Annotated in this window: 104 protein-coding genes, 2 tRNA genes, 1 pseudogene and 1 riboswitch; of the genes and pseudogenes, 32 read left to right on the forward strand and 75 right to left on the reverse strand. The window is 72.6% G+C overall.

Annotated elements, in window-relative coordinates:
* Positions 1 to 172: 172 nt before the first annotated feature.
* The 11 genes from ACZ3YO_RS04550 to fxsT all read left to right on the forward strand — a co-directional run bounded on the left by ACZ3YO_RS04550 (position 173) and on the right by fxsT (position 11,593).
* A complete protein-coding gene (locus ACZ3YO_RS04550; RefSeq protein WP_465564759.1) occupies positions 173 to 1,252 on the forward strand; it encodes a phytanoyl-CoA dioxygenase family protein in 1,080 nt (359 codons plus the stop codon).
* Positions 1,253 to 1,266: 14 nt separating this feature from the next.
* Positions 1,267 to 2,580: a DUF6271 family protein gene (locus tag ACZ3YO_RS04555; RefSeq protein ID WP_465564761.1), complete on the forward strand. Its 1,314-nt coding sequence runs from the start codon at positions 1,267 to 1,269 to the stop codon at positions 2,578 to 2,580.
* A 113-nt stretch (positions 2,581 to 2,693) separates the two neighbouring features.
* Positions 2,694 to 3,959 (forward strand): type III PLP-dependent enzyme, encoded by a 1,266-nt coding sequence (locus ACZ3YO_RS04560; protein WP_465564763.1) that lies wholly within the window; start codon positions 2,694 to 2,696, stop codon positions 3,957 to 3,959.
* Positions 3,959 to 4,660 carry a GNAT family N-acetyltransferase gene (locus ACZ3YO_RS04565; RefSeq protein WP_465564765.1) on the forward strand — a complete coding sequence of 234 codons (702 nt, stop codon included), beginning with the start codon at positions 3,959 to 3,961 and terminating at the stop codon, positions 4,658 to 4,660. Before ACZ3YO_RS04560 ends, ACZ3YO_RS04565 begins: the two co-directional genes overlap by 1 nt.
* A gap of 5 nt (positions 4,661 to 4,665) precedes the next feature.
* On the forward strand, positions 4,666 to 5,916 hold the full coding sequence (locus tag ACZ3YO_RS04570) for an MFS transporter (protein ID WP_465564767.1): 1,251 nt from the start codon (positions 4,666 to 4,668) through the stop codon (positions 5,914 to 5,916).
* A 211-nt stretch (positions 5,917 to 6,127) separates the two neighbouring features.
* Positions 6,128 to 6,487 (forward strand): DUF6204 family protein, encoded by a 360-nt coding sequence (locus tag ACZ3YO_RS04575; protein WP_396321625.1) that lies wholly within the window; start codon positions 6,128 to 6,130, stop codon positions 6,485 to 6,487.
* Positions 6,488 to 6,578: 91 nt separating this feature from the next.
* Positions 6,579 to 7,031 carry a MarR family winged helix-turn-helix transcriptional regulator gene (locus tag ACZ3YO_RS04580; protein WP_465564770.1) on the forward strand — a complete coding sequence of 151 codons (453 nt, stop codon included), beginning with the start codon at positions 6,579 to 6,581 and terminating at the stop codon, positions 7,029 to 7,031.
* Positions 7,032 to 7,120: 89 nt separating this feature from the next.
* Positions 7,121 to 7,705 carry a cysteine hydrolase family protein gene (locus ACZ3YO_RS04585; RefSeq protein WP_465564773.1) on the forward strand — a complete coding sequence of 195 codons (585 nt, stop codon included), beginning with the start codon at positions 7,121 to 7,123 and terminating at the stop codon, positions 7,703 to 7,705.
* Positions 7,702 to 8,607 (forward strand): GlxA family transcriptional regulator, encoded by a 906-nt coding sequence (locus tag ACZ3YO_RS04590; protein WP_465564776.1) that lies wholly within the window; start codon positions 7,702 to 7,704, stop codon positions 8,605 to 8,607. The genes ACZ3YO_RS04585 and ACZ3YO_RS04590 overlap by 4 nt, the downstream gene beginning before the upstream one ends.
* Before the next feature lie 212 nt (positions 8,608 to 8,819).
* Positions 8,820 to 9,236, forward strand: a complete 417-nt coding sequence (locus ACZ3YO_RS04595) for a hypothetical protein (RefSeq protein WP_465564779.1) — start codon at positions 8,820 to 8,822, stop codon at positions 9,234 to 9,236.
* Positions 9,233 to 11,593 (forward strand): FxSxx-COOH system tetratricopeptide repeat protein, encoded by a 2,361-nt coding sequence (gene fxsT / locus ACZ3YO_RS04600; RefSeq protein ID WP_465564781.1) that lies wholly within the window; start codon positions 9,233 to 9,235, stop codon positions 11,591 to 11,593. Before ACZ3YO_RS04595 ends, fxsT begins: the two co-directional genes overlap by 4 nt.
* Positions 11,594 to 11,652: 59 nt before the next feature.
* Here the strand turns inward: fxsT and ACZ3YO_RS04605 are convergent.
* Positions 11,653 to 12,607: pseudogene (locus tag ACZ3YO_RS04605) on the reverse strand (MerR family transcriptional regulator).
* Between the two features lie 150 nt (positions 12,608 to 12,757).
* On the reverse strand, positions 12,758 to 14,203 hold the full coding sequence (locus ACZ3YO_RS04610) for an RsmB/NOP family class I SAM-dependent RNA methyltransferase (protein ID WP_465564784.1): 1,446 nt from the start codon (positions 14,201 to 14,203) through the stop codon (positions 12,758 to 12,760).
* Between the two features lie 167 nt (positions 14,204 to 14,370).
* On the opposite strand from ACZ3YO_RS04610, the gene ACZ3YO_RS04615 reads away from it, so the two are divergent.
* Positions 14,371 to 15,651 (forward strand): outer membrane protein assembly factor BamB family protein, encoded by a 1,281-nt coding sequence (locus ACZ3YO_RS04615; protein WP_465564787.1) that lies wholly within the window; start codon positions 14,371 to 14,373, stop codon positions 15,649 to 15,651.
* Between the two features lie 44 nt (positions 15,652 to 15,695).
* On the opposite strand, the gene fmt is transcribed toward ACZ3YO_RS04615, so the two are convergent.
* Positions 15,696 to 16,643 (reverse strand): methionyl-tRNA formyltransferase, encoded by a 948-nt coding sequence (fmt, locus tag ACZ3YO_RS04620; protein WP_465564789.1) that lies wholly within the window; start codon positions 16,641 to 16,643, stop codon positions 15,696 to 15,698.
* A gap of 71 nt (positions 16,644 to 16,714) precedes the next feature.
* Positions 16,715 to 17,260 (reverse strand): peptide deformylase, encoded by a 546-nt coding sequence (gene def / locus ACZ3YO_RS04625; protein ID WP_465544024.1) that lies wholly within the window; start codon positions 17,258 to 17,260, stop codon positions 16,715 to 16,717.
* Positions 17,261 to 17,513: 253 nt separating this feature from the next.
* Here def and ACZ3YO_RS04630 point away from each other — a divergent pair, with 253 nt between their 5' ends.
* Positions 17,514 to 18,113 carry a hypothetical protein gene (locus ACZ3YO_RS04630; RefSeq protein WP_465564792.1) on the forward strand — a complete coding sequence of 200 codons (600 nt, stop codon included), beginning with the start codon at positions 17,514 to 17,516 and terminating at the stop codon, positions 18,111 to 18,113.
* A 44-nt stretch (positions 18,114 to 18,157) separates the two neighbouring features.
* Here the strand turns inward: ACZ3YO_RS04630 and ACZ3YO_RS04635 are convergent, their stop codons facing one another.
* The 14 genes from ACZ3YO_RS04635 to pyrR form a co-directional block, all read right to left on the reverse strand.
* Complete coding sequence (locus tag ACZ3YO_RS04635) at positions 18,158 to 20,245, reverse strand: primosomal protein N' (RefSeq protein WP_465564794.1); 2,088 nt, start codon at positions 20,243 to 20,245, stop codon at positions 18,158 to 18,160.
* A gap of 116 nt (positions 20,246 to 20,361) precedes the next feature.
* The gene (gene metK / locus ACZ3YO_RS04640; RefSeq protein WP_465544030.1) at positions 20,362 to 21,585 is read right to left on the reverse strand and encodes a methionine adenosyltransferase; all 1,224 of its coding nucleotides are present in this window, start codon (positions 21,583 to 21,585) and stop codon (positions 20,362 to 20,364) included.
* 151 nt (positions 21,586 to 21,736) lie between these two features.
* On the reverse strand, positions 21,737 to 22,972 hold the full coding sequence (gene coaBC / locus ACZ3YO_RS04645) for a bifunctional phosphopantothenoylcysteine decarboxylase/phosphopantothenate--cysteine ligase CoaBC (protein WP_465564796.1): 1,236 nt from the start codon (positions 22,970 to 22,972) through the stop codon (positions 21,737 to 21,739).
* 168 nt (positions 22,973 to 23,140) lie between these two features.
* Complete coding sequence (rpoZ, locus tag ACZ3YO_RS04650; RefSeq protein WP_030240625.1) at positions 23,141 to 23,407, reverse strand: DNA-directed RNA polymerase subunit omega; 267 nt, start codon at positions 23,405 to 23,407, stop codon at positions 23,141 to 23,143.
* 37 nt (positions 23,408 to 23,444) lie between these two features.
* Positions 23,445 to 24,002, reverse strand: a complete 558-nt coding sequence (gene gmk / locus ACZ3YO_RS04655; RefSeq protein ID WP_396321638.1) for a guanylate kinase — start codon at positions 24,000 to 24,002, stop codon at positions 23,445 to 23,447.
* Positions 24,003 to 24,050: 48 nt separating this feature from the next.
* Positions 24,051 to 24,377 carry an integration host factor, actinobacterial type gene (mihF, locus tag ACZ3YO_RS04660; protein ID WP_030056187.1) on the reverse strand — a complete coding sequence of 109 codons (327 nt, stop codon included), beginning with the start codon at positions 24,375 to 24,377 and terminating at the stop codon, positions 24,051 to 24,053.
* A 438-nt stretch (positions 24,378 to 24,815) separates the two neighbouring features.
* Positions 24,816 to 25,649, reverse strand: a complete 834-nt coding sequence (gene pyrF, locus ACZ3YO_RS04665) for an orotidine-5'-phosphate decarboxylase (RefSeq protein WP_465564800.1) — start codon at positions 25,647 to 25,649, stop codon at positions 24,816 to 24,818.
* Positions 25,650 to 25,686: 37 nt separating this feature from the next.
* A complete protein-coding gene (locus ACZ3YO_RS04670) occupies positions 25,687 to 26,799 on the reverse strand; it encodes a quinone-dependent dihydroorotate dehydrogenase (protein ID WP_465564802.1) in 1,113 nt (370 codons plus the stop codon).
* Positions 26,800 to 26,942: 143 nt separating this feature from the next.
* Positions 26,943 to 30,254 carry a carbamoyl-phosphate synthase large subunit gene (gene carB, locus ACZ3YO_RS04675; protein WP_465564805.1) on the reverse strand — a complete coding sequence of 1,104 codons (3,312 nt, stop codon included), beginning with the start codon at positions 30,252 to 30,254 and terminating at the stop codon, positions 26,943 to 26,945.
* Positions 30,247 to 31,437, reverse strand: a complete 1,191-nt coding sequence (gene carA, locus ACZ3YO_RS04680) for a glutamine-hydrolyzing carbamoyl-phosphate synthase small subunit (RefSeq protein ID WP_465564808.1) — start codon at positions 31,435 to 31,437, stop codon at positions 30,247 to 30,249. The genes carB and carA overlap by 8 nt, the downstream gene beginning before the upstream one ends.
* The gene (locus ACZ3YO_RS04685; protein WP_465564811.1) at positions 31,434 to 32,027 is read right to left on the reverse strand and encodes a PH-like domain-containing protein; all 594 of its coding nucleotides are present in this window, start codon (positions 32,025 to 32,027) and stop codon (positions 31,434 to 31,436) included. Before ACZ3YO_RS04685 ends, carA begins: the two co-directional genes overlap by 4 nt.
* On the reverse strand, positions 32,024 to 33,328 hold the full coding sequence (locus tag ACZ3YO_RS04690; RefSeq protein ID WP_465544043.1) for a dihydroorotase: 1,305 nt from the start codon (positions 33,326 to 33,328) through the stop codon (positions 32,024 to 32,026). The genes ACZ3YO_RS04685 and ACZ3YO_RS04690 overlap by 4 nt, the downstream gene beginning before the upstream one ends.
* Entirely contained in the window at positions 33,325 to 34,317 is a 993-nt protein-coding gene (locus ACZ3YO_RS04695) for an aspartate carbamoyltransferase catalytic subunit (protein ID WP_465544045.1), read from the reverse strand. Before ACZ3YO_RS04695 ends, ACZ3YO_RS04690 begins: the two co-directional genes overlap by 4 nt.
* A 5-nt stretch (positions 34,318 to 34,322) precedes the next feature.
* A complete protein-coding gene (gene pyrR / locus ACZ3YO_RS04700) occupies positions 34,323 to 34,946 on the reverse strand; it encodes a bifunctional pyr operon transcriptional regulator/uracil phosphoribosyltransferase PyrR (RefSeq protein WP_396321646.1) in 624 nt (207 codons plus the stop codon).
* Between the two features lie 329 nt (positions 34,947 to 35,275).
* Here pyrR and bldD point away from each other — a divergent pair, with 329 nt between their 5' ends.
* The gene (gene bldD, locus ACZ3YO_RS04705) at positions 35,276 to 35,779 is read left to right on the forward strand and encodes a transcriptional regulator BldD (RefSeq protein WP_031072501.1); all 504 of its coding nucleotides are present in this window, start codon (positions 35,276 to 35,278) and stop codon (positions 35,777 to 35,779) included.
* 245 nt (positions 35,780 to 36,024) lie between these two features.
* On the opposite strand, the gene ACZ3YO_RS04710 is transcribed toward bldD, so the two are convergent.
* The 5 genes from ACZ3YO_RS04710 to ACZ3YO_RS04730 all read right to left on the reverse strand — a co-directional run bounded on the left by ACZ3YO_RS04710 (position 36,025) and on the right by ACZ3YO_RS04730 (position 40,325).
* Positions 36,025 to 36,927 (reverse strand): hypothetical protein, encoded by a 903-nt coding sequence (locus ACZ3YO_RS04710; RefSeq protein ID WP_465564816.1) that lies wholly within the window; start codon positions 36,925 to 36,927, stop codon positions 36,025 to 36,027.
* A 197-nt stretch (positions 36,928 to 37,124) separates the two neighbouring features.
* The gene (locus ACZ3YO_RS04715) at positions 37,125 to 37,967 is read right to left on the reverse strand and encodes a thioesterase family protein (RefSeq protein WP_465544050.1); all 843 of its coding nucleotides are present in this window, start codon (positions 37,965 to 37,967) and stop codon (positions 37,125 to 37,127) included.
* Positions 37,968 to 38,127: 160 nt separating this feature from the next.
* Positions 38,128 to 38,565 (reverse strand): transcription antitermination factor NusB, encoded by a 438-nt coding sequence (gene nusB, locus ACZ3YO_RS04720; protein WP_148647555.1) that lies wholly within the window; start codon positions 38,563 to 38,565, stop codon positions 38,128 to 38,130.
* Between the two features lie 4 nt (positions 38,566 to 38,569).
* Positions 38,570 to 39,133, reverse strand: coding sequence for an elongation factor P (gene efp, locus ACZ3YO_RS04725; protein ID WP_148647556.1), 564 nt, complete (start codon positions 39,131 to 39,133; stop codon positions 38,570 to 38,572).
* Positions 39,134 to 39,218: 85 nt separating this feature from the next.
* Positions 39,219 to 40,325, reverse strand: a complete 1,107-nt coding sequence (locus ACZ3YO_RS04730) for a M24 family metallopeptidase (RefSeq protein WP_405365934.1) — start codon at positions 40,323 to 40,325, stop codon at positions 39,219 to 39,221.
* Between the two features lie 200 nt (positions 40,326 to 40,525).
* On the opposite strand from ACZ3YO_RS04730, the gene ACZ3YO_RS04735 reads away from it, so the two are divergent.
* Positions 40,526 to 41,329: a DUF3800 domain-containing protein gene (locus tag ACZ3YO_RS04735; RefSeq protein WP_465564821.1), complete on the forward strand. Its 804-nt coding sequence runs from the start codon at positions 40,526 to 40,528 to the stop codon at positions 41,327 to 41,329.
* A gap of 150 nt (positions 41,330 to 41,479) precedes the next feature.
* Here ACZ3YO_RS04735 and ACZ3YO_RS04740 read toward each other — a convergent pair whose 3' ends face one another.
* Entirely contained in the window at positions 41,480 to 43,576 is a 2,097-nt protein-coding gene (locus ACZ3YO_RS04740; protein ID WP_465564824.1) for a DUF2075 domain-containing protein, read from the reverse strand.
* A gap of 291 nt (positions 43,577 to 43,867) precedes the next feature.
* Between ACZ3YO_RS04740 and ACZ3YO_RS04745 the strand changes: the two genes are divergently transcribed.
* From ACZ3YO_RS04745 to ACZ3YO_RS04755, 3 genes are all read left to right on the forward strand, one after another.
* Positions 43,868 to 45,727 carry a DNA/RNA helicase domain-containing protein gene (locus ACZ3YO_RS04745; RefSeq protein WP_465564826.1) on the forward strand — a complete coding sequence of 620 codons (1,860 nt, stop codon included), beginning with the start codon at positions 43,868 to 43,870 and terminating at the stop codon, positions 45,725 to 45,727.
* Positions 45,728 to 46,093: 366 nt separating this feature from the next.
* Positions 46,094 to 46,258, forward strand: coding sequence for a 50S ribosomal protein L33 (rpmG, locus tag ACZ3YO_RS04750; protein ID WP_405365933.1), 165 nt, complete (start codon positions 46,094 to 46,096; stop codon positions 46,256 to 46,258).
* Between the two features lie 38 nt (positions 46,259 to 46,296).
* Entirely contained in the window at positions 46,297 to 46,578 is a 282-nt protein-coding gene (locus ACZ3YO_RS04755; protein WP_465564829.1) for a type B 50S ribosomal protein L31, read from the forward strand.
* A gap of 95 nt (positions 46,579 to 46,673) precedes the next feature.
* On the opposite strand, the gene ACZ3YO_RS04760 is transcribed toward ACZ3YO_RS04755, so the two are convergent.
* Positions 46,674 to 47,246: a helix-turn-helix domain-containing protein gene (locus tag ACZ3YO_RS04760; RefSeq protein WP_396321652.1), complete on the reverse strand. Its 573-nt coding sequence runs from the start codon at positions 47,244 to 47,246 to the stop codon at positions 46,674 to 46,676.
* Between the two features lie 139 nt (positions 47,247 to 47,385).
* Between ACZ3YO_RS04760 and ACZ3YO_RS04765 the strand changes: the two genes are divergently transcribed.
* A complete protein-coding gene (locus tag ACZ3YO_RS04765; RefSeq protein ID WP_465564833.1) occupies positions 47,386 to 48,282 on the forward strand; it encodes an EamA family transporter in 897 nt (298 codons plus the stop codon).
* 22 nt (positions 48,283 to 48,304) lie between these two features.
* Here the strand turns inward: ACZ3YO_RS04765 and nicT are convergent, their stop codons facing one another.
* Positions 48,305 to 49,558 carry a Nickel transporter NicT gene (gene nicT / locus ACZ3YO_RS04770; protein ID WP_465564836.1) on the reverse strand — a complete coding sequence of 418 codons (1,254 nt, stop codon included), beginning with the start codon at positions 49,556 to 49,558 and terminating at the stop codon, positions 48,305 to 48,307.
* 33 nt (positions 49,559 to 49,591) lie between these two features.
* A riboswitch (cobalamin riboswitch) is annotated at positions 49,592 to 49,783 on the reverse strand.
* A gap of 82 nt (positions 49,784 to 49,865) precedes the next feature.
* On the opposite strand from nicT, the gene ACZ3YO_RS04775 reads away from it, so the two are divergent.
* Positions 49,866 to 50,294: an ArsR/SmtB family transcription factor gene (locus ACZ3YO_RS04775; RefSeq protein ID WP_465564839.1), complete on the forward strand. Its 429-nt coding sequence runs from the start codon at positions 49,866 to 49,868 to the stop codon at positions 50,292 to 50,294.
* Between the two features lie 171 nt (positions 50,295 to 50,465).
* Here the strand turns inward: ACZ3YO_RS04775 and ACZ3YO_RS04780 are convergent, their stop codons facing one another.
* Complete coding sequence (locus tag ACZ3YO_RS04780; RefSeq protein WP_465564841.1) at positions 50,466 to 50,954, reverse strand: SRPBCC family protein; 489 nt, start codon at positions 50,952 to 50,954, stop codon at positions 50,466 to 50,468.
* Positions 50,942 to 51,460: an RNA polymerase sigma factor gene (locus ACZ3YO_RS04785; protein WP_396321657.1), complete on the reverse strand. Its 519-nt coding sequence runs from the start codon at positions 51,458 to 51,460 to the stop codon at positions 50,942 to 50,944. The genes ACZ3YO_RS04780 and ACZ3YO_RS04785 overlap by 13 nt, the downstream gene beginning before the upstream one ends.
* A 138-nt stretch (positions 51,461 to 51,598) precedes the next feature.
* Between ACZ3YO_RS04785 and ACZ3YO_RS04790 the strand changes: the two genes are divergently transcribed.
* A complete protein-coding gene (locus ACZ3YO_RS04790) occupies positions 51,599 to 52,051 on the forward strand; it encodes a DUF3995 domain-containing protein (protein ID WP_465564845.1) in 453 nt (150 codons plus the stop codon).
* Between the two features lie 162 nt (positions 52,052 to 52,213).
* Here the strand turns inward: ACZ3YO_RS04790 and ACZ3YO_RS04795 are convergent, their stop codons facing one another.
* From ACZ3YO_RS04795 to ACZ3YO_RS04855, 13 genes are all read right to left on the reverse strand, one after another.
* Entirely contained in the window at positions 52,214 to 53,023 is an 810-nt protein-coding gene (locus tag ACZ3YO_RS04795) for an Fpg/Nei family DNA glycosylase (protein WP_465564847.1), read from the reverse strand.
* 94 nt (positions 53,024 to 53,117) lie between these two features.
* Entirely contained in the window at positions 53,118 to 53,978 is an 861-nt protein-coding gene (locus ACZ3YO_RS04800; RefSeq protein ID WP_465565227.1) for an AAA family ATPase, read from the reverse strand.
* A 313-nt stretch (positions 53,979 to 54,291) separates the two neighbouring features.
* Entirely contained in the window at positions 54,292 to 54,720 is a 429-nt protein-coding gene (gene aroQ, locus ACZ3YO_RS04805) for a type II 3-dehydroquinate dehydratase (protein WP_465565229.1), read from the reverse strand.
* An 8-nt stretch (positions 54,721 to 54,728) separates the two neighbouring features.
* Positions 54,729 to 55,835 carry a 3-dehydroquinate synthase gene (gene aroB / locus ACZ3YO_RS04810; RefSeq protein WP_465564849.1) on the reverse strand — a complete coding sequence of 369 codons (1,107 nt, stop codon included), beginning with the start codon at positions 55,833 to 55,835 and terminating at the stop codon, positions 54,729 to 54,731.
* Positions 55,828 to 56,349, reverse strand: a complete 522-nt coding sequence (locus tag ACZ3YO_RS04815) for a shikimate kinase (RefSeq protein WP_465544072.1) — start codon at positions 56,347 to 56,349, stop codon at positions 55,828 to 55,830. The genes aroB and ACZ3YO_RS04815 overlap by 8 nt, the downstream gene beginning before the upstream one ends.
* Positions 56,346 to 57,530 (reverse strand): chorismate synthase, encoded by a 1,185-nt coding sequence (aroC, locus tag ACZ3YO_RS04820; RefSeq protein ID WP_396321663.1) that lies wholly within the window; start codon positions 57,528 to 57,530, stop codon positions 56,346 to 56,348. The genes ACZ3YO_RS04815 and aroC overlap by 4 nt, the downstream gene beginning before the upstream one ends.
* Before the next feature lie 334 nt (positions 57,531 to 57,864).
* Entirely contained in the window at positions 57,865 to 58,695 is an 831-nt protein-coding gene (locus ACZ3YO_RS04825; protein ID WP_465564853.1) for a shikimate dehydrogenase, read from the reverse strand.
* Between the two features lie 34 nt (positions 58,696 to 58,729).
* Positions 58,730 to 60,775, reverse strand: coding sequence for an endolytic transglycosylase MltG (gene mltG / locus ACZ3YO_RS04830; RefSeq protein WP_465564856.1), 2,046 nt, complete (start codon positions 60,773 to 60,775; stop codon positions 58,730 to 58,732).
* Positions 60,776 to 60,928: 153 nt separating this feature from the next.
* The gene (gene mltG / locus ACZ3YO_RS04835) at positions 60,929 to 62,239 is read right to left on the reverse strand and encodes an endolytic transglycosylase MltG (protein WP_465564858.1); all 1,311 of its coding nucleotides are present in this window, start codon (positions 62,237 to 62,239) and stop codon (positions 60,929 to 60,931) included.
* 90 nt (positions 62,240 to 62,329) lie between these two features.
* Entirely contained in the window at positions 62,330 to 62,821 is a 492-nt protein-coding gene (ruvX, locus tag ACZ3YO_RS04840; RefSeq protein ID WP_465564861.1) for a Holliday junction resolvase RuvX, read from the reverse strand.
* Positions 62,821 to 65,490: an alanine--tRNA ligase gene (gene alaS / locus ACZ3YO_RS04845; RefSeq protein ID WP_465564863.1), complete on the reverse strand. Its 2,670-nt coding sequence runs from the start codon at positions 65,488 to 65,490 to the stop codon at positions 62,821 to 62,823. Before alaS ends, ruvX begins: the two co-directional genes overlap by 1 nt.
* Entirely contained in the window at positions 65,490 to 65,945 is a 456-nt protein-coding gene (locus tag ACZ3YO_RS04850) for a DUF6167 family protein (protein ID WP_465564866.1), read from the reverse strand. The genes alaS and ACZ3YO_RS04850 overlap by 1 nt, the downstream gene beginning before the upstream one ends.
* 4 nt (positions 65,946 to 65,949) lie before the next feature.
* Complete coding sequence (locus tag ACZ3YO_RS04855; RefSeq protein ID WP_396321671.1) at positions 65,950 to 66,426, reverse strand: DUF948 domain-containing protein; 477 nt, start codon at positions 66,424 to 66,426, stop codon at positions 65,950 to 65,952.
* A 303-nt stretch (positions 66,427 to 66,729) separates the two neighbouring features.
* Between ACZ3YO_RS04855 and ACZ3YO_RS04860 the strand changes: the two genes are divergently transcribed.
* Positions 66,730 to 68,889, forward strand: a complete 2,160-nt coding sequence (locus ACZ3YO_RS04860) for an ATP-binding protein (protein WP_465564869.1) — start codon at positions 66,730 to 66,732, stop codon at positions 68,887 to 68,889.
* Positions 68,890 to 68,978: 89 nt separating this feature from the next.
* Positions 68,979 to 69,299 carry a tetratricopeptide repeat protein gene (locus ACZ3YO_RS04865; RefSeq protein ID WP_465565232.1) on the forward strand — a complete coding sequence of 107 codons (321 nt, stop codon included), beginning with the start codon at positions 68,979 to 68,981 and terminating at the stop codon, positions 69,297 to 69,299.
* Positions 69,300 to 69,527: 228 nt separating this feature from the next.
* Here ACZ3YO_RS04865 and rpsD read toward each other — a convergent pair whose 3' ends face one another.
* The 4 genes from rpsD to ppk2 form a co-directional block, all read right to left on the reverse strand.
* Positions 69,528 to 70,142: a 30S ribosomal protein S4 gene (gene rpsD, locus ACZ3YO_RS04870; RefSeq protein ID WP_063346792.1), complete on the reverse strand. Its 615-nt coding sequence runs from the start codon at positions 70,140 to 70,142 to the stop codon at positions 69,528 to 69,530.
* A gap of 340 nt (positions 70,143 to 70,482) precedes the next feature.
* The gene (locus tag ACZ3YO_RS04875; protein WP_465564872.1) at positions 70,483 to 71,832 is read right to left on the reverse strand and encodes a replication-associated recombination protein A; all 1,350 of its coding nucleotides are present in this window, start codon (positions 71,830 to 71,832) and stop codon (positions 70,483 to 70,485) included.
* A 48-nt stretch (positions 71,833 to 71,880) separates the two neighbouring features.
* Entirely contained in the window at positions 71,881 to 72,495 is a 615-nt protein-coding gene (locus tag ACZ3YO_RS04880; protein WP_465564874.1) for an antibiotic biosynthesis monooxygenase, read from the reverse strand.
* A 118-nt stretch (positions 72,496 to 72,613) separates the two neighbouring features.
* The gene (gene ppk2 / locus ACZ3YO_RS04885) at positions 72,614 to 73,441 is read right to left on the reverse strand and encodes a polyphosphate kinase 2 (protein WP_465564877.1); all 828 of its coding nucleotides are present in this window, start codon (positions 73,439 to 73,441) and stop codon (positions 72,614 to 72,616) included.
* A 210-nt stretch (positions 73,442 to 73,651) separates the two neighbouring features.
* Between ppk2 and ACZ3YO_RS04890 the strand changes: the two genes are divergently transcribed.
* Positions 73,652 to 74,593: a LysR family transcriptional regulator gene (locus tag ACZ3YO_RS04890; protein WP_465564879.1), complete on the forward strand. Its 942-nt coding sequence runs from the start codon at positions 73,652 to 73,654 to the stop codon at positions 74,591 to 74,593.
* Here ACZ3YO_RS04890 and ACZ3YO_RS04895 read toward each other — a convergent pair.
* The 4 genes from ACZ3YO_RS04895 to ACZ3YO_RS04910 all read right to left on the reverse strand — a co-directional run bounded on the left by ACZ3YO_RS04895 (position 74,590) and on the right by ACZ3YO_RS04910 (position 78,970).
* On the reverse strand, positions 74,590 to 75,096 hold the full coding sequence (locus ACZ3YO_RS04895; protein WP_465564882.1) for a GNAT family N-acetyltransferase: 507 nt from the start codon (positions 75,094 to 75,096) through the stop codon (positions 74,590 to 74,592). The two genes, ACZ3YO_RS04890 and ACZ3YO_RS04895, sit on opposite strands and share 4 nt — an antisense overlap.
* Before the next feature lie 93 nt (positions 75,097 to 75,189).
* Positions 75,190 to 76,992, reverse strand: a complete 1,803-nt coding sequence (gene aspS, locus ACZ3YO_RS04900; protein ID WP_465564885.1) for an aspartate--tRNA ligase — start codon at positions 76,990 to 76,992, stop codon at positions 75,190 to 75,192.
* Positions 76,989 to 78,251 carry a histidine--tRNA ligase gene (hisS, locus tag ACZ3YO_RS04905; protein ID WP_465564888.1) on the reverse strand — a complete coding sequence of 421 codons (1,263 nt, stop codon included), beginning with the start codon at positions 78,249 to 78,251 and terminating at the stop codon, positions 76,989 to 76,991. Before hisS ends, aspS begins: the two co-directional genes overlap by 4 nt.
* A gap of 11 nt (positions 78,252 to 78,262) precedes the next feature.
* On the reverse strand, positions 78,263 to 78,970 hold the full coding sequence (locus tag ACZ3YO_RS04910) for an MBL fold metallo-hydrolase (protein WP_465564891.1): 708 nt from the start codon (positions 78,968 to 78,970) through the stop codon (positions 78,263 to 78,265).
* A 243-nt stretch (positions 78,971 to 79,213) separates the two neighbouring features.
* On the opposite strand from ACZ3YO_RS04910, the gene ACZ3YO_RS04915 reads away from it, so the two are divergent.
* Positions 79,214 to 80,050 (forward strand): peptidylprolyl isomerase, encoded by an 837-nt coding sequence (locus tag ACZ3YO_RS04915; protein ID WP_465564894.1) that lies wholly within the window; start codon positions 79,214 to 79,216, stop codon positions 80,048 to 80,050.
* Positions 80,051 to 80,312: 262 nt separating this feature from the next.
* Positions 80,313 to 81,542, forward strand: a complete 1,230-nt coding sequence (locus ACZ3YO_RS04920) for a DUF349 domain-containing protein (RefSeq protein ID WP_465564897.1) — start codon at positions 80,313 to 80,315, stop codon at positions 81,540 to 81,542.
* A gap of 70 nt (positions 81,543 to 81,612) precedes the next feature.
* Here ACZ3YO_RS04920 and ACZ3YO_RS04925 read toward each other — a convergent pair whose 3' ends face one another.
* From ACZ3YO_RS04925 to pgsA, 16 genes are all read right to left on the reverse strand, one after another.
* Positions 81,613 to 84,090 carry a RelA/SpoT family protein gene (locus ACZ3YO_RS04925; RefSeq protein ID WP_465564900.1) on the reverse strand — a complete coding sequence of 826 codons (2,478 nt, stop codon included), beginning with the start codon at positions 84,088 to 84,090 and terminating at the stop codon, positions 81,613 to 81,615.
* A gap of 199 nt (positions 84,091 to 84,289) precedes the next feature.
* Complete coding sequence (locus tag ACZ3YO_RS04930) at positions 84,290 to 84,841, reverse strand: adenine phosphoribosyltransferase (protein WP_465564902.1); 552 nt, start codon at positions 84,839 to 84,841, stop codon at positions 84,290 to 84,292.
* Positions 84,842 to 84,867: 26 nt separating this feature from the next.
* Positions 84,868 to 85,974: a protein translocase subunit SecF gene (gene secF / locus ACZ3YO_RS04935; protein ID WP_465564905.1), complete on the reverse strand. Its 1,107-nt coding sequence runs from the start codon at positions 85,972 to 85,974 to the stop codon at positions 84,868 to 84,870.
* Positions 85,975 to 85,978: 4 nt separating this feature from the next.
* The gene (gene secD, locus ACZ3YO_RS04940) at positions 85,979 to 87,787 is read right to left on the reverse strand and encodes a protein translocase subunit SecD (RefSeq protein WP_465564907.1); all 1,809 of its coding nucleotides are present in this window, start codon (positions 87,785 to 87,787) and stop codon (positions 85,979 to 85,981) included.
* Positions 87,788 to 87,933: 146 nt separating this feature from the next.
* A complete protein-coding gene (yajC, locus tag ACZ3YO_RS04945; protein ID WP_465544113.1) occupies positions 87,934 to 88,341 on the reverse strand; it encodes a preprotein translocase subunit YajC in 408 nt (135 codons plus the stop codon).
* A 247-nt stretch (positions 88,342 to 88,588) separates the two neighbouring features.
* A complete protein-coding gene (gene ruvB / locus ACZ3YO_RS04950) occupies positions 88,589 to 89,680 on the reverse strand; it encodes a Holliday junction branch migration DNA helicase RuvB (protein ID WP_465564911.1) in 1,092 nt (363 codons plus the stop codon).
* Between the two features lie 82 nt (positions 89,681 to 89,762).
* Positions 89,763 to 90,374, reverse strand: a complete 612-nt coding sequence (gene ruvA / locus ACZ3YO_RS04955) for a Holliday junction branch migration protein RuvA (protein WP_396321689.1) — start codon at positions 90,372 to 90,374, stop codon at positions 89,763 to 89,765.
* Positions 90,371 to 90,940: a crossover junction endodeoxyribonuclease RuvC gene (gene ruvC, locus ACZ3YO_RS04960; protein ID WP_465544116.1), complete on the reverse strand. Its 570-nt coding sequence runs from the start codon at positions 90,938 to 90,940 to the stop codon at positions 90,371 to 90,373. Before ruvC ends, ruvA begins: the two co-directional genes overlap by 4 nt.
* 246 nt (positions 90,941 to 91,186) lie before the next feature.
* Positions 91,187 to 91,945, reverse strand: a complete 759-nt coding sequence (locus ACZ3YO_RS04965; RefSeq protein ID WP_209410139.1) for a YebC/PmpR family DNA-binding transcriptional regulator — start codon at positions 91,943 to 91,945, stop codon at positions 91,187 to 91,189.
* A gap of 123 nt (positions 91,946 to 92,068) precedes the next feature.
* Positions 92,069 to 92,692 (reverse strand): pyridoxal 5'-phosphate synthase glutaminase subunit PdxT, encoded by a 624-nt coding sequence (gene pdxT / locus ACZ3YO_RS04970; RefSeq protein WP_465564916.1) that lies wholly within the window; start codon positions 92,690 to 92,692, stop codon positions 92,069 to 92,071.
* Positions 92,693 to 92,860: 168 nt separating this feature from the next.
* Positions 92,861 to 93,772: a pyridoxal 5'-phosphate synthase lyase subunit PdxS gene (pdxS, locus tag ACZ3YO_RS04975; RefSeq protein ID WP_030258885.1), complete on the reverse strand. Its 912-nt coding sequence runs from the start codon at positions 93,770 to 93,772 to the stop codon at positions 92,861 to 92,863.
* Positions 93,773 to 93,980: 208 nt separating this feature from the next.
* Positions 93,981 to 94,481: a hypothetical protein gene (locus tag ACZ3YO_RS04980; protein ID WP_396321817.1), complete on the reverse strand. Its 501-nt coding sequence runs from the start codon at positions 94,479 to 94,481 to the stop codon at positions 93,981 to 93,983.
* Positions 94,482 to 94,582: 101 nt separating this feature from the next.
* Entirely contained in the window at positions 94,583 to 94,948 is a 366-nt protein-coding gene (locus ACZ3YO_RS04985; protein WP_465564919.1) for a 5-carboxymethyl-2-hydroxymuconate Delta-isomerase, read from the reverse strand.
* Positions 94,949 to 95,033: 85 nt separating this feature from the next.
* Positions 95,034 to 96,218 (reverse strand): glycosyltransferase family 4 protein, encoded by a 1,185-nt coding sequence (locus ACZ3YO_RS04990; protein WP_465564921.1) that lies wholly within the window; start codon positions 96,216 to 96,218, stop codon positions 95,034 to 95,036.
* A 29-nt stretch (positions 96,219 to 96,247) separates the two neighbouring features.
* Positions 96,248 to 97,225 (reverse strand): phosphatidylinositol mannoside acyltransferase, encoded by a 978-nt coding sequence (locus ACZ3YO_RS04995; RefSeq protein WP_465564923.1) that lies wholly within the window; start codon positions 97,223 to 97,225, stop codon positions 96,248 to 96,250.
* Between the two features lie 17 nt (positions 97,226 to 97,242).
* Positions 97,243 to 97,890: a phosphatidylinositol phosphate synthase gene (gene pgsA, locus ACZ3YO_RS05000; protein ID WP_396321695.1), complete on the reverse strand. Its 648-nt coding sequence runs from the start codon at positions 97,888 to 97,890 to the stop codon at positions 97,243 to 97,245.
* 279 nt (positions 97,891 to 98,169) lie between these two features.
* Here pgsA and ACZ3YO_RS05005 point away from each other — a divergent pair, with 279 nt between their 5' ends.
* A complete protein-coding gene (locus ACZ3YO_RS05005; RefSeq protein ID WP_465564927.1) occupies positions 98,170 to 100,227 on the forward strand; it encodes an elongation factor G-like protein EF-G2 in 2,058 nt (685 codons plus the stop codon).
* Positions 100,228 to 100,239: 12 nt separating this feature from the next.
* On the opposite strand, the gene ACZ3YO_RS05010 is transcribed toward ACZ3YO_RS05005, so the two are convergent.
* On the reverse strand, positions 100,240 to 100,674 hold the full coding sequence (locus ACZ3YO_RS05010) for a thiol-disulfide oxidoreductase DCC family protein (protein WP_396321697.1): 435 nt from the start codon (positions 100,672 to 100,674) through the stop codon (positions 100,240 to 100,242).
* Between the two features lie 183 nt (positions 100,675 to 100,857).
* On the opposite strand from ACZ3YO_RS05010, the gene ACZ3YO_RS05015 reads away from it, so the two are divergent.
* Positions 100,858 to 102,504, forward strand: coding sequence for a hypothetical protein (locus tag ACZ3YO_RS05015; protein ID WP_465564931.1), 1,647 nt, complete (start codon positions 100,858 to 100,860; stop codon positions 102,502 to 102,504).
* 66 nt (positions 102,505 to 102,570) lie between these two features.
* Here ACZ3YO_RS05015 and ACZ3YO_RS05020 read toward each other — a convergent pair whose 3' ends face one another.
* The 4 genes from ACZ3YO_RS05020 to ACZ3YO_RS05035 all read right to left on the reverse strand — a co-directional run bounded on the left by ACZ3YO_RS05020 (position 102,571) and on the right by ACZ3YO_RS05035 (position 107,037).
* Positions 102,571 to 103,131, reverse strand: a complete 561-nt coding sequence (locus ACZ3YO_RS05020; RefSeq protein ID WP_396321699.1) for an HIT family protein — start codon at positions 103,129 to 103,131, stop codon at positions 102,571 to 102,573.
* A gap of 79 nt (positions 103,132 to 103,210) precedes the next feature.
* Positions 103,211 to 105,190 carry a threonine--tRNA ligase gene (gene thrS / locus ACZ3YO_RS05025; protein ID WP_465564935.1) on the reverse strand — a complete coding sequence of 660 codons (1,980 nt, stop codon included), beginning with the start codon at positions 105,188 to 105,190 and terminating at the stop codon, positions 103,211 to 103,213.
* An 87-nt stretch (positions 105,191 to 105,277) separates the two neighbouring features.
* Positions 105,278 to 106,450, reverse strand: a complete 1,173-nt coding sequence (locus ACZ3YO_RS05030) for a hypothetical protein (protein ID WP_465564938.1) — start codon at positions 106,448 to 106,450, stop codon at positions 105,278 to 105,280.
* A 32-nt stretch (positions 106,451 to 106,482) separates the two neighbouring features.
* The gene (locus ACZ3YO_RS05035; protein ID WP_396321702.1) at positions 106,483 to 107,037 is read right to left on the reverse strand and encodes a DUF4365 domain-containing protein; all 555 of its coding nucleotides are present in this window, start codon (positions 107,035 to 107,037) and stop codon (positions 106,483 to 106,485) included.
* 148 nt (positions 107,038 to 107,185) lie between these two features.
* Here ACZ3YO_RS05035 and ACZ3YO_RS05040 point away from each other — a divergent pair, with 148 nt between their 5' ends.
* The gene (locus ACZ3YO_RS05040) at positions 107,186 to 107,953 is read left to right on the forward strand and encodes an exonuclease domain-containing protein (RefSeq protein WP_465564941.1); all 768 of its coding nucleotides are present in this window, start codon (positions 107,186 to 107,188) and stop codon (positions 107,951 to 107,953) included.
* Between the two features lie 80 nt (positions 107,954 to 108,033).
* Here ACZ3YO_RS05040 and ACZ3YO_RS05045 read toward each other — a convergent pair.
* The 3 genes from ACZ3YO_RS05045 to ACZ3YO_RS05055 form a co-directional block, all read right to left on the reverse strand.
* Positions 108,034 to 108,105, reverse strand: a tRNA-Val gene (locus ACZ3YO_RS05045).
* Between the two features lie 222 nt (positions 108,106 to 108,327).
* Positions 108,328 to 108,399: transfer RNA gene (locus tag ACZ3YO_RS05050), tRNA-Val, on the reverse strand.
* 147 nt (positions 108,400 to 108,546) lie between these two features.
* Positions 108,547 to 109,059, reverse strand: coding sequence for a TIGR02611 family protein (locus tag ACZ3YO_RS05055; protein ID WP_465564944.1), 513 nt, complete (start codon positions 109,057 to 109,059; stop codon positions 108,547 to 108,549).
* 195 nt (positions 109,060 to 109,254) lie between these two features.
* On the opposite strand from ACZ3YO_RS05055, the gene ACZ3YO_RS05060 reads away from it, so the two are divergent.
* Entirely contained in the window at positions 109,255 to 109,668 is a 414-nt protein-coding gene (locus tag ACZ3YO_RS05060) for an SsgA family sporulation/cell division regulator (protein ID WP_030056266.1), read from the forward strand.
* A 423-nt stretch (positions 109,669 to 110,091) separates the two neighbouring features.
* Positions 110,092 to 110,679, forward strand: coding sequence for a CGNR zinc finger domain-containing protein (locus ACZ3YO_RS05065; RefSeq protein ID WP_465564946.1), 588 nt, complete (start codon positions 110,092 to 110,094; stop codon positions 110,677 to 110,679).
* A 23-nt stretch (positions 110,680 to 110,702) separates the two neighbouring features.
* On the opposite strand, the gene ACZ3YO_RS05070 is transcribed toward ACZ3YO_RS05065, so the two are convergent.
* Positions 110,703 to 111,188 carry a hypothetical protein gene (locus ACZ3YO_RS05070; protein WP_465564948.1) on the reverse strand — a complete coding sequence of 162 codons (486 nt, stop codon included), beginning with the start codon at positions 111,186 to 111,188 and terminating at the stop codon, positions 110,703 to 110,705.
* A 133-nt stretch (positions 111,189 to 111,321) separates the two neighbouring features.
* Between ACZ3YO_RS05070 and ACZ3YO_RS05075 the strand changes: the two genes are divergently transcribed.
* Complete coding sequence (locus ACZ3YO_RS05075) at positions 111,322 to 111,822, forward strand: DsbA family protein (protein WP_465544144.1); 501 nt, start codon at positions 111,322 to 111,324, stop codon at positions 111,820 to 111,822.
* A gap of 19 nt (positions 111,823 to 111,841) precedes the next feature.
* Here the strand turns inward: ACZ3YO_RS05075 and ACZ3YO_RS05080 are convergent, their stop codons facing one another.
* On the reverse strand, positions 111,842 to 112,684 hold the full coding sequence (locus ACZ3YO_RS05080) for a GNAT family N-acetyltransferase (RefSeq protein WP_465564951.1): 843 nt from the start codon (positions 112,682 to 112,684) through the stop codon (positions 111,842 to 111,844).
* Between the last annotated feature and the right edge of the window lie 148 nt (positions 112,685 to 112,832).

The following is a 112,832-nucleotide window of genomic DNA, read 5'->3' on the forward strand; positions in this document are numbered from 1 at the left end:
CGCCGTCCACGGCGCCCGTCGTCACCACCACACGCCCACAAGCCCACAGCCCGCACTCCCGTACGCGCGCGACCGGCCGGACGCGACCGCCGGACGCGACCGCCACCGACCCACCGCCAGGCCGCGGTTCACCCCTGGCCGCACGAAGTATTCCGATCCTTGGAGTGATTGCATGCCGACCCCTGACGGATATCTCTACCGGGCCGCGTCGGACCGTCCGTACTTCAGCAACGACGGCGAGGCCTACCTCGCCCGGACGCCGCTGAAGGACATCGAGAAGTCCCGGCCGCTGCGCGTACTCTCCGAGGACGACTTCACCTTCTGGCAGACCTACGGCTACGTGGTCGTGAAGGAGGCGATTCCCGCCGAGGCGGCCAGGCGCCTGCTGGACTTCGCCTGGGACTTCCAGGGGCTCGACCCCGGGCGGCCGGAAACCTGGTACGAGGAGCGGGAGTTCCGTGACGAGCTGGACCAGCACCTGCACGTCTACGGCTTCGTGGAGGCGTACCAGCACCAGCTGATCTGGGACAGCCGCCAGGCGCAGCGGGTGTACGACGCGTTCGTCGACGTGTGGGACTGCGAGGAGCTGTGGGTCACGCTGGACCGGCTCAACCTCAACCCGCCGAACGTGAAGAACCGTGACCGCGCGCTGATCGAGCCGACCGACACGGGGTTCGACATCGAGCTGCACTGGGACGTCGACACCACGCAGGGCATGCTGCCGCAGCGCGTCCAGGGCATCATCGCGCTCAACGACACCCGGGCGGACCACGGCGGCTTCCAGTGCAACCCGGAGCTGTTCCGGCAGTTCAACCAGTGGCAGGCCGCCCAGCCGGCCGACCGGGACCCGATCCGGCCCGCCGTCGACCGCGCCGAGTTCCCGGTGGTCCGGCCCGAGCTGAGCGCCGGCGACCTGCTGATCTGGAACGGCATGCTGGCCCACGGCGTGGCCCGGAACACCTCGGCGGGCGGCGTCCGCGCGGTCCAGTACCTGTCGATGATGCCGGCGCTGGAGGAGCACGAGGAGCTGAGGCGCTCGCGGATCGCGTCCTGGCACGACCTCTCCACGCCGACCTGGAACAGGACGCTGGTCGGCGACGCGCGCCGGCACGAGTCGTTGCGGTACGGCCGCGCGGAGCTCAACGGCCTCGGCGCCAGGCTGCTCGGCCTCGAGTCCTGGCACGAGCAGGACCGGAAGCCCGCCACCGACCAGGACCCCCAGCACGCCGAGGCGCAGGACGCCGAAGGGTGAACCGGAGAACCGGCATGCACAGGATCTGCCTGACCCTGCCCACCAACCGGCCCTGCGCCGCCACGATTTCGGCGATGGGCGAGGAGGCGGCGTACGCGGCCGAGCACTTCGGCGTCGAAGTCCACCTGCTCGTCCTGGACTCCTCCGACGAGCCGACGTTCGCCGTGCACGCCAAGGCGGCCGCCGCGCTGCCCGAGACGCCGAACGTCACCGTGCACCACCTCGACGAGGCCCGCCAGCGCGCGTTCCTGCGAGCGGTGATCCACCGCTCCGGCGTCGCCGATGCGGACACGGTCCTCGGCCTGATGCTCCCCGACGCCGTCTCCTACGGCGCCTGCACCAACCGGGCCTTCCTGCTCGCCGCCGCCCTCGGCTGCACCTCCGTCCACCGCCGGGACTCCGACAGCGCCTACCAACTCCTCGACGGAAAACCGGTGTTCCCGATCCACCACGAGCTGCTCTCGCTCGGCAAGCGGGCCGCCGACGCGATACCCGGCGTCACCCACAACACGCTCGACCCGGTGCACGCCGAGAAGCCGGTGGCCATGGTGGGCAGCTCCTTCGTCGGCGAACTCTCGGTCGACATCGGCGAGATCAGGGAGCTGGACCCGGCCCTCTACTACGAGGTGGTGGGCCTCTGGGCCCCGGCCGGGGCGTCGGAGGGGGAGAAGCGGGAGCTGGTGGACGACTCGTTCACCGGCGCCGGCACCGAACCGTTCACCGCCGACCGGTCGGTCCTGGACCTCCCCGACATCTGGCGGGTGGACATGTGCAACCTCGGCCTCGACCACGAGGTGTACGAGCGCGTGCCACTGCCGCCCGCGACCGACACCATCGGCAGCGACTACTTCCTCCTCCACGTGGTCCGCGACGCGACACTCCCCGGCGTCGTCCACAACCGCAACATCGTGAACTACTACACCCCCGAGCGGCGGACCGGTCCCGGATTCACCGCCTACCAGGTGCGGTTCACCAAGTTCCTGCTGTCGATGCTCTACCTCTACCCGGTCTACTTCGACATGGAGGAGGCACTCGACGCCCTCCTCGACGGCGAGCACCACGTCCGCGTCGACGCGATCCTCGACTCGGTCCGGCGCAGCATCGGCACCGACCGCGCCGAGAACCACCGCCGGCTCGCCGTACTCGACCGCTGCTACCGCGAACTGGGCGGCAAGTACGCCGAGTTCGCCGATCATCTGACCCCCCGTCGCGAGCGGCTGCTGAACGAGGCACAGGCCGACGCCGAGTCCTTCGCCCGGCTGATCGAGGCCTGGGGCCCACTGGTGCGGGCGAGCCGGGCAACCGGTCTCGGCCGGACGGCCCGGTAGCCGGGCCCATGGAGTTGCTGACGATGCATCAGGCCAGGCCTTTCCCTCCCGGTGCCGCCGTTCCCGGCACACCCCTACACGACCCGGCCATTCCCAACACGCCCCTTCCCGACATGCCCCTTCCCGCCAGAGCCCTCCCCAGCGCGGCCCTGCGCGCCGCCCTGGCCGCGGCCACCGACGACCGGATCATCTACGACCTCGACGGCATCGCGGGCCAGTACGCGGCGCTGCTGCGGGAACTGCCCGGCATCACCGTCCGGTTCGCCATGAAGGCGTGTCCGGTCGACGAGGTGCTCGCCATCCTGGCGCAGCTGGGCGCCGGCTGCGACGCGGCCAGCCCGCACGAGATCGGACAGGCGCTGCGGGCCGGCGTCCCGGTCGGGCGGATCCACTACGGCAACACCGTCAAGTCCGACCGGAACATCGCCGAGGCGTACCGGCTCGGCGTCCGCGACTTCGCGACGGACAGCCTGGCGGACGTCGCCGCGCTGGCCGTTCACGCCCCGGGCGCCCGGGTGTTCTGCCGACTCGCGACCACCGGGGAGGGGGCGCTCTGGGGCCTCAGCCGGAAGTTCGGCTGCTCGCCCGAGGACGCCGTCCTGGTCCTGGAGGCGGCGCGGGCGGCGGGGCTGACCCCGTCCGGTCTCTCCGTCCACGTCGGTTCGCAGCAGATGACCTCCGGCGCCTGGCGGGGTGCCCTGGACGAACTGGCCGCCCTGGTCGAGACGTTGAACGGCCGGGGCATCCGGCTGGACCACGTCAACCTCGGCGGCGGGCTGCCCGCCCTCGGCGTCCTCGACAAGCGGGGGCGGCCGCTCGACCCGCCGGTGGACAAGATGTTCGCCGTGATCCGGGAGGGCATGCAGCGCCTGCGGGAGGTGTCGGCCTCGCCGCTGGAGTTCCTGCTGGAGCCGGGCCGTCACCTGGTCGCCGACCACGGTGCCATCCGGGCCCACGTCGCCCGCCTGTCGGCGCGGCAGCAGCCCTCCGGCGAGCGGCAGCACTGGCTCTACCTGAGCTGCGGCAAGTTCAACGGCCTCTATGAGATGGACGAGTTGCAGTACCGGCTGGAGTTCCCCACCCACGCCTCCGGAGCGAACGGCAAGAACCGCGGCGCCGGCCGGGACGGCCGGGACGGCGAGCCCGTCCGGGTCGTGCCCGCCGTCGTCGCGGGCCCGACCTGCGACAGCGACGACGCGTACGCCCACGAGGACGGCCTGGTCCGGGTACCGCTCGCCGCCGCCTCGGGGGACCCGGTCTGGATCTTCTCCTGCGGCGCGTACGCCACCGCCTACATGACGCAGGGCTTCAACGGATTCCAGCCGCTCCCGTACACCTGCATCGGCAGGGGCGACGTCTCCATGGGAGGTTCCGAGTGATGTCCGACGACATCCGCATCCGCCGGCTGGCCGCCGGTGACTGGGACGACGTGGTCGCGCTGGAGGAGCGCGCCTACGCCGCGAGCGGCCTGTCCGAGGGCCGGGCCGCCCTGGAGTCCCGGGGCCGCGCCTCGCCCGGCTCCTGCTTCGCGCTGGAGTACCGGGGCCGGTTCGGCGGCTACCTGCTCGCCCTGCCGTACCCGCTGTTCCGGTGCCCTGACCTGAGCCTGGCGGAGGCGTCCGACGACCTGGAATCGTCCGACGGCCTGGCGGAAACGTCCGACGACCTCGCGGAAGCGTCCGACGGCCTTCCGGGGAGGCCGACCGGGAGGACGACCGACAGGCCGACGAACATGCACGCCCACGACCTCGTCATCTCCGAGGAGCTGCGCGGCCGCGGGCTGGCGCCGCTGATGCTCGGCCATCTCGCCGAGACCGCCCGGGCCCGAGGGTACGCCACCATCTCGCTGGTGGCCGTCCGCGGCAGCGAGGTCCTCTGGGCGCCGCTCGGCTACCGGGCCGACCCGGAGGTCGCGCTCCCGGAGAGCTACGGCGACCGCGCGCTCTACATGTCGATGGCCCTGTCACCCCTGAAGCCCGTCCCGGCCACCACCACCGTCACGGCGAGCGCCGGGGCCGGGGCCACCGCGCACACCAACGGCCCGCTGGCCGGGTCACCACCGAGAGTCGAAGTGGGCTGATGCACATGTTCCGCGTTCGCGATGACTACCGCCGGGCACACCTGGCCATCGCGGCACTGTTCCTCTTCCTCGGCTTCCAGTACGCGACCTGGGTCTCGCGGCTCCCCGCGCTCCGCACCCGGCTCGACCTGGGCGAAGCCGAGATCGGCCTGCTGCTGATGGTCTGCGGCGTCGGCGCCGCCGTCTCCTTCCCGCTCGTCGCGGTCCTGATGAGGCGCCTGGGCTCGCGCGTGCTGGCGTCCGTCTCGGCACTGGCGCTGGGCGCCGTCCTGCTCGCCCTCTCCGTGGTGCCCAACTACCCGGTCACCCTGCTGGTCGTGTTCTGCGACGGCGTCGCCGTCGGCTGCCTGAACGTCGCGATGAACGCCCAGGGCGCGGCGCTGGAGGTCAGGTACGAGCGGACCGCCATGTCCCGGCTGCACGCGACGTTCAGCGGCGGCTCGCTGCTGGCCGCGCTGCTCGCCTCCGGCATCAACGCCTTCACCACCACCCTCGCCGTCCACTTCGGCGTGGCGACCGCACTGCTCGTACTCGTTCTCGGCCTCGCCCGGCCGGGCCTGCTCCGTGAGGACGGGCCCGCCGAGGAGGCCGTCCCGAACGAGCCCGCGACGGAGAAGCGCCGCAAGCTCTCCCTCCCCTCCCGGGTGACGATCTGGATGGGCCTCGCCATGGTCTTCGGCACCGTCACCGAGGGCGCGATGAACGACTGGTCGGCGCTCTACATCAAGGACGTCGTGCACGCGGCGCCGTCGCTGGCGCCGATGGGCATCGCGGTCGTCTCGGTGATGATGGTGCTGGCCCGGATCTTCGCCGACGGCTGGCGCCGCCGCATCGGCGACGGCCGGATCGTCCGGGCCGGCGGCGTGCTGGCCGGGTCCGGCCTGGCGATGGCCCTGCTGGTCGGCGGCCTGGTACCGACGCTCATCGGCTTCGCCTTGGTCGGCGTAGGCGTCGCAGCCGTGACCCCCTGCGTGTACGTGGCGGCGGCCCGGCAGGGCTCGGACGCGCTCTCGCTGGTCGCCGCCATGGGCACGACCGGCCTGCTGGCGGGCCCGGCCGTGATCGGCTTCATCGCCAACGCGGGCAGCCTGACCTGGGGTATGGGAGCGGTCGCCGCCTCGGCGGGGATCGTCTCGCTCTGCGCCACCCGGATCCGCTGGCCCGCACTCAGGGAACCCGCGGCATCGAAGCCCGCAGCACAGGAGGACCCCACGGGCGGCACCGCCCCGGGCCCGGCGGCCCTCACGGAGGCCTGAGCCACACCAGGGTCCCTCCGCCCAGGCCCGTCCCGCAGCCCCCGCCCCTCACCGGGCGGGGGCCCTCGACGCCCCGACATCCCCAGGCAACGCCCCGGATCCCCAGGTGGCGTCCCGACGCCCCGACGCCCCAGCCTCCCCAGCGGCGCCCCGACGTCCCCCGGCCGAAACGCGGTGGAACCGGCCCCGCCCCGCTGGCTAGGGTCGAGGGATGACCACTCGCACCTTCCGCATCATGGTCCGCGGCGTATTCGACGAACTCACCGCCGACCAGCGCGCCCGACTCCTCGCCGACGCCGCCGAGCACAGCATCCTCCGCGCGGCCTTCACCCCCGAGGGCCACCTCAGCTACGACCTCACCGCCCGTACCGCCTTCACCTTCCGCTTCCTCGACTCCGGCGAGGCGGAGGAGGACATCCTGGACGCGACCGAACGCGCCGAGGAGGCGGCGAAGGCCTGGCTCGCCGAAGGCGGCTTCGGCTACAAGAACCTGCGTTCCCAGGCCGAGGACCTCTCCCAGGCCGCCCTCGGCAAGCGGCAGCGCCGCGCCGCCGCCGGCCGCACCGACTGACCCCGCCCCCTCCGACCCAACCCCCTCCCCCCTTCCGCCCGTCCTTGACTGCTCAGTCCGCTGATATGCTTGAGCAGTCAAGGAGGCGGCAATGAGTGAGACCCTGGACGCGTCCCTGCGTCTGCTGCGCGCACAGGCGGCACTGGTGAAGCGGTTCGACGCGAGCCTGAGCGGCCTGCACGGCGTCAGCCTGGCCGACTTCACTCTGCTGCTCCGCCTGGGGCAGGCGCCCGGCGGCCGGCTGCGCCGGGTGGACCTCGCCGAGGCGCTCGGCCTGACCGCCTCCGGCGTCACCCGCGGGCTGGCACCACTGGAGCGCATCGGCCTGGTGACCCGCGAGTCGGACGCGCGCGACGCCCGGGTCGCCTACGCCTCGCTCACCGACACCGGCCGCGAGCGGCTCACCGACATGCTGGTCACCGCCCGGCACGTCGCCGACGAGGTGTTCGCCGCACCGCACTGGAGCCCTCAGGACGTCGGCCTGCTCTCCGAGCTGACCACCCGCCTCGGCGGCACCGGCCTCGACGGCACCCGCCGCCCGTAGCCACCGGCCCGTTCACCCTGACCGGATCGTTCCGCACCCGGCCCCGATGATGCCTTCAGGCGCGTGCCCGCACCCACCATGATCGAGGCATGAACAGCGCACTCGTCGTCATCGACGTCCAGGAGTCCTTCCGGCAGCGGACCAACTGGGCGGCCGTCTCCAACCCCGGCATCGTCAGCCAGGTGAACCGCCTCGTCGAGCACACCCGCGCCAACGGTGACCTCGTCGTCTGGGTCCTGCACGCCGAGCCCGGCACCGGCAACGTCTTCGACCCCGCCCTCGGCCACGTCCGCCCGATCGAGGGCCTCACCCCCGCCGCCGGCGAGCCCGTCATCACCAAGACCTCGCACAACGCCTTCACCACCACCAACCTGCAGCAGCTGCTCACCGAGCGCGGCATCCGCGAACTTGTCGTCAGCGGCATCCGCACCGAGCAGTGCTGCGAGACCACCACCCGGATCGCCGCCGACCTCGGGTACCGGGTCACCTTCGTCACCGACGCCACCGCGACCCACCCCATCGAGCACCGCGACGCCCCGCCCGGGCGCAGCCTGGACGAGATCCTCGCCGACCCGCTCACCCTCTCCACCGACGAGGTCATCGCCCGCACCGAGTACGCTCTCGCCGGGCGGTTCGCCCGGATCGCCACCGTCGAGGAGCTGACCGGATCGTGACACGTGTCGTCTTCCTGCTCGTGCCGCAGCTGCACCTGCTCGACCTCGCCGGGCCCGCCCAGGTGTTCTCCACCGCGGCCGACCACGGCCTCGGGTACGAGATCGGCTACGTGGCCGAGCAGGAGGACGTCCCGACCGCCCAGGGCCTCACCCTCCGGGCAGCCACCGCGTGGCCGGAGCTGACCGCCGACGACCTGCTCGTCGTCCCCGGCTGGCGCGCCCCCGTGCTGCGGGCCCACGGCGAGCTGCTGCCGGCCACCCTGAGCCGGCTGGCCGCGCACCACGCGGCGGGCGGCACCATCGCCAGCGTCTGCGCGGGCGCCGACGCCCTCGGCCGTGCCGGCCTGCTGGACGGCCGCCGCTGCACCACCCACCACGACGTGCAGGACGAACTCGCCCTGCGCCACCCTCGGGCGACCGTCGTCCGCGACGTGCTCTACGTGGTGGACGACCGCGTGGTCACCTCCGCCGGCATCGCCAGTGGCATCGACCTCGCCCTGCATCTCGTCGCCGTGCGCCACGGACCCGCTGCGGCTGCCCGGATCGCCCGCGAGATGGTCGTCTACGCCCGGCGCAACGGCGACGAGCAGCAGACCAGCGCCATGCTCCGGCACCGCGCCCACCTGGTCGACGCCGTCCACCGCGCACAGGACCTCATCGACGCCCGCTTCACCACCCGTCTCGGCCTCGCAGGCCTCGCCGCGGCCTCCGGCGTCAGCGAACGGACCCTGACCCGCCACTTCACCGAGGCCACCGGACTCACCCCGCTCCGCTACCAGCAGGAACTCCGGGTCGAGCGCGCCGAACACCTCATCTCCCACGGCGCGACCGCCGAGTCCGCCGCCCGGGCCGTCGGCTTCCAGGACGCGCGCATGCTCCGCCGCCTCCGCGCCCGCGGCTGAGGCACCTCCTCCGAACCGGCCGAGGCCCCGCCCTCCGTACCGACCCATGCCCCACCCTCCCGAACCGACCGAACCCCCACCCTCCGTACCGACCCACGCCCCACCCTCCCGAACCGACCGAAGCCCTACCGCTCCCACCCGCTGCCCGAAGCCGTCCGGTAGTGCCAGAATGACCGTTGACACCGAGTCAACCACTCCCCGGGGCGGATCCGTTGAGCGCAGAGATCGCCGAACTCCTGACCCAGGCCGGCCCCTACCTGACGGGCGCCCTGGGCGCCTACGGCACCGCCGTCCTCACCCGCGCCGAGGACGCCGCAGCCGACGCCACCGCCAATGCCGGCCGCCGTCTGCTCCAGCGCGTCTGGCGCCGCGGCGACGCCACGCGGCGCGCCGAACTGGAGGCGACGGTCGCGGACGCGGACGAGGACCCGGACGCCGTCGCATCGGCACTGCGCCTGCACCTGCGGCGTGCCCTGCGCGAGGACCCCGAACTCCGCAGCGAGCTAGCCGAGTTCCTCGCCGCCCGGCCGGCGCCCTCGATCACCGTCACCGCGGCCGGCGAGCGTTCGATCGCGGCCCACACCATCCGCACCGCCATCACCGGCGACGGGCACCGCACCGACTCGTGACCGACCCCGCCGCCACGTCGACCACCGCCGCGGGCCCGCGCTCGATCGCCGCAGGCTCGATCGGCACCGCCATCACCGGCGACGTCATCACCGGCAACGTCATCCTGACCACCGACGCGCTCGCGTCGGCCCGCGACACCCCCGCCCCGCCCGGCACCAACAACCTCGGCCCGCGCCCGCTCTGTGTCGGCCGCGAGGACGAACTCACCTGGCTTCAGCGCGTTCTGACCGCCGACGGCGGCTCCGCCGTCACACCGGTGCCGGCCGTCCACGGGCTCGGCGGCATCGGCAAGACGACCCTCGCGCTGTACTACGCCCACTGCCGGCGCGACGACCACACCCTCATCTGGTGGATCAACGCCGAGTCCCCGGCCCGGCTGGAACAGTCCCTCGCCGCGCTGGCCGCACGGCTCGCCCCCACCTGGGCCGCACACGCCGCCGATCAGGAGCGGATCAGCTGGGCGCTCAACTGGCTCCACTGGCACCCGGGGTGGCTCCTCGTCCTCGACAACGCGGAGGACCCGCGCGACCTGGTCCCCTACCTGGGCTCCCTCACCGGCGGGCACCTCCTCATCACCACCCGCCGCGCCACCGGCTGGCCACGCGCCGTCGTCACCCGGGCCCTGGGCACCCTCACCCCCGATGAAGCCGCCGCCCTCCTCTGCGACCACGCTCTCCACGGCGCCCCGCCCACCCCGCGCCAACTCCTCGACGCCCGGGCCCTCGCCGCCGACCTCGGGCACCTCCCGCTCGCCCTCGACCAGGCCGGCGCCTACCTGGCACAGAACCGCACGATCTCCATCGGCGCCTACCGCCGCAAGCTGGCCGGCAAGCTCGACCGGGCCGCCGAGGGCACCGACGCCGAACGCACCATCGCGCGCCTCTGGACCCAGACCCTCTCCGCTCTCACCACCCGCGCGCCGCTCGCGATCGAGGTCCTCCACACGCTCGCCTGGCTGGCCCCCGACGACATCCCCGTCACCCTGCTCCGGCACCTGGACGACGAGGACGACTCACTCGCCGAAGCGCTCGGCGCCCTCAGCAGCTACAGCATGATCGCCCTCACCCCCGAGACCGTCTCCATCCACCGCCTCCTCCAGACCGTGCTGCGCACCGCCCACGGGCACCCGGGCCGCGCCCACGCCGAACACGCCCTCACCACCGCCTTCGACGCCCTCACCGAACCACCCGAGCACCTCCCGGACCCGGCCTGGGACGCTCTCATCCCCCACCTCATCGCCCTCGCCGCCGGCACCCCGCCCGGCCACCAGGACGACCTGGCGATCGAGCACTACGACACCGCTGCCCGCTACCTCCAACTCCGCCGCCACAACGCCCGCACCATCGCCTTGCGCGAAGCCCTGCTCGCGCACCGCGAGCGGACCCTCGGGAGCGCCCACGCCCACACCCTGCGCAGCCGCGGCGACCTCGCCTACGCCCACGAGGTCGCAGGCGACATCCAACGCGCCATCCCTCTCTACGAATCCACCCTCGCCCAACGCGAACAGGTCCTCGGCGACACCCACCCCGACACCCTGCGCAGCCGCACCGACCTCGCCTACGCCTACCGCAGGGCGGGCGACCTCGAACGCGCCGTCGCCCTCTACGAGACCACCCTCGCCCAACGCGAACAGCTCTTCGGCGAGACCCACGCCCACACCCTGCGCAGCCGCGGCGACCTCGCCTACGCCTACCAGGCGGCCGGCGACTTCGAACGCGCCGTCGCCCTCTTCGAGACCACCCTCACCCAGCACGAGCAGCTCTTCGGCGAGACCCACCCCGAGACCCTGAACAGCCGCACCGACCTCGCCTACGCCTACCGGAGGGCGGGCGACCTCGAACGCGCCATCGCCCTGCACGAAACCATCCTCGCCCAACGCGAGCAGGTCCTCGGTGACATGCACCCCGACACCCTCGCCAGCCGCAGCGACCTCGCCTACGCCTACCGGAGGGCGGGCGACCTCGAACGCGCCATCGCCCTGCACGAATCCACCCTCGCCCAACGCGAACAGGTCCTCGGCAGCACGCACCCCCACACCCTGAACAGCCGCACCGACCTCGCCTCCGCGTACCAGACCGCGGGCGACCTCCAAGGCGCCATCGCCCTCTTCGAGACCACCCTCACCCAGCACGAGCAGCTCTTCGGCGACACCTACCCCGACACCCTGACCAGCCGAAACCACCTCGCCTTCGCCTACGAGGTCGCCGGCGACTACGACCGCGCCATCGCCCTCTACGAAGCCACCCTCGCCCAACGCGAACAGGTCCTCGGCGACACCCACCCCGACACCCTGACCAGCCGCAGGTACCTCGCCCAGGCCCGTGCGAAACGCGACAAGCGTCGACCCCGCCCCTGATCCGCCGCAACCTGCCGGCGGCGAACGCACCCCGGGCCGCACCCCGGGCGCCGCTCTTCTCACCGCGCTCGCAGCGCCCTGACCGCCCAGTCCAGCACGGCGGCCGAACTCTCCGGCACCGACCAACCGTTGACCACCGCGAGCAACTCCAGGTAGCGCTCCCGCCGCGGGTCGTTCATCCGCACCAGGCGCACCACCAACTCGCCGGCCCCGTCCACGAGTTGCGCGCACCTCAGGACGATCGCCGCGGCCACCTCACCGGCCTGCGGAGAGTCCGGTTCGACCCCGGCCGCCACCGCCGGACCGGCCGACTCCTTGACGACGGCGGCCAGATCACGCCGCACGCCCACAGCGCCCACCCGCGCCCGCTCTGCCGCCTCGTCCTCGACCAGCCGCCGCAGCGCGGACCGGAACCCCGCGTCCCGGGACAGCTCGGCCAACTCCAGCCACGCCTCCACCTGTTCCGCCGTCGGCTCGTCCGGCAGCTCGGGCGTCAGCGACCGCCGGACCCCGTCGAACCCACCGAACCCACCGAACCCACCGAACCCACCGGCCCCACCAGGCCCACCGTTCCCACACTCCCGCCGAACACCGCATCCAGGAACTCCCCCGTCAGCCGGTGCCGTTCGTCCTCCGAGAGGCGCGCCAACCGGTGCATCAGATTAGTCTCGTCCTCGGTCGATCCGTACCGCGCCACCGCCGTCAGCACCGCCCGCCGCAGCCGTAGCACCCGGATCTGGACCTCCAGGGCCTCGGCGTGTGCAGCGGCCACCTCCGGCAGCGCGCGTTCCCGCTCCACCACCTGCCGGATCTCCGGCAGCCCGATCCCCAGCTCGCGCAGTGTCCGGATCAGGTCCAGGCGGGCGAACGCATCGACGCCTGCCGCCGGTGACCGGCCGGGTTGCGGCCGGCCGGCACCACCAGACCCCGGTCGGAGTAGAACCGGACGGTCTTCACCGTGAGCGCCGTCCGCCGCGCCAGATCACCGATCGAATAGAGCGTGTCGCCGTTCATGCCCCCACCCTCGCGTCTCCCCCCAGGGAAGATGCAAGCCCGCCGCCCCGACCGGGACGCCGCCCAAAGGCGAGGGCGCCGAGCACCGGTCGCCACGCGACCGGCCCTCGGCGCCCCTGACGCCCCTGCCCCTGCCCCTGCCCCGACCGCCTACGCGGTCCGCCGCAGCAGCGCCAGGTACATCGCGTCCGTCCCGTGCAGGTGCGGCCAGAGCTGCACGTCCGGCCCCTCGCCCAGCGACGGGACGCCCGGCAGCAGCGGGCGCGCGTCGATCCACTCGACCCGGCCGCCCTGCTCGCGCAGCACGTCGTCCACGACCGCGCGCGTCTCCGCGAGGTGCGGCGAGCAGGTCGCGTAGCCGACGACGCCGCCGACACGGGTGGCCTCGATGGCCGAGCGCAGCAGGTCCCGCTGGAGCGGGCCGACGGCGGCGACGTCCTGCGGGCGGCGGCGCCAGCGGGCCTCCGGGCGGCGGCGCAGCGCGCCGAGGCCGGAGCAGGGGACGTCCACCAGGACCCGGTCGAAGCCGCCGGACTTCCACGCCGGCCGGGTGCCGTCGGCGGCGATCACGGTGTACGGGCCGGGGTTGCCGTCGAGTGCGCGGGCGACCAGCCGGGCGCGGTGCGGCTGCCTCTCGCTGGCGACCAGCGCGGCGCCCCGCTCGGCGGCCAGTGCGCCGAGCAGCGCGGCCTTGCCGCCGGGGCCGGCGCAGCCGTCCAGCCAGAGCCGGTCGGGGCCGTCGAGCGGTGCCGCGGCGAGTGCGAGCGCGACCAGCTGGCTGCCCTCGTCCTGGACGCCGGCCCGGTTCTGCTGCACGGCCTCCACCGAGCCCGGGTCGCCGCCCTCGGCGAGCCGCAGCGCGTACGGGGACCAACGGCCGGGCTCGGCCTCGGGGAGGGCGTCGGCGAGTTCGCCGACGGTGGCCCGGCCGGGGCGCGCCACCAGGGTGACCTCGGGCCGCTCGTTGTCGGCGCGCAGCAGCTCCTCCACGGCGGCGCGCCCGGAGGCGTCGGGCTGCCAGCGGCCGAGCGAGTCCCAGAGGGCGGCGACGACCCAGCGGGGGTGGGAGTGGACGACGGCGAGGTGGTCCTCGGCGTCCTGGTCGTACGGCGGGGCGACCTGCCCGATCCAGGTGTCGAGGTCGTGGGCGCTGATCCGGCGCAGCACGGCGTTGACGAACTTGGCCTTGCCGTCGCCGAGGACCACCCGGGCCAGTTCGACGGTGGCCGAGACCGCCGCGTGGCTGGGGATGCGGGTGGTGAGGAGCTGGTGCGCGCCGAGCGAGAGCACGTCGAGCACCGGCGGGTCGACCTTGCTGAGCGGGCGGTCGATGCAGGCGGCGATGACCGCGTCGTAGGTGCCCTGCAGGCGCAGGGTGCCGTAGACGAGTTCGGTGGCGAGCGCGGCGTCGCGCCGGTCCATGCCCTTCTGCTCGGCCTCACGGAGCAGGGAGGGCAGGATCAGGTTCGCGTAGGCGTCGCGCTCGTCGACGGCGCGCAGGGCGCGGAACGCGACGATCCGGGCCGGGTCCTTCTTCGGACGGCGGTGCGGCCGGGGCGCGCGCTTGGCGCCGGGGGTGCTGCTGGGCGTGCTCATACCTGTGTGCCTCAAAGTGCTGCGGGGTTATCAAGGGAACAGTAACGCGAAACCCGCGCCCGGGCTCCCAGGCCCGGCTTCCGGCGCTCTCCGCCGCCCGTTCGTCCAAGTAGGGTGATCATCTGCCCGCCGGGGAGGCGGGCCGACGACAAGGGGGTTCGACGGGAATGAGTTCACGCCTGGTTTCGGGACGGGTTTCGGGAGTTCCGGGACGGATCGCGGCCGCCGCCGCGGCGCTGCTGCTGGCCGGCGCCTGCAGCAGCGGGGGCGGCGGCCAGAGCGGCGGCAACAGCCAGGGCGGCACCGGCGGCACCACGGGAACGGCCACGGCGACAGCAACGCCCACCGCCTCGGCCACGCCCCGCAAGAGCTTCGACCCGCCGTCCGCGTTCGACCGGGCCAAGGGCGTGCCGTTGCCCGTCCAGGCCAAGGCCTCCGCGGTCCTCCTCGACGGCCTGACCGCCTACTTCCCGGCCAGGGAGGGCCTCCAGGCGGTCGACCTGACCACCGGCCAGGTGGTCGGCACGGCCGCCACCCAGCAGCCCTCCGGTCTCGCCGAGGTCCCGGTACTCGCCGAGGTGGGCGGCAAGCGCCTGGTGATCGGTTCCTTCCCGGAGCTCGTCCACGGCCAGGGCACCGCCGTGGACCACGCGGTCGCAGAGCTGGTGGCCATGGACGCCGGCACCCGCGCGCCCGCCTGGTCGCTGCCGCTCGACCTGCCCCAGGGCTTCGCCGAGTCCAAGTACGCGACCCTGCTCGGCGTGCGCGGCAACACGGCCGTGGTCGCCGTCTCGGACTCCGACCACGGCGCCGTCCTCGCCGTGGACCTCGCCACCAGGAAGACCCTCTGGGCCCAGGACGGCTTCTTCGGCGCCGCACTCACCGAGGGTCAGATCGTCGGCATCGTCACCCAGGACGGCGTCAGGCAGAAGCTGTCGGCGCTCAACCTCGCCGACGGCAAGACCGCGTGGAGCGCGGAGGCCGACTCGTACCAGACGACTGTGCGCCCGGGCGGGCCGGCCACCGTGGTCGTCCAGGGCCGGGACTACGGCTCGGCCAAGAACTTCGCCTGGCTGGTGGACGGCACGACCGGCAAGCGGACGCTCGACTTCTCCGGCGGGTTCACGCACGTCTGCACCTACGACGGCCGCTCGGTGACCGTCTGCGCCACCGACTCCACGGCCTTCGCGGTCGAGCCCGCCACCGGCAAGGTGCTCTGGAAGCTCCCGGACGACGCGAACACCCGCGTCGCACCGAGGGTCACCGCGGTCCGGCACGGCGTCGTCTACGGGACCACAAAGAACGGCCCGGTCATGCTGGACGCCTCCACCGGCCAGGACCGGGCCGGCAGCCCCCAGCTCGCGCCGGTCGCCGTCAACGAGTACGTCGGCCTCGCCCCGGCCGAGGGCACCGGCCAGGTCCTCACCGCCTACCCCGCCACCGGCTGACTCCCGCACGGGTGGCGGCCCGGCGCGGCCGGCCCGCCACCCGGTCAGTCCTCGCCGACGAGGCCGAACCGCTCCCCCGACTCGATCCGCGCCCCCCGTGCCCAGTCCGCGGCCCGCATCGCCTTCTTGCCCTGCGGCCGCACCTCGCCCAGCTCCACCTCGTGGCTGCCGGTGCCGACCCGGACGCTGTTCTTGCCGACGGCCAGCTCCCCGGGTGCGAGCGCCGACGACTCCGTCACCAGCTTGACGGGGCCGGTGACCTTGAGCCGCTCGCCGCGGAACGTGGTCCAGGCGCCGGGGGCGGGGGCGCAGCCGCGCACCACCCGGTCGACGCGGAGCGCGGGGTGGGTCCAGTCGATCCGGGCGTCCTCGACGGTGATCTTCGGCGCGAGCGTGATGCCCTCGGCGGGCTGCGGGACGGCGTGCAGGCTGCCGTCGGCGATGCCGTCCATGGTGGCGGTGAGCAGGTGGGCGCCGGAGCGGGCGAGCCGGTCGAGCAGTTCACCGCTGGTGTCGGTGGCGCGGATCTCCTCGGTGAGGACGCCGAAGACCGGGCCGGAGTCCAGGCCCTGTTCGATCAGGAAGGTCGACGCGCCGGTGACCTCGTCGCCGGCCAGCACCGCGTGCTGGACGGGGGCGGCGCCGCGCCAGGCGGGGAGCAGCGAGAAGTGCAGGTTGACCCAGCCGTACTTGGGGATCTCCAGCGTGCCGGGGCGCAGCAGCGCACCGTAGGCGACCACCGGGCAGCAGTCGGGGGCGAGTTCGGTGAGGCGGGCGACGAACTCCGGGTCGCTGGGCTTCGCCGGCTTGAGGACCTCGATCCCGGCCTCCTCGGCGCGCTGGGCGACGGGGCTGGCGACCAGCTTGCGGCCGCGTCCGGCGGGGGCGTCGGGGCGGGTGACCACCGCGACCACCTCGTGCCGGTCGGAGGCGAGCAGGGCGTCCAGGGCGGGAACGGCGACCTCGGGGGTGCCGGCGAACACGAGGCGCATCAAGTGCCTTTCTGGTGGCGGGAGTTCAAACAGTCAGAACTGAAGGAAAGCGGCTGGGGCCCGGCCGGGCGTCAGCGCGCCGACCCGAACGTGCTGTGCGGCGAGACCTTGACGACGGGCGCGGGGGCGCCGCCCCAGTCGGTCTCGCGGATCGCCTTCAACGCGGCCTTGCGCTGCTCGCGGTCGAGGCGGTCGATGAAGATGATGCCGTCGAGGTGGTCGGTCTCGTGCTGGATGCAGCGGGCGAGCAGGTGGGTGCCCTCGACGGTGACCGGGTCGCCGTACATGTTGAAGCCCTTGGCGACGACGCCGTACGCGCGCTTGGTGTCGTAGCGCAGGCCCGGCAGCGAGAGGCAGCCCTCGGGGCCGTCCTGCTCCTCCTCGGTGAGCGACAGGTCGGGGTTGATCAGGTGCCCGGTGACGCCGTCCACATGGTAGGTGAACACCCGCAGGGAGATGCCGAGTTGAGGCGCGGCCAGGCCGGCGCCGGGGGCGTCGAGCATGGTGTCGGTGAGGTCCCGGACGAGGGTGCGCAGCTCCTTGTCGAAGGTGATCACCGGCTGCGCGGTGGCCCGGAGGACGGGGTCTCCGAAGATGCGGATCGGCTGGATCGCCACGGGCTACGGGCTCCTGTCCGTCGGGAGGTCGGGGCTGGCGGGGCTGCCGAAGTTGGGCCGGCCACCGGCCAGTCTATGCAATCCCACCCGCCCTCCTCCGGCCGCGCCCGGGCATCTGGCATATCCCGACTCGCCGGGCTGCGTGACCCCGGCCCCCGGTCGGGCGTTGGTCAAGTGAGATTGACCAGGGCCGGAACGCGCGGGACACCGCGTTCCGGCCGAGCTGAACCGTACGGAAGGTGGCACGTAGGCCATGGCCGAGCAGATCAATCACGACGCCCGGGCGCGGGCGAGCCTGCACCTGCTGGTGCGGGACATCGAGCGGGTGAGGCGGCAGGTCGACGCTCTGCGGACGCTCACCGCCCAGTTGGGCAACGTCTACCGTCCGCGCCGCCCCAGCACCTCTGCGGGGTTCGTGGTGTACGGACGGGCGCCGGCGCCGACGGTACGTCTCGCGCAGGAGCTGCGCGAGAGCGTGGAGACGCTGGTGGCGGCGGCGGTCGAGTTCGACCGGGCGCTGGGCTTCTCCTGGGACTCGGTGGGCTCGGCCCTCGGGGTCACCAAGCAGGCGGTGCACCGGCGGTACGGGATGCGCCGGCCGACCAGCGAGCTGCTGGCGGCCGGCGGGGTGCCGGCCTCCGGCGTGCCGGGCCCGAGCCGGCCGGACCGCTCCGAGGAGCTGCCGGCCGCCGCGCCCGCCCCGACCGGGCTGGCCGCGACCGTCCCGGCGGCCCGCCAGGGCGGCCTGGACCGCGCCGCGCTGGACCGCTCCACCCACGAGCGCTCCCCCCACGACCGCGGCGGCCTCGACCGCGGCAGCCTCGACCGCACCGGCGTCCCCCTACGCGGCTGAGCGGCAGCACGCCCCGGGTGGGGGACGGAGCATCCCGCCGTCCCTCACCCGATGTCGGTCGGATCGATCCGCACCTTCACCGCCTCCGGCGTCCGCAGCGCGATCCGCGCGATCTGCGCCGCCTTGAGCGCCGCCGCCAGCGCCGCGCCCTGCCCGGGCGGCACCCTCAGCAGCGCCCGCTCCTGCTCCTCCCCCCGCAGCGCCGGCGCCGGCACCGGCCCGAGCACATCGGCCTCCGACGGCAGCCGGATCAGCCCGAGGAGGTCCGCGACCGCCGCCGGGCTGCCTGCCACCGAGGCCATCCGCGACACCGGCGGGAAGTGCAGCTGCGCCCGTTCGTCCAGCTCCAGCCCGGCGTGGCCGAGCGGGTCCCAGCGGACCAGCGCCTGCACCGGCCGCGCGGTCGGCTCGGCGACGACGACCACCGTGCCGCCCTCCGTCGAGGGCTTGACCAGGGCGGCGGCGGCCAGCCAGAGCCGCAGCGTCTCCTCCCCGGCCCGCAGGTCGGGGCGGCTGAGCAGGGCCCATCCGTCCAGCAGCAGCGCGGCCGCGTACCCGCCGCCCTCCACCACCGGCTCGGCGCCCGGGGTGGAGATCACCAGCGCAGGCTCGTCGGGGACGGTCGCCAGCACGGCGTCCCGTCCGGAGGTTCGCACCGGGACGCGCGGGAACGCCTTGCCCAGCTCCTCCGCCGTCCGCCGCGCGCCGACCACCTGGGCCCGCAGCCGGAACGAACCGCACTCCTGGCAGTGCCAGTCGTTCTCCGCCTCCCCGCACCACGCGCAGCGCAGCGGCGCATCGGCGGAGGACGCCTCCAGCGGCCCCTCGCACCGCCGGCACCGGGCGGGCGTCCGGCAGCGGCCGCAGGACAGCCGGGGGACGTAGCCCCGCCGGGGCACCTGGATCAGCACCGGCCCGCCGCTCGCCAGCGCCTCCCGGGCGACCTCCCAGGCCACCGAGGGCAGCCGGGCGGCCTGGGCGGCGGCGTCCCGGTGCTGGTCCTGGTCGGTGACGGTGCGGACCCGCGGCGCCACCTGCCGGACGGTCTCCCGGTCGGCGGCCAGCGGCCGGGCCCACCCGGTGCGGACCAGCTGCGCGCCCTCGACCGTCACGGCGTGCCCGCCGAGCAGGACGCCCGCACCCTCCTCGGCGGCGCGCAGCAGCGCCACCTCGCGCACGTGCGGGTGCGGGGCGCGCGGGTCGCTGTGGCTGCCGTCGCCGTCGGACCAGACGACCACCAGCCCGAGGTCACGCACCGGCGCGAACATCGCGGCGCGGGTGCCGACGGCGGCGTGCACCGAACCGCGGCTGACCAGCAGCCATCGCCGGTACCGCTCCTGGGGGCCGAGGTCGGCGGCCAGGGTGGCGTGCATGCCCTCGCCCAGCAGTTCGGTCAGCGCCTGGTCCACCCGGGCCACCGAGCGGCCCTCCGGCAACACGACCAGCGCGCCGCGCCCGCTCGCCAGGGTTGCGGCGACGGCCCGGGCGATCTCGTACGGCCAGCCGGGGCCGGGCAGCGCCGTCCAGACCGCGCGCGGCGAGCCGCCGCCGGCCAGCGAGGCGAGGAAGTCCGGTCCGGCGGGGTACCGCGACCAGCCGCCCGGCGCCGGAGCGGCGGGCCGCGGCCGGGGGGCCGGCGACGGCTCGGCCTCGGCCTTGGCGTGCCGGGGCGGCACGGCGAGCTGGAGGACGTCGGCCAGGGTGCCGGCGTACCGGTCGGCGACGGTCCGGCAGAGCCGCAGGAGGTGCGGGGTGAGCACCGGCTCGGGCGAGAGCACCTGGGCGAGCGGCGCCAGCGGGCCGGCGAAGTCGCTCTTCTCCAGCCGGGCGACGATGAACCCGTCGTGCAGCTCCCCGCCCTCGCGCTGGCCCTTCACCACCCGGGCCCCGAACCGCACCCGGACCCGGACCCCGGGGAGCGCCTCCTCCGCCATCGCGGCGGGCACCTCGTAGTCGAAGAACTTGTCGATGGTCAGCACGCCCTTGTCGACCACCACCCGGGCGACCGGCAGGTGCTCGGCCCGCTTGGCGCCACGCCACGTCCGGGGCTTGGCCCGGCGGACCGTCTCGCGGATGAACGCCAGCTGCTCCGGGCCCCCGCCCTCGTCGTCACTCCCCTGCGCGCTGCTCATCGCTCCCAGTACTACCAGGTCACACCGACAGAACCCCAACAACCCCCGCACAACGCCGCAGGCGGCGGCTCCCCGGTACCCGGGGGGCCGCCGCCTGCGGTGAGCCGATCAGATGATCAGTCCTGCACAGCCTTCTTCAGCTGCTCGACCCGGTCGGTCCGCTCCCAGGTGAAGTCCGCCAGCTCACGGCCGAAGTGGCCGTACGCGGCGGTCTGGGCGTAGATGGGCCGCAGCAGGTCGAGGTCACGGATGATCGCGGCCGGGCGGAGGTCGAACACCTCGGTCACGGCCTTCTGGATCGCCAGCACCGGAACGGTCTCGGTTCCGAAGGTCTCCACGAACAGGCCGACGGGCTCGGCCTTGCCGATCGCGTACGCGACCTGAACCTCGGCGCGGCGGGCGAGGCCGGCGGCGACGATGTTCTTGGCCACCCAGCGCATCGCGTACGCGGCCGAGCGGTCCACCTTGGACGGGTCCTTGCCCGAGAAGGCGCCACCGCCGTGACGGGCCATGCCGCCGTAGGTGTCGATGATGATCTTGCGGCCGGTCAGGCCGGCGTCGCCCATCGGGCCGCCGATCTCGAAGCGGCCGGTCGGGTTGACCAGGAGGCGGTAGCCGTCGGTCACCAGCTTGATGCCCTGCTCGGCGAGCGCCTTCAGCTCCGGCTCGACGACGAACTCGCGGATGTCCGGGGTCAGCAGCGAGTCCAGGTCGATGTCACTGGCGTGCTGCGAGGACACGACCACGGTGTCCAGGCGGACGGCCTTGTCGCCGTCGTACTCGATGGTGACCTGGGTCTTGCCGTCCGGGCGCAGGTACGGGATCGTCCCGTTCTTGCGCACCTCGGACAGGCGGCGCGACAGGCGGTGCGCCAGGGTGATCGGCAGCGGCATCAGCTCCGGCGTCTCGTCCGAGGCGTAGCCGAACATCAGGCCCTGGTCACCGGCGCCCTGCTTGTCCAGGTCGTCTGCGTCGTCCCCCTGGGCGGAGCCCTCGACCCGGGCCTCGTACGCCGTGTCGACACCCTGTGCGATGTCGGGCGACTGGGCACCGATGGACACCGACACGCCGCAGGAGGCGCCGTCGAAGCCCTTCTTCGAGCTGTCGTAGCCGATCTCCAGGATCTTGTCCCGGACGAGCTGCGCGATCGGCGCGTACGCCTTGGTCGTCACCTCGCCGGCCACGTGCACCTGGCCGGTGGTGATCAGCGTCTCCACGGCGACCCGCGAGGTCGGGTCCTCCCGCAGCAGAGCGTCGAGGATGGTGTCGCTGATCTGGTCAGCGATCTTGTCGGGGTGTCCCTCGGTCACGGACTCCGAGGTGAACAGGCGGCGAGACACAGCGCTCCCTGGGGTTGCAGCGGCTGCTGACTGAAGGCCCCCGGCGAACCGGGGACATCCGGAAAGACTTGATTCCTGGAGTGTAACGGTCAGCTACCGGCACGCGTCACTCCAATCCGAAATTTTGAGATCGGACGATCACCGGTCGGGATCAGTCGGCGATCGTTTCCAGCCGCTCGGCGACCAGGTCCCAGACCACGTCGGCGAGCGCCTCCTTGGGGCCCACCGGCACCGCCGTCTCGGTGCCGTCCGAACCCAGGACAACGGCCTCGTTGACGTCCTGGCCGAAGGCCTTTCCGTTGCCCACCTCGTTGACGACCAGCAGGTCACAGCCCTTGCGGGCGAGCTTGGCCCGGCCGTTGGCGAGCACGTCGTCGGTCTCCGCCGCGAAACCCACGACCAGTTGAGCCGAACGGGGCCGGTGGGCGGAGATCTCGGCCAGGATGTCCGGGTTCCGCACCAGTGCGACCGGCGCCGGCTCGACCCCCTCGACCTTCTTGATCTTGCCAGTGGCGTACTCGGCCGGCCGGAAGTCGGCGACCGCCGCGGCCATCACCACCGCATCCGCGTCGGCCGCCGCCTTCAGCGCGGCGTCCCGCAGCTCCAGCGCGGTCGAGACGTGCACCACGTCGACGCCGGCCGGGTCGGGCAGCTCGGCGTTGGCCGAGAGCAGCGTCACCCGGGCGCCGCGCGCGGCGGCGGTCACGGCCAGCGCGTAGCCCTGCTTGCCGGAGGAGCGGTTGCCGAGGAAGCGCACCGGGTCGAGCGGCTCCCGGGTGCCGCCGGCCGAGACCACCACGTGCCGGCCGGCCAGGTCGGAGCGGACGCCGCCGTGCCGCAGCACGGCCCGGCAGGCGTCGAAGATCGCGGACGGCTCGGGCAGCCGTCCCTTGCCGGTGTCCTTGCCGGTCAGCCGCCCGATGGCGGGCTCCAGCACGATCACGCCCCGGCGGCGCAGCGTGGCGACGTTCTCCCAGGTGGCCGGGTGCTCCCACATCTCGGTGTGCATCGCGGGCGCCAGCACCACCGGGCAGCGCGCGGTGAGCAGCGTGTTGGTGAGCAGGTCGTCGGCGAGCCCGTGGGCGGCCTTGGCCATCAGGTCCGCGGTGGCGGGGGCGACCACCACCAGGTCGGCGGTCTGCCCGATCCGCACGTGCGGCACCTCGTGGACGCGCTCCCAGGTCTCGGTGGCGGCCGGCCGGCCGGAGAGCGCGGCCCAGGTGGCCTCGCCGACGAAGTGCAGCGCGGCCTCGGTGGGCACCACGGTGACCTGGTGGCCGGACTCGGTGAACCGTCGCAGCAGCTCGCACGCCTTGTACGCGGCGATCCCGCCGCTGACGCCGAGGACGACGCGCGGGGCGTCCGTCCGGTCCGAAGTCGCGCTCATTCTCCCGGTCTCCTCCACCTCGGCGCCTTCCTCCACATCTGGAGCGTGCTCACCCTACGGCCCCCCGGCGAGCACCCGCACAGTGCCCGTCCTGTGGCGGATCCCACAGCCCCCGGAAACGCCGAAGGGCCCGCCGGAACAAGTCCGACGGGCCCTTCGGGAGAAGGCTCAGGCCGCCTCGATCGCCTCGGCGGTCAGCATGCCCGCGTTGATCTCGCGCAGCGCGATCGACAGCGGCTTCTCGTGCACGTGGGTGTCGACCAGCGGGCCGACGTACTCCAGCAGGCCCTCACCGAGCTGCGAGTAGTACGCGTTGATCTGACGCGCGCGCTTGGCGGCGTAGATCACGAGGCTGTACTTGGAGTCGGTGGCCTCAAGCAGCTCGTCGATCGGCGGGTTGATGATGCCCTCGGGCGCGGTCATGGAAGAGGACACGCGAAAACCTTCCGAAAGGGTGGAAAAGACAGACAGGTCAGGCTACACCGAGCAAGGCTAGCAGTTCGGTCGCTACCTGCTCGACGGAGGTGTTGACAAGGGTCGTGTCGAACTCCGTCTCGGCGGCCAGCTCGACCTTGGCTGCCTCCAGCCGCTTCTCGATCACGTCCTGCGGCTCGGTGCCCCGGCCGGTGAGCCGGCGGACCAGCTCGTCCCAGCTCGGCGGAGCCAGGAAGACCAGCTGCGCCTCGGGCATCGACTCGCGCACCTGGCGGGCGCCCTGCAGATCGATCTCCAGCAGGACGGGCTCGCCGCGCTCCAGCTTCTCCAGCACCGCCGAACGCGGGGTGCCGTAGCGGTTGCCGGCGAAGACGGCCCACTCCAGCAGCTCGCCGTTGGCGATCAGCTTGTCGAACTCGTCGTTGTCGACGAAGTGGTACTGGACCCCGTTCTGCTCGCCCGGCCTCGGGTGGCGGGTCGTCGCCGACACCGAGAGCCAGACCTCGGGGTGCTGCTTCCTCATATGAGCGACGACCGTGCTCTTGCCGACCCCCGAAGGGCCGGAGAGCACGGTCAGCCGCGGACGCTCACTCATGCACCGATTATCCCGGATCGCGGACGATCCCGGGACCACGGGGCACGGTCAGGCGGCACCGCCGCCGAACTCCCGCTCCAGGGAGGCGATCTGGTTCGTACCGAGGCCACGGACGCGACGGCTCTCACTGATGCCGAGGCGCTCCATGATCTGCTTGGCGCGGACCTTGCCGACACCCGGAAGGGACTCCAGCAGAGCGGAGACCTTCATCTTGCCGATCACGTCGTTGTCGGCCTTGCCGGCCTTGATCACCTCGTGCAGGGAGGCGCCGGAGTGCTTGAGCCGGTTCTTGACCTCGGCGCGCTCCCGGCGAGCCTCGGCGGCCTTGGCGAGCGCGGCGGTGCGCTGTTCAGGGGTAAGGGGCGGAAGAGCCACGCCGTTCACCTCAGGGTGTGGAAGGAAGGGATTGAGCTATGACTGGTTTGGTTCCCAGGACACCGGCCGCAGTGGAACCTCACGGCTCTGACCTGCGAGAGCAACGGGAATCGCCGCTCTTCGATGACCTATCGCCGGACACTACCCGGATTGCGGCGCCACGTCAGGAAAAGAACACGAAAAGTCCTGGTCAGCCAAGGCCGACCAGGACTTTCCCGGGCAAAATGACCGCGATTGCGGACCTTTGGCGGTGCCGATGTGACCGCGCTCACGTCAGGCCGTGAGACGCCGCGCCACCCCGTCGCGCCACTGCGCAGGGTCATCGGGCCGCTTCACCGCGTCCGCGCGGCTCGTCCCACCGCCTCGTCGCGGTCCGCCGCCCCGCCTCCGCGGACGCGCTTCACCGCCTCCGCGGGCTCACTTCTCCGCCTCGCGGACTCACTTCACCGCGTCCGCGTACTCCTGGACGAAGCGGTCCGCCGCCTCCCGCAGGGCCGGCACCGACGGGCCGTGCTTCAGCACATCCCGGCTGACGCTCGGCACCACGTTGCGCACCGAGGCGCCGAAGACGCGCGGCAGGTCCGCCATGGTGGCGCCCTGGGCGCCGATGCCGGGGGCCAGCAGCGGGCCGTTGATCGCCAGGTCCACGCCCGCGTCGGCCAGGGTCGCGCCGACCACCGCGCCGAAGGAGCCGAGCGGCTCGGCGCCGGCGTTCTCGGCGGCCAGCTGCCGCAGCACCGAGGCGGCCACCGTCTCGCCGCCGGCGCCGACGGCGCGCTGCACCTCGGCGCCCTCGGGGTTCGAGGTGAGCGCCAGCGCGAAGACGCCCGCGCCGTTGGCGGCGGCCAGGTCGAGCGCCGGGCGCAGCGAGCCGAAGCCGAGGTAGGGGCTCACGGTGACGGCGTCGGAGAAGAGCGGGCTGCCCGCGGCGAGGAAGGCCTCCGCGTAGGCGGCCATGGTGGAGCCGATGTCGCCGCGCTTGGCGTCCATCAGGACGAGGGCGCCGGCCGCGCGGGCCTCCTCGACGGACTTCTCCAGCACCGCGACGCCCTTGGAGCCGAAGCGCTCGAAGAAGGCGGCCTGCGGCTTGAGCACGGCCACCCGGTCGGCCAGGGCCTCGACGACGGTCCGGCTGAAGGTCTCCAGGCCCGCGACGGAGTCCTCCAGCCCCCAGGCGGCGAGCAGGGAGGCGTGCGGGTCGATGCCGACGCAGAGCTGGCCGCGGGTGTCGAGGGCCTGGCGCAGGCGGGCGCCGAAGGGGGCGAGGGTCATGACGTCCTTTCCGGAGGGGCGGGAGAGCGTGGGGGGTTCAGGAGGCCTTGCGGGCGGGGACGGCGCTGCCGACGGCGGCGGCCAGGTCGCGGAAGCCGCCGGCCCGGACGCGGGCGGAGAGGCCCTTGTGGATGCCTCGGCACCAGAACGGGCCCTGGTAGATGAAGGCGCTGTAGCCCTGGACGAGGTCGGCGCCGTGGACGATGCGCTGCCAGGCGTCCTCGGCGGTCTCGATGCCGCCGACCGAGACCAGCGTCAGCCGGCCCTCGGTGCGGGCGCGAAGGCGCTGGAGCACCTCCAGCGCGCGCTCCTTGAGCGGGGCGCCGGACAGGCCGCCCATGCCGATGTCCTCGACCCGGGCGGCGGGGGTGCGCAGGCCCTCGCGGCCGATGGTGGTGTTGGTGGCGATGATGCCGTCGAGGCCCAGCTCCAGGGCGAGGTCGGCGACCGCGTCGACGTCCTCGTCGGCCAGGTCGGGGGCGATCTTGACCAGCAGCGGCACGTGGTGCGCGGTGGAGCGGTCGGCGGCCTCACGGACGGCCTCGAGCAGCGGCCCGAGGTGCGAGACGGCCTGGAGGTTGCGCAGCCCGGGGGTGTTCGGGGAGCTGACGTTGACCACCAGGTAGTCGGCGTACTTGGCGAGCCGCTCGGTGGACTTGACGTAGTCGCCGATCGCGTCGGCCTCCTCGACCACCTTGGTCTTGCCGATGTTGATGCCGACGACCGGGGTGGAGGTGGTGTGCGGGCGCTGGGCGAGGCGGGCGGCGACCCGGGCCGAGCCCTGGTTGTTGAAGCCCATCCGGTTGATCAGCGCGCGGTCCTCGACCAGGCGGAACAGCCGCGGGGCCGGGTTGCCGGGCTGCGGCTCGCCGGTGATGGTGCCGATCTCGACGTAGTCGAAGCCGATCATCGACAGGCCGTCGATGCCGACGCCGTTCTTGTCGAAGCCGGCAGCGAGGCCGAACGGGCCGGGCAGGTCGAGGCCGAGGGCGGTGGTGCGCAGCGCCCGGTCGCGCGGGGCGAGCACCAGCTTGACCACGGTGCGCAGCCCGGGCACCGAGGCGGCCAGCCGGATCCAGAAGAAGGCGAGGTGGTGGGCCTTCTCCGGGTCCATCTTCTTGAACACGAGGTCGAACAGCAGCTTGTACAAAACAGGGCTCCCATCGGGGGCGGGCGCAGCCCGTCGGCAGGGTGGCGGTGGCGGGCCTGGGTGTCCCCCCGGCCGAAGGCTGGGGAGGGTGGGCATGGCAGTGGGGGGCACCCGGCGGTTCGGTGCCCCCCACTGCGGTGGTGCTACTTGCTGCGGCCGGCGTTGATCAGCTCGGCGTGCTCCTGGAGCGACATCACCCCGACCTCGTCGCGCAGCAGCGCGTCGATGCCCTGGACGGCGGCGCCCATGGCCTGGACGGTGGTCAGGCAGGGCACGGCGCGGGCGACGGCGGCGGTGCGGATCTCGTAGCCGTCGAGGCGGCCGCCGGTGCCGTACGGCGTGTTGATGATGAGGTCGACCTCACCGTCGTGGATCAGCTGGACGATGGTCTTCTCACCGTTCGGGCCCTCGCCCTCGCTGTGCTTGCGCACCAGCGTGGACGGGATGCCGCCGCGCTGGAGCACCTCTGCGGTGCCGGCGGTGGCGAGCACCTCGAAGCCGAGGCCGACCAGCGCGCGGGCCGGGAAGACCAGGTTGCGCTTGTCCCGGTTGGCGACCGACACGAAGACCTTGCCCCGGGTCGGCAGCGCGCCGTACGCACCGGACTGGGCCTTGGCGTACGCGGTGCCGAAGACCTTGTCGATGCCCATGACCTCGCCGGTGGAGCGCATCTCCGGGCCGAGGACGGTGTCCACGCCGCGGCCGTGCACGTCGCGGAAGCGGCTCCACGGCATCACGGCCTCCTTGACGGAGATCGGGCAGTCGGCGGGCAGCGTGCCGCCGTCGCCGTCGGCCGGGAGCAGGCCCTCGGCGCGCAGCTCGGCGATGGTGGCGCCGAGCGAGATCCGGGCGGCGGCCTTGGCCAGCGGCACCGCCGTCGCCTTGGAGGTGAACGGCACGGTGCGGGAGGCGCGCGGGTTGGCCTCCAGCACGTAGAGGATGTCGCCGGAGAGCGCGAACTGGATGTTGATCAGGCCGCGGACGCCGACGCCGCGGGCGATCGCCTCGGTGGAGGCGCGCAGCCGCTTGATGTCGTAGCCGCCGAGGGTGATCGGGGGCAGCGCGCAGGCGGAGTCGCCGGAGTGGATGCCGGCCTCCTCGATGTGCTCCATGACGCCGCCGAGGTAGAGCTCGGTGCCGTCGTAGAGCGCGTCGACGTCGATCTCGACCGCGTCGTCGAGGAAGCGGTCGATCAGCACCGGGTGCTCGGAGATGAGGCCGGCGTGCCGCTCCAGGTAGGAGGCGAGGGAGGCCTCGTCGTAGACGATCTCCATGCCGCGGCCGCCGAGCACGTAGGACGGGCGGGCCAGGACGGGGTAGCCGATCTCGTCGGCGATCGCCTTGGCCTCCTCGAAGGAGAAGGCGGTGCCGTGCTTGGGGGCGGGCAGGCCCGCGTCGCGCAGCACGCGGCCGAAGGCGCCGCGCTCCTCGGCGAGGTCGATCGCCTCGGGCTGGGTGCCGACGATCGGCACGCCGTTGTCCTTGAGCGCCTGGGCCAGGCCGAGCGGGGTCTGGCCGCCGAGCTGGACGATGACGCCCGCCAGCGGGCCGGCCTGCTGCTCGGCGTGGACGATCTCCAGGACGTCCTCCAGGGTGAGCGGCTCGAAGTAGAGCCGGTCGGAGGTGTCGTAGTCGGTGGAGACGGTCTCCGGGTTGCAGTTGACCATCACGGTCTCGTACCCGGCGTCGGCCAGCGCGAAGGAGGCGTGCACGCAGGAGTAGTCGAACTCGATGCCCTGGCCGATGCGGTTCGGGCCGGAGCCGAGGATGATCACGGCGGGCTTGGTGCGCGGGGCGACCTCGTTCTCCTCGTCGTAGGACGAGTAGAAGTACGGGGTCTTGGCGGCGAACTCGGCGGCGCAGGTGTCGACGGTCTTGAACACCGGGCGGATGCCGAGCGCGTGCCGGACCTCGCGGACGATGTCGGGGCGCAGGCCGCGGATCTCGCCGATCTGCTGGTCGGAGAAGCCGTGCCGCTTGGCGTGGCGCAGCAGCTCGGGGGTGAGGCGCTCGGCCTCGGCCAGCTCGGCGGCGATCTCGTCCAGCAGGAAGAGCTGGTCGACGAACCACGGGTCGATCTTGGTGGCCTCGAACACCTCCTCCTGGGTGGCGCCGGCCCGGATGGCGTCCATCACGGTGTTGATCCGGCCGTCGGTGGGCACGACCGCCTTGGCCAGCAGCTCGTCCTTGTCGCCGATCTCGCCGGCCCAGGAGAACTGCGAGCCCTTCTTCTCCAGCGACCGCAGCGCCTTGTTGAGCGCCTCGGGGAAGTTGCGGCCCATGGCCATGGCCTCGCCGACCGACTTCATGGTGGTGGTCAGCGTGGCGTCCGCGCTCGGGAACTTCTCGAACGCGAAGCGCGGGACCTTCACCACGACGTAGTCGAGGGTCGGCTCGAAGGAGGCCGGGGTCTGCTCGGTGATGTCGTTGGGGATCTCGTCCAGCGTGTAGCCGACCGCCAGCTTGGCGGCGATCTTGGCGATCGGGAAGCCGGTCGCCTTGGAGGCCAGCGCCGAGGAGCGCGAGACGCGCGGGTTCATCTCGATGACGATGACCCGGCCGTCCTCGGGGTTGACCGCGAACTGGATGTTGCAGCCGCCGGTGTCGACGCCGACCTCGCGGATGACGGCGATGCCGATGTCGCGCAGGATCTGGTACTCGCGGTCGGTGAGGGTCATCGCCGGGGCGACGGTGATGGAGTCACCGGTGTGGACGCCCATCGGGTCGAAGTTCTCGATGGAGCAGACCACGACGCAGTTGTCGTTCTTGTCGCGCATCAGCTCCAGCTCGTACTCCTTCCAGCCGAGGATGGACTCCTCCAGGAGCACCTCGGTGGTCGGCGAGAGGGTCAGGCCCTGGCCGGCGATGCGGCGCAGGTCCTCCTCGTTGTGGGCGAAGCCGGAGCCGGCGCCGCCCATGGTGAAGGAGGGGCGGACCACGACCGGGTAGCCGCCGAGGGTGTCGACGCCGGCCAGCACGTCGTCCATGGTGTGGCAGATGACCGAGCGGGCGGACTCGCCATGGCCGATCTTGGCGTTGACCGCCTCGACCACGCCCTTGAAGAGCTCGCGGTCCTCGCCCTTGTGGATCGACTCGACCTTGGCGCCGATCAGCTCGACGTTGTACTTGGCGAGCACGCCGTTGGCGTCCAGCGAGATCGCGGTGTTGAGCGCGGTCTGGCCGCCGAGGGTCGGCAGGAGTGCGTCGGGGCGCTCCTTGGCGATGATCTTCTCGACGAACTCCGGGGTGATCGGCTCGACGTAGGTGGCGTCGGCGATCTCCGGGTCGGTCATGATCGTGGCCGGGTTGGAGTTGACCAGGATGACCCGCAGGCCCTCGGCCTTGAGCACCCGGCAGGCCTGCGTGCCCGAGTAGTCGAACTCGGCGGCCTGGCCGATCACGATCGGGCCGGACCCGATCACCAGGACGGACTTGATGTCAGTGCGCTTAGGCACGCTGGCCCTCCATGAGCTCAACACTGTGCTTGTCGTCGCCTCGCATGAGCGCGACGAACCGGTCGAAGAGGTAGGCCGCGTCGTGCGGGCCGGCCGCCGCTTCGGGGTGGTACTGCACGCTGAAGGCGGGCACGTCCAGCGCCTGGAGGCCCTCGACCACGTCGTCGTTCAGGCAGACGTGGGAGACCTCGACGCGGCCGTAGGGCGTGTCGCTCACCTTGTCCAGCGGTGCGTTCACGGCGAAGCCGTGGTTGTGCGCGGTGACCTCGACCTTGCCGGTGGTGCGGTCCTGGACCGGCTGGTTGATGCCGCGGTGACCGTACTTGAGCTTGTAGGTGCCGAAGCCCAGCGCGCGGCCGAGGATCTGGTTGCCGAAGCAGATCCCGAAGAACGGGGTCCTGCGCTCCAGCACGCCCTTCGCCACGGCGACCTGGTGGTCGGCGGTGGCCGGGTCGCCCGGTCCGTTGGAGAAGAAGACGCCGTCCGGCTGGACGGCGTAGACGTCCTCCAGCGTGGCGTTGGCCGGCAGCACGTGCACCTCGATGCCGCGCTCGGCCATCCGCTGCGGGGTCATCGCCTTGATGCCGAGGTCCAGCGCGGCGACGGTGAACTTCTTCTCGCCGATCGCGGGCACCACGTACGGCTCGGTGGTGGCGACCTCGGCGCAGAGGTCGGCGCCCTTCATCTCGGGCGACTGCTGCACCTTGGCCAGCAGCGCGGCGTCGTCCGCCAGCCCCTGGCCGGAGAAGATGCCGCAGCGCATGGCGCCGCGCTCGCGCAGGTGGCGGGTGAGCGCCCGGGTGTCGATGCCGCTGATGCCGACGACGCCCTGGTTGGCCAGCTCCTCGTCCAGCGACCGGCGCGAGCGCCAGTTGGACGCCACGCGGGCGGGGTCACGCACGACGTAGCCGGCGACCCAGATCCGCCGGGACTCGTCGTCCTCGTCGTTCCAGCCGGTGTTGCCGATCTGCGGGGCGGTCATCACGACGATCTGGCGGTGGTACGACGGGTCGGTCAGGGTCTCCTGGTAGCCGGACATGCCGGTGTTGAAGACCGCCTCGCCGAAGGTCTCGCCGGTGGCGCCGTAGGCCTGGCCGCGGAAGGTCCGGCCGTCCTCCAGGACGAGCACGGCAGGGACACGCTCCCGCCGTTGGCGCTGCGTGGTGGGGGCAGGTGCGGTCATGGAGCGGCCTCTTCCGTCTTCGTCTTCGTACGTGTTGCGAGTTGAGCGATCGCCTCGACCCAGGCGGTGTGCTCGTCGGGGTGGTCGGCCCGGAAGCCGGAGTCCAGGGCGATGCCCGTGGGGGTCCCCCCGGCCGAAGGCTGGGGGAGCGTCCAGGTGACGACGAGCAGTCCGGACGGGACGACCTTTCCGGCGATCCCGGAGTCCGTCCGGGCACCGGTCAGGTACTCGGCCGGGATCCAGAGGTCGACGTCACCGGGGCGCCGTACCAGCAGGCCGTTGTCGCCGAGGGTCAGATCGGCGCGGCTGCGGGTGCCCAGGCCGTGCGCGACGACCCGGTCCAGCCAGTTCCCGGCGGTGGTGGTGCCGTGGTACCGGCCGCTGGTCTCCAGGATGGTCCGCCCGGCACGCTCCGGCACGGCGGGGAGCGCCGGGATGCCGGACTGCAGGGTGCGGCGCCAGTTCCAGCCCTGGCGCATCAGCCAGTAGACCAGGCCGATGACGACCAGCAGGCCGACGGCCCAGCCGATGTACCCGGGCCAGTTGGTGACCCTGGCCTGCTCCTGGGCGAGCAGGGCGACCGAGCTCACGCGAGCCCGCCCTGCTCGACCAGCTCGCCGGCCAGCACGGTGGCGTTGCCGCGCAGGAAGGTGGCGTGCACCCGTCCGGGCAGGTCGAGGCCCCGGTAGGGGGTGTTGCGGGAGCGCGTGGCGAAGCTGTCGGGGTTCACGGCACCACGGTACGCGGGATCGAACAGCACCAGGTTGGCCGGCTCACCGACCGAGACGGGCCGTCCGTGGCCGCTGAGACGGCCGATCCGGGCCGGGCGGTGCGACATCCGGTCGGCGACGCCCTCCCAGTTCAGCAGGCCGGTGTCGACCATCGTCTGCTGGACCACCGAGAGCGCGGTCTCCAGGCCGACCATGCCCATCGCGGCGACGGCCCACTCGCAGTCCTTGTCCTCGGCCGGGTGCGGCGCGTGGTCGGTGGCGACGGCGTCGATGGTGCCGTCGGCGAGCGCCTTGCGCAGCGCCTGCACGTCGGCGGCGGTGCGCAGCGGCGGGTTCACCTTGTAGACCGGGTCGTAGGAGCGGACCAGCTCGTCGGTCAGCAGCAGGTGGTGCGGCGTGACCTCTGCGGTGACGTCCCAGCCCTTGGCCTTGGCCCAGCGGATGATCTCGACCGAGCCGGCCGTGGAGACGTGGCAGACGTGCAGGCGGGAGCCGACGTGCGCGGCGAGCAGCACGTCGCGGGCGATGATCGCCTCCTCGGCGACGGCCGGCCAGCCGCCGAGCCCGAGCTCGCCGGAGACCTGGCCCTCGTTCATCTGGGCGCCCTCGGTGAGCCGCGGCTCCTGGGCGTGCTGGGCGACGACCCCGTCGAAGGCCTTCACGTACTCCAGCGCGCGGCGCATGATGACCGCGTCGTCCACGCACTTGCCGTCGTCGGAGAAGACCCGGACGCCGGCCGCGGACTCGTGCATCGCGCCGAGCTCGGCGAGCTTCTTGCCCTCCAGGCCGACGGTGACGGCGCCGACCGGCTGCACGTCGCAGTAGCCGGACTCCTGGCCGAGCCGCCAGACCTGCTCGACCACGCCGGCGGTGTCGGCCACTGGGAAGGTGTTGGCCATCGCGTGTACGGCGGTGAAGCCGCCCTTGGCGGCGGCCTGGGTGCCGGTGAGCACCGTCTCGGCGTCCTCGCGGCCGGGCTCGCGCAGGTGGGTGTGCAGGTCGACCAGGCCGGGCAGGACGATCAGGCCGCTGGCGTCGATGTCGATGTCGGCCTCGACGGTGAGGCCGGTGCCGATCTCCTTGATGACGCCGTCGGCGAGGTGGAGGTCCTGCGGGGCGCCGCCGAGGAGCTGGGCGTTGCGGATCAGGTAGGTGGTCACTGAGCGGTCTCCACGGAGTCGGTGCGGGGGGCTGCGTCGGCGGGCCCGTCGGCGAAGACGGCGCCGCCGAGCAGCAGGTAGAGGACGGCCATCCGGACGGAGACGCCGTTGGCGACCTGCTCGACCACGGTGCAGCGCGGCGAGTCGGCGACGTCGGCGGTGATCTCCATGCCGCGGACCATCGGGCCGGGGTGCATCACGATGGCGTGCTCGGGCAGCTGGGCCATCCGGCTGCCGTCCAGGCCGTAGCGGCGGCTGTACTCGCGCTCGGTCGGGAAGAAGGCGGCGTTCATCCGCTCGCGCTGGACCCTGAGCATCATCAGCGCGTCCGTCTTGGGGAGCACGCTCTCCAGGTCGTAGCTGATCTCGCAGGGCCAGTTCTCGATGCCGATCGGCAGCAGCGTCGGCGGGGCGACGAAGGTGACGTGGGCGCCGAGGGTGGTGAGCAGGTGCACGTTGGAGCGGGCGACCCGGCTGTGCAGGATGTCGCCGACGATGGTCACCCGGCGGCCCGCGAGATCGTGGCCGGCGCCGGGGTTGAGGTGGCGGCGCATGGTGAAGGCGTCGAGCAGCGCCTGGGTGGGGTGCTCGTGGGTGCCGTCACCGGCGTTGATGACGCTGCCGCGCAGCCAGTCGGACTGGGCGAGCCTGGCCGGCGCACCCGAGGCGTGGTGCCGGATGACGACCGCGTCGGCGCCCATGGCCTGCAGGGTGAGCGCGGTGTCCTTGAGGCTCTCCCCCTTGGAGACCGAGGAGCCCTTGGCGGAGAAGTTGATGACGTCGGCGGAGAGCCGCTTCTCGGCGACCTCGAAGGAGGTCTTGGTGCGGGTCGAGTCCTCGAAGAAGAGGTTGACGACGGTTCGGCCACGGAGCGTGGGCAGCTTCTTGACGGCCCGTCCGGAGAGCTGGGCCAGCTCCTCGGCGGTGTCCAGGATCAGCAGCGCGTCGTCGCGGGTGAGGTCGGCGGCGGAGACGAGGTGGCGCTTCACGCGGGTTACTCCGGGAGGTGCGGTTCGGACGGCCGGGAGGCCAGGGCCTGCGAGGAGCGGGCCGCGTAGTCGCGGTCGCCGACCAGCACGGCGTCCACGCCGTCGGTGTCGGCGAGTCGGACCTGCACGGCCTCGCGCAGCGAGGTGGGGAGGTTCTTGCCCACGTAGTCGGCCCGGATCGGCAGCTCGCGGTGCCCGCGGTCGACCAGGACGGCGAGCTGGACGGCGCGCGGGCGGCCGATGTCGCTGAGCGCGTCGAGCGCGGCGCGGATGGTGCGGCCGGAGAAGAGCACGTCGTCGACGAGGATCACCAGCCGGCCGTCGATGCCGTCACCCGGGATCTCGGTGTGCTCCAGCGCGCGGGCGGGCTTGAGCCGCAGGTCGTCCCGGTACATGGTGATGTCCAGGGTGCCGAGCGGGATGTCGCGGCCGGTGATCTGGGCCAGCCTGGCGTGCAGGCGGCGGGCCAGGTGGACGCCCCTGGTGTGGATGCCGAGCAGCACGACGTCCTCCGCGCCCTTGGCGCGCTCGACGATCTCGTGCGCTATCCGGGTGATCACCCGGGCGATGTCCGTGCCGTCCAGCACCTGGTGCGGCGGCCGCGGCGTGGTTTCGTGGTCTGCGGTCATGCCGAAGCGGACCTCCTTCCCCGCCTCACGGGACGGGCCTTAAAGGATGTCTGGGATGGCCCCCGCCGACGTGGCGCGGGCTCCGGCCATCGTACCAGCGCGGCCACCGGCAAACGGACCGACACCATTCCGCTTCATCGGGTTAACGCCCCGGACGTTCCGCCGATGCGGGCCATTCGCACGACTGCCCCATTCGGCTTGACGCAACTACCTCACTCTACGTAACCTCACAGTGAGTTACGAGACGGGCGTCGAACCCACCGGTAACGACGTCGGCGATCGCCCGTGACCCACCACTGAACGCGAAGCAATCTCGTCCGGGGAGACCAATGTCCAGCGACTACGCGAAGCAACTCGGAGGCAAGCTCCGAGCGATCCGCACTCAGCAGGGGCTCTCCCTGCACGGTGTCGAGGAGAAGTCCCAGGGGCGCTGGAAGGCAGTCGTCGTCGGCTCGTACGAGCGCGGCGACCGTGCGGTCACCGTGCAGCGGCTGGCCGAGCTGGCCGAGTTCTACGGCGTGCCGGTGCAGGAGCTGCTGCCCGGCGGTACGCCCGGTGGTGCGGCCGAGCCGCCGCCGCGCCTGGTGCTGGACCTCGAAAGACTGACCCAGGTCCCGTCCGAGAAGGCCGGCCCGCTGCAGCGCTACGCGGCCACCATCCAGAGCCAGCGCGGCGACTACAACGGCAAGGTGCTCTCGATCCGCCAGGATGACCTGCGCACGCTGGCCGTGATCTACGACCAGTCGCCGTCGATCCTCACCGAGCAGCTGATCTCCTGGGGTGTACTCAACCCTGACGCGCGCCGTGCGGTGCGCGAGGAGGAGGCGAGCTGACCGCTCGCCACACCGGCTCCGCCCCGCCCTCACCTTCAGAAACGGGCGGAGCTCAGCAGAAACGTCACGGCGCGGCGCCCCGGACCGGGGCCCGCGCCGTCGCGCGTCCGTGCGCCAGGGGACCGCACCGCGGCACCGCCGTACGGCCACGGCCCCGAACCGCGGCACCGCCCGACGGCCCCGAACCCCGGCACCGCCGTACGGCCACGGGCCCGCCGGAGACCCCACCTGGCCCCGCCGACGGCTCAGCAGACCGTGCCGAGCGAGTAGCCCGGCTCCGCCGCCACCCCGTCCAGCCGCACCGCACCCTCGGCCGGGGCCCAGTCCTGCCCGCCGCTGGCCCAGGCCCACGCCGTCTGCCGGTACTCCCCGCAGGAGGCCGCCGAGCCCTGCGCGCCGTGCAGCACCGCCAGGCCCGGCAGCTCCCGCGCCAGCCCGGCACAGAGCACCGCGCAGACCAGCTCCAGGTCCTCGTCGTTGATCCGCACGACGCCGTCCTCCCACTGCAGCACCCGGGCGGCCGCCGTCAGCCGCCCGCCGGGCGCGTCCACCGCGAGCCGCAGCTCGTACACCCCGGCACCGGCGCCCACCAGCATCCGGCGGAACACCTCGGCACCGCGCTGGTACGCCTCCCGCACCGCGCGGCCACGCTCCTCGTACAGCCCGCCGTCCAGCAGCAGGTCGGCGTGGCGCAGGGTCAGCCCGTTCTCCCGGGCCCGGACCAGCCGGGGCACGAAGTCGCCGGCCAGCTCCTCGCCCTGGTAGGCGAGCAGCTGGGTCTGCAGCGGCGGGTTGACGAGGTAGCGGTCGCGGGCGCCCGGCTCGGCCGGGTCGAGGCCGTTCAACAGGCAGAACTCCTCGAAGTCCTGGGGGTGGAACATCCGGGCCCGGACGGTGTCGAAGCCGCGCTGGGCCTCCGTCAGCAGCTCGGCGGTGTCCCGCAGGTAGGACGCGTAGTCGGGCGCGTCGGAGAGGCGCCAGGCGCGGGCCCGCTCGAAGTCGGCGGCGCTGGTCAGGACACCGATGACGAAGGCCTGGTCGCCGCCGGCCGGGCGCCGCTCGGCCCGCTCGTGCCGCGACCGCGCGCGGGGGCGCGGGCCGGCGGCGGTGCAGTCGGGGGTGCGGCGGGCGCGGCCGTTGCGACTCATCGTGGGCTCCTGGGGGCGGACGGGCGGATCAAGGTCAGCGGCGGGTAGTACCGCTGACCGTTGTCCTCCCCAACCCCGCGTGTCGCACACGTACGGCGTGTCACAGGAATGTAACCGAACGTGAGGCGGGTGTTTCGGCCCGCCCCGGCCACCCCGCCGCGCCCGTCACGCGTCACGCCCGGCACGGCCGTCACGCGTCACGCCGGGCGCGGCACCCGGGCCAGCTGGCGGGACTGCGCGACCAGCCGGCCGGCCTCGTCCCAGACCTCGGCGTCCTCCTCGAAATAGCCGCCGGCCACGTTGCGGGTCGCGTGGGTGACGCGCAGCCAGCCGGGCACCGGCCGGGCCCGCAGGTGGACGGTCAGCTCGATGGTGGGCGCCCAGCCGGGCAGGCCGAGGTCGAAGGTGACCGGGGGCAGCGCGTCGGCGACCAGCAGGAGCAGCAGCGGGTCGGGCTCGCGGCCGTCGGCGAGCCGGAACCAGCCCTGGATCCGCCCGTTGCCGGAGGGCTGCCCGAGCGCCCAGCCGATGGTGGCCGGGTCGAGCCGCAGGTCGAACCGCTCCAGCAGGGCGGCCTGCGCGATCAGCTCCTTGGGGGCGTGCTCGACGCCGATGCACTGGTCCGGCGGCGGCAGCTGCGGCGGCTGCGCGGTGGTGCGCACCTCGCCGTCGGCGGCGGCGAGGTCGCCGTGGCTGGCGACGACGCGGAGCCGCTCGACACCGTCCTGGCTCAGCGAGGCGGTGCCGGTGGAGAGCGAGCGGCCGGCACGGAGCACCTCGGTGCGGACGGTGGCCGGGCCGGGGGTGGAGGCGGAGAGGTAGTAGCCGCTGATCGAGACCGGGTCGGCGTGGCCGCCCGGCTCCTGCGCGCCGTGCTCCAGGGAGAGCGCGTGGCCGGCCATGGCGAGCAGCAGCCCGCCGTTGACGCCGCCGCCGATCTGCCAGCCGGAGCCCAGTTCGCCGTCGTAGCGGCCGGGTTCGTCCGGGTGGCGGGTCAGGGCGATGCCCTGGTCGAACTCGCTGCGGATCGCCGTGGTCATGGGAGTGGCCTGCCCTTCGCTGCGGGGTCGCCGGCGAGCGGGGCCGCCGGCGCACCAGGTTACTGGCGAGTAGGGTTCCACGTCAGGCCACCCGGGCGCAACGCACGACGGCCGCCGGATCCCTTCGGAGGGGGATCCGGCGGCCGAACGTCGGGTGCTGCTACCGGCGGATGCTCGGCTTCAGCTCCAGGAAGCGGGCGAGCAGGCCGTTGACGAAGGCCGGGGAGTCATCCGTGGAGAACTCCTTGGCGATCTCGACGGCCTCGTCCAGGACGACCGCGTCCGGGACGCCGTCCTCCCAGATCAGCTCGTACGCACCGAGCCGCAGGACGTTGCGGTCCACGATCGGCATCCGGTCGAGCGTCCAGCCCACCGCGTACTCCGAGATCAGGTCGTCGATCCGGCGGGCGTGCTGGACATAACCCTCGACCAGCTCCATCGTGTACTCGCCGACCTGCGGGGTGCCCTCGTCCGGCTTGGGCTCCCGGGCACGGGCCACCCAGTCCGCGAGGACGGTCAGCGGGTCGACGTTGCGGTGGTCGGCCTCGAAGAGGATCTGGAAGGCCCTGGTACGGGCCTTGCTGCGTGCGGCCGACACGGACTTACTTCACCCGGCCGAGGTAGCTGCCGTCGCGGGTGTCGACCTTGATCTTCTCGCCGGTCACGATGAACAGCGGGACGGCGATCTCGGCGCCGGTCTCCAGGGTGGCCGGCTTGGAGCCACCGGTGGAGCGGTCGCCCTGCACACCCGGCTCGGTGTGGGAGATCGTCAGCTCGACCGAGGCCGGGAGCTCGATGTACAGCGGGGCGCCCTCGTACATGGCGACCAGGGCCTCGAAGCCCTCCAGCAGGTACTTGGCGGCGTCGCCGACGACGGCCGGCTCGACCGTGGTCTGGTCGTAGGTGTCCGTGTCCATGAACACGAAGTTCTCGCCGTCCTTGTACGAGAACTGCATGCCGCGCTTGTCGACGTTGGCGGTCTCGACCTTGGTGCCGGCGTTGAAGGTCTTGTCGACGACCTTGCCCGTCAGGACCTCCTTGAGCTTGGTCCGCACGAAGGCCGGGCCCTTGCCGGGCTTGACGTGCTGGAACTCGACGACGGACCAGAGCTTGCCGCCCTCCAGCTTGAGGACCATGCCGTTCTTGAGATCGTTCGTGGAAGCCACGGGCGCACTTACTCCTGGATATAGCTGTCAAGGAACCAAGGGGTGCGTCCTGCCGCCTGCGGCAGCCTCCCGGGCAGCCGCGGGTCTACAGGGCGAGGAGCTCCTTGGTGGTGATGGTGAGCAGCTCGGGTCCGCCCTCTTCGAGGGGGCGCACGACGAGCGTGTCCTCGATCCGGACCCCGCCCTTGCCAGGGAGGTGGACCCCCGGGCCGACGGTGACCGGTACGCGGCTGTCCAGTTTACCCATGTCCGACGGACCGAGGCGCGGCGCCTCCCGGATCTCCAGCCCGATACCGTGGCCGACCGGGTGCGGCGAGCTCTCGGTGTGCCCGGCCGCCTGGAGGATCTCCCGCGCCGCCTGGTCGGGTACGTACTGCTCGACCCCGGGCCCGAGCGCCTCCCGCCCGGCCCGCTGCGCCCGGAAGACCAGCCGGTGCAGCTCGACCTGCCAGGGCGCGGGGGCGGCACCGATCACGAAGGTCCGCGCCGTGGAGACCCCGTACCCCCGGTACTGCGCGCCGAGCACCACGGTGAGGAAGTCGCCCTCCTCCACCCGCCGGTCGGTCGGCTGGTGCGCCTGCTGGCCCGAGTGGCTGCCGGTGCCGACCGAGACCGGGAAGGCCGCCCGGTCCGCGCCGTGGTCGATCATCCGGCGCTCCAGCTCCATCGCCAGGTGCCGCTCGGTCCGGCCGACCAGGATCGACTCCAGCAGCTCGCCGAGCGCCTGGTCGGCGATCTCGGCCGCGATCCGCAGGTCGGCGATCTCGTGCTCGTCCTTGACCACCCGCAGCCGCTCGACCGCCTGCGCGAGATCCGCCAGCCGGACCCCCTCGGCCAGGCCCGCCACCGCCCGGTGCCGGCTCACGGTCAGATCGTGCTCCTCCACCGCGAGGTCCGACACCCGCAGCCGCGCCGCAGCCGCGGCGGCCGCCAGCGCGGTGTCCGCCCCCGCCGCCACGGGCACCTGGGTCACGTCCTCCGCGATCAGGTGCTCCCCGGTGTCGTCCGGCGGCAGGTCGTCCGGCAGCGCCAGCAGCACCCGCTCCCGGGTCAGCAGCAGCGTCGCCCCGCACGGCGGGCACCCGGTCAGGTACCGCACGTTCGCCGCCCGGGTGATCAGCGCCGCATCGGCCCCGGTCGCACTGCAGTGCTCCCTCAGCCGCTCCCGCCGGCCCGCGTACGCATCAGACATGCGTCGAGCCTACGGAGCCCCACCCCGTTCCGCCCGCCGAGCACCCCCACCCGAGCACGTGTCGCCCCGGGGGTCGGCGTGGGCGCCCACCCGTCCTCGGGCCAGTACGATCTCGTTGCGCCGGGGTGGAGCACCGGTTCACAGCCACAGCGCGGAGGGCGGGCCCGTGACCAGGGCCCACGAGGGCACAAGGGGCTCGGATGGCGGGGAACGGGGAGGGCGTCCTGACGGCGAGAGGAGCCCTGGCAGGTCTGTCCGTCTACGTCGACGAGACCGGCGACCGGGGGTTCGGTCCGAGGGCGTCGGATTTCTTCGCCATGACAGGTTTCCTCGTCCCCCGGGAGCAGGAGCGTCACATGCGCGTCATCGCCGCCGGGCTGCGCGCCGACATCCGAACCGAAAAGCCACTTCACTGGGTCGAGCACTTCAAGGCCAAGCGGGCGGACCGACGAGAACTCGCCGCCGAGCTGCTCTCGCGGATCCCGGACGTCCAGGTCGTCCACGTGGTGGTGCACAAGGACAGCGCCTTCCTCGATCCCGGACTGTGCGAGGACGGGGACACCTTCTACAACTACTGCTGCCGACTGCTGCTGGAGCGGACCGCACACGCTGCGGCCGGCTGGCCCGGAGGCCCCCGCGAGGCCGTGGTACGACTCGGGCACGTCCGCGGGATGGACCACGCAGACTCGGTCGCCTACCTGAACGAGGTCCGCACGTCGGCCACCAGCACCCCCTGGCATCTCCTGCGCTGGCCGCCCGCGTGGACGAGCACGGCAGGCTACGACGGCGTGCAGCTGGCAGACCTGCACGCGGGCTTCCTCAACACGGCGCTCACCGGTCCCCCCGATGACCCCGCCTGCGCCTCCTACCTGCTGCGTTGCAAGCATCAGCTGGTCCGTCGGCACGATTCCGGCGAACTCCTCGGTCACGGAATCACCCTGATCGGCGAGGATTCGTACCTCACCAAGCGCCACTGGTGGCCGGAGCCGACCGGTCGCCGGTAGCTACGAGGAGGAGCCCTCGGGAGGGCTCCGGGGGCCGCAACCACAACAGCCGCTGTGGAAGGATCCAGTCGCCTGCATCTGGCTTGTCCCGGCAGCCCACCCGAGGACTCCTCGCACCTATTCAAGCGCCGGGCCATCCGCTAATCAAGCTCAGCCGCCCAAACCTCCGAACGACAGTTGCTCCCCTGCGTCCTGAGCCACCACGGCGGCTCGCCGCCTCGCCCTCTCCCGCCGTCGAGGAGGCTGCACCCGCGCGGGACGCGCCTCCTGCGATGCCGCCCACGACGGCCGGAGCCCATCGAGGTCCACGGACGGCACCATGGTCCGCAGGAACTCCTGGGTCTCGGGGTCGGTCGAGTACAGCACAGTTGCCCGGCTGGCCCTGGTCAGCAGGACGTGGTAGGCGTGGCGTACCCGCTGCTCGAAACCGATTCCGGCCTTCGCAATGATCCGGGAGTCGGCTGAACCCGGCTCCAGGGTCTCGTAGCCCTCCCCGTCCAGACGCTGCTCGAACCTCCCGCGCCTCATCACCCAGTGATCGCCCCGGCGCAGGAGATCGTCTCCCATGATCACTCCGCACCAGTCCCACTCCAGCCCCTGGGCCGAATACACGCAGCCGATCTGGCCCAGGCCTTCGGTTCGGGTGGCCCACAGCTTCGCCGGCGGCACCTTGTCCGCAAACTCCTTCTGCTCACCCTTGGCGTTCCACGGGCGGTGCCAGTCACCGATCCGCACATCGGCCACCAACGTGCCGTCCTCGCGCGCCTCGCTCCATTTCCAGCAGAATCCCGCGACCATCCGGGCGCTCGCTCCGGCCGCCGCCTCGGTCCGGATGATCTCCTCCAGCGCCGACGGACTCTCCGCCACCTCCACATGCATGAGCCCGTCCGGCACCCAGGGCCTCGGGGTTCCTCCGGCGATGCCCAGCAGGTCCCATACCCAGGTGCGGTACAGCGTGCTCCCTCCGCACCGGTAGTAGTCCTGAAGGTCGTAAGTCCGCGCGGCTATCCCCAGGCCCGCCGCAGCGTCGATGATCAGCCGGCGGCTCCCCACCTCGTCCTGACGCAGGCTCTGCGCCTCGTCAAGGAAGAACACGGTGACACGAGCGGCGTCGATGAGTTCTTCCACCTGCGGACGAACTCCCGCCGGCCGCCGACGGCCGAACGGACCGTCGAAGGTCGAGGTCTTTCGCAGCCGATGTGCCTCGTCACAGAGCAGTACGTCCAGAAGCGGCACAGGCTTTTGCACGAAACTGTTGAAGAAGTGGAACTCACGCCTGAACCGCGCATCGGACATGCCCAGGTACTCCTGCAGGTTCGCGTCGAACGCCCTGGCTCCGGTGGCGTAACCGACGCGGTACAGGTCGTTCAGCAGTCGATTGCGCAGTTCCAGGGCGATCGCGCTCTTCCCCGTCCCGGCCCCGCCCGTAACGACGATGACCGACTTCCCGCGCGAACCGTCCTCGTACATGCGTTTCAGGTCCCGGAACACGTGGTCCGCCACGGTCTGCTGGACACCGCGCAGAGTGAACACCGTGTCTTCTCCGCGAGACTTCGTCATCACCTCCAGCAGCGGCGTGTTACGGATACCGATGCGCTGGAGCATCCGGTCCGCGGCGGCCTCGGTGTCACCCTCCCCGAATCGCTGAAGCAGAAGCCTGCGCAGGTCCTCACGGCTGTCCGCGGTGAAGTAGAGTCCGTCGCCGCCGGTGGCACGGGGGGAACCCAGGAGATCCTCCACGTCCGAGTCATCGGCGTTGTGCAGGTAGGAGAAGCCGGCCACCTCGATCGGAAGACCGTGCAGTGCGCCGCCGGGCTCCATGAGGTACGTGTATGCCCTCCTGACCTGATCCACAGGGTGCTTCTTCGGGCCGCCGATTCCTGGAACGTCCACCTTCTCGGGATCAGCGGCACTTCGCGTCGCCGCACTCCAGCGCTTGAGTTCCACGATCAGCACCGAGTCCCTGTCGGTACCCGGGTAGCGTCCGACCAGTACGACGTCGATGGGTGGCGCCTCGGATCCGTCCGTGGTGGTCGGCTCGTACTCGACGAACATCCGTACCTCGCCCCGCCCCACCGCCTCAAGGTCCTTGGCGAGTTCGATCAGGCTTGCCTCCCACGCTCCTTGCTCGCCCGAGCCGACCGGCCTGTTCTTGAACAGTACGTGCCGCTGTGAGAGGTGGCTGATCAGCAGCCCCCGCTCATGCAGGCGCAGAAGATCGTGGGCAGGAAGCTGGAGCAGGAGCACGGATGGCCACCGAAACACGAGGGACTCGCGCGGGTGGGGGCATATCCGGCTCGGAAGCCCGTCGGGCCGCATTGGACGGCGTCATGGTACGCGGTCGAACCGGTGGACGGAACTCCGCTGCCGCCCGAGACCGTTCAGTACCCCCCGGGGCTGACACTCCTGCGCGATAGTGTTGATCACGCCTTTGCCGCGGCCCGCCGGGCTTCCGCTCCAGCCTCCTCACACCGCTGGAGTCACTGAGGACATGCCCCCACCCGCGCCACGTCTACTTCGTGCTGCCTGGGGGAAGTCTTGCTGTTTCGTGCCACCGCCGACGCGGTAGCCACCGAGCACCTTGCCGGGACGCTGTCCTCGCGCCTGGCGGAACAGTTCGTCCACGCCTACGGCCATCGGGCGAGCTCGTCCGAGGTCCGGTCCTGGGAGCGCAGCCTGCCCGTCCTCGCCACCGCGTTGAAGGACGCGGGCCTAGGCGCCGTCGAGATGCTGATCGAGTACGCACTTCCGCTCAGCAGCAAGCGTGCCGACGCCGTTCTCGCCGGGGTGCACCCAGCGTCAGGCGAGCCCTCCTACGTCGTGGTGGAACTCAAGCAGTGGTCGAGTGCCGAACCAGAGGACGGCGCGCCGTTGCTCTGCCGGGTCGACGCCTACCCCCGCGCAGTGCTCAACCCCGTCGAGCAGGTCCGCTCCTACGTGCGCTACCTCTGTGACTTCAACGGCGCGCTTGAGGGCCACGAGCGCTTGGTCTCGGGAATCGCCTACCTTCACAACGCCACCGCCTTCGGCGTGTCCGGCCTGCACGAGGTTGAGCAGGACCGGAGCGGGAGCCTGTTCACCGGCAGCAGTCGGGGCAAGCTGATCGAGTACCTGAACACCCTGCTCGCTCCCGAATCGGGCGCCGCCGCAGCCGATGCCCTGCTCGCCGGCAGGATCCAGCCCTCGCGGCAGCTGATGTCCGTGGCCGCCGCGGAGGTGCGGGACCGCGAGCAGTTCGTCCTCCTGGCCGAGCAGCGCGAGGCTTTCGAGCTGGTGATGCGCGCCGTGCGCAGGGCTCGTCAGTCCGATCACAAGGAAGTCGTGGTGATCACCGGCGGGCCTGGGAGCGGGAAGAGCGTCATTGCACTCTCTCTGCTCGGCGAGTTGTACCGGGACGGGCACCGGGCCCTGCACGCGACGGGCTCCCAGTCGTTCACCACGACCATGCGCAAGGTCGCCGGGGCGCGAAAGCCCGAGGTGAAGCAGTTGTTCAAGTACTTCAACAGCTTCATGACGGCGGAGCGGAACGGCCTCGACGTGCTGATCTGCGACGAGGCGCACCGGCTCCGGAAAACGTCGGCCAACCGCTACACCCGCGCGGTCGACCGCAGCGACACACCTCAGGTCGACGAGCTCATCGATGCCGCCCGTGTCCCGGTCTTCCTGCTGGACGAACACCAGGTCGTGCGCCCCGGCGAGATGGGCACCGTCGAGGAGATCCGGAAGGCGGCCGCCGCCAAGGGCCTGTCCTGCCAGGTCGTTCCGTTGGACGGCCAGTTCCGCTGCGGTGGGAGCGAGGCGTACTTGCAGTGGGTGGTGCGGCTTCTCGGGCTGGAGGGCGACGGGCCGACGACCTGGGAGCCGGATGACCGGATGCAACTCCGAGTCGTCGACTCTCCGTTCGAGCTGGAGGCCCTGCTCCAGCTGCAGCGGGACGAGGGCTTCGGCGCCCGGATGTCCGCCGGATACTGCTGGAAGTGGACCAAGAAGCCGAAGCCCGGCGAGCCCCTTCCCGAGGACGTGGTCATCGCTGACTGGTCCCGTCCCTGGAACGTGTATGGCGACCGGTCGGTCGACGGCGCACCGCCGGCGACCCTCTGGGCCACCGACCCGGGCGGCTTCGGCCAGGTCGGCTGCGTGTACACGGCCCAGGGCTTCGAGTACGACTGGAATGGCGTCATCCTCGGCCCCGACCTCGTCTGGCGCGACGACCAGTGGGTCACGAACCGGACGGCGTCCAAGGATCCGATCTTCACCAAAGCAACGTCCGACGCGGAGGTCGGCCGGCTGATCCGTAACACCTACAAGGTGCTTCTCACCCGCGGCATGATCGGCACGGTCATCACGTCGACGGACAAGGAGACACGCCAGAAGCTTCGCGAGCTCGCCGGAGGCTGACCACGCCCGCGCAGGAAGTCGGGCCGGCCGACTTCCTGCGCGGGGGCTCGCGACGTGGTCAGGCCCGGGCGGTAGGCGGGCCGAGGAGTCTCGGGCCGTTGGCAGAGATGGGAGACCAGGGGCGAGGTGGTGGCCGGCCCGGTGACGAGCAGGGGGAGGGCGTTGCTGCGGGAGAGCATACGGTCGGGGAGTGCCATGGGGAGGGGCTCCGTGGTGGTCCGGAATTCAGGCCCTGGAACGGGCCGCGGCGGGGGCCGGGAATGGGCAGGGGGGAGGCCGTGTTGGACCACATGAAAATGACTCCCATTGCGGAGTGCGGTTCGGGCCGACGCCGAACCGCCCCGAGAACCCACCAGGAGGACAGTCATGGCCCGCAGCGAACTTCGCCCGATCATCAAGCTCAGGTCCACGGCGGGGACGGGCTACACGTACGTGAGCCGCAAGAACCGCCGCAACGATCCGGACCGCATGGTGCTGCGCAAGTACGACCCGGCCGCCCGGCAGCACGTCGACTTCCGCGAAGAGCGCTGACTCCGGACCCCGCCCGCACACCCGAGAGGAGCCCCGCCATGAAGCCCGGCATCCACCCCGCCTACCGCCCGGTCGTCTTCCGCGACAAGGTCGGCGGCCTGGCGTTCCTGACCCGCTCGACCCTGACCCGCTCGACCCCGACCCGCTCGACCCCGACCGGCGACCGGACGGTCGAGTGGGAGGACGGCAACGCCTACCCGGTGGTCGACGTCGAGATCTCCTCGGCGAGCCACCCGTTCCACACCGGCCAGTCCCGCGCGATGGACACCGCCGGCCGCGTCGAGCAGTTCCGTCGGCGGTACGGCGACCGGCACAACTGAGCTCGTCCTCGCGAAACGCCGAAGCGGCGTCCGGCCGACCCCTCGAGGGCCGGTCGGGCGCCGCTTCACGTCCGCGCCTCACGCCCGCGGGCGGCTCAGCGCGGTGGCGGGACGGAGACCACCATGGTCAGCCGCACGGCGGCGGTCCCCGCGTTGCGGTAGGCGTGGGCGTAGGAGGCGTCGAAGGAGGCGGTGCTGCCGGCCGGCACCAGGTGTTCGCGCTCGCCGTGGACGAGGGTCAGCTCGCCCTCCTCGACCCGGATGATCTCCACCGTGCCCGCCGGGTGCGGCTCCGAGCCGTAGCCCTCGCCCGGCTCCAGCCGCCAGGCCCACAGTTCCAGCGGTCCGGGCGCCTCGACACCGTTGAGCAGCGTGCCGGTGCCGCCGGACGGCCCGGTCCAGAGCGGGACGGCCTGGTCGCCCGGGACGATCCGGACGCCCGCACCCTCGTCGTAGTCGAGCAGCCGGGCGATCGAGACGCCGAGCGCGTCGGCGAGCCGGACCACGGTGGCCACGCTCGGGTTGGTGCGGTCCTGCTCGATCTGGACGATCATGCCCCGGCTGACGCCGGAGCGGGCGGCGAGCGCATCGAGGGTGTGGCCGCGCTCGGCACGTACACGCTTGAGGTTCCGGGCGAGGGCCTGGGAGACGAGGTCGGGGTCCGGCACGCGGTCAGTCCAGTTCAATATATTGATTCGAATAGTTCAGTTGAGTGGACTACGCTGCCCACTCGGCAACGAGTCCATTCGACTGTACTGCGGGGTGCATTGTGCTGTCCTACGTTCTGCGAGCCCTCCGGGTCGCCCCGTGAGCGCCCTGCTCGCCCTCTCCGCCAGCCTGCTCTGGGGCCTGGCCGACTTCGGCGGCGGCGCGCTGACCCGCCGGCTGCCGGCGCTGGCCGTGGTGGTCGCCTCCCAGCTGACCGCCACCGTGCTGCTGCTCGCCGCCGTCCTGGCCACCGGCGGCTGGACGGACGCCTCCCCCGCCCTCTGGTACGCCGTCGCCGCCGGGGTGATCGGCCCGTTCGCCATGCTCGCCTTCTACCGGGCGCTCGCGCTCGGCCCGATGGGCGTGGTCTCGCCGCTGGCCACCCTAGGCGTCGCGGTACCGGTCGGCGTCGGTCTGGCGTTGGGCGAGCGCCCCGGGCTCGGCCAGGCCGCCGGGATCGCGGTCGCCGTGGTCGGCGTCGTGCTGGCCGGCGGGCCGGAGCGGGGCGGACCGGCCGCCGCCCGGCGGGTGCTGGCACTCACCCTCGCCGCCGCCTTCGGCTTCGGCGCGGTGATGGCCCTGATCGCGCACGCCTCCGCCGGCGGCGGGCTGCTGCTGGTGCTCTGCGTCCAGCGGCTCTGCAACGTCGCCGTCGGCGGCGGTGCGCTGCTGCTCAGCCTGCGCGGCAGCAAGAGCGGGGGCCACAGCGAGGGCGGGCGCGACAGCGAAGGCGGGCGCGGTGGCCGGCTCCTGCCCGGCCTGCGGGACAGGCTCCCCGCGCTCACCGCGGTCGGCGTGGCCGACGTCGCCGCCAACGGCACGTACGCGATGGCCTCGCACAGCGGCTCGGCCGCGGTGGCCGCCGTGCTGGCCTCGCTCTATCCGGTGGTCACCGCGCTGATGGCCCGCGGGGTACTGAAGGAGCGGCTGCGCCCCGTCCAGGTGGTCGGCGCCGGGCTCGCCGTGGCCGGGACACTGCTGCTCGCGGCGGCCTGACGGACGCCGGCTGGTTCACGGGCTACTTCGCCGCCTCCGAGGCGGCCGGCTCCGACGCGGTGGCCCTCGACGCTGCGACCTCCGACGCGGTGCCCTTCGACGCTGCCACGCCCGACGCGGCGGCCTGCGGGGCGGCCGCATCCGAGGCGGCCGGCTCCGCGCCCGGCGTCACCGCCTGGGGGCTCCAGCGCTGCTCGACCCCCGCGACCCGCCAGTAGGCGATCGCCGCCGCCCAGACCACCACGAACAGCCCGACGATCGCGTAGCCGACGTTGTCCAGCGAGATGTCCGCGATCCAGCCGCTGACCGGGTCGGTGAGGTCCAGCTTCTCGTGCAGGACCCCGACCAGCTCGATGGTGCCGATGATGAACGCCACCGCGATCGACAGCCCGGTGATGGTCAGGTTGTAGTACACCTTGCGCACCGGGTTGGAGAACGCCCACTGGTACGCGAAGTTCATGAACGTCCCGTCCAGCGTGTCGAACAGGCTCATCCCCGCCGCGAACAGCAGCGGCAGGCAGGCAATCGCGTACCAGGGCAGCCCGGAGGCCGCGCCGGAGCCGGCCATCACCATCAGGGTCACCTCGGTCGCGGTGTCGAAGCCGAGGCCGAGGACCATGCCGACCGGGAACATCTGGCCGGGCCGGGTGATCGAGCGGGTCGCCCGGTTCAGCACCCGGGCCAGGAAGCCGCGCGAGTTGAGGTGCTCCTCCAGCTCGGCCTCGTCGAACTGCCCGGCCCGCATCGAGCGGAACACCTTCAGGATGCCGAACAGGGCGGCCAGGTTGAGCGCGCCGATCAGGTAGAGAAAGGCGCCGGAGGCGGAGGTGCCGACCACGCCGAGCCACTGGTGGGTGGCCGACTCGTCGTCCATCAGCGTGTTGGCCAGCTGCGCGCCGCCCGCCACCAGGGTGGCCATGATGACCACCATCGAGGAGTGGCCGAGGGCGAACCAGAAGCCCACCGAGACCGGGCGCTTGCCGTCCGCCATCAGCTTGCGGGTGGTGTTGTCGATCACCGCGATGTGGTCGGCGTCGAAGGCGTGCCGCATCCCGAGGGTGTACGCGGTGATGCCCAGGCCCACCCCGAAGACCTGGGTGCCGACCTCGTACTTCTCCGGGGCGACCAGGAATATGAGCGTCCCGAACGCCACCACGTGCATGGCCAGGATCACACCGACCAACCCGGCCGTGCGGACGGTGTCCTCCCGCCTCCAGCGGAAAGTGGGCAGGACGGACGGCGCCGCCGGAGCAGCGGCGGTTTCGGGCACGGTCATCTGCAGATCACGCTCCAGCACCTCGTGGAAAGTCGTTCGTGAGATGCCGTGGCCGGTCTCCTGGCTGACGGGGCTTCCGTACCCGCCTTCCCAGGCGCGCGAGGCACCCAGTGGCGTCGTGGGTACGGACGACTCCCCCGATCACAGTGGCGAGGGCCGCTCCGGACTTGAACCCCTGAGGGTTCGTCACCGGTCTTCCCGAGCACCACGGCGGGCAACACGGTAGGGGTCCCCGCATCACCCTTGCAAGGCTGCGCACCTGCGCAGGTGTCCAGGATCACAGACCGGGGCCTGCGAGAATGTCCTCATGCATCTCGTACCGGCCGACCGCGCGGGTCAGCGCACCATCGACGGGCACCGGGTCTGCGAGGCCATCGCCGCCATCGGCGACACCGGGCACGTCCGGTCCTGGGCCGAGCGGTTCTCACTGCTCGCCGACCCGGGGCGGCTCTCCCTGCTGCTCGCCCTGCACCGCGCCGGTCCGCTCGCCGTCACCGACCTCGGCGTCGCCACCGGCATGCGCGACCCCGCCGTCTCACAGGCGCTGCGACTGCTCCGCACGGCCGGCGTGGTCACCGGGGACAAGGACGGACGCGTGGTGCGCTACCGGCTCGTGGACGATGCCATGCGCCCCCTGCTGGACGAATGCGCCGCCGCCGAGCACCACGAGCCGGCGCCCGACAGCGCCGACGGCTCCGCGGCCGACCGGCACGGGCCCACCGCTGCGGCCGGCTGACCCACCCGCCGCGGCTGACCCAGCTGTCGGCCGACCCACCCGTCGGCCGACCCGCCCGGAAACCACCCCGGGCGAGGCCACCGGCCGCTCCGGGCGTGTCCGGCCGGCGGGGGCTCCTGAGCCGGCATCAACCGTTCCGGGCGACCGGGGTCACCCCTCCCGCGACCGGGGTCACACCTCCCGCACCAGGCGCTCGAAGCGGCGGAGCGAGCGCCGGGCCAGCGGGTCGGTGGCGGGCCGCAGGGCGCGGGTGACCAGGCCGGCGGCGGGGAGACGGAAGGCGCCGAGGAAGGCGAACCGGGTGCCGTCCGGCTCGGGGCGGGCGGCCATACCGCCGAGCAGGAAGCGGCTGCGCATCAGGCACCAGCCGGGCGTCAGCTCGACGTCGAAACGGGCCCGCAGCCGGCTGTGGCCCACCACCAGGGCCTCGGCGCGGCCGTCCGCCGGGCCCGCGGTGAGGCGGACGGAGCGGAGGTCCGGCAGCCAGCGCGGCAGCCCGTCCTCCAGGTCCGCCGCGACGGCCCAGACCTGGTCGAACGGCGCGTCGATCACCGTCTCGCGGACGTCGGCGCCGGGGGTGACGGCGGCGATGACGTGCAGTCGGCGCACCGGGTCGAAGGCCGCCACCGGCCAGGGGTTCTGCGCGCTCACTGCTGCCACGCCCTTCGGAAGCTGAGTCGGGCCCGGGAGAGCCGGGACTTCACGGTGCCGGCCGCCACGCCCAGCAGGTCGGCGGTGGACCGCTCGTCCAGGCCCTCCAGGTCTCGCAGGACCAGGACGGCACGGTGCTCGGGGCTGAGCCGGGCGAGGACGTCCTCGATGTCGGTGGCCAGCTGCGGATCACCGGGGCGGGGCAGTTCGGAGAGGTCGGCCGGGACGCAGCGGGCGACCCGCTTCACGTGCCGGACGGCCTCCCGGACGGCGATCGAGCGGACCCAGCCGAACAGCGCGGCCGGGTCCTGGAGCTGGCCCAGCTTGCGGAAGACGGCGATCAGCGCCTCCTGGGTCGCGTCGGGGCCGTCGTCCAGGGCGATCGGGCCGCAGAGCCGGCGGACATAGGGCGTGACCAGCTCCAGCAGTCCGCTCACCGCCAGCTGGTCGCCGCGCTGGGCGGCGCGGACCAGGGCGGCGAGGTCGCTCGCGGTTCGGGTGTCGGGACCATCCACATCCGCATCAGAGGCGGCGGGAGGCCCGGACGTTCCCTCGCCCGGGCGACTTCCCGGTGTGACGCTCGCCACGGGAACGTCCGGCGGGCGGGGCCGCTCCTGCGGGTGACACACCGTCGCATCCCCTGGGGGACCACCATGAACCGCCGCCGTACCGCCGCCCTCGCCGTCGCCGCCGTGCTCGCCACCGACGGTCTGCTGCACGTCTACTGGGCCACCGGCAGCACCTGGCCGGCGGCCGGGCGGGCGTCGCTCTCCCAGGCCGTGCTCAACGCCGACGTGCCGTTCACCCCACCGGTCGTCCTCCCGCTCGCCGCTGCGCTGTTCACGGGGGCGGCCCTGGTACTCGCCCGGGGCGGCGTACTGGACGGTCTGGCCCACCGGGTGCCCGCGGTGGCGCTGCGTTGGGGCCCTCGCGCGGTGGCCGGCGGGATGCTCGCCCGCGGGCTGGCCGGGCTGGTCTGGGCGGCCGGGATCGGAGCCGACACCGGCTCGGTCTTCTACGCGCTCAACCTGGCGCTCTACACGCCGCTCTGCCTGGCCGGCGCAGCCGCCGCCTGGTCGGTCGCCCGCGAGCGGGCGGACGGCTGACACGGCTTGTCCGGCGGACGGCTGACGGCTCCTGCCCGGACCGGCTCGGCCGACCCACCGAGCCTCAGGCCGGGTCGGTTCGGGGCTGTTCGGCTCGGCGCGGCTCGGATCGGCCGGCCGGGGGACCGCCCGGACCTGGTCGGCCCGCCGGCCGGGCGGTCCTCAGGCCTGCTGGCAGGTCGGGCACCAGAAGAGGTTCCGGGCGGCGTGCTCCTCGGTCCGGACGTCGGTGCCGCAGACCAGGCAGGGCATCGCGGCGCGGCGGTACACGTAGACCTCGCCGCCGTGGTCGTCCACCCGGGGCGGACGGCCCATCGCCTCGGGGGTGTGCTCGGGGCGGACGGTGTCGATCCGGCCCGCGCCGACGCCCTCGTGCATCAGGGCGACGAGGTCGGCCCAGATCGCGTCCCACTCGGCGCGGGTGAGGTCGCGACCGGCCCGGTGCGGGTTGATGCCGTGCCGGAACAGCACCTCGGCACGGTAGACGTTGCCCACGCCGGCCAGCACCTTCTGGTCCATCAGCAGCGCGGCGACCGTCGTCCGGCTGCCGGATATCCGCCGCCAGGCCGGCTCCGGGTCGGCGTCCGCGCGCAGCGGGTCGGGCCCGAGCCGGTTCGCGACGGCGGCCTTCTCGGCGCCGGTGATCAGCGCGCAGGTGTTGGGGCCGCGCAGGTCCGCATAGGAGTCGTCGTTCTCCAGGCGCAGCCGGACCAGGCCGACCGGCTCGGGCGCCGGGCCCTCGCCGAAGGTGAACCCGCCGTACAGGCCGAGGTGGATGTGCACCCAGGAGCCGCCCTCGAAGCCGAGGAAGAGGTGCTTGCCGGTGGCCTCGGCACCCGTCAGCACCTGGCCGTCGACCAGGTTGGCGCTGTCGGCGAACCGGCCCTGCGGGCTGCTGGCCCGGACGGGTCGGCCGCCGAAGGCCCTGGCGTTCTCGGCGGCGAGGCGGTGGATGATGTGGCCTTCCGGCACGGGCGTCAGCTCCCCCGGGTGGTTCGACAGGACGCGTCCATCATCGCAGCCGGCACCGACAGCCCGGCCGGGCGCGGGCCCGGGGCCAGGCGGCTCAGCGGACCGGGATGCCCATCAGCCGTGCCAGGATCACCCGGTCCAGCTCGGCGGCGGTGGCGGCGACGTCCAGGTGCGAGTTGTCGATGATCGGCAGCCCGGAGTTGTACCAGCCGGCCATCCGCCCGTGGATCCGGGCCACCTCCTCGTCGCTGAGCCGCCGGTTGCCGCTGCGCCGGGCGTTGCGGCTGAGCACCGAGTCCAGGCTGGGCAGCAGCACGACCGGGATCATGCCGGGCCCGATGTGGCGCTTCCAGCCGCCGAGGCCGATCGCCGGGCGGTCCGGGAAGACGGCGTCGTCGATGATGCACGAGATGCCGTTGGCGAGGTAGTTGCGGCAGGCGAAGCCACAGGTGCGGCGGGCCAGCCGGTACTGCGCCTCGGAGGCGTTGTTCCAGCCGGACTGCGGGTTGGCGAAGCCGGACTGCACCCACTCGCGCACGTCGTCCAGGCTGATGTGCGCGGTCGGCGTGGGCCGGCGCTCGGCCCAGTGCCGGGCGACGGTCGTCTTGCCGGCACCGGCGGGGCCGATCAGCAGCACGGCGAGCGGCCCGGTGGGCGCGTGCGGCTGCGGGTGCGCCGGGAGCTGGACGGGCGCGCCGGAGGGCAGCAGGAAGTGCCCGGTGGACCCGGCGGGCACGGGCGCCGGGGGCTGAGAGGCGGAATGAGCAGGGGCTGCGGGGACGACCGGTGCCGCGGGTGCCATCGGACCGGGCGGCGGCACGGGCGCGCCCGGCGGCACCGGCGCCGGACCGGTCGGCGGGACGGCCGGATGCCCACCGTACGGGGGCCGGCCCGCGGCCTGCGGTGCGACCGGCAAGGGCACCACCGACTGCGGAGCCACCGGCGCAGACTGCACCCCGGCCGGCGAAGACTGAGGAGCCACCGGCGAAGGCTGCGGGGCCACCGATGGTCCAGACACGGCCTGGGGCGCCCGGGGCGCGCCCTGCGCCACCGCGCCTGCCGGTTGCGGCGGGGCCGGCGACGCCGCGGCGGTCGCGGTGCCGGGGTACGGCGGGACCGGTGGGGCGACGGGACGTGGGGGGACGTGCCCACCCCCGGCGTACTGCGTCACGGTCACCTCCCGACTTCCTCCAGCGGGACACTACACGTCGGCCCGGCAGCGGGCACAGTCCGCCGCCGGGCCGCTGACGAGGGCGGCCGCCCCCGCCTCAACGTGTGGTGAGCTGCTCCGCGAGCGCGCGCAGCGCCAGTTCGTACGAGCCGAGGCCGAACCCGGCGATCGTCCCGGAGGCGACCGCGGCGATCACCGAGGTGTGCCGGAAGACCTCCCGGGCGTACGGGTTGGAGATGTGCACCTCGATCAGCGGCGCGGTCCGCTGGGCGGCGGCGTCGCGCATCGCGTACGAGTAGTGGGTGAAGGCGCCCGGGTTGATGACCACGGGCACCCGGCCGTCGGCCGCCTCGTGCAGCCACTCCACCATCTGCTGCTCGGAGTTGGTCTCGTGGACTTCGACCTCGAAGCCGAACTCCTTGCCGAGCACGGTGCAGCGCTCGACCAGCCCGGCGTACGAGGTGGCGCCGTAGACGTCCGGTTCGCGGCTGCCGAGCCGGCCGAGGTTGGGGCCGTTGAGCACCATCACCCGGGTCACGAGGAGACCTCCGCGTAGGCGGCGACCAGCAGCGACGGGTCAGGGCCCTCCAGGACGGAGGTCTTGCCGAGACCGTCCAGGACGATGAAGCGGATCAGGTCGCCGCGCGACTTCTTGTCGATCTTCATGGCGTCCAGCAGCTTCGGCCAGGCGTCCGCGCGGTAGCTCAGCGGCAGGCCGACCGAGGCCAGCACGGTGCGGTGCCGGTCGGCCGTCTCGTCGTCCAGCCGGCCGGCCAGGCGGCCGAGTTCGGCGGCGAAGACCATGCCGATGGAGATCGCGGCGCCGTGCCGCCACTTGTACCGCTCGTTGCGCTCGATGGCGTGGCCGAGGGTGTGGCCGTAGTTGAGGATCTCGCGCTTGCCGGCCTCCTTGAGGTCCCCGGAGACCACGTCGGCCTTGACCTGGATGGCGCGGCGGATCAGCTCGACGGTGTGCGGCCCGGCCGGGGTCTTGGCGCCCTCCGGGTCGGCCTCGATCAGGTCGAGGATGGCCGGGTCGGCGATGAAGCCGCACTTGACGACCTCGGCGAGGCCGGAGACGTAGTCGTGCTTCGGCACCGTCTCCAGGGTGTCGAGGTCGGCCAGCACGCCCACCGGCGGATGGAAGGCGCCGACCATGTTCTTGCCCTCGGCGATGTTGATGCCGGTCTTGCCGCCGACGGCCGCGTCGACCATGCCGAGCAGCGTGGTGGGCATCGAGATCCAGCGGACCCCGCGCAGCCAGGTCGCGGCCACGAAGCCGGCCAGGTCGGTGGTGGCGCCGCCACCGAGGCCGACGATCACGTCGCTGCGGGTGAACCCGGTCTGGCCGAGCACCGACCAGCAGTACGCGGCGACCTCGACGCTCTTCGCGTCCTCGGCGTTGGGCACCTGCAGGACGATCGCCTCGTAGCCCTCGCCGAGCAGGTCCTCGCGGATCGCGTCGGCGGTGGCGGCCAGCGCCTCCGGGTGGATGAGCGCGACCCGCTTGGCCCCCCTTGTCCCGATACCGGGGGGTCCGATCAGCGGCGCCAGCTCGCCCAGCAGCTGGTGCCCGACCAGCACGTCGTACGGGTCGTGGCCGGCGCTGCCGCCGACGTGGATCGTGACGGTGTCACTCATGAGGGGTCTTCAGCTCCAGTGCTTCCAGTACGGCGTCCGCGACCTGTCCGGGCGTACGGCCGGCGGTGTCGACGACGGCGGTGGCCACCTCCAGGTAGAGGGGGCGGCGGGCCTCCATCAGCTCGCGCCAGCGGGCCCGCGGGTTGACGGCCAGCAGCGGGCGGGGGGCGTCCAGGCCGACCCGCTTGACCGCGTCGGCCAGCGGGACCTCCAGGAAGACCACCGGCAGCTCGTGCAGGAGCGCGCGGGTGGCCTCGGCCATGACGGCGCCGCCGCCGAGCGCGAGCACGCCGTCGTGGGTCCCGGTGGCGGCGCGCACGGCGCTCGCCTCCAGCTCGCGGAAGTGCGGCTCGCCCTCGTCGATGAAGATCTCCGGGATCGGCTTGCCGGCCAGCTGCTCGATGTCGGCGTCGGTGTCCCGGAACCCGACGCCGAGGCGCTCGGCGAGCGCCCGCCCGACCGTGGACTTGCCACTGCCGGGCGGGCCGACCAGCACCACCAGTGGCGTGGTCATCGGACGATCAGGTTGTCCAGGTAGCCCTGGACGTTGCGGCGGGTCTCGGAGACGTGGTCGCCGCCGAACTTCTCGCTCACCGCGTCGGCCAGCACCAGGGCGACCATCGCCTCGGCGACGATGCCCGCGGCCGGCACGGCACAGACGTCGGAGCGCTGGTGGTGGGCCTTGGCCGGCTCGCCGGTGCGCACGTCCAGGGTCTGCAGGGCGCGCGGGACGGTCGCGATCGGCTTCATCGCGGCGCGCACGCGCAGCAGCTCGCCGGTGGTCAGGCCGCCCTCGGTGCCGCCCGAGCGGCCGGAGGTGCGCTTGATGCCGTCGGCGGTCGGCACGATCTCGTCGTGGGCCTGGGAGCCGGGCACCCGGGCCAGGTCGAAGCCGTCGCCGACCTCGACGCCCTTGATCGCCTGAATGCCCATCAGCGCGGCGGCGAGGCGGGCGTCCAGCCGGCGGTCCCAGTGCACGTGCGAGCCGAGGCCGACCGGCACGCCGTAGGCCAGCACCTCGACCACACCGCCCAGGGTGTCGCCGTCCTTGTGGGCCTGGTCGATCTCGGCGACCATCGCCTTCGACGCGTCGGCGTCCAGGCAGCGCACCGGGTCCTCGTCGAGGCGCGCCTCGTCGGAGGGCAGCGGCAGCACGCCGGCCGGGGCCTTGGCGGCGGCCAGCTCGACCACGTGGCTGACGATCTCGATGCCGCAGGTCTCCTTCAGGTACGCGCGGGCGACGGCGCCGAGCGCGACCCGGGCGGCCGTCTCACGGGCGCTGGCGCGCTCGAGGATCGGGCGGGCCTCGTCGATCGAGTACTTCTGCATGCCGGCGAGGTCGGCGTGGCCGGGGCGCGGGCGGGTCAGCGCCTCGTTGCGGGCGAGGCCGGCCAACACCTCGGGGTCGACCGGGTCGGCCGACATGACCTGCTCCCACTTCGGCCACTCGGTGTTGCCGACCATGATCGCCACCGGGCTGCCCATGGTCTCGCCGTGGCGCACACCGCCGAGGAAGGTGACCTCGTCCTGCTCGAACTTCATCCGTGCGCCGCGACCGTAGCCGAGCCGGCGGCGCGCCAGCGCGTCGGCCACCACGGCGGTGGTGACCGGTACACCGGCGGGCAGGCCCTCCAGCGTCGCGACGAGTGCGGGGCCGTGCGACTCCCCCGCCGTCAGCCAGCGCAACGTACCCAACGGAGCTCCTTCATCAGCGGACCGGCCACGGGTGCAGCCGTGACCCGCCCGGGCGTGCCTTTGTCCCTGAATCCTTTCATGCCCCGGGCGCACCCGGGAGCAGAGTCCGGGTGACGGACAGCAACCGGCCAACCGACGGACGCAACGACCCGCGACCGGTGGCCGGACCTGCCGCAGTGGCACGAAATGCCACACGTGCATCCCGCGCCACGGCACGTCGTGCCGGCGCGGCAGGACGCGCCGCAACAGCACCCGCCGGGCCACCCCGCCCGCGTCGGCGCCCGCCCGGACCACCCCGCCTCCAGCAGCGCCCGCCCGGACCACCCCGCCCGCGTCAGCGCGCGGCGAGCGCCGCCTCGCCCGCCGCCCGGACGGCGGCCAGCGGGCCGGGCGTCCGGCCGGTGAAGCGCTCGCTCTGCAGCACCGCCTGGTGCACCAGCAGGTCCAGCCCGCCCAGCACGGTCGCACCGCGCTCGGCGCAGGCGGCGGCCAGCGCGGTCGGCCACGGGTGGTACAACACGTCGAACAGCGCACCGGGCGCGGCCGGCAGCCCGGCGGCGAAGGCGTCGGTCGCGCCGACCGGCGTGGTGGAGACGGTGAGCGGCTGGGCCAGCGCCTCGGCGCCGCGCTCCCAGTCGGCCGTCCGGACGGCGACGCCCAGCCGCTCGCCCAGCTCGGCCATCTCCCGGGCCCGCTCGGGGCTGCGCACGTAGACGGTCACCTCACCGGTGCAGATCTGGGCCAGTGCTGCCAGCGCCGAGGAGGCGGTCGCCCCGGCCCCGAGCACCGCCGCGCCCGGCACCTCGGTGATGCCGCGCTCGCGCAGCGCGTTGACCAGCCCGGGAATGTCGGTGTTGTCCCCGGTGCGCCGCCCGTCGGCGGTGAACACCACCGTGTTCACCGCCTCGACCGAGCGAGCCGTCGCGCTCACCTCGTCGAGCAGCGGGATGACCGCCCGCTTCAGCGGCATGGTGAGCGACAGGCCCGTCCACTCCGCCTCGTCCAGCCCGGCGAGGAAGCCGGGCAGCCCGGCCTCGTCCACCTCGAACCGGTCGTAGCGCCAGCCGTCCAGCCCGAGCGCCGCGAAGGCGGCCCGGTGCAGGTCCGGCGAGAGCGAGTGGGCGATCGGCGAGCCGAGAACGGCTGCCCGGTGCTTGCTGGTCAACGCTGCTTCTCCGTAGGCGAGTTACCCGCGCGGGTTACTTGGCGGTGGTGCAGTGGACGCGCACCTTGTCGAAGCCCTGGCCGGCCGCCTTGCAGTACTGCTCGACGTTGGCCGCGTGCTCCTTGTCCGTCTCCGCGAAGAGGGTGTGCGTCGCGTCCATCGCGATGAAGTACAACCACTTTCCGTCCGCCGGGTGGGTCACCGCGTTGATCGCGTCCTCGCCGGGGTTGGAGATCGGCCCGGGCGGGAGACCCGGGTTGATGTAGGTGTTGTACTTGTTGGACGCGTCGTCGATGTCCTTCTTGTCGAGTACCTTGCGGCCGAGCGAGTACTGGAGCGTGGTGTCCATGCCCAGGCGGTGCTTGATCTCGCCGTCGGCCGCGAGACGGTTCTGGATGGTCCTGGCCATCTTGGCGAAGTCGGGCGGATTGTTGCCCTCGCGCTGCAGGATGCTCGCCTCGATGACCACCTCGTAGCCGTTCTTCAGCCCTGCGGCGGAAGCCTGGGCGTCCAGGCCCTGGTACTTCTCGGTGGCGTTCTTCACCATCTGCTTGAGGAGGTCCTCGGGCTTCATGCCCTCGGCGATGTTGTACCGGGTCGGCCAGAGGAAGCCCTCGATGTTGCCGTTCGCGTACGCCGGCAGGCCGAGGTTGGCCACCTGCGCCTTGGCGACGTCCGCCGTGGTGCCCTTCGGCAGCTTCAGCTTGTCGTCGATCTTGGTGTAGACCTCGGTGGAGTTCAGGCCCTCGGGCAGCACCAGCGCGGCGCCACCGTTCTGCTCGAGCAGGGCCTGGAGGGCGGCCGAGGCCGACATCTCCTTCTTCAGCGCGTAGAAGCCGTACGGAATGGTCGTGCACTTGGGCTCTTTGTCGCAGGCCTGGGTGTACGCCTCGACGCTCTTGACCACGCCGGCGGCCTTCAGGGTCATGCCCATCTGACCACCGGTCGAGCCCTTCTTGATCTCGACCTGCACGCTGCTGGTGCCCTCGCCCTGGAAGTCCGGGGGCGGGCCGAAGTGGTCCTGGTAGAAGCCGTAGCCCCACCAGCCGGCGCCGCCGGCCACGCCGAGCAGCACCAGCGCGACCACCAGGCAGGCGCCACCGTTACGGCGCCCGGACTTCTTGCCCTTCTCCTTGCGCTTCTTCTTGCCCTCGCGGGAGTTGTCCTCCTCGCCGAGGAAGCCGCCGTTCTCGTCCTCGCCGCTGCCGGCGTAGTCGTCCTGGTGGCCGTCCCACTCGTCTTCGGCCGCCTCGGGCTCCGCCTCGGCCGGGTGGCCGCCGGCCTCCAGTGCGGCGGCCTCGGCCTCCCAGTCGATGCCGTCGGCACCGGGGCCGGCCGGGGCCGCAGCCTGCTGCTGCCGCCGGGCCGCGCGCCCACCCGGCTGCGAGACCGCACCGGGCTGACCCGCACCGGGCCCACCGGGCTGACCCGCACCGGGCCGGCCGACACCAGGCCCGCCGACGCCGGGCTGACCGGGCTGACCGGCGCCGGGCTGACCGGGCATCTGCTGCTGGGGCATGCCCTGCTGACCCGCGCCCGGCTGGGGCACCTGCTGCGGGTAGCCCTGCTGCTGGCCCTGGAACCCCTGGGGGTTCTGCTGCTGCCCCGGGAATCCCTGCTGACCCTGCTGGCCCGCCTGGCCCGGGAATCCCTGCTGACCCTGGTACCCGTGCTGGTCCTGGTAGCCCTGCTGGTCCTGGTAGCCCTGCGGCCCGGGGAAGCCCTGGCCGCCGCCCGGCACCTGGCCGCCCTGCTGCGGGTAGCCCTGCTGGCCGCCGCCGTACTGCGGCTGCTGCTGCCCCTGCGGGAACTGCTGCCCGCCGTACTGCTGCTGCGGCTGCTGCTGCGCGTACTCGGCCGGGTAGCCCTGCTGCGGGTACCCCTGCTGAGCCGGCTGCTGCATCTGCTGCGGGTACCCCTGCTGGCCACCGCCGTACTGCTGGGGCTGCTGAGCCTGCGGCTGCTGCTGCCACTGGCCGTCCTGCTGGCCGGGGACCGGCTGCTGGCCTCCGTACGCGGGATCACCGGGGTGCCACGGCTCGGAGCCCTGGGGGCCGTAGCCCCGACCCAGATCGGTCATTGATCCCCTTACACCGACGGAGACGGCCGGAGGATCGGACCGGCCGTCCCGGGACGGCGTCCCGGTTGTTTCTCGAACCGGCGTGCTACTGCATCGCCTGGAGGGAGACGTTACCGTACCGCAGACCGGTCACCGGCAGGGTCGACGCCTCGGTCAGTGCCCGCCCGGCGCAACCGGCGAGGCCTCCGCAGAACCACTCCCCGATGCCCCCGAAGCCTCCGCAGACGCACTCCCCGATGCCCCCGAAGCCTCCGCGGACGCACTCCCCGGGGAGGCCGACGCAGACGCCGACCCGCTCGCCTTGGCCGCGTTGTTGGCATTGAACTCCGCCACGTTCCGCTGCTGCACCTCGAAGCTGTCGGTGAACCGGGTGTCCCCCGGCTTCACGGTGACGAAGTAGAGCCAGTCCCCCTGCGCCGGATCGACGGCCGCCATGATCGCCTGCCGCCCCGGGTTGCCGATCGGCGTCGGCGGCAGGCCGGCGTGCAGGTAGGTGTTGTACGGCGAGTCCAGCTTGGTCTCGCCGACCGTGGTGTTCAGGGTCGAGCGGCCGAGCGCGTAGTTGATCGTGGAGTCCAGCTGCAGCGGCATGTTCTTGGCCAGCCGGTTGTAGATGACCCGGGCCACCTTGGCCATGTCCTCGGTGTTGTCCGCCTCGCCCTGGACCATGCTGGCGATGGTGACCAGCCCGTACAGGCTCTGCCCGAGATTCTGCGCGACGACGTCCGCGTCGTCCCTGGCGAACTCCTTGCCGGCCCGCTCGACCATCTGTTTCAGCAGGTCCACCGCAGTGGTGCCGTCGGTCACGCTGTAGGTCGCGGGGAAGAGGTACCCCTCGGGGCTGCCCTTGGCGAACTCCGGCAGGCCCAGCTCGCCGGCCTGCTCCTGGGCCGCCTTCTGGGCGGTGCCCGCGGGCAGGTCCAGCTTCTTGTCGATCGCCGCGTAGATCTGGTTGCCGCGCCACCCCTCGGGGATGGTCAGGCCGTTGGCGTTGGCGGGGTCGACCAGGATCGCCAGCGCCGCGGCCGCCGACATCTTCTGCTTCAGCGTGTACGTGCCCGGCTGGATCCGCCCCGCGGCGGCCGCGCTCCCCTTCGCCGCCCGAGTGAAGGCGAGCGAGCTGGCCACCACGCCGTTGCGCACCAGCGCGGCGGCGATCTGGGAGAGCCCGGCGCCCTCGGGCACCGAGACCTGGACCTGGCCGCTGCCCGCCCCCGCGAAGTCGGCTGCGGCCGGCGGCTTCTGCTGCCCCCGCAGCCAGGTGTAACCGGTCAGGCCGATGCCGCCGAAGACGGCGACGAGGGCGAGCGCGGTCAGCCCGCACGCCAGGCCGTTGCGCCGGCGGTGTGGATCGGGTGCATCGGGGCGGGGCCGGGGCGTGCCCGGCGCGCGGCCCTCCGGTTCCATCACCGGCGCACCGAGGTGGCCGGGCGTGAGCCCCGGGGTGAAGTCCAGGTCGGTCATTGCGCCCCCTCGGCGGTCCCGGAAACGGAGCGAGGGGCCCGTGCGGACGCGTCCGCACGGGCCCCTCACCGGGACGTTAGACCAGACCGATCAGCCGACCGCCTCGACGCTCTCGCCCGGCGGCCGCCCGCTCACCCGTTCGGACTCAAGGGCGGTCTGCAGGATCACCACCGCGGCGGCCTGGTCGACCACCGAGCGGCCCTTCTTCGCCTTGACCCCGGAGGCCCGCAGGCCGTGGGTCGCGGCGACGGTGGACATCCGCTCGTCGACCAGCCGCACCGGCACCGGGTAGAGCCGGTTGGCCAGCCGGGTGGCGTAGGCCCGGACCTTCTCGGCCGCCGGGCCCTCCTTGCCGCTGAGCGAGCGCGGCAGCCCGACGATCACCTCGATCGCGTCGTACTCCTCGGCGATCGCGGCGATCCTGGCCTGCGACTTCACCCCGGCGGGGACGGTCTCCACCGGCGTGGCGAGCACCCCGTCGGGGTCGCAGGACGCGACCCCGATCCGGGCGTCACCGACGTCGACGGCGATCCGCCGCCCCCGCCGGAAGGGGGGCCGTTCCGCCTGGGGTTCGTCGACCATCAGTTGGCGCGCTCCGCGACCAGGCCGCGCACCGCGGCGATGGCCTCGCCGACCGCGCCCGGGTTGGAGCCGCCGCCCTGGGCGACGTCGTCCTTGCCACCACCGCCGCCGCCGAGGGTCTTGGCGGCGACCCGGACCAGCTCGCCGGCCTTGATGCCGCGCCCGCGGGCGTCCTCGTTGGTCGCGATCACGGTCAGCGGGCGGTCGTTGGCCACGGTGAAGGCGGCGACGACGGCCGGGCGCGCGCCGAGGCGGCCGCGCACGTCCAGGACCAGCTTGCGCAGCTCGTCCGCGCCGGTGCCGTCGGCGACCTGGGCGGCCACCACGGCGATGCCCTGCACGTCCTCGGCCGCGTCGGCCAGGCCCGCCGCGGCGGCAAGGACCTTCTCCGCACGGAAGCGCTCGATCTCCTTCTCGGCGTCCTTGAGCTTGGCGAGCATGCCCGAGATCTTCTCCGGCAGCTCCTCCGGGCGGCCCTTGACCAGCTCGGTCAGCTGGGAGACCACGGTGTGCTCACGGGCCAGGAACTTGTACGCGTCCACGCCGACCAGCGCCTCGACACGGCGCACGCCGGAGCCGATCGAGGACTCGCCGAGCAGCTTCACCAGGCCCAGCTGGGCGGTGTTGCCGACGTGCGTGCCGCCGCAGAGCTCCTTGGAGAAGTCGCCGATGGTGACGACCCGGACCTCGTCGCCGTACTTCTCGCCGAACATGGCGATGGCGCCGGCCTTGCGGGCCTGGTCCATCGTCATGACCTCGGCGGTGACGTCCAGCTCGCGGGTGAGCACGTCGTTGATCTTCTGCTCGACGTCGACCAGCACGGTGCCGGGCACGGCGGCGGGCGAGCCGAAGTCGAAGCGGAAGCGGCCGGGGGCGTTCTCGGAGCCGGCCTGGGCGGCCGTCGGGCCGAGCGCGTCGCGCAGCGCCTGGTGGGTCAGGTGGGTGGCCGAGTGGGCGCGGGCGATCGCCCGGCGGCGGTCCACGTCGATGGTGGCGTACGCGGAGGCGCCGAGCACGACCTCGCCGAACAGCACGCCGCCGGAGTGCACGATGACGCCCGGAACGGGCTGCTGCACGTCGCGGATCTCCACCACGGCGCCGGAGTCCAGCCGGATCCGGCCGTGGTCGGCGAGCTGGCCGCCGCCCTCGGCGTAGAACGGGGTGCGGTCGAGGATGATCTCGACCTCGTCGCCCTCGCTCGCGGCCGGCGCCGGGAGGCCGTCCACCAGCAGGCCGACGACGGTGGCCTCACCCTCGGTGAGCTTGTAGCCGGTGAAGACGCTGGCGCCGGACTTGTCGGCGACCTCGCGGTACGCGGCGACGTCGGCGTGGCCCATCTTCTTGGCCTTGGCGTCCGCCTTGGCGCGGTCCCGCTGCTCTTGCATGAGCCGGCGGAAGCCGGCCTCGTCCACCTGGAGGCCCTGCTCCTCGGCCATCTCCAGGGTGAGGTCGATCGGGAAGCCGTAGGTGTCGTGCAGCTTGAACGCCTGCTCGCCGGAGAGCACCGCGCCGCCGGCCTGCTTGGTCTCGGTGACGGCGGTGTCCAGCAGGCTGGTGCCGGCCTTCAGGGTCTGCAGGAAGGCCGCCTCCTCGCCGGCGACGACCGTCTCGATCCGCTTGCGGTCGGTCTCCAGCTCCGGGTACTGCGGGGCCATCGCCTTGATGGCGGTGTCCGTCAGGTCCTTGGCGACCACGCCGGTGGCGCCCAGCAGGCGCATGTTGCGGATGGCGCGGCGCAGGATGCGGCGCAGCACGTAGCCGCGGCCCTCGTTGCCGGGGGTGACGCCGTCGCCGATGAGCATCAGCGCGGTGCGGATGTGGTCGGTGACCACGCGCAGCGAGACGTCCGACTTGTGGTCGGCGCCGTAGGTGTGGCCGGTCAGCTCGGCGGCGCGGTCGAGGATCATCCGGCTGGTGTCGATCTCGAAGAGGTTGTCGACGCCCTGGAGGATGGCGGCGAGGCGCTCCAGGCCGAGGCCGGTGTCGATGTTCTTGCTCGGCAGGTCGCCGAGGATCTCGAAACCGTCCTTGCCGTCACCGTGGCCGCGCTCGTACTGCATGAAGACCAGGTTCCAGATCTCCAGGTAGCGCTCGCCGTTGACGGCCGGGCCGCCCTCCTCGCCGTACGCGGGGCCGCGGTCGTAGTTGATCTCCGAGCACGGGCCGCACGGGCCGGGGACGCCCATCGACCAGAAGTTGTCCTTCATGCCGAGGCGCTGGATGCGCTCGGACGGCACGCCGATGACGTCCCGCCAGATCTGCTCGGCCTCGTCGTCGTCCTTGTAGACGGTGATCCAGAGCTTCTCCTTCTCCAGGCCGTAGCCACCGTCCGCGACGGGGGTGGTGAGCAGCTCCCAGGCGAACTTGATGGCTCCTTCCTTGAAGTAGTCACCGAAGGAGAAGTTGCCGCACATCTGGAAGAAGGAGCCGTGCCGGGTGGTCTTCCCGACCTCCTCGATGTCCAGGGTGCGCACGCACTTCTGGACGCTGGTGGCGCGCGAGAACTGCGGCTTGACCTCGCCCAGGAAGTACGGCTTGAAGGGCACCATGCCGGCGTTGACCAGCAGCAGGGTGGGGTCGTCGGCGACCAGGGACGCCGACGGAACGACGGTGTGGCCGCGCTCCTCGAAGAAGCGCAGCCAGCGGCGGCGGATCTCTGCCGACTCCATTAGTGGTCCTTCCGGTTCGGGGTACCGCCCGGCTGCGGCAGCGCGCGGCGGGGCGTCTTTTCGACGGCTTCGGGGGTGTTGCGGGCACTGCTGGACGGAGGCAGGGCGGCGGCCGGGCTGCCGGGCGCCGCCGAGATAGCTCGGTACTGGGGCTCGCGCGAGGGGGGCAGCCCGGAGCGCTTCCCGGGAAGCCCGGCGGCCCCGCGGCGGCGGGGCTCGACGACGGCGGTGCCGTCCAGTCCGAGGTCCTCGCGCAGCTGCTCCTCGCGCTCGGCCATGCCGGCCTTCACGTCCTGCGCGAAGCGCTTCGCCGCGTCGCCCAGGTGCAGCGCACCGCGCGCGGCGGTGCCGGAGAGGCTGTCCGGGGTGAGCCGGTGGACGGCCTCGTTGGCCTTGTTCATGGCCCAGACGGTGGCGCCGGCGCCGACCGCCATCCAGAAGATGCGTCGCACCATGCCGTCAGCCCCTCACCGCACGCCGGACCCGGGCGAGCAGGCCGCTCCTGGGCGCCGTCGCGGCGCGCACCTCGGCCCGGATCAGCCGGGCCAGCTCCTCGCGCTCGCCCGGCTGGGTGGGCAGCGTCAGGGTGCCGTTCTGCTTGGCGACGGCCTTGCGGACGCCGTAGCTGAAGGCCGCGACCTTGACCAGCGGCCCGCCCAGGGTGGCCGCGACGGTGGAGGAGAGCGCATTGGCGTTGGCGGCGGCGTCCTGCACGTTGGCGGTGATCTCGTCCACCCGCTCCAGCTGCTCGTTGGCGCTGCGCACGGCGGCGCCCGCGTCGGTCAGCAGCGGCACGGCCTGTTCGGTGACGGCGGAGACCAGGACGGTGGCCTCCTTGAGCACCCGCGAGAGCCGGACGAGGACGACGGCGAGCAGGGTGACCAGGACCGCCCAGAAGACGGCGACGAGCAACCCGGCCAGCTCTCCCACGGACACCTTGTGCGCTCCCTCGCCTTGCTGTTCTCCGAGGGAACCCTATCGCGCCGACGCCGGGTTTCCCGACCGGGTTGTCGCCCGTCGGGCTCCCGCGATCCGGTCGGGTGTGCGAGCCGTCCGCGTAACCTCCGGCTGGTCACCTCGTTCCACCGGGCGGGCCGTCGCCAGGGCGGTCCGAGCGACGTCCGGGCCGTGAGGGTCCGGGCCCGGACCCGGGAGCATCGGTTGGCCGGCGACTCGACAGCGGAGCCGAGAGGGACGGCGGCGCGGCGGACACCGGCACCCGGCCGGCTGCCCGCGGAGGTGACCAGTTTCGTCGGGCGGCAGGAGGAGCTGACCGCCCTGGCCGGGCTGCTGACCGCCTCCCGGCTGGTGACGGTGACCGGGCCGGGCGGGGTGGGCAAGAGCCGGCTGGCGGTGCGCGCGGCGGCCCGGGCGGCCGGCGCCTTCCCGGACGGCACCTGGCTGGTGGAGGTGGCCTCGGTGCAGGACCCGCTGCTGCTCGGCCACGCGGTGCTGGAGGCGCTGCGGCTGACCGACGGCACCGCTCGGGCGCCCCTGGACGTCCTGACCGAGCAGCTGGCCGGGCGTCGGCTGCTGATCGTGCTGGACGGCTGCGAGCACCTGGTGCAGCCCTGCGCCGAGCTGGCCGACACGCTGCTGCGGGCGGTGCCGGGCCTGCGGGTGCTGGCCACCAGCCGGGAGGCGCTGCGCGCCTCGGGCGAGCACCTGCTGACGCTGGCGCCGCTGCCGGTCGGCGCCGTCCGCCCCGGCGTGCTGCCGGACGCGGTGCGGCTGTTCGCCGACCGGGCGCGGGCGGTGCTGCCGTCCTTCGAGATCACCCCGGCCACCGCCGAGGGGATCGCCCAGCTCTGCCGCCGGCTGGACGGCATCCCGCTGGCCGTGGAGCTGGCGGCCGGCCGGCTGCGCGCGCTGTCGGTGGAGCAGATCAGCGCCCGGCTGGACGACCGCTTCCGGCTGCTCACCGGCGGGTCCAGAACGGCGCTGCCGCGCCATCAGACGCTGCGGACGACGATCGGCTGGAGCCACGAGCTCTGCACGGTGCAGGAACGTTTACTCTGGGCCCGCCTCTCGGTCTTCGCCGGCAGCTTCGACCTGGAGGCCGCCGAGTACGTCTGCGCCGGCGAGGGCCTCGAACCGGACGGGCTGCTCGACCTGCTGACCGAGCTGATCAACAAGTCGGTGGTCATGCGACTGGGGGCACCTCCCGGCCGGACCGGCGCGGAGAGCGCCGTCGGCGTCCGCTTCCGGCTGCTGGACACGCTGCGCGAGTACGGCGGGCACTGGCTGCGCGCCGCCGGCGAGGAGCAGCGGCTGCTGCGCCGCCACCGCGACTGGTACCTGGGCGTGGCCACCTGGGGCGAGGTCGAGTGGTTCGGCCCCCGGCAGGCCGAGACCGCCGAGCGGACCGGGCTCGCCCACCCCAACCTCCGTGCGGCGCTGGAGTTCTGCCTCGCCGAACCGGGCGAGGAGCAGCTCGCCCTCCTGCTGGCCGGCACGCTCTGGTTCTACTGGGTCGGCTGCGGCCACCTCGGCGAAGGCCGGCACTGGCTGGACCGCGCGCTCGCCCTCGCCCCCCAGCCGACCGAGGCCCGCGCCAAGGCGCTCTGGGTCACCGGCTACATGGCCACCCTCCAGGGCGACCTGGCCTCCGCCCGCCCCGCCCTGGAGGAGTGCCGCCGTCAGGCGCTGGACACCGGCGACGACCGGGCGCTCGCCTACGCCGTCCACCGGCAGGGCTGCGCGGCGCTGATCGGCGACGAACCGGCCCGCGCCGCCGAGCTGTTCGAGGAGGCGCTCTGGCACTACCGGACCATCGGCGAGCTGAACAGCAACGTCCTGATGGCCATGTTCGAGCTGGGCATCGCGTACCTCTTCCAGGGCGACCAGGAGAGCGGCGACCTCTGGCTCGGCCAGGTTCGCGAGCACTGCGAGGAGCACGGCGAGCAGTGGGCGTACGCGTACGGGCTGTACGCGCTGGCGTACTCGCACTGGCTGAACGGCGAGATCCGGCCGGCCCGCGCGCAGGCCCGGGAGAGCGTCCGGCTCAACCACCTCTTCCGCGACCTGCTCGGCATCGTGCTGGCGATCGACCTGCTGGCGCTGCTGGAGACCGAGCCGGCCGGCCCGGGTGAGCCGGGCGACCTGCGCGAGGCCCGGGTGCTGCAGGGCGCCGCGCACCGCATCTGGCAGGCCGTGGGCAAGCCGTTCTTCGGCTCGCGCACCTTCAACGGCCCGCACCGGGAGTGCGAGGAGCGGGCCAGGGCCGGCCTGACCGCGCAGGAGTTCACCGACTGGTTCGACTGCGGCACCCGGCTGGACCTCGACGCCGCCGTCCACCTCGCCCTCGGCGGCGACGGCCGGACGGACGGCCCGGGGCCGCTGCCCGGCCCCTTCCCGGTGCCGCCGGCGCCCCGCCCGTCACCGGTCAGGAATAGTTGAAACTTGTCCATTGCTCAACCGGGCAGCACCACTCGGCACCGGCGCACCGGTACCGGCGCCGAGCAGACCCGGAAGGAGCAGTCGTGGCCATCCACACCGCCGCCGACGAGTACCGCCTCGCGAAGTTCCACTTCGAGTCCAAGGCCTACTCCGACGCCGCCCGCATGCTGGAGGGCGTCCTCGCCGAGGAGCCGGCCAACCTCGCGGTCCGGCTGCTGCTGGCCCGCAGCTACTACCACTCGGCCCAGCTCTCCCGGGCCGAGGCGGAGCTGCGGCGCATCCTCGACGCCGCCCCGGCCGAGGACTACGCCCGGCTGATGCTCGGCCGGACGCTGGAGCGCCAGGGCCGTCCCGAGGAGGCCCGCCCGCACCTGCGGCTGGCCGCCGCGATGACCGGCGAGGACATCTGAGAGGACATCTGAGCAGCCCGGTCCCGCCCCGGGCCAAGGGGCGCACCGGTGCCGAAAGCGAGAGGCCGAGGAAGCGACCGACGCGGGAGGGAGCGCGGGAGCGATGAGCGTCGGCGCCGGGTCCGAGCACCCGGAGGCGAGCGGGCGAGTCACAGCAAAGGGGCGAGCCCCCGCCGCCTCGAAAGGCGGCGGGGGCTCGCTGGGTACGGCAGGCGTACCGCTCGCGGGTCAGCGCGAGTAGTACTCGACGACGAGCTGCTCGTCACAGATCACCGGGACCTCCTTGCGCTGCGGCGCACGGTCCAGGCGGAAGGCCAGGGCCTTCAGGTTGACCTCGAGGTACTTCGGGGTCTGGCCCTCGCCCGCGTAGCCACCCTCACGGGCGACCTGGAACGGGACCTTCTCCTTGCTGCGCTCGCGCACAGTCACCACGAAGCCCGGCTTCATCTGGTACGACGGCTTGTTGACCTTGCCGCCGTTGACCTCGATGTGGCCGTGGACGACCATCTGGCGGGCCTGGTAGATGGTGCGGGCAATGCCCGAACGCAGCACCAGGGAGTCCAGACGGGTCTCCAGCTCGGCGACGAGCGCCTCACCGGTCTTGCCCTCGGCCTTCTTGGCGCGGTCGAACGCGCGCGCCATCTGCTTCTCGCTCAGGTCGTACTGGGCGCGCAGACGCTGCTTCTCGAGCAGACGGACCTTGTAGTCCGAGTTCTGCTTGCGGCCACGGCCGTGCTGGCCGGGCGGGTACGGGCGGGCCTCGAAGTACTTGACGGACTTCGGGGTCAGCGGCACGCCGAGCGCACGCGCGATCTTGACCTTGGGACGCTTCTGGTTCGCCATGAACCAAACCTTCCTTGCTTACGAATACGGCTTCACCAGGTGTTGACGGAGGTCGCTCGTCGCGGTCCGGAGGAAAACCGCACCGCCCACGGGCAGTGTGGTCAGCCGTTCTCCGAGGCCGGGCACGGAAGTGCTTGCACACGAGTGGCCCACCGAACCGGGGTTGGTGGGCTGCACGCGACACCGAAACGGTGCGCGACGCTCCTGAAGACCCCGCGAGGGGTCTACCGCCGGTGCCCCGCTGGTGCGGCCGGTCGGTCAGGGTCTCCCCTGCCGCCGTCCCGGGACACGGCACTCCGCACGAGTATACCCGCAGCTTTCGCGGCGGGTTCCCCACCCGTCACTCGCCCCTGAGCCGGCCCCTGGTCCACTCCACGATGTCCGCGTACCGGGCCTCCCCGCCGTGCCGGGTCGGCTGGTAGTACGCCTTGCCGTGCACCGCGTCCGGCGCGTACTGCTGCGCCGCGATGCCCTCCGGAAGATCGTGCGGGTACTGGTAGCCCTGGCCGTGCCCGAGCTTGCCGGCGCCGCCGTAGTGCGCGTCCCGCAGGTGCGGCGGCACCGCGCCGGCCAGGCCCTGCCGGACGTCCGTCAGCGCCGCGTCGATCGCCAGGTAGGCCGCGTTGGACTTGGGCGCGAGCGCCAGTGCGATCGCCGCCTGGGAGAGGATGATCCGCGCCTCCGGGAAGCCGATCAGCGCCACCGCCTGGGCCGCCGCCACCGCCGTGGTCAGCGCGGTCGGGTCGGCCAGGCCGACGTCCTCGCTGGCCGAGATCATCAGCCGCCGGGCGATGAACCTCGGGTCCTCCCCCGCCTCGATCATCCGGGCCAGGTAGTGCAGGGTGGCGTCGACGTCGCTGCCCCGGATCGACTTGATCAGCGCGCTGGCGACGTCGTAGTGCTGGTCGCCGTCCTTGTCGTACCGGACGGCCGCCTGGTTGACCGCCGTCTCGGTGGTGGCCAGGGTGATGGTCGCCTCGCCCTTCTCCAGCGCCGCCCCCGCCGCCGCCTCCAGCGTGGTCAGCGCCCGCCGGGCGTCCCCGCCGGCCAGGCGGACGAGGTGGTCCTCCGCCTCCCCGGACAGCTCCAGCGCGCCCTCCAGGCCACGCTCGTCGGTCACCGCGCGGCGCAGCAGGGCGCGGATGTCCTCGTCGGTCAGCGACTCCAGGGTGAGCAGCAGCGAGCGCGACAGCAGCGGGGAGATCACCGAGAAGTACGGGTTCTCCGTGGTCGCGGCGATCAGGGTGACCCAGCGGTTCTCCACCGCGGGCAGCAGCGAGTCCTGCTGGGCCTTGGAGAAGCGGTGGATCTCGTCCAGGAAGAGCACCGTCTCCTTGCCGCTCATGCCGACCGCCCGGCGTGCGCCCTCGATGACCGCGCGGACCTCCTTGACGCCCGCGGTGATCGCCGACAGCTCGACGAAACGCCCCTCGACGGCCTGGCTGATCACGTGCGCGAGCGTGGTCTTGCCGGTGCCGGGCGGGCCCCAGAGGATCACCGAGCTGGTGGCCGCCGGCCCGCGCGAGCCGGCCACGAGGCGGCGCAGCGGTGAGCCGGGCTTCAGCAGCTGCCGCTGCCCGGCCACCTCGTCCAGGGTGCGCGGACGCATCCGTACGGCGAGCGGGGCCCGTCCGGGCTCCTTGGCCTGGCGTTCCTCGGCGGCGGCGGTGAAGAGGTCCGGTTCGTCCACACCGGAAGCCTATGCGAGGGCGCCGACAGGCCCGCCCGGCCGTGACCGCTACGGCTGCTGCGGAAGGTCCAGCAGGATGGCCTCGAACTCCTCCAGTGACTGCAGGACGGCGCCGCCGGCGGCCACGGCCCGCGTCCGGGCCTCCGCGACCGGGCCGCGGGAGGCCACCAGGGCGGCCTTGTCGGCGAAGAGAAGACCGACCGCACCGCGCTCGTCCTCGGAGTTGATCAGCATGGAGCCGCCGAGGAACCCGTCGATGCGCTGCATCGCGGGCAGCGCCCCCTCGCGGAACGCGGCGGCCACCTGGTCGGCCTGCGCCCGGCCGAGGTCGAACTTGGTCAGCCGGAACCAGGCGCCCGGGGCGGCCTGGGCGGGCCGGGCGGCGACCACGGCCTCCCAGTGCTCCTGGGTGGCCGTCCCCCCGAACGGCGCCAGCAGCTCCGCGCGCCGCCCGCGCAGCTGCGCGTCGCTGTCCCGTTCCGCCTGCTCGCTCTCCCACCAGGAACCCATGGTGATGATGCCGAGTTCCCGGTTGGCGAACAGGCCGTAGCCCCGGTAGCCGGGCTGCGCGGACAGCAGGCCGACCGCCTCGGCGCGCAGCCCCTCGAGGGTCCGGTCGAGCCTGGCCGGGTCACCGGTCGCGTAGACGGTGCGAACGAACATGGGCGGGTCTCCTGACGTCCGGCGGGCGCCGCGGCGGGCGTCCGCGCGTTCACGGGCACGTCCATCGCACGCTCCGGGACCGCCGACGGCAACGCCGCGGGGCCGTTCGGAGGAGGCGCTATCCGATCCCCGCCGCGTGGTCCGGCACGTACTTCTGCAGGTCGCGCGGCGGCCGCTGGTAGCCCCGGGGGCGCGGGCGGAGCGGCAGCTCGATCCGGGGCGGGGTCACCTCGCGGTACGGGAGGGTGGAGAGCAGGTGGGCGATCATGTTGATCCGGGCCCGCCGCTTGTCGTCGCTCTCCACGACGTTCCACGGCGAGTCCGGGATGTCGGTGTGGACGAACATCTCGTCCTTGGCCCGCGAGTAGTCCTCCCAGCGGGTGATCGACTCGACGTCCATCGGTGAGAGCTTCCAGCGCTTCATCGGGTCCTCCAGCCGGCCCCGGAAGCGCAGTTGCTGCTCCGTGTCGCTGACCGAGAACCAGTACTTTCGCAGCAGGATGCCGGCCTCGGTCAGCATCCGCTCGAACATCGGGCACTGGTGCAGGAACTGCCAGTACTCCTCGTCCGTGCAGAAGCCCATCACCCGCTCGACCCCGGCCCGGTTGTACCAGCTGCGGTCGAACAGCACGATCTCCCCGGCGGCCGGCAGCTGCTCGACGTACCGCTGGAAGTACCACTGGCCGCGCTGGCGTTCGGTGGGGGCGGGCAGCGCCACGACCCGGGCGATGCGCGGGTTCAGATACTCCGTCACCCGCTTGATCGCGCCGCCCTTGCCGGCCGCGTCGCGCCCCTCGAAGACGACCACCAGCCGGGCGCCCTCGGCGCGCACCCACTCCTGGAGCTTCACGAGTTCGTTCTGGAGCCGCAGCAGCTCCCGCTCGTACGGCTTCCTCGGCAGTCGCTCCGGAGGGCGGGCTCGGTCACGCTCGGGCCTGGCTGCCACCTGGGTGCCTCCGTCCGGAGAGTGCTGATGACCACTCACCGTAGGCGCTGCGCCCCGTGTCCGCAGGCCGGGGGCAAAACGGCAGCGGCAGCGGCGGCCCCCTGAACCGCCGCTGCCGGACTCCCCCGTGGGCCGGCCCGAGGGCCGAGTGATCAACCTTGTCCCAGACCTGCCGGGCCGGTCCAATATCCCGTTCCATAACCTTGGGGCATGGATGTGGACACCCGACTGCTGCGCAGCTTCGCCGCGGTCTGCGAGGAGGGGCAGCTGACCGCCGCCGCGGCCCGGCTGTTCGTCTCCCAGCCGACGCTGACCAAGCAGATCCGCCAGCTGGAGGCGCTGCTCGGGGTGGAGCTGTTCGAGCGGTCCCGCCGGGGCATGGCACCGACCCCGGCGGGCCGGGCCCTGGCCGAGCGCGCTGGCCCGATGCTGGCGGACTGGGACGACGCGCTGCGCGCCACCAGGGCGGCGGCGGCCGAGCAGGGCTCGACGCTGCGGGTGGGCTTCGAGGGCGGCACGATCAACGTGATGACCCGGAGCACCGTGGCGGACTTCACCCGGCGGATGCCCGGCTGGCAGGTGGAGCTGCGGCAGAACAACTGGTTCGACCCCACCTCGGGGCTGGCCACCGGGGAGATCGACCTGACGCTCTGGCACGCCCCGCCGTCGATGTCCGAGCACTACAACGTCGCGGTGCTGGGCGAGGAGCCGCGGTGCGCGGCGCTGCCGGCCGGACACCGGCTGGCCGGGCGGGCAGTGATCGACTTCGAGGAGCTGCTGGACGAGCCCTTCGTGGCGATACCGCACGAGGCCGGGCACTGGCGCGACTACTGGCTCGCGGTCCGGGAGCGGGACGGGCGGCCGGTGCGGATCGGCGCGGTGGCGCACAACACCGACGAATGGCTGGCCGCGGTGGTGTGCGGCCAGGGCATCGGCTTCGCCCCGGAGACGATGAGCCGGCTGGCGGCGCGGGAGGACGTCGCGTACCGGCCGGTGCGGGGACTGAGCCCCAGCCTGGTCGGGCTGTACTGGCCGAAGGAGCGGGAACTGACCCAGGCGATGGCCGCGTTCGTGCAGAGCTGCCGGGCGACGGTCGGCCCCCCGCCGGGCGGGAGTCCCGCCCGCAGGAACGGCGCCGACCGGGCGCCCTAGACGGCCTCGAACGGCTCCGGGTAGCGGCAGAGCCCACGCGGGCCGTCGTCGTACGCGGGCAGGGCGAGCGCCTGGAAGTAGGCCTCCGGCACCTCGAACGGGCCGGTGACCTCGTGCTGCCGGGCCGGCAGGAAGCCGAACCGGCCGTAGTAGCCCGGGTCGCCGAGCACCACGACGAGCTTCTCGCCCGCCACCTCGGCGGCGGCCAGCGCGGCCCGGACGACCAGCTCGCCGACGCCCTTGCGCTGCCACTCCGGCGCGACCGCGACCGGCGCGAGCGCCAGGCCCGGGCCGTCGCCGACCCACAGCCGGGTGAGCAGCGCATGGCCGACGACCAGGCCGGCCTCGTCCACCGCGACCAGCGACAGGCCGGGCAGCCAGGCGGGGTCGCGGCGCAGCGCGTCCACCAGGTCGGCCTCGTCAGGGCCGGGGAACGCGGCCATGTGGACCCGTCTGGTGGCGGGCGCGTCGTCCGGACACTCGACTCTGGTGCTGACCTTCATGGGGGGAAGCCTCTCTCCGTCGCACACCGTTGTGGACCGGCCCCGGACGGCAGGTGCGCCGTCCGGGGCCGTGAAAGGTTAGCCGATGGGACGTCAGGCCTTGGGCTGGGCCTCGGACTTGGCGTCGGCCTTCGCGTCCTCGCGGACCTTCGGCTGGGCGTCGACGCCGGCCTCGCGGCGCTGCGCCGGGGTGATCGGCGTGGGGGCGCCGGTCAGCGGGTCGCCGCCGGTGGACGTCTTCGGGAACGCGATGACGTCCCGGATGGTGTCGTACCCGCCGAGCAGCGTGACGATCCGGTCGAGGCCGAAGGCGACGCCACCGTGCGGCGGCGGGCCGTAGTTGAAGGCGTCCAGCAGGAAGCCGAACTGCGAGGCCGCCTCCTCCTCGGAGAGGCCGATCGCGTCGAACGCCCGCTTCTGCACGTCCCGCTGGTGGATACGGATCGAACCGCCGCCCAGCTCCGAGCCGTTGAGGACCAGGTCGTAGGCGTTGGAGAGCGCCGAGCCCGGGTCGGTGTCGAAGGTGGCGAGCGACTCGGCGGTCGGGGCGGTGAAGGGGTGGTGCACCGCGTGCCAGCCCTGGAACTCGCCCTTGTCGTCCTCGATCGGCTCGAACATCGGGAAGTCGACGACCCAGAGGAAGGCCCACTGGGACTCGTCGATCAGCTCGCAGCGGCGGCCGATCTCCAGGCGGGCGGCGCCGAGCAGCTCCTGCGAGGGGCGCTGCTTGCCGGCCGCGAAGAAGATCGCGTCACCGTTCTTGGCGCCGGCGGCGGCGGCCAGGCCGGCCAGGTGCTCGGCGGAGAGGTTCTTGGCGACGGGGCCGCGCAGCTCGCCGGTCTCGGCGTCGATGACGACGTAGGCGAGGCCGCGGGCGCCGCGCGCCTTGGCCCAGTCCTGCCAGGCGTCGAGCGCCTTGCGCGGCTGCGAGGCGCCGCCGGGCATGACCACGGCGCCGACGTACGGGGCCTGGAAGACGCGGAACTCGGTGCCCTTGAAGTACTCGGTGAGGTCGGTGAGTTCCTGGCCGAAGCGGACGTCCGGCTTGTCGGAGCCGTAGCGGGCCATGGCGTCCGCGTAGGTCATCCGGGGCAGCGGGTTCGGGATCTCGTACCCGTGCACCTCGCGCCAGATCGAGCCGACGATCTTCTCGCCGAGGGCCAGGACGTCCTCCTGGTCGACGAACGAGGCCTCGATGTCCAGCTGGGTGAACTCCGGCTGCCGGTCGGCGCGGAAGTCCTCGTCGCGGAAGCAGCGGGCGATCTGGTAGTACCGCTCCATGCCGGCCACCATCAGCAGCTGCTTGAACAGCTGGGGCGACTGCGGCAGCGCGTACCAGTGGCCGGGCTGGAGGCGGACCGGGACGAGGAAGTCGCGGGCGCCCTCGGGGGTGGAGCGGGTGAGGTACGGCGTCTCGATGTCGAGGTAGTCGTTCTCCTCCATCACCCGGCGGATGATGTTGTTGACCTTCGAGCGCAGCCGCAGGCCCTTGGCCGGGCCCTCACGGCGCAGGTCCAGGTAGCGGTAGCGGAGCCGGACCTCCTCGTTGACCGTGCCGGGCTCGTACTCGGCGACCGGGAAGGGCAGCGGGGCGGCCTCGGAGAGCACCTCGATCTCGCTGACGACGACCTCGACGGCGCCGGTCGGGATGTCCGGGTTCTCGTTGCCCTCGGGGCGCACCCGGACGTCGCCGACGACCTTGACGCAGTACTCGGCGCGCAGGCCGTGCACCGAGTCGAGGTCGCGGACCACGATCTGCACGGTGCCGGAGGCGTCGCGCAGGTCGATGAAGGCCACGCCGCCGTGGTCGCGGCGGCGGGCGACCCAGCCGGCCAGGGTGACGGTGGTGCCTGCGTGCTCCGGGCGGAGCGTGCCCGCGTCGTGCGTGCGGATCACAGCTGCTTCTCCTTCAGGGTGGTGACGAGTGCGTCGAGGGCGACGGGGTTCTGCTCGCCGGTGGTCAGGTCCTTGAGCTGGACGACGCCGTCGGCGAGGTCCCGGTCACCGGCGAGCATGGCGAAGCGGGCGCCGGAACGGTCCGCGGACTTCATCGCGTTCTTGATGCCCTTGACGCCGAAGGCGAGGTCGGTGGCGACGCCCTCGCGGCGCAGCTCGACCACCTTGGCGAAGAGGACGTTCTTCGCTTCGTCGCTCAGGGCGACGGCGTAGACGGAGGTGGTGGAGGGCAGGTCGAGGACGACGCCCTCGGCCTCCATCGCCAGGTAGGTGCGGTCGACGCCCAGGCCCCAGCCGACGGACGGCAGCGCCGGGCCGCCGAGCATCTCGGAGAGGCCGTCGTAGCGGCCGCCGCCGCCGATCGCGGACTGCGCGCCGAGGCCGTTGTGCACGAACTCGAAGGTGGTGCGGGTGTAGTAGTCCAGCCCGCGGACCAGCTTGGGGTCGTCGGTGAAGGGCACGCCGGCGGCGGTGAGCAGCTCGCGGACCTTCTCGTCGTAGGCCTTGCACTCCTCGCAGAGGTAGTCGCGCAGCCTGGGGGCGTCGGTCAGCTGAGCCTGGACGGAGTCGCGCTTGTCGTCCAGCACCCGCAGCGGGTTGATCTCGGCGCGGCGGCGGGTGTCCTCGTCGAGGTCCAGGCCGGCCAGGAACTCGATCAGCGCGGCGCGGTAGAGCGGCCGGCACTGCTTGTCGCCGAGGCTGTTGATCAGCAGCGAGTAGTCGGCGAGGCCCAGCGAGCGGAAGGCGTCGTCGGCCAGGATGATCAGCTCGGCGTCCAGCGCCGGGTCCTCCGCGCCGATCGCCTCGGCGCCGACCTGGGCGAACTGGCGGTAGCGGCCGGCCTGCGGGCGCTCGTAGCGGTAGAAGGAGCCGGAGTACCAGAGCTTGACCGGCAGGTTGCCCAGCTTGTGCAGGTTGGCCTGCAGGGTGGCGCGGACCACCGACGCGGTGCCCTCGGGGCGCAGCGCGAGGTCCTCCTTGCCGCGCTTGGTGAGCGAGAACATCTCCTTGGTGACGATGTCCGTCGACTCGCCGACACCGCGGGAGAACAGCTTGACGTCCTCGAAGACCGGGGTCTCGATGTAGCCGTAGCCGGCCCGGCGCAGCGGCGCGCTGAGGCGCTCGCGGATCGCCAGGAAGGTCGCGGAGCTGGGGGGCAGCAGGTCGTAGGTGCCCTTGGGGGCGGTGAAGGTGCTCAACTTCTCTTCCGTCACATTCCTCGTCGCGGGAAGGCCGGAGCGCCCTGCGCTCCCGCCGCCTGCCTGAGGTAGGGGTTGGTGGCGCGCTCACGGCCGATGGTGGTCTGTCCGCCGTGGCCGGAGAGGACCACGGTCGCGTCGTCGAGGGGCAGGCACACCCGGGCCAGCGACTGCATGATCGCCTCGCTGTCCCCGCCCGGGAGATCCGTACGCCCGATGGAGCCGGCGAAGAGCAGGTCGCCCGAGAAGAGCACCGGGGGCAGATCCTCGGCGCCGGGCGTCCGGAACGTCACCGACCCCTTGGTATGGCCGGGCGCGTGGTCGACGGTGAGCTTCAGGCCGGCCAGGTCGAGCACGCTGCCGTCGGTGAGCTCGCGCACGTCGTCGGGCTCGCCGACGGTGAGCTCGCCCATCAGCTGGGTGCCGAGCGAGCGGCCGAGCGCCTTCTCCGGGTCGGCCATCATGTAGCGGTCCTCGGGGTGGATCCACGCCGGGACGCCCTTGGCGCCGCAGACCGGGACGACCGAGGCGATGTGGTCGATGTGGCCGTGGGTGAGCACGACCGCGACGGGCTTGAGCCGGTGCTCGCGGATCAGCTCGTCGACGCCGTGGGCGGCCTGGTGGCCGGGGTCGACGATGACGCACTCCTCGCCCGGCGCCGGAGCGACCAGGTAGCAGTTGGTGCCCCAGGCTCCAGCGGGGAATCCGGCGATGAACACGCGCGTCCTTCGTGACTCGGTCGGCAGTGGCGGCTACGGGATGCGGCTACACGAGGTGGTGTAAGCGCAGCCTACCGGCGGTCCGGGTCCGGTTGCGAACCAGATAGGGGTGACAGGACCACTCGTCCTGACAGGTTCACCGCGTTCTTACAGCCGCGGTACCTACACTTGGCCATCGATGGATGCGATGATCCGCTCCAGCATCCGTACACAAGTCCAGCGCATATGTAGGAGACACGGCCTGTGGTCACCAGCGAACAGCGGCGGCGGCAGCTCGCCCGCGAGAAGTACGAGCGCCAGGCGCAGCGCCGGGCCGAGGCCCACGCCGCGCGCAGGCGCCGCAACACCATCATCGGGGCCTCGCTCGCCGTGGTGGTGCTGGCGGGCGGCGGCGCCCTGGTGGGCACGGGTGCGTTCGACTCCGAGGACAAGAAGGACTCGTCCCCCACCGCGCAGGCCGCGCCGACCGCCACCGGGGAGCCCACCACCCCGACCCGCAAGCCGGTCGAGGGCTGCACCGACCCGGCGCCGGGCGCGCCGAACGGCAAGCAGTGGCAGACCGAGCCGGCGATGAGCATCGACGCCTCCGGCACCTACACGTCGACGCTGGACACCAACTGCGGCAAGGTGACGCTCACCCTGGACGCGGCCAAGGCGCCGCACACGGTCAACTCCTTCGCCTTCCTCTCGGGCCAGCAGTTCTTCGACCACACCAAGTGCCACCGGCTGACCACGGGCGGCATCTTCGTGCTGCAGTGCGGCGACCCGACGGCCAGCGCCACCGCCCCGGGCGGCACCGGCGGCCCGGGCTACAAGTTCGCCGACGAGAACCTGACCGGCGCGACCTACCCGGCAGGCACGGTGGCGATGGCCAACTCCGGCCCGGGCACCAACGGCAGCCAGTTCTTCCTGGTCTACAAGGACACCAAGCTGGACCCGAACTACACCCCGTTCGGCAAGATCACCGGCGGTCTGGACGTGCTTCAGAAGATCGCCGCCGCGGGCACCCTGGAGGGTGGGGCGGATGGCCACCCGATGGCGGACGTCACCCTCAACTCGGTGACCACCGCGAAGGGTTGACCCGTACCGGGGCCGCGCCGCGCACGCCCGGGAGGCGTGCGGGCGCGGCCCCGGCCCGAAATCGCCCGGCCCGGATGCGGACAGCACCGGTCCTGGTCGCCTATGTTGGCGTTATGTAGGGTGCCCAGACCCGCCGGCCGTCACCCTCGGCAGCAAGACACGGCGGACGGGACGGCGGACTCATCGGTCCGCCGCACATCAACTGTGGACGACGTACGCGTACCGCCCCGGCGCGGGCGCGACGTCATGTGGAGGACGCGCTATGAGCAGCGACCCGTGGGGCCGTGTCGACGAGCAGGGCACGGTCTACGTCAGGACGGCCGACGGCGAACGCGTCGTGGGTTCCTGGCAGGCCGGCTCGCCCGAAGAGGCTCTCGCCTACTTCGAGCGCAAGTACCAGGGCATCGAGGTGGAGATCGGCCTGCTGGAGAAGCGGGTGCGCACCACCGACCTGGCCGCCAAGGACGCCCAGACGGCGCTGGAGCACCTGCGCGCGCAGGTGACCGAGGGGCACGCGGTCGGCGACCTGGACGCGCTGGCCAAGCGGCTGGACACGCTCGCCGGTGAGATCGAGAGCCGCCGCGAGCAGCGCAAGGCGGCCCGCGCCAAGGCCCAGGACGAGACCCGGACGGCCAAGGAGGAGCTGGTCGCCGAGGCCGAGCGGCTCGCCGAGTCGACCCAGTGGCGGGAGGCCGGCGACCGGCTGCGCGCCCTGGTGGACATCTGGAAGGGCCTGCCGCGGCTGGACCGTAAGAGCGACGACGAGCTGTGGCACCGCTTCTCGCACGCCCGCTCGGTCTTCTCCAAGCACCGCAAGGCGCACTTCGCCACCCTCGACGCCGAGCGCGACCAGGCCCGGGCGGTCAAGGAGCGCCTGGTCACCGAGGCGGAGGCGCTCTCCTCGTCCACCGAGTGGGGCGACACCGCGGCCCGCTACCGGGACCTGATGGCGCGCTGGAAGGCCGCCGGGCGCGCCCAGCGCGACATCGAGGACGAGCTGTGGGCGCGGTTCCGCGGCGCCCAGGACGTCTTCTTCCAGGCCCGGTCCGCCGTGTTCAGCGAGCGCGACGCCGAGCAGGTCGCCAACCAGAAGCTCAAGGAGGTGCTGGCGGCCGAGGCCGAGACGATCCTGCCGATCACCGACCTCAAGGCCGCCAAGGCGGCGCTGCGCGACATCAACGAGCGCTGGGAGGCGATCGGGCACGTGCCGCGCGACGTCCGGCCGAAGCTGGACGGCCGGCTGAACACGGTCGAGCGGGCGATCCGCGAGGCCGAGGACGCCGAGTGGAAGCGCTCCAACCCGGAGGCCAAGGCCCGTGCCGCCGGCATGGTCGGCCTCTTCGAGGCCAAGGCCGAGAAGATCCAGGCCGACCTGGACAAGGCCCGCGCGGCCGGCAACGCGAGCCGCGTCGCCAAGCTGGAGTCCGAGCTGGCCGGCGTCCAGACCCTGCTGGAGCAGGCGCACAAGAGCCAGGACGAGTTCAGCGGCTGAGTCCCCCGCCGCAGGACACGACGAAGGGCCCCGGGCGAACCCGGGGCCCTTCGTCGTGTCCCGCCGTCCGCTACTTGCGGGCCGAGGTGACCCGGTAGACGTCGTACACGCCCTCGACGCCGCGGACCGCCTTGAGCACGTGCCCGAGGTGCTTCGGGTCGCCCATCTCGAAGGTGAAGCGGCTCATCGCCACCCGGTCGCGGGAGGTCTGCACCGCCGCCGAGAGGATGTTGACGTGCTGGTCGGAGAGGACCCGGGTGACGTCCGAGAGCAGCCGCGAGCGGTCCAGCGCCTCGACCTGGATGGCGACCAGGAAGACGGACGACTGGGTGGCCGCCCACTCGACGTCGATCATCCGCTCGGGCTGCTGGCTGAGCGCCTCCACGTTGACGCAGTCGGCGCGGTGCACCGAGACGCCGTTGCCGCGGGTGACGAAGCCGACGATCGGGTCGCCCGGCACCGGCGTGCAGCAGCGCGACAGCTTGACCCAGACGTCCTCGACGCCCTTGACGATGACGCCGGGGTCGCCCTTGGCCCGGCGGCGGACGGCACGGCGGGTGTCGTGGGTCGGGGTGGCCGTCTCGGCGAGGTCCTCGGTGGCACCCTCCTCGCCGCCGAGCGCCTGCACCAGCTTCTGCACGATGTTCTGCGCGGCGACGTGGCCCTCGCCGATCGCGGCGTACAGCGAGGAGATGTCGGGGTAGCGCATCTCGTGGGCCAGGGTGACCAGCGAGTCGCCGGTCAGGATCCGCTGGATCGGCAGGCCCTGCTTGCGCATCGCCCGGGCGATGGCCTCCTTGCCGTGCTCGATCGCCTCCTCGCGGCGCTCCTTGGAGAACCAGGCGCGGATCTTGTTGCGGGCGCGCGGGGACTTGACGAAGCCCAGCCAGTCCCGGGAGGGGCCGGCGTTCTCCGCCTTGGAGGTGAAGACCTCGACGCTGTCGCCGTTCTCCAGGGTCGATTCCAGCGGCACCAGCCGCCCGTTGACCCGGGCCCCTATGCAGCGGTACCCGACCTCGGTGTGGACGGCGAAGGCGAAGTCCACCGGGGTGGCGCCGGCCGGCAGCGCTATCACGTCGCCCTTGGGCGTGAAGACGAAGACCTCGTTGTTGGAGAGGTCGAAGCGCAGCGACTCCAGGAACTCGCTCGGGTCCTCGGTCTCCTTCTGCCAGTCCAGCAGCTGCCGCAGCCAGGCCATCTCGTTGACGGCGCCGGCCTTGTCGTCCTTGCGGGCCTGGGTGGGGGTGTCGGTGCGGACCTTGGAGGCGCCGGCCACCGCGCGCTGCTTGTACTTCCAGTGCGCGGCGATGCCGTACTCGGCCCGGCGGTGCATGTCGAAGGTGCGGATCTGGAGTTCGACGGGCTTGCCGCCGGGGCCGATCACCGTCGTGTGCAGCGACTGGTACATGTTGAACTTGGGCATCGCGATGTAGTCCTTGAACCGCCCCGGCACCGGGTTCCACCGTGCGTGGATGGTGCCCAGCGCCGCGTAGCAGTCGCGGACGGTGTCGACCAGGACCCGGATGCCCACCAGGTCGTAGATCTCGGCGAAGTCCCGGCCCCGGACGATCATCTTCTGGTAGACCGAGTAGTAGTGCTTCGGCCGTCCCGTGACGGACGCGGTGATCCGGGCGCCGCGCAGGTCGCCCTGGACCTGGTCGATCACGGTCGCCAGGTACTCGTCCCGCTTGGGCGCGCGCTCGGCGACCAGGCGGACGATCTCGTCGTACATCTTGGGGTAGAGGATCGCGAAGGCGAGGTCCTCCAGCTCCCACTTGATGGTGTTCATGCCCAGCCGGTGCGCCAGCGGAGCGTAGATCTCCAGCGTCTCGCGGGCCTTCTTCTCCTGCTTCTCCCGCTTGAGGTAGCGCATGGTGCGCATGTTGTGCAGGCGGTCGGCCAGCTTGATCACCAGGACGCGCGGGTCCTTGGCCATCGCGACGACCATCTTGCGGACGGTCTCGGCCTGCGCGGCCTCGCCGAACTTCACCCGGTCCAGCTTGGTGACGCCGTCGACCAGCAGGGCCACCGAGTCGCCGAAGTCCCTGCGCAGGGTCTCCAGGCCGTAGTCGGTGTCCTCGACGGTGTCGTGCAGCAGCCCGGCCATCAGGGTCGGGGCGTCCATACCCAGCTCGGCCAGGATGGTCGCGACCGCGAGCGGGTGGGTGATGTACGGGTCGCCACTCTTGCGCTTCTGCCCGCGGTGCCACTTCTCGGCGACCGCGTACGCCTTCTCGATGTCCCGCAGCAGCGCCGGGTCGGCCTTGGGGTCGTTGGCCCGGATCGAGCGGAACAACGGCTCCAGAACGGGGTTGAGCACGCTGGAGCGCTGGCCGCCGAGGCGGGCCAGGCGGGCGCGCATGCCGCCGGTGGAGGACGGGCGGCTCGCGGGAGCCACCGGACGCGAGGAGGTCGGCGCCGGACGTGCCGGGGTGGCCCCCGAGGGCGTGGGACGGTCTTCGGGGGCGGCCGCTGCGGCCGTGGGCACAACCTCGTCGGGCAAGGACACTCCTCGGGGCACCGGGCCGACCCCCCGTACGGCTGCCATCAACACGGACAACCGGGAGGGGATGAATCTTCATGGTACCGAGCCGGGCGCTCCGGTGTTCAGCCGCCCGGGCCCGGACACGCTCCGGGCACGCGAAGGGCGGCGGTCGGATGATCCGACCGCCGCCCTCGTCCGTGCCTCGGCCCGTCTCCCGGCCCGGTTCCCGGGCCGTTCCCCGGCCCGTTCTCCGGACCGCTTCTCAGACGGTGACCAGCGTCTCCAGCGGGGCGGTGCCCAGGTGCCCGGAGAGCCTCTCGCGGCCGTCCAGGAAGCCCAGCTCCATCAGCACCACGACGCCCACCAGCTCGGCGCCGGCCTCCTTCACCAGGTCCAGCGAGGCCCCGATGGTCCCGCCCGTGGCCAGCACGTCGTCCACCACCAGCACCCGCTCACCGGGCGCGAAGGCGTCGCACTGCACCTCCAGCGTCGCCTGGCCGTACTCCAGCTCGTACGAGCGGCGGAACACCTCGCCGGGCAGCTTGCCCTGCTTGCGGATCGGCACGAAGCCGAGCCCGGCCGCGAAGGCCGCCGGGGCCGCCAGCACGAAGCCGCGCGCCTCCAGGCCCACCACCTTGGTCGCACCGAGGGCCGTCGCCCGCTCCGCCAGCGCCCGGGTGAGGGCCGCGAAGGCCTCGGCGTCGGCGAGCAGCGGCGCGATGTCCTTGAACAGCACACCCGGCTTCGGGTAGTCCGGGACATCCCGGATCCGGCTGTTCAGCAGCTCGGCCAGTGCGGTGTCGGCGGTGGTCACGAAGTGTCCTTACGGTCGGTCGGAGGTCAGCGCTTGGTGGACGGACGGCCCTTGGCACGGGCGCCGCCCGCCCGGCCGCGCTGACCGACCATACCCGCCGGCAGGTCGCCGTCGGCGAACTCCTCGCCCTCCGGCGTACCGTCCCGGCCCTCGGCCGCGGCCTTGGCGTCCGCGGCGCGCCGCTGGGCGACCCGCTTGGCCAGCGCCTTCATGTCGGACTGCTCCTCCTTGAGCTGCGCCAGCAGCGGGGTGGCGACGCAGATCGAGGAGTAGGCACCGGCGGCGAGGCCGATGAACAGCGCGAGCGAGATGTCGTTCAGCGTGCCGGCGCCCAGGATGCCGCCACCGATGAAGAGCAGCGCCGCCACCGGGAGCAGGGCGACCACCGTGGTGTTGAGCGAGCGCACCAGGGTCTGGTTGAGGCCCGCGTTGGCCGCCTCGCTGTAGGTGAGCCTGTTCTGCTTGGTGAGCCCCTTGGTGTTCTCCTTCACGGTGTCGAAGACGACGACCGTGTCGTAGAGCGAGTACCCGAGGATGGTCAGGAAGCCGATCACCGTACCGGGGGTGACCTCGAAGCCCACCAGGGCGTAGACCCCGATGGTGATCAGGAGGTCGTGGATGAGGGCGACCAGGGCCGCCACCGCCATCCTCCACTCGAAGGCGATCGCCAGGTAGACCGTCACCAGGACCATGAAGATGATCAGGCCGGTGAGGGCCTTGCTGGAGATCTGCTCACCCCAGCTGGGACCGATCACCTGGGTGTCGATCTCCTGGAGCGGAACGCCGAGCTCCTTGGACAGCTTGTCGGTGAAGACCGACGAGCTGACGTTCTCCTCGGAGGAGACCTGGATGCGGAACTTCTTGCCGTTGTCCACGGACTGCACCAGCGGGTGCGAGTGGACGATCTTGTCCACCGCCTCCTGCGTCTGCGAGATGCTCAGCCCGGGCTTGGAGACGGTGTAGACCGAACCGCCCTTGAACTCGATGCCGAGTTTCAGGCCCAGGGCCAGACCGACCGCCGCGACCAGCACGATCACGCCGGAGATGCTGTACCAGAGCTTGCGGCGACCGACGAAGTCGAAGCTGACCTCGCCCTGGTAGAGCCGGTGGCCCAGATTGGAGAAGCGTGACACGGTGTCAGGCCCCCTTCACGGCGGCGGACGAGGGGGTACGGCGACGGCTGCTGCGCAGCGGCGGGCGGGCGCCCAGGCGCTTCGGGTCCAGACCGGACCACGGGTGGCCGTCGGAGAAGAACTTCCGGCGGGCCAGCAGCGTGATCAGCGGCTTGGTGAAGAGGAAGATCACGACGACGTCGAGCGCGGTGGTCAGGCCCAGCGTGAACGCGAAGCCCTGCACCTTGCCGACCGAGACCAGGTAGAGCACCGCGGCACAGAGGAAGGACACGAAGTCCGACACCAGGATGGTGCGCCGGGCACGCGGCCAGGCCCGCTGGACCGCCGGGCGCAGCGGGGCACCCTCGCGGACCTCGTCGCGGATGCGCTCGAAGTACACGATGAAGGAGTCCGCGGTGATACCGATCGCGACGATCGCGCCACAGACGGCCGGCAGGTTCAGCGCGAAGCCGATCCCCGCGCCGAGCAGGCTCATGATCGAGTAGGTCAGGATCGCCGAGACGACCAGACCGGCGATGGAGACCAGGCCGAGGCCGCGGTAGTACACCAGCGAGTAGAGGACCACCAGCAGCATGCCGATGGCGCCGGCGATCAGACCGGCCTGCAGCTGGTCGCCGCCGAGCTGCGGGGAGACGGTGGTGACGTCGTCCGTGGTGAACTCCAGCGGCAGGGCGCCGAAGCTCAGCACGTTGGCGAGGTTCTGCGCCTCGGCCTGGGTGAAGTTGCCCGAGATCACGCCCGAGCCGCCGGGGATGGCGCCGCGCACGTACGGGTGGGAGACGACCTGGCCGTCCAGCACGATGGCGAACTGGTTGGCCGGAGCGGCCTGGGGCGCCAGCTGGCCGGTGATCTTGGTGAAGGCGTCGGTGCCGGCACCGTTGAACTGCAGCTGGACCTGCCAGCCGGCACCCTGCTGGGTGTCGATGCTGGCCTGCGCCTTGGAGATGTCGGAGCCCTTCACCGCGACCGGGCCGAGGGCCAGCTTGTAGAAGACGCCGTCCTCGTCCTTCTGGGTGCAGGCGACGGTCGACTGTTCCTCGGACTTCTGCAGGTTCTGGCGCTGCTCCTGCTTGGAGCAGTCCAGGGCGGCGAACTGGGCGGCCAGCTCCGGCGGCACGGTGCCCTGGGTCATCGCGGCGGAGAGGTCCGGCGTGGTCGGGGCGGTCGCGGCGGCGCTCGGGGTCGCGGCGGGCGAACCGGACGCGGCGGCGCTCGGGGTGGCGCTCGCGCTGCCGGTGGCGGCCGCGGACGGGCTGGCGTCGGCGGCGAGGGCCTCACCGACGGCGCGGCCCTGCTTGGTGGGGCTGGCGCTGCCGGTCGCGGCACCCGCCGAAGCGGAGGCCGACGCCGAGGGGCTCGCGCTCGGGGCGGCACTGCCGCTCGCCGAGGGGGCCGCACTCGGGGTCTGCGCCTGGACGCCGGTCGGGGCGAGGGCGAGGACCGGGCGGAAGTACAGCTTCGCGGTGGTGCCGACCTGGTCGGCCGCGTTCTGCTTGTCACCGCCCTTGGGGATGTTGACGATGATGTTCCGGTCGCCCTGGGTCTGGACCTCCGCCTCGGAGACACCCATCCCGTTGACGCGCTGCTCGATGATCCCGGTGGCGATGTCCATGTTGGACTTGTTGATCGCCTTGGGATCGGTCGACTTCGCGCTCAGCGTGATACTGGTGCCGCCTGCGAGGTCGATCCCCAGGCGGGGCTTGGTGTTGCCCGTCCCGAACATGAGGGCGACCAGTCCGACGGTGACCACCAGGATGAGGGCCAGCGCCCGCCCCGGGTAACCGTCGCGCGGGCGCGACTTGGGTGTTGCCACCTTGCTCGTTTCTCCCTGTCCATGCCACCTCCCCTACCGGACCCCCGTCCGGCTCGTGGCTGGACGGGGGCGTGGCGGATCTGCGGCCCTGAGATCCTGTGGACTCGCGGCACTGCGCCGCGCGACCGGGCGGGTGCCCGGCCGTACTACTTGCTCGCGGGAGCCCCGCCCTCGGCCTCGCCCTTGTCGGCGCCGTCCTTGGTGAGCGTCAGCGGCTTCTCGTCGACCGGCTCGGCGTCGGCGTCCTCGGCCTCCGGCTCCGGAAGCTCGTCGTCGGCCGGGCGGCCGTTGATGATCGCGTCGTACTCCGCCGGCTCCAGGACCGCCGCGATCGCGCTCTTGGTGAAGTGGGTCACCACGCCCGGCGCGATCTCGAGCTCGATGGTCTCGTCGTTCACCGCCTTCACCTGGGCGTACAGGCCGCCGATGGTACGCACTCCAGCCCCGGGCTCCAGCGCCGTCTGCATCTGCTGCATCTGCGACTGGCGCTTCTTCTGCGACCGGAACATGAGCACGATCGCGATGATCGGGAGGAGAAGGATGATGAGGTTCACTGCAGCCAGGGTCCTTTACGGGCCGCCGGCCGGCGGCCTGTGTGGTATTGGTCGGCCCGTCAGGTGAGAGGGGCGGTCCGGCGGAGTCTAGGCGACCCCGAACTGATCGGACAACGCCAAGCATCGCATCCTGCCGCCGAAAGTGGCGAGCCTCGGCCTGCACAGTTTCCCCGGGCTTCTCCCCCGGCTTCTCCCCGCGGACCTGCGCCGGGCCCTGGTACGCCCCTATCGTCCCGGTGTCACCCGTTCAGCCCTCGTCGGCCGGGAAAAGCTCCGACTGGGCCGGCAGCACACCCCGATTGGTCTGGACCGGAGGGGTCTGGAACGGCGGAGTCAGGCCGAGGTGCTGCCACGCGGCGGCGGTGGCGATCCGGCCCCGCGGGGTGCGGGCGAGCAGGCCCTCGCGGACCAGGAAGGGCTCGGCGACCTCCTCGACCGTCTCGGACTCCTCCCCCACCGCGACCGCCAGGGTGGACAGGCCGACCGGGCCGCCGCCGAACAGCCGGAGCAGCGCGTCCAGCACCGCGCGGTCCAGCCGGTCCAGCCCGCGGGCGTCCACCTCGTAGACGTCCAGCGCCTGGGCGGCGATCTCCGGCGTCACCACGCCGTCGTGGCGGACCTGCGCGAAGTCGCGGACCCGGCGCAGCAGCCGGTTGGCGATACGGGGCGTGCCGCGGGAGCGCCCGGCGATCTCCGCCGCGCCGGCCGGGTCGATCTCGACGTCCAGCAGCGCGGCCGAGCGGTGCACCACCCGCTGGAGCTCGGCGGGCGCGTAGAACTCCATGTGGCCGGTGAAGCCGAAGCGGTCGCGCAGCGGCGGCGGCAGCAGGCCGGCCCGGGTGGTCGCGCCGACCAGGGTGAACGGCGGCAGCTCCAGCGGGATGGCGGTGGCGCCCGGGCCCTTGCCGACGATCACGTCGACCCGGAAGTCCTCCATCGCCATGTAGAGCATCTCCTCGGCGGGCCGGGACATCCGGTGGATCTCGTCGAGGAAGAGCACCTCACCCTCGGTGAGCGAGGAGAGGATCGCCGCCAGATCCCCCGCGTGCTGGATCGCGGGGCCCGAGGTGATCCGGATCGGGGCGCCCAGCTCGGCCGCGATGATCATCGAGAGGGTGGTCTTACCGAGCCCGGGCGGGCCGCTGAGCAGCACGTGGTCGGGCGCGGTGCCGCGCTTGCGGGCCGCTTGGAGCACCAGGGACAGCTGCTCGCGGACCCGCTCCTGGCCGATGAACTCGTCCAGCTGCTTGGGGCGCAGCGCCGCCTCGACCGCCTGGTCCTCACCGTCGGCGGCGGCCGTGACCAGCCGGTCGGCCGGGCCGCAGTCGTAGGAGCTCATGCCCCCTCCTCGCTTCGTCCGCTCACTGCTGCGGGCTCCAATGTCGACAAGATGACAGGTGGTCAGATCGGTAAAGAGGTGCTCAGCGGGCCCGGTTGAGAGTCCGCAGGGCCGCCTTGAGCAGGGCGCCGACGTCGGTCACGGTCTGCGCCTCGGCCTCCGGAGTGACGGCGGTGACCGCCTCGTCCGCCTCGCGCGGCGCATAGCCGAGGCCCACCAGGGCCGCGTGCAGCTGGTCGCTCCACGGCGCCGGGCCGGCCGCGATCGGCTTCTGGGCGGGGACACTGCCGTGCGGGGCGCCCAGCTTGTCCTTGTACTCCAGCAGCAGCTTGGCGGCCTTGGCCTTGCCGATACCGGGGACGGCGATCAGAGCCTTCTCGTTCCCCGCGGCGACGGCGGCGCGCAGTTCGTCCGGGCGGTGCACCCCGAGCATCGCCTGGGCCAGGCGCGGGCCGACCCCGGGCGCGGCCTGGAGGATCTCGAAGACCGCCCGCTCGTCGTCGTCGGCGAAGCCGTACAGGGTGAGCGAGTCCTCCCGGACGACGAGCGAGGTGGCCAGCCGGACGGGCTCGCCGAGGCGCAGGCCGGCCGCGGTGTTCGGCGTGCACTGGACGGCCATCCCGACGCCGCCGACCTCGACGACGACGGTGCCGCCGGAGACGGCGGCCACCGGGCCCTGGACGAAGGCGATCATCGGGCGGCTCCTCGGGGGGCTCGGTAGGAGGACGGGCGGGCGGACGGACGGGCGGGCGCCGCCTTGGCCACGGCGGCGGCGATCCGGTCCGTCGCGCCGCCGCGCCAGATGTGGCAGATGGCCAGCGCCAGCGCGTCGGCGGCGTCGGCCGGCTTGGGCGGGGCGTCCAGCCGCAGCAGCCGCTGCACCATGGCGGTGACCTGGGCCTTGTCGGCCCGGCCGGAGCCGGTGACGGCGGCCTTGACCTCGCTGGGGGTGTGCAGGGTGACGGGGATGCCGCGCCGGGTGGCGCAGAGCATCGCGACCGCGCTGGCCTGCGCGGTGCCCATCACGGTGCGGACGTTGTGCTGGGCGAAGACCCGCTCGACGGCGACGAGGTCCGGCCGGTGCTCGTCGAGCCAGCTCTCCACGCCCTGCTCGACCAGCAGCAGCCGGGGCCCGATCTCCGCGTCGGCGGGGGTGCGCACCACACCGACCCCGACCATCTTCAGCGGCCGGCCCGGCGCACCGTCCACCACGCCGATCCCGCACCTGGTCAGACCCGGGTCCACACCCAGTACCCGCACGTCGTGCCCCGCCTCTCCTGATTCGCCGCTCGCCTCCGGGCGCCCGGACCCGATGCCGACACGACTCGCGCCGGCGCTCCTCCGGCTCCTGTCGCCCGTCGCTCGCGGCATCGGCGCGCCCTTGGGCTAGCGGCGGGCCGCCCGCTCGCCGAGCGACCTGCGAAGGCTACCGCCCGGGTACGACAGACCCACCGACGACACCGGCCCGGTGGTCCCAGGGACCACCGGGCCGGACAGTGGGAACGATCACTCGGCGTCGAGCTGCGCACCGACCTCGTCGCTGATGTCGAAGTTGGCGAAGACGTTCTGCACGTCGTCGCTGTCCTCCAGGGCGTCGATCAGCTTGAGGATCTTGCGGGCGCCGTCGACGTCCAGCTCGACCTGCATGCTCGGGAGGAAGTTGGCCTCGGCCGAGTCGTAGTCGATGCCGGCGTCCACCAGGGCGGTGCGGACGTCGACCATCTTGGAGGCCTCGGAGACGATCTCGAAGGACTCGCCGAGGTCGTTGATCTCCTCGGGCTCCTGGTCGAGGACGACCTCGAAGAGCTTGTCCTCGTCCACGCCGTCGGCCTTGGGGACGATCACGACGCCCTTGCGGTTGAACAGGTACGAGACCGAGCCCGGGTCGGCCATCGAGCCGCCGTTGCGGGTCATCGCGACGCGCACGTCCGAGGCGGCGCGGTTGCGGTTGTCGGTGAGGCACTCGATGAGCACCGCGACGCCGTTCGGACCGTAGCCCTCGTACATGATCGTCGAGTAGTCGGCCCCGCCGGCCTCGGCGCCCGAGCCGCGCTTGACGGCGCGGTTGATGTTGTCGATCGGGACCGAGCTCTTCTTCGCCTTCTGGATGGCGTCGTAGAGGGTCGGGTTGCCGGCCGGGTCGCCGCCTCCGGTGCGCGCCGCCACCTCGATGTTCTTGATCATCTTGGCGAAGAGCTTGCCGCGCTTGGCGTCGATCACGGCCTTCTTGTGCTTGGTGGTAGCCCACTTAGAGTGGCCGGACATCGCCAGCTCCTTTACGTCGCCAAAGGGAAATGAACAGAAGAGATCTTACCGGTGCCGCCACCGGTGGACAGCACACGGTCAGCATGCGGCGGCGAGGCGCTACCGCGCGGTGCCGACGGGCCGCTACCGCGCGGCCGCGGCGAGGTGCTCCTCGACCATCCGCACGAAGTAGCCGTGGACCCGGTGGTCGCCGGTCAGCTCGGGGTGGAACGACGTGGCCAGCAGGTTCCCCTGGCGGACGGCGACGATCCGGCTGTCCGGGCCGTCGGCCGCCGGCAGCTCGGCCAGCACCTCGACGCCCGCGCCGACCGCCTCGACCCAGGGGGCGCGGATGAAGACGCCGTGCACCGGCGCGTCGCCGAGGCCCTCGAAGGCGATACCGGACTCGAAGGACTCGTTCTGGCGGCCGAAGGCGTTGCGGCGCACCGTCATGTCGATGCCGCCGACGGTCTCCTGGTCGTCGCGGCCGTCCAGGATCTTGTCGGCCAGCATGATCATGCCGGCGCAGGTGCCGTACACCGGCATCCCGGCGGCGACGCGCTCGCGCAGCGGGTCCATCACGCCGAACAGCAGCGCCAGCTTGGACATGGTGGTGGACTCCCCGCCGGGGATCACCAGCGCGTCGACCTCGGCCAGCTCCTCGACGCGGCGCACCGGGCGGGCCAGCGCGTCGGCCTCGGCCAGCGCGACGAGGTGCTCGCGGACGTCGCCCTGCAGGGCGAGGACGCCGATGACTGGAGTGCTCACGGTCTCAAACCTTCTTCGATCGGTACTTCGTGTGATCGCTGCCCCGGGCGGACGTTGCTCCGCTCCGGGCGATCGTCTTCTTCGGCCGTCGTCGTCCGGGGCCCGGCGCGGCGCGGCCCGCCGCGCGCCGAGGCGCTGCGGCGGGCCGACACCGGACGCGGGGTTGGACTACCAGCCGCGGTTGGCGTAGCGCTCGGTCTCGGGCAGGGTGTCGCAGTTGATGCCGACCATGGCCTCGCCCAGGTTGCGGGAGGCGTCCGCGATGATCTTCGGGTCGTCGAAGAAGGTGGTGGCCTTGACGATCGCGGCGGCACGCTTGGCCGGGTCGCCCGACTTGAAGATGCCGGAGCCGACGAAGACGCCCTCGGCGCCCAGCTGGCGCATCAGCGCGGCGTCGGCCGGAGTGGCCACACCACCGGCGGAGAACAGCACGACCGGCAGCTTGCCGAGCTCGGCGACCTCCTTGACCAGCTCGTACGGGGCGCGGAGCTCCTTGGCGGCGGCGTACAGCTCGTTGTTGTCGAAGCCGCGCAGCTTGGCGATCTCGTTCTTGATCTGACGCAGGTGGCGCACGGCCTCGACCACGTTGCCGGTGCCGGCCTCGCCCTTGGAGCGGATCATGGCCGCGCCCTCGGCGATGCGGCGCAGGGCCTCGCCCAGGTTGGTGGCACCGCAGACGAAGGGGGTGGTGAACGCCCACTTGTCGGAGTGGTTGACCTCGTCGGCCGGGGTCAGCACCTCGGACTCGTCGATGTAGTCGACACCGAGCGACTGCAGGACCTGGGCCTCGACGAAGTGGCCGATGCGGGACTTCGCCATGACCGGGATCGAGACCGCCGCGATGATCTCCTCGATCATGTTCGGGTCCGACATGCGCGCGACGCCGCCGTCCTTGCGGATGTCGGCCGGAACCCGCTCCAGCGCCATGACGGCGACAGCGCCGGCGTCCTCGGCGATCTTGGCCTGCTCGGCGTTGACCACGTCCATGATCACACCGCCCTTGAGCTGCTCGGCCATGCCGCGCTTCACCCGGGCGGTGCCGATCTGCGGCTGGTCTGCGGTGGTGGGGGTGGTGGACACGTGAGACCTCACTCGAAGATGAACCAGTGCTATCGCCCTATGGTAGGCGGAAGAAACCGTCACTCCATGCGCCATCAAGTCCAGGCAGGCCGACGGGATACGACAAACAGGCCGGATCCGGACCGTCCCGCCGCACCCCGTGGGAGAAGCGGCCCGGGGCCGGACGCCGACCGTTCGCACACCGAAAGCAGGCCGTGCGCCACCCGGCTCAGGCCGGAGCGCCCTCGGGGGTCAGCGCCGGCGGCGGCGCGTCGTCCATCTCGAACGCCATCGGGAACGGCGCACGTCCGGCCAGCCGGAAGTAGCGCACCAGCCGGTGCTCCCGCACCGCCCGGGCCGCCCGCACCGCGTCGTTGTGGAACCGCCGGGCCATCGGTACCCGGCGCACCGCGGCGGTGAGCTCCTTCACCGCCTCCTCGCCGCCCGGCTCGGCCACCAGCACGGCGACCTGCTCCGGCTCGGCCAGCACCGCCCGCAGCGCCATGCTGAGCTGGCTCTCCGCCACCTCGCGCTGCTCGTCGTCGGCCTGCCGGGCCACGTGCGCGGCGTCCAGCAGCAGCAGCGAGGCCGCCGGGTCCAGCAGCGAGGAGGTGGCCAGCTCGATCGCGACCGACGCCCGGCGGACCAGCTGCGCGTCCAGCGCCGCGCGGGCGGCGTCGATGCGGGCGTGCAACCGGTCCAGCCGGCCGGCCGTCCAACTCAGGTACATGCCGAACAGCACCACGGCCACGCCGGCCCAGATCCAGGTAGTCACGGGGCGCTACGCTACCGGGTGCCCGCGGCCCGGCCGCGCCGCCGGGTGGCCGCGGCTCAGCCGCCGACGGTCGCGCTGCGGTAGCTGTCCCGGTCGATGTCCGAGATGTTCACCGCCGTGAACAGCCGGGTGCCGGCCGCCGGGACGACCCGCTCCGCCAGCAGCGCCAGCACGGCGTCGCTGAGCGCCGCCTTGGCCTCCGCGGTGCGCCCGGGGAAGATCTGGAACTCCACGTACACCTGGGCGTCCGGGCCCTCGCTCTCGCCCACCACGAAGCCCTGCACCTCGCGGAAGACGGTCTTGCAGGCCTCCGGGGTCGCGTTGATGGTCTTCACGGCGAGCCGGTTGATGGCCAGGCCCAGCTCACGGCGGTCGAACGCGCCGGCCAGCTCGGGCGAGTAGTCGACGGAGATCTGCGGCATCGGTGCCTCCAGGAGTCACGGTGATCACTACGGTCCGGCAGACCACAACCACCGCGGCCCGCGGTTGCTTCCCGCGCCGGCGGGATCAGTCCCGGGCCAGCCCGAACCGGCCGCGCCGGCCGCCGCGCTCGTCCTCCTCGACCACGGCCGCCGCACCCGCCGCCACCGTCTCGTACACCGCCAGGATGTCCGCGGCCACCGTCGACCAGTCGAACCGCCGGACGTACCGGGACGCCGCCTTGCTCAGCTCCGCCAGCCGGCCCGGGTCCCCCAGCAGCCGCAGCGCCGACCGGGCCAGCGCGTCCGCGTCCTCCACCGGGAACATCTCGCCCGCGTCCCCGCCGTCCAGCACCTGCTTGAACGCGTCCAGGTCGCTCGCCAGCACCGGCGCACCCGCCGACATCGCCTCGACCAGGATGATCCCGAAGCTCTCGCCACCGGTGTTCGGCGCCACGTACAGGTCGACGCTGCTCAGCAGCCGGGCCTTCTCCCGGTCGCTGACCATGCCGAGGAACTCCACCTGCTTGCGGACCTCCGGTGCCAGCCCGGCGACCGCCTCCTCCTCGTCGCCCTTGCCCGCCACCAGCAGCCGCACGCCCGGCCGCTCGGCCAGGATCTTCGGCAGTGCGGCCAGCAGGGTCGGCAGGCCCTTGCGCGGCTCGTTGATCCGCCCGACGAACCCGATCGTGCCGGGCTCGCCCACCGCCGCGCCGCCCGTCCAGCGCGGGTCCGGCTCTGCCTCCGCGAAGAAGCCGACGTCCACGCCGTTGGGGATCACCACCGGGTCCCCGCCCAGGTGCTCGACCAGGGTGCGGCGGGCGTACTCGCTCACCGCGATCCGGGCCCGGATCTTCTCCAGGCCCGGCTGCAGGATCGGCGAAGCAGCGATCATGAACCGCGACCGCGGGTTGGAGGTGTGGAAGGTGCCGACCATCGGCCCGGTCGCCGACCAGGCAGCCAGTATCGACAGGCTCGGTGCGACCGGCTCGTGGACGTGCAGGATGTCGAACGCGCCGTCGTGCAGCCACCGCCGCACCCGGGCCGCGGACAGCGGGCCGAAGCTCAGCCGCGCCACCGACCCGTTGTACGGAACGGCCACCGACCGCCCGGCCGAGACCACGTACGGCGGCAGCGCCTCGTCGTCCTCGGCGGGCGCCAGCACCGACACCTCGTGGCCGAGGCCGATCAGGTGCTCCGCCAGGTCCCGGATGTGGAACTGCACCCCGCCGGGGACGTCCCAGTCGTACGGGCAGACGATGCCGATCTTCACTGATTCCTCGTGTTCCTCTAGGTTCGCCGTCAGGGCCCGGAGGCCTCGGCGGCGGGCTCGCCGGCCGGCTCCGCGACGGGCTGGACGGCCGGGCTGGCCGCGGGTGCCTCCACCGTCGCACGGACCGGGAGGTCGGCCAGCCAGAACCGCTGCAGCATGTGCCAGTCCTCGGGGTGCTCGCGGATCGCCTGCTCCCAGACCTCCGCCATCGCCTGCACCATCAGCCGGGTCTTCTCCTGGCGGTCCCCCTGCGCCGGCACGGGCACCTCGGGGTGGATCCGCGCCCGCATCACCGGGCCGTCGTACCAGAGCGACACCGGCAGCAGCGCCGCCCCCGTCCGCTGGCAGAGCGCCGCCGGCCCGGCCGGCATCCTGGTCGCCTCGCCGAAGAAGGACACCCCTATGCCGGCCTCCGAGAGGTCCCGGTCACCGACCAGGCAGACCAGCCGCCCCTCGCGCAGCCTCCGGGCCAGCGTGCCGATCACATTGCCCCCGCCGCCGGTCAGCGCGAGGACCTCCATGCCCAGGCTCTCCCGGAACGCCACGAAGCGGTCGAACAGCTTCTCCGGCTTCAGCCGCTCCGCGACCGTCGTGAACGGGTACCCCTCCAGCGCCACCCAGGCTCCCGCGAGGTCCCAGTTGCCCATGTGCGGCAGCGCTATCACCGCGCCGCGCCCGGACTCCATCGCCTCCCGCAGCTGCTCGAAGCCCTCGACCTGCACGTCCCGGGCCACCCGCTGCCGGCTCCACACCGGCAGCCGGAAGGACTCCATCCAGTACCGCATGTACGAGCGCATGCCGGCCCGCGACAGCTCCCGCAACCCGGCCTCGTCCAGCCCCGGGCGCACCCGCCGCAGGTTGGCCTCCAGCTGCAGCACCCGCTTGCCGCGCTTGCGCCACGCGAAATCGGCCAGCCTGTCGAACAGGCCGGACGCGGCCGGCTCGGGCAGGTGCTTGAGCACCGCCCAGCCCAGCGCGTACGCCGAGTACACCAGTCGGTCCTTCACCGCAGGCCCGCTCCCCTTCAGCTCCCGGCCGCCACTCGGTCGGCCTCGAACGCCTCCCGGCGCACCGTCAGCATCCGCTGGAACACCGTCACCAGGCTGCCCGCCGCCACCAGCCACAACGCCACCGGCAGCAGCCACTCCACGTACGGCACACCGAACGTGTGCAGACCCGCGATCCCGGCCCCGACCAGGCTGATCACCAGCCGCTCGGCCCGCTCCACCAGCCCCGACACGTCACACGGCAGCCCCTGGCTCTCCGCCCGGGCCTTGGTGTACGACACCACCAGACCGCTCGCCAGCGAGAAGATCGCCACCGCGCAGAGCAGATTGTTGTCGCCCTTGCCCGCGTACCACATGGCCAGGCCGCCGAAGATCGCCGAATCCGCCACCCGGTCCAGCGTGGAGTCCAGGAACGCCCCCCACTTGCTGGTCCGGCCCAGCTGCCGGGCCATGTTCCCGTCCACCAGGTCCGAGAAGATGAACAGCGTGATCGTGATGGTGCCCCAGAAGAACTCCCCGCGCGGGAAGAACACCAGCGCACCGGCCACCGAACCGGCGGTACCGATCAGCGTCACGGCGTCCGGGCTCACACCCAGCCGGATCAGGAACGCGGCGAACGGGGTCAGGACACGTGTGAAGAAGGCACGCGCGTATTTGTTGAGCATGGCCTTCCCGACCGCTCCGATCTCCCTGGTACCCGCCTGCGGCAGAGTGCGCGGCAGACGGCCGGACGGATCAGCCCATCCGGCGCACCCATCGTAGCCACGCCGACGACACCCTCCGGCGCACGCCACCGTCCTCCCGCCCCCGCACCCCCTCGGCCCGTCACCCCGGGTGCGCGGCCCCACACGAACGGTCACCACGGGCGCGCGCATGCGGCGCGGATCGCCGGACCCGCACCTAGACTTTCAACGACAGTCTCGGCGCGACGGGAGGAGACCCCGATGCCCGACCGCAGCACCGCACGAGCCGGCCAGGCGCCCACCGTCACCGGCCCAGGCCACCTGCGCAACGTCGTCCTCATCGGCTGCAGCGGCGTGGGCAAGACCACCCTCGCCGAATCCCTCGCCCTCGCCGCCGGCGCCGTCAACCGCGCCGGCCGCGTCACCGACGGCAACACCGTCTCCGACCACGAGGAGATCGAGCACCAGCAGCAGCGCTCCGTCCAGCTCTCCGTGCTCCCCCTCGAATGGCACGGCATCAAGGTCAACCTGCTCGACCCACCCGGCCACCCCGACTTCACCGCCGACCTGCGCGCCGCCCTGCACGCCGCCGACGGGGCCGTCTTCGTCGTCTCCGCCACCGACCCCGTCACCGCCCCCACCCGCGCACTCTGGCGGGAGTGCGCCGCAGAAGGCATCCCGCGCGCCATCGCCGTCGCCAAACTCGACGTCGCCCGCAGCGGCTTCGACGAGATCCTCGCCGCCTGCCACGACGCCTTCGGCCTCGGACCGGACACCCTGCGCCCGCTCTTCCTCCCCGTCCGGCACGACGGCCGCCCCGACGGCAGCGTCGACCTGCTCACCGGGCACACCTACGGCCAGGCCGACCCGCTCCCCGACACCGGCCCCGCCCGGGACAGCCTCGTCGAGGCCATCTCCGGCCAGGACGACACCCTCATGGAGCGCTACCTCGCCGGCGAACCCCTCGACACCGACGCCCTCGAAGCCGGCCTGCGCCGCGAGATCCTCGCCTGCACCCTCCACCCCGCCGTCCCCACCGACGACAGCGGCCTCGGCGCCACCGAACTCCTCGACCTCATCACCACCTCGTTCCCCGACCCCACCGAACGCACCCGCCCCGGACCCGAGTGCGACCCCGAAGCCCCGCTCGCCGCCCAGGTCGTCCGCGTCACCGGCGACGCCTACGTCGGCCGGATCAGCCTGCTGCGCATCTACGCCGGCACCCTGCGCCCCGACACCCGGATCCACCTCGCCGGCCCCGACCACCCCGCCGACCAGGACGGCGACGAACGCGTCACCGGCCTCACCAGCCCCTTCGGCAAACTCCAGCGCCCCGTCCCGCACGCCGTCGCCGGCGACCTCGTCTGCGCCGCCAAACTCACCACCGCCCGCGCCGGCGACACCGTCCACGACCCCGGCCACCCGGTGAAGCTCGACGGCTGGACCGTGCCCGAAGCGCTGCTGCCCATCGCCATCGAGGCCCACAGCAAGGCCGACGACGACAAGCTCTCCCAGGCCCTCGCACGGCTCGTCGCCGAAGACCCGGCCCTGCGCCTGGAACAGAACCCCGACACCCACCAGCTGGTCCTCTGGTGCACCGGCGAGGCCCACGCCGAGGTCGTCCTCGACCGCCTCCGGGGCCGGCACGGCGTCCACGTCGACACCGTCGAACCCAGGGTCGCCCTGCGCGAGACCTTCGGCACCGCCGCCGCCGGCCACGGCCGCCTGGTCAAGCAGTCCGGCGGGCACGGCCAGTACGCCATCTGCGACCTGGAGGTCGAACCCCTCCCGGCCGGTGCGGGCTTCGAATTCCAGGAGCACGTCGTCGGCGGCGCCGTCCCCCGGCACTTCATCCCCTCCGTCGAGAAGGGCATCCGCGCCCAACTCGCCAAGGGCGTCTCCACCGGCTACCCGCTCGTCGACGTCCGGGTCACCCTCACCGACGGCAAGGCGCACTCCGTCGACTCCTCCGACTCGGCCTTCCAGACCGCCGCCGCCCTCGCCCTGCGCGACGCCGCCGAACACGCCGTCATCCGGCTGCTCGAACCCGTCGCCGCCGTCAGCGTCCTGCTGCCCGACGACTACCTCGGCGCCGTCCTCACCGACCTCGGCGCCCGCCGCGGCCGCGTCCTCGGCACCGAGACCGGCGGCCCCGCGCTCACCCTGCTGCGCGCCGAAGTCCCCGAACTCGAACTCATCCGCTACCCCGTCGACCTGCGCTCACTCACCCACGGAACGGCCGAGTTCTCCCGCGCCCACCTGCGCCACGAACCCATGCCCGCCGCCCTCGCCGCCCGCCACACCGGGGAGAAGTCCTAGGTCGGACCCCGCCTAGCGCTGCGGCAGCGCGCAGGCCGGCGTACCGCCGGGCATCCGGTGCCGGTTCTTCGCCACCCAGCGGTACACCACGGCCGCGAGCGGCCGCACCGGCGCCAACGCCAGCAACCCGCCCAGGTACGCCCACGCCCCGCCCGAACGCATCAGGAGCCGCGCCACCGCCTGCGCGCCGCCGTACACCCGGCCCGCCGGCGTCACCCAGAGCACCTCGCGCTCGGCCCGCTCCCAGGAGACCTCGCCGTGCCCGCCGGCCAGCGCGTCCAGCTCCGCCAGGTCCGCGAACTGGAACGGCACCGCCTCCCAGCCCCCCGAGGCCAGCGTCTGCCGCAGATACCGCTCGGCCCACCCCTTGCACGTCGTGCAGAAGGCGCAGTCACCGTCGAAGACCAGCACCGGATCCTTCACCGCAGCTCCCTCGGGTCGCTCCATGCGCCCATCGTGCCCCATTACGCCCCCCCGTCCGCCACCGGGGGCGTCGCGGCCCCCGAAGGTGGGCATCATGCCCGACAGACGCGGTATGGCCCGAACGTGACGGCACTTCAGACGATCATCCGCGCACCGGTACCGGGGCACGGTAACCTGCCGCTGACAAGGGGAGGAGGGGACGCCACCGTGACCACACTCGACATGACCCCGGGTGCGCAGATACCCCGGACGGACGCCGGCCCGCAGACCGCCGTCACCCAGGCGCTCTCCTCGACCGCCTACCGCGACGGCGAGGTCCACGAGTTCGTCGCGGCGGTCACCGACGCCACCGCGAAGAAGGGCCGCTTCGCGCTCTTCCGCCCCAACCTCGGCGAGGCCTTCAGCCGCGCCGTCATCGGGCGCGCCCTCGGCGGGGACCGCAAGCCGCTCGTCCCGTCGTTCGGCATCGACACCCGCCAGATCGTCGAGCACTGCCTCGCCGCCGACGACCTCAGGGCCGTCCGCGACCGCAGGCTCACCGGCGTCACCGTCGTCACCGGCGTGCTCTTCCTGCCCGGCACCCTGATCTGGCTCGGTGCCTTCCAGCTCCGCGCCTGGCTCAAACGGGACAACCCCAAGAACGCCGCGGTCTACGGCGGCGTCGTCCTCGCCGCCGCGGTCGCCGTCGCCCTGCTCCTCGCGATCAAGCCGCCCACCGGCGGCCTGCTCGGCATCTACCTGCGCCTGGTCATGCTCGCCCCGATCGTCGGCTGGTACCTCGCCAAGCGCATCGTGCTCAGCTCCGCCCTGGACCTGCGCGCCCGCTGGCAGGCCCTCGTCGAGGGCAACGCCGTCGCCGCCACCGTCCCCAAGGCCGTCCCCCGCGACGACCTGGACAAGAAGGCCGCCGACCTGCGCGCCAAACTCGGCCGGCTGGAGTCCGAGCAGGAGACCAACATCCAGCACTACGCCGGCCGCAAGGGCATCCTCGGCGTCGGAAAGCGCTGGGGCGAGTGGCGCCTCGTGGACAACCTCCGCCCGGCCGAGGGCCACCTCGACTACCGCGCCTTCCACCCCTGGGACCTCATCCGCAAGATCTCCGGCCACCTCAAGGCCCTCGGCATCAGCGACGTCGCGAACAGCGGGATCCCCGGCGTCGCCGTGAAGCAGTGGGTGGTGCTGGAGGTCGGCGAGGGCGCCGACGAGATCAGCCGCCCGGGCGGCGCCGACATGGACGGCGACCGGATGCGCGAGTTCGCCATCCAGACCATCGCCGACAAGCAGACCTTCCCCGGCGGCCCCCGGCACTACCTCGCCACCCAGTTCGTGACGCACGACGGCAAGCTGGTCATCACCTTCACCGTCACCGTCGTCCTGCTCGCCCACACCATGAACATCACGGTGGCCGGCTACGCGCTCGGACCGGTCAACGGCCTCTTCTTCGACAAGCCCAAGGACAAGGAGAAGACGGTCTCGAAGACCGTGAAGTTCTGGGAGGAACAGACCGTCAAGCTCCCCCTGATCGACAACGACGAGGTGGTCCGCCAGGCCGTCCGCGCGCCCTTCTACCGGATCCCGGGCCTGCTCGCCTGGCTCGGCGGCGGCCTCGGCCTGCCCGAGCCGTTCGGCTTCCGGCACGCCTGGGCCGCGCCGCCGTGGAACACCCGGTCGATGACCGACAACGCGCTCAACGTCGCCGCGCCGGTGCTCAGCGCGGTCCACGCGGCCACGCTGGAGTTCCTGGAGGAGCACGACCTCGACACCGAGCGCTTCTTCAAGAACCGCGCCTCGATCATCAAGTCCGAGGTGCAGGGCAGCCGCCCGTACAAGGTCGACCAGTTGGACGCCGGCTGAGCGCACACGCCACGCGCAGGGGCCCGTCGCCGATTCCCGGCGACGGGCCCCTGCGCGTGTCCGGGCTCAGTCCTGCGGCCAGGCCTCGGCCAGCATCTTCCGGGTGTCCGCCAGCAGCTGCGGCAGCACCTTGGTGTGGCCGACCACCGGCATGAAGTTGGTGTCCCCACCCCAGCGCGGCACCACGTGCTGGTGCAGGTGCGCCGCGATCCCGGCGCCGGCCGCCGCGCCCTGGTTCATCCCGATGTTGAAGCCGTGCGCCCCCGACGCCGCCCGCAGCGCCGTCATCGCCTTCTTGGTGAACACCGCCAGCTCGGCGGTCTCCGCCTCGTCCAGCTCGGTGTAGTCGGCGACGTGCCGGTACGGGACGACCATCAGGTGCCCGCCGTTGTAGGGGTACAGGTTGAGCACCGCGAACACCGCGCTCCCGCGCATGACGACCAGCCCGTCCTCGTCGCTCAGCGACGGGATCGAGCAGAACGGACAACCGTCGTCCGGGGCCGGGCCGGTGGGCTTGTTCTCTCCCTGGATGTACGCCATCCGATGGGGGGTCCACAGGCGGCGGAAGCCGTCCGGCTCGCCGACGCCCCGCTGCAGTTCCGGCTCAGTCGTCATGCTGATCAGCATATTCGCCCGGCCGGGCTTGCCAAGCAGAGTGGGGCAGACTCCTGAGGAGCCTGCCCCACGCCTACCGCCGTCCACGGCGTCACACCTGGATGCGGCGCTCCACGGCGTCCACGATCTCGGCGACCGCGTCGGCCACCGGCACGCCGTTCTTCTGCTCGCCGTTGCGGTAGCGGAAGGAGACCGCGCCGGCCTCGACGTCGTCGTTGCCCGCGATCAGCATGAACGGGACCTTGCTGCGCTGAGCGTTGCGGATCTTCTTCTGCATCCGGTCGTCCGAGGTGTCCACCTCGACCCGGATCCCGCGCTTCTTCAGCTCGGCAGCGACCTCCAGCAGGTACGGCACGTGCTCGTCGGTGATCGGGATGCCGGTCACGGTGACCGGGGCCAGCCACGGCGGCATGGCGCCGGCGTAGTGCTCCAGCAGCACCGCGAAGAAGCGCTCGATCGAGCCGAACAGCGCACGGTGGATCATGACCGGCCGCTGGCGCGAGCCGTCCGCCGCCGTGTACTCCAGGTCGAATCGCTCCGGCAGGTTGAAGTCGAGCTGGATGGTGCTCATCTGCCAGGTACGGCCGATGGCGTCACGCGCCTGGACGGAGATCTTGGGACCGTAGAAGGCCGCGCCGCCCGGGTCCGGGACCAGCGGCAGCCCCTGCTTCTCGGCCACGGCCGCGAGGACCGCGGTGGCCTCCTCCCAGGTCTCGTCCGAACCGACGTACTTCACCGGGTCCTTGGTGGAGAGCTCCAGGTAGAAGTCGGTCAGGCCGTAGTCCCGCAGCAGGTTGAGCACGAAGGTCAGCGTCGAGTCGAGCTCCTCCGCCATCTGCTCGCGGGTGCAGTAGATGTGCGCGTCGTCCTGGGTGAAGCCGCGGGCACGGGTCAGACCGTGCACCACACCCGACTTCTCGTACCGGTACACCGTTCCGAACTCGAAGAGGCGCAGCGGCAGTTCACGGTACGAGCGGCCGCGCGCGTCGAAGATCAGGTTGTGCATCGGGCAGTTCATGGGCTTCAGGTAGTAGTCCACGCCCTCGTCGAGCTGCATGGGCGGGTACATGCCGTCGGCGTACCAGTCCAGGTGGCCGCTCTTCTCGAAGAGCTTCCCCTTGGTGGCGTGCGGGGTGTAGACGAACTCGTAGCCCTCCTCCTCGTGCCGCTTGCGCGAGTAGTCCTCCATGGCGCGGCGGATGATGCCGCCCCTGGGGTGGAAGACGGCGAGGCCGGAGCCGATCTCCTCGGGGACGGAGAAGAGGTCGAGCTCGTTGCCGAGCTTGCGGTGGTCGCGCTTCTCGGCCTCGACCAGGAAGTCGAGGTGCGCCTTCAGCTCGTCCTTGGTCGGCCAGGCGGTGCCGTAGATGCGCTGGAGCATCGGGTTCTTCTCGCTGCCGCGCCAGTAGGCGGCCGCGTTGCGCATCAGCTTGAACGCCGGGATGTGCCGGGTGGACGGCAGGTGCGGGCCGCGGCAGAGGTCGCCCCAGCAGAGCTCGCCGGACTTGGCGTCCAGGTTGTCGTAGATGGTCAGCTCGCCGGCGCCGACCTCGACGTCGGCGCCCTCGCCGGCGGTGGCAGCGGAGCCCTTGAGGCCGATCAGCTCCAGCTTGTACGGCTCGGCGGTCAGCTCCTCGCGGGCGGCCTCGTCGGTGACCACGCGGCGGGAGAACTTCTGCCCGCGCTTGATGATCTCCTGCATCTTCTTCTCGATGGCCTTGAGGTCATCGGGGTGGAACGGCTTCTCGACGTCGAAGTCGTAGTAGAAGCCGTCCTTGACCGGCGGGCCGATGCCGAGCTTGGCCTCCGGGAAGAGCTGCTGCACGGCCTGCGCCATGACGTGCGCGGTGGAGTGGCGCAGGATGTCCAGGCCGTCCTTGCTGCCGATCGCGACCGGCTCGGCCTCGTCGCCGTCCTGCAGGACGTACGCGAGGTCCTTGAGCTGGCCGCCGACGCGGGCGGCGATGATCGAGCGGTCGTCGGCGAAGAGCTCGGCGGCCGTAGTGCCCGTGGTCACCACGCGCTCTTCCCGATCGGGTTCGCGGTTGATGATTACCCGGACGTCCGTCACCGGTCTCTCCTGACGTGCTGGATTCATAGGACGCAACACTTCGCTGCGCGTGACGATGGTACCGAGAGCACCACCCCCGCCGTGCACCTACGCCCCCTGTCCCGCCTCCCCCAGCGTCTTCAGCAGCCGTTGCCGCTCGGCCTCCTCCAGGCCGCACAGTTCCAGGCGCCGCGGGTGGGTGAGCCGGCGGAACCCGCCGCGCCGCTCCAGCCTGCCGCTGACCCGCACCGGAGCGCCCGCGAGGTGGGCCTCGGCGGCCAGCCGGTACGCCGGGTCCGCGAGCCGGAGCCGCACCTCGCTGACCTCGGCGCCGCCGAGTACGCGCAGCCGCACGGTGCCGGGGCCGGCCGGGTCGGCGCGCTTGAGCCGCACCACCATGCCGACGACGGTGACGGCGACCGCCGGTTCGATCCGCTCCAGCAGGGCGGCGGCCTCTTCGAGGGCGGGCAGGTCCCCGGGCGAGAACTCCAGGGCGATCCGCCGGTCGCCGAAGCCGCCGGGCGTCCCGGCGGCGGCCGACCACGCGACGGAGAGCCGGCCGGCGGTCGCGCCGCGCACCAGCTCCTCGACGGACTGCACCAGTTCGCGGCTGACCCCGGCCTGGACGGCGTTCTCGAAGGCCTCCGGCCCGCCGCTCACCCGCCGGTAGTCGACGGCGTCCCGCAGCGCCTCCAGGGCGCGGACCAGCGTGGTCACGGCGGCCCGGCCCTCGGGCGCGGGGGTGTAGGCGGTGAGCCCGCCGCCGTTGTCCACCACGAGGCCCTGCTCGACCACCAGGACGTGTTCGAGGAAGTCCCCGGCCCAGGCGTCGAGCCGGGCACCGAAGTAGGCGGCCCTGGTCCGCCCGGCCTTGGCTCCGGCCGCGAGCATCGCGCGCGCGGCCCGCTGGAGGCGCTCGGCGTCGTCCCAGGGCGCGGTGCCGGCCGGTCCGGGCAGCTCGCGCCGCCACTGCAGCTCGTCGCCGGGCACGGTGAGCGCCAGCAGGATGGAGCGGGCGGACGGGCTGCGGGAGTGCGACAGCGCGGTGACGGCGTCGGCGAGCAGCTCGACGGCGTCGTCGAAGCCGTCCCCGGCGGGCACCAGCAGGCTGGTGCCCGGGTCGGCGTCGTCCGGCGGAGTCCAGCGCCCGTACCGGGCGGACGGGCCGCCGCGGCGGACCCAGCCGTGCCGGGCGAGCAGCGTGGCGAGCACCGCCGGGTCGACGGAGGCCGGGTCGGGCAGCGGCGGGGCGCCGTCCTGCGGCCCGTGTGGCAGCGTCATTGTCCTGCTCCTCCCCGCCGGGGGCCGGGCCGTCACGGGCTGCCGCCCGCCCCGACCCGCGCCATGATGTCGCACAGTGCGCGGTCGTCGAAGACCTTCGCGGTGGGCACCCGGACGTTGGTCCGGCGCTGCCCGGTGACCGGGTGGCCGGCCAGGTTGACCCAGTAGCAGCAGTGCCTCAGCTCCAGTGCGTCCGGCCGGGCCTCCAGCCAGTGGTCGACCCGGCGCGGCAGCAGCATCACGACCAGGATCCGGGGCACCGCGACCCGGGCCCGCGCGAGCTTGCGCAGGTGGTCGTTGTCCAGGGTGAAGCTGAAGAACGGCCCGCGTGGTCCGGGCGCGATCTGCTGGGTGGCCTTGAGCTGGATCTTGATGGTGACCTCGTCGTCCACCTCGTGCGCCCGGGAGCCGTGGCTGACCTGCCAGTCGATGCCGTTGTCCGGGAACGGCTGGGAGAGCGAGCAGCCGGCCGCCGCGGCGACCGCGTGCAGGTAGCCGACCTGCAGCGTCTCCATGCAGGCCGTCACCGCCAGATTTCCCCGCAGGACGGCCGCCGCCCCCTCGGGCTGCGGGTGTGTCAGCGCCATCGCCCCGTTGCCTCCCCCGGCACCCGGGCCCGTCCGGATTCGAACGGGACACCTGAACGCAGGGTGCCCGGCCGGGCTGCCGCCAAACGGTTGAGCGGGCGTCAGGAGCGGTATCACCCTCTCGGGAACGCAGTCCTGAGGGGCAGTCATGCAGCAGCACTGGTACACCGGCCCGCTCGCCTCCTTCGACACCGAGACCACCGGCGTGGACGTCGAGACCGACCGGATCGTCTCGGCCGCCCTGGTCGTCCAGCCCGCCCCGGGCGCGCCCGCGCGGACCGCCACCTGGCTGGCGGACCCGGGCGTCCCGATACCCGACGGCGCCCGTGCGGTGCACGGCATCACCGACGAGCGGGTGCGCGCGTTCGGCCGCCCGGCCCGGACGGTGGTGGCGGAGGTCGCCCGCGCCCTGGCCGAGCAGGCCCGCGCCGGCCGCCCGGTGGTGGTGATGAACGCGCCGTACGACCTGACGCTGCTGGACCGGGAGTTGCGCCGGCACTGGTCGGTGTCGCTGGCGGACGGCCTCGGTCCGGCGGGTCTGCTGGTGCTCGATCCGCGGGTGCTGGACAAGCACGTGGACCGCTACCGCAAGGGCCGGCGCACTCTGACCGACCTGTGCGCGCACTACGGGGTGGAGCTGGCCGGGGCCCACGACGCGGCGGCGGACGCGACGGCGGCGCTGGAGCTGGTCCGGGCGATCGGCGCGCGCTACCCGGCGGCGCTGGGCGGGCTGTCGGCGGCCGAGTTGCACCTGCGGCAGGCGGTCTGGCACGCGGCGCAGGCACGGGGGCTGCAGAACTGGTTCGACCGCTCGGGGACGCCAGAGCGCGTGGACTTCTCCTGGCCGCTGCGGCCGGCCCGGTGCGGCTGCGGCCGGCGACTCTCGCCGCAGCACAGCTGTGAGGTGGCGGCGTAGCGGCCCGGCCGGGACACGGTTGGTCCGCGAACGCCGCAGGCCCTGATCGGTCTTCCGATCAGGGCCTGCGTGCTGTCCGGTGGGCGATACTGGGATCGAACCAGTGACCCCTTCGGTGTGAACGAAGTGCTCTCCCGCTGAGCTAATCGCCCGGGCAACGAGAAGAACAGTAGCACCATTCGGGGGGTGTCGTACAACTCGGATCCCCCGGCGACCACCTGGCACATCCGCAGAACTCGCACTCCGCGCGGAAGATGACTGCGCCTCAGCCCGATTCCGGGGCAACTCCCGAGCAGTTGTTCACGACATTGTGGAAATACACGTGAGGCCCAGCCGATAATCGGCTGGGCCTCACGTATCACAATGCATTCCGGTGGGCGATACTGGGATCGAACCAGTGACCCCTTCGGTGTGAACGAAGTGCTCTCCCGCTGAGCTAATCGCCCGGGTGCAGGGAAAACATTACCGCATCCCGTGGGGTGGTCCGAACACCCCTCGTGCCGGCCCCCGCCCCACCCGGCCCCCGGCCGGTCCCGCTGCCCGTCGCCCGGCTCGTCCCCCGGACGGGTGCCACCCGTTGCGACCGTCCGGGGTCAGCTGTCCTTGATCTTCCAGGGCATGACCAGCCCGTACCTCCACAGGTACCAGCCACCGATCCCGGCGATCACCGCCAGGCCGATCGCGACGAGCGTGACGTTGCGCCGCCGCACCCTCGGATCCATCGCCTTCTGGGCCGCCTCGGCCACCTTGCGACGCGTCCAGCGCAGGGCCAGCTGGGCCCAGACGAACTCGGTCGCCCAGATGCCCATGCCCAGGAAGATGACCACCCAGCCCGGTCCGGGCAGCGGCAGCATGATCACGCCGGCCACCACCACCGCGAGGCCGACCAGGAAGACCGCCACCTGCCAGCTCAGGTGCAGCGGCCGGGAGCGCCGGATGAACAGCGGCGCACGCGAGCCCAGCGGCCGCCCGCCGTCCGTCTCCTCCGGCTCCCGGCCGTCCCCTCCCGCCGCCGACCGCGGCCCCGTCTCGTCCGGCACGACCGCCTCCCCCGCTCTCGTGTTCCCGGCCGCGTTCGCGCCCGCCTTGTCGCTTCGCACAGTCATGCCAGGAAACTAACCGAGAAGTGGCCCGGTAATGCCCCAGGCAGGCGCTCTGTGCCGATTCCGCAATGCGCCGTAAGGGGTACGACTCGCCCCCGAATCGGGACAGAGGGGTTTACATCGGTCTTGGAGGTGGGATGGTCCGTTCGCCGACGTGCGATTCCCCGAGCGCACACTGAGCGAAAGGCCATGGCGCTTATGAACACCACGGTCAGCTGCGAGCTGCACCTGCGCCTCATCGTGTCCAGCGAGTCCTCACTGCCCGTCCCCGCGGGCCTGCGCTACGACACCGCCGACCCCTATGCCGTGCACGCCACGTTCCACACCGGCGCCGACGAGACCGTGGAGTGGGTGTTCGCCCGAGATCTCCTTGCGGAGGGGCTGCACCGACCCACCGGCACCGGCGACGTCCGGGTGTGGCCCTCGCGCAGCCACGGGCAAGGGGTGGTCTGCATCGCGCTGAGCTCTCCGGAAGGAGAAGCCCTGCTGGAGGCCCCGGCCCGCGCGCTTGAGTCGTTCCTCAAGCGGACGGACGCCGCCGTGCCCCCCGGCACCGAACACCGTCACTTCGACCTCGACCGGGAGCTGTCCCACATCCTCGCCGAAAGCTGACCCCGTCCGGGAGGCGGTCAAGCCCCGCAGTCAGCGGGGCCGCACCCCCTGCCGTCACCGCAGCCGTCCTACTCGGGGGCACGGCAGCAGACTCAGCCGCGCACGACGCGGTCTCGGGGCCGGTGACACGGTCCGCTCCCACCCGGAGCGGGCCACCGCACCGCAGGCGCCCGGCAGCGGAGCCGGCCACCCGTACTGGGTGGCCGGCTCCGCTGCCGGGCGCCACCTGTTTCCAGGCGCACGTGTCCGTCCGGGCGCCTGCTCCCTCGGGGGCCTGGGCGACCCGGCGGCGTCACGCATCCCTTCGACATCCGTACGGCCCTTCGGAAGAAGCTTCCGCCCTGTGCGGCGGGGCCCGGTAAGGTCTGGGGTTGACCGTAGACGCGGGGTGCCGACGGCCCCCTCCGCGCGAGGAGCCCCCACGTGCTGATCACCCACGACACCGAGTGCGCGCTGAGCATCCTCGTCGAGCTGCTCAACACCGCGCCCGAGGTGTGCGGCACCGAGCTGCTGCCCGACGTGGCCGCGCTGGACGCCTTCGTGATCCGGCAGGAGATCAGCGAGATCGACTCGCTGACCGAGAACGACCTGCGCAGCGTGCACGAGCTGCGCACCCGGCTGCGGGAGGTGTTCGGCACCGAGGGCACCGAGGAGGCCGCCGATCTGGTCAACGCCCTGGTCGCGGACGCCGGCACCACGCCGCGGCTGACCAACCACGACCACCACGGGTGGCACATCCACTACTTCGCACCGCACGCCGCCCTGCACGACCACCTGGCGGCCGAGCTGGGCATGGCGCTGGCGTTCATCCTCACCGCGGGTGAGCGCGAGCGGCTGCGCCGGTGCGAGGCCCCGGACTGCGCGCGCGTCTTCGTCGACCTCTCGCGCAACCGCTCCCGGCGCTACTGCGACAGCCGGACCTGCGGCAACCGGCTGCACGTCGCCGCCTACCGGGCGCGGCAGCGCTCGGCGGAGGCCGTGCCCGCGGCGGAGGCCGTGCCCTCGGCCTGAGGGCCGTCGGCCGCCCGCCGCCTTCAGATGCCGCGGCGGCGGAGGATCTCCTCGATGTCGGCGAAGTCGTCGCCCGGGCCCTCGTCCCGCTTGCCGGCCTTCGGAGGCTTCGTGGCGCCGCTCCTCGGGGCGCCCGCCGGTGGCTGTGCGGGCGCCCCGGTGACGGCGGGCCGCGCCGGGGCCGGTCCGGTCGCCTCCGGGCGGGCCCCGGCGGCATCCACGCCGCGGCGGCCGACCCAGCGGGTGGTGACCAGCAGACCCGCCGACACCGCGAGCAGCACGATGCCCGTCCAGACCCGCGGGTCGAAGACCAGCTTGGTCGCCCAGTCGGCCAGCTCGCTGCCGATCGTCCGCGCCACCGGGAAGAGCCCGGTCAGGTAGAGCCCGGCCGGCAGCAGCGCCACGGCGAACCAGCGGGTCGCGGAGAGGAAGCGCCGGCGGTACGCGCGCAGGCCGGCCACGGCCATCCCGCCCGCGGTGAGCGCGAAACTCACCGCCGCCGTCAGCACGGCCTCACCCCGCTCGCGCCGGTGACTCTGCTCACCCTGGTCGTTCCGGTCATCGGACCTCCCCGTCACTCGGGCCGGCATCCGGGCACACCGCCGGGACGGGGGCGGGGCCCACTAGTGGAACACTGGGGACATGATCGAAGGTTCCCTCCCCCGCCTCGAGTTCTGGTGCGAGCTCCAGTGCCCGGACTGCCGCACCGCCCTGGACGACGTACGGGCGCTGCGTGCCACCTACGGCGACGCGCTCGCGATCGAGCTGCGGCACTTCCCGTTGGAGAAGCACAAGTACGCGTACGCCGCGGCGCAGGCCGCCGAGGAGGCGTTCGCGCAGGGGCTGGGGTGGCCCTACGTCGAGGCGCTGCTGGCCCGGGTCGAGGAGCTCGACGCGCGCGGCGAGGAGGTGCTGCTGGAGGTGGCCCGCGAGGTGGGGGTGGACGCCGAGGAGGTCGACACCGCACTGGTCGACGGCCGGCACACGCTGATCGTGGACGCCGACCAGGCGGAGGGCAAGGCGATCGGGGTCAGCGGCACCCCGACGTACGTGATCGCCGGCCGGCGGCTGGACGGCGGGCAGAGCCAGGACGGCCTGCGGGACCGGATCACGGCCGCCATCGAGGCGGCCAAGGCCTCCTGACCATCCGTCAACCCGCCCGTCAGATCAGCGGCTTGCCGTAGATCCGGTTGGTGACCCGGTAGCCGAGCGACTCGTACAAACGGATCGCGACCCGGTTGCTGCTGAAGACGTTCAGCCCGAGGTCGCGAACGCCCGCGGCCAGGCACTCGCGCTCGGCGAGCAGCATCAGTGAACGGCCGTGTCCGTGCCCCCGGTGCGCCTCGGCCACTTCCACCACCATCACCCAGGCCAACGGACCGCCGTCGGGCAGGTCGCGGACCCGCAGGGCCAGCCAGAGGGCGCCCAGCGGGTCCGCCCCGTCCCCGTAGAGGCGGCGCAGTGCCACGCCGGGGGTGTCGGCGCCCTGCGGGAGCAGGTGCACGTGGTCGGCGTCCGACTTGGCGCGCGCCTGTTCCTCGCTGAGGCCGGAGGAGAGCAGGTCGCCGATGTAGCCCTCCTTGGCCTCGGCGAGCCAGCCGGGGAACTCCTCGGGGCCGATCCGGCGCGCCTCGACGCCCGCCGGCAGGACGGGCGGGGCGGCCAGCCGCTTGGCCATGTTCCGCATCCGCTCGCTGTAGCCGAGGGCCGCGGCGAGGCCGCGCGCAGGCTGCGCCGACTCCGGGATGTCGGCGTCCACCCGAGAGCAGCCCCAGCCGCGCAGCACCTCCTCGGCGGCCAGCGCGCCGAACGTCCCGCGGCCCCGGCCGCGGCCCTCATTCACCTCCAACTCGGATATCTCACCCCAGAGTTGCGGGCCACGCGGGACCGTGGTGGTGCGCAGTGCGCCGACCGGGCGGCCGTTGGCGCAGATCTGCCAGCGTCTGGTACGGCCGCCCGCGGCGGTGGGTGACTCCGGCCCCTCGGGGCGCAGCGTGGTGGTCATGTCGGGGTCCCTTCCCCTCCGCGCGGGTGTTCTATCCGCCGACGACGCCTCGGGGATTCGACCGGCTCGCCGGGGTCGGACCCGGGCGGGGCGTCACAGGCCCGGGCGGGGTTACGGGCCCGGCCGGGGTGGCGGGCCGGGCTGTGGC

Source organism: Kitasatospora sp. NPDC022785, from assembly GCF_055561295.1.

Excerpts from the sequence above, each read along its gene's own strand:
- ACZ3YO_RS04890 (WP_465564879.1), top strand. The coding sequence starts at position 73,652 with ATGGATGTGGACACCCGACTGCTGCGCAGCTTCGCCGCGGTCTGCGAG.
- bldD (WP_031072501.1), top strand. The coding sequence starts at position 35,276 with ATGTCCAGCGACTACGCGAAGCAACTCGGAGGCAAGCTCCGAGCGATC.
- pyrF (WP_465564800.1), bottom strand. The coding sequence starts at position 25,649 with ATGACCCTCGCCCCCTTCGGCGCCCGCCTGCGCCAGGCCCTCGACACC.
- ACZ3YO_RS05040 (WP_465564941.1), top strand. The coding sequence starts at position 107,186 with ATGCAGCAGCACTGGTACACCGGCCCGCTCGCCTCCTTCGACACCGAG.
- ruvB (WP_465564911.1), bottom strand. The coding sequence starts at position 89,680 with ATGAGCTCCTACGACTGCGGCCCGGCCGACCGGCTGGTCACGGCCGCC.
- ACZ3YO_RS05075 (WP_465544144.1), top strand. The coding sequence starts at position 111,322 with ATGATCGAAGGTTCCCTCCCCCGCCTCGAGTTCTGGTGCGAGCTCCAG.
- rpsD (WP_063346792.1), bottom strand. The coding sequence starts at position 70,142 with ATGGCGAACCAGAAGCGTCCCAAGGTCAAGATCGCGCGTGCGCTCGGC.
- ACZ3YO_RS05080 (WP_465564951.1), bottom strand. The coding sequence starts at position 112,684 with ATGACCACCACGCTGCGCCCCGAGGGGCCGGAGTCACCCACCGCCGCG.
- ACZ3YO_RS04565 (WP_465564765.1), top strand. The coding sequence starts at position 3,959 with ATGTCCGACGACATCCGCATCCGCCGGCTGGCCGCCGGTGACTGGGAC.
- aroQ (WP_465565229.1), bottom strand. The coding sequence starts at position 54,720 with ATGGTGCTCAACGGCCCCAACCTCGGCCGGCTCGGCAGCCGCGAACCG.
- pyrR (WP_396321646.1), bottom strand. The coding sequence starts at position 34,946 with ATGACCGCAGACCACGAAACCACGCCGCGGCCGCCGCACCAGGTGCTG.
- ACZ3YO_RS04730 (WP_405365934.1), bottom strand. The coding sequence starts at position 40,325 with ATGTCTGATGCGTACGCGGGCCGGCGGGAGCGGCTGAGGGAGCACTGC.
- ACZ3YO_RS05035 (WP_396321702.1), bottom strand. The coding sequence starts at position 107,037 with ATGGCGCTGACACACCCGCAGCCCGAGGGGGCGGCGGCCGTCCTGCGG.
- ACZ3YO_RS04775 (WP_465564839.1), top strand. The coding sequence starts at position 49,866 with ATGCATCTCGTACCGGCCGACCGCGCGGGTCAGCGCACCATCGACGGG.
- ACZ3YO_RS04715 (WP_465544050.1), bottom strand. The coding sequence starts at position 37,967 with ATGACCACGGCGATCCGCAGCGAGTTCGACCAGGGCATCGCCCTGACC.
- coaBC (WP_465564796.1), bottom strand. The coding sequence starts at position 22,972 with ATGAGCGCGACTTCGGACCGGACGGACGCCCCGCGCGTCGTCCTCGGC.
- ACZ3YO_RS04880 (WP_465564874.1), bottom strand. The coding sequence starts at position 72,495 with ATGTTCGTTCGCACCGTCTACGCGACCGGTGACCCGGCCAGGCTCGAC.
- ACZ3YO_RS04550 (WP_465564759.1), top strand. The coding sequence starts at position 173 with ATGCCGACCCCTGACGGATATCTCTACCGGGCCGCGTCGGACCGTCCG.
- alaS (WP_465564863.1), bottom strand. The coding sequence starts at position 65,490 with ATGGAGTCGGCAGAGATCCGCCGCCGCTGGCTGCGCTTCTTCGAGGAG.
- ACZ3YO_RS04815 (WP_465544072.1), bottom strand. The coding sequence starts at position 56,349 with ATGACCACGCCACTGGTGGTGCTGGTCGGCCCGCCCGGCAGTGGCAAG.
- ACZ3YO_RS05010 (WP_396321697.1), bottom strand. The coding sequence starts at position 100,674 with ATGGAGCGACCCGAGGGAGCTGCGGTGAAGGATCCGGTGCTGGTCTTC.
- ACZ3YO_RS04610 (WP_465564784.1), bottom strand. The coding sequence starts at position 14,203 with ATGAGCACGCCCAGCAGCACCCCCGGCGCCAAGCGCGCGCCCCGGCCG.
- ACZ3YO_RS04560 (WP_465564763.1), top strand. The coding sequence starts at position 2,694 with ATGCCCCTTCCCGCCAGAGCCCTCCCCAGCGCGGCCCTGCGCGCCGCC.
- ACZ3YO_RS05005 (WP_465564927.1), top strand. The coding sequence starts at position 98,170 with ATGCCCGACCGCAGCACCGCACGAGCCGGCCAGGCGCCCACCGTCACC.
- gmk (WP_396321638.1), bottom strand. The coding sequence starts at position 24,002 with ATGAGTGAGCGTCCGCGGCTGACCGTGCTCTCCGGCCCTTCGGGGGTC.
- ACZ3YO_RS04630 (WP_465564792.1), top strand. The coding sequence starts at position 17,514 with ATGGCCGAGCAGATCAATCACGACGCCCGGGCGCGGGCGAGCCTGCAC.
- ACZ3YO_RS04615 (WP_465564787.1), top strand. The coding sequence starts at position 14,371 with ATGAGTTCACGCCTGGTTTCGGGACGGGTTTCGGGAGTTCCGGGACGG.
- ACZ3YO_RS04635 (WP_465564794.1), bottom strand. The coding sequence starts at position 20,245 with ATGAGCAGCGCGCAGGGGAGTGACGACGAGGGCGGGGGCCCGGAGCAG.
- aroB (WP_465564849.1), bottom strand. The coding sequence starts at position 55,835 with ATGAGTGACACCGTCACGATCCACGTCGGCGGCAGCGCCGGCCACGAC.
- ACZ3YO_RS04980 (WP_396321817.1), bottom strand. The coding sequence starts at position 94,481 with ATGTACCTGAGTTGGACGGCCGGCCGGCTGGACCGGTTGCACGCCCGC.
- ACZ3YO_RS04735 (WP_465564821.1), top strand. The coding sequence starts at position 40,526 with ATGGCGGGGAACGGGGAGGGCGTCCTGACGGCGAGAGGAGCCCTGGCA.
- ACZ3YO_RS04895 (WP_465564882.1), bottom strand. The coding sequence starts at position 75,096 with ATGAAGGTCAGCACCAGAGTCGAGTGTCCGGACGACGCGCCCGCCACC.
- ACZ3YO_RS04790 (WP_465564845.1), top strand. The coding sequence starts at position 51,599 with ATGAACCGCCGCCGTACCGCCGCCCTCGCCGTCGCCGCCGTGCTCGCC.
- ACZ3YO_RS04585 (WP_465564773.1), top strand. The coding sequence starts at position 7,121 with ATGAACAGCGCACTCGTCGTCATCGACGTCCAGGAGTCCTTCCGGCAG.
- ACZ3YO_RS04580 (WP_465564770.1), top strand. The coding sequence starts at position 6,579 with ATGAGTGAGACCCTGGACGCGTCCCTGCGTCTGCTGCGCGCACAGGCG.
- carA (WP_465564808.1), bottom strand. The coding sequence starts at position 31,437 with ATGACCGCACCTGCCCCCACCACGCAGCGCCAACGGCGGGAGCGTGTC.
- ACZ3YO_RS04850 (WP_465564866.1), bottom strand. The coding sequence starts at position 65,945 with ATGGTGCGACGCATCTTCTGGATGGCGGTCGGCGCCGGCGCCACCGTC.
- ACZ3YO_RS04710 (WP_465564816.1), bottom strand. The coding sequence starts at position 36,927 with ATGAGTCGCAACGGCCGCGCCCGCCGCACCCCCGACTGCACCGCCGCC.
- ACZ3YO_RS05030 (WP_465564938.1), bottom strand. The coding sequence starts at position 106,450 with ATGACGCTGCCACACGGGCCGCAGGACGGCGCCCCGCCGCTGCCCGAC.
- nicT (WP_465564836.1), bottom strand. The coding sequence starts at position 49,558 with ATGACCGTGCCCGAAACCGCCGCTGCTCCGGCGGCGCCGTCCGTCCTG.
- mltG (WP_465564858.1), bottom strand. The coding sequence starts at position 62,239 with ATGACCGACCTGGACTTCACCCCGGGGCTCACGCCCGGCCACCTCGGT.
- fmt (WP_465564789.1), bottom strand. The coding sequence starts at position 16,643 with ATGCGCCTCGTGTTCGCCGGCACCCCCGAGGTCGCCGTTCCCGCCCTG.
- ACZ3YO_RS05020 (WP_396321699.1), bottom strand. The coding sequence starts at position 103,131 with ATGCTGATCAGCATGACGACTGAGCCGGAACTGCAGCGGGGCGTCGGC.
- ACZ3YO_RS04755 (WP_465564829.1), top strand. The coding sequence starts at position 46,297 with ATGAAGCCCGGCATCCACCCCGCCTACCGCCCGGTCGTCTTCCGCGAC.
- ACZ3YO_RS04920 (WP_465564897.1), top strand. The coding sequence starts at position 80,313 with ATGAGCAGCGACCCGTGGGGCCGTGTCGACGAGCAGGGCACGGTCTAC.
- ruvA (WP_396321689.1), bottom strand. The coding sequence starts at position 90,374 with ATGATCGCCTTCGTCCAGGGCCCGGTGGCCGCCGTCTCCGGCGGCACC.
- pgsA (WP_396321695.1), bottom strand. The coding sequence starts at position 97,890 with ATGCTCAACAAATACGCGCGTGCCTTCTTCACACGTGTCCTGACCCCG.
- mltG (WP_465564856.1), bottom strand. The coding sequence starts at position 60,775 with ATGACCGATCTGGGTCGGGGCTACGGCCCCCAGGGCTCCGAGCCGTGG.
- ACZ3YO_RS05060 (WP_030056266.1), top strand. The coding sequence starts at position 109,255 with ATGAACACCACGGTCAGCTGCGAGCTGCACCTGCGCCTCATCGTGTCC.
- ACZ3YO_RS04570 (WP_465564767.1), top strand. The coding sequence starts at position 4,666 with ATGTTCCGCGTTCGCGATGACTACCGCCGGGCACACCTGGCCATCGCG.
- ruvX (WP_465564861.1), bottom strand. The coding sequence starts at position 62,821 with ATGGTCGACGAACCCCAGGCGGAACGGCCCCCCTTCCGGCGGGGGCGG.
- ACZ3YO_RS05055 (WP_465564944.1), bottom strand. The coding sequence starts at position 109,059 with ATGACTGTGCGAAGCGACAAGGCGGGCGCGAACGCGGCCGGGAACACG.
- ACZ3YO_RS04925 (WP_465564900.1), bottom strand. The coding sequence starts at position 84,090 with ATGGCAGCCGTACGGGGGGTCGGCCCGGTGCCCCGAGGAGTGTCCTTG.
- ACZ3YO_RS04965 (WP_209410139.1), bottom strand. The coding sequence starts at position 91,945 with ATGTCCGGCCACTCTAAGTGGGCTACCACCAAGCACAAGAAGGCCGTG.
- ACZ3YO_RS04575 (WP_396321625.1), top strand. The coding sequence starts at position 6,128 with ATGACCACTCGCACCTTCCGCATCATGGTCCGCGGCGTATTCGACGAA.
- ACZ3YO_RS04985 (WP_465564919.1), bottom strand. The coding sequence starts at position 94,948 with ATGCCGCAGATCTCCGTCGACTACTCGCCCGAGCTGGCCGGCGCGTTC.
- rpmG (WP_405365933.1), top strand. The coding sequence starts at position 46,094 with ATGGCCCGCAGCGAACTTCGCCCGATCATCAAGCTCAGGTCCACGGCG.
- ACZ3YO_RS04555 (WP_465564761.1), top strand. The coding sequence starts at position 1,267 with ATGCACAGGATCTGCCTGACCCTGCCCACCAACCGGCCCTGCGCCGCC.